Consider the following 113,542-nt stretch of genomic DNA (forward strand, 5'->3'; position numbering starts at 1 on the left):
CATGACCGTGATGGTGCTGGTCAGCATCCCGATGTACATCTGCGCCACCGCCTCTACGCCCATCGCCGCTGGCCTGCTGTTGGCCGGTGTCTCTCCGGGCGCTGTGCTGGTGTTTATGATGGCGGGCCCGGCCACCAACATCGCCACCCTTGGCGTGGTGCGCAACGAGCTGGGCAAGCGGGCACTGTGGGCTTACCTGACCGGGGTGATCGGCACCGCCATGCTGTTTGGCTTTGCGGTGGATTACGCGGTGGCCGAGTTTGGCTTTAAAGTGATGCCGCTGGTGGGTGAGGAGCACCGCATGTTGCCGCATTGGCTGGTGTACGGCAGTGGTGTGCTGCTGGCCATCCTGATGGTTAAGGCGATGTGGTCCAAATGGATGCCCGCCCGAACCTCACTGGCCTGAGCAGATAAGGGTCAAGATCCGGGCGGCCATGGTCGCCCGGATGCAGTAAGCTTCTCAAACCCCCCGATTGCTCTAACAAGGAGTTTCCCATGAAAGGGATTGCCCTGCTGGCCACGCTGTTGGCCGCTACCCCGGCCCTGGCCGCCGAGTCCATTGTCTATCGCTGCGGCATGGGCAATGTCGAACGCATTATCGCGGTGCACTATCCGCACGGTGAAACCCTGCCCTGCGAAGTGCACTACAGCAAGCCGGAAGGCAGCCAGATCCTGTGGACGGCCCAGAATACCGAAGGCTACTGTGAGCAGCGCGCTGAGAACTTTGTTGAGAAGCAGCGTGGTTGGGGCTGGCAGTGCAATAAGGAAGTGGCCAAGCCGGAGTGATCGAACCCCATAAAAAACGCCGGGCATTATGCCCGGCGTTTTTGTTTCCTGCGCTTAGCCTAACGACAGGAAGAAGGGGATCAGGATCGGGCCGGCCAGACTCAGCACAAAGCCACTGACGATGGCGATGGGCACGGTTTGCGGACCGCCGCTTTTCTGGATGATCGGCAGAGTGAAATCCATCGCCGTGGCGCCGCCGTAACCGATGGCCGTAGCGGGTTGGCGCCGCATCATAAGGGGGATCAGGATAATGGCGATCAGTTCCCGGCAGAGGTCCGCCAGGAACGCCACTGACCCCATCGCCGGGCCCAGCTTGGCGCTGACCAGTGCCCCGGACAGAGAGTACCAGCCGGTGCCCGCCGCCAGCGCCATGCCATGGTGAATCGGCAGTTGCCATAACCAGGCGGTGGCCGCGCCAGCCAGCAGGCTGGTGCCCAGCACCGCAGCCGCAATGGCCAGGCCACGGGGGTTCAGCAGGATTTGGCGCAGGCTCATGCCGGAGGCGCGCAGCTGGATGCCGATCAACAGCAGTAACAGCATCAGGATAAGGTTAACGCCGGATTCGATATGAGCGCTGGGCTGAGGAAACAGCAGGCCAAGCATAAAGCCGGCCAATACCACCCCGGCCAGTTGCAGTGATTCCACCACCATAGCGAAGGTGCGAACTTCCCCCTCCTGTTGGCCTAAACTGAGAGGCCAGCGCTTGTCCACCAGGGGCAGGGCGGCGATGTTGGCCACCAGAGTCAGGCCAATGAGGGTGAGGGTGAGGGTCAGGATGCCGCCGATTTCACCCGCTAGGTTATCCATGCTGCCCAATCCAACGCCCATCAGGCCGAGGATCAGGTAGATGATGGCGGTCAGGGCGCGATCGATCAACTGCAGGGTAGGTCGGTGACGCAGCGGGATAAGGTAGCCGACCACCAACGGGGAGAGGATAACCAAAGTGTCCACGATCGAATTCCGGTGAAAAAAGGCGCGGCAAGGTTATCAAGTTGGTATACCATCCATCAAGCTGGAAGGTTGGTGGATAACACCTTGATATTACGGTGAGGAGAATCATGGGAAAGAAAGGTGCAGCAGCACTGGCGTTGGTGATGTTAGTAGCCCTGATGGGCTTTTCGGTATACCAACTCGGTGCCGGCAATCGGCTTGCCCTCTCTTTTAATGAGGCCCACGACAGTGAAGTGGTGATGTACAGTGCGGCCTGGTGTCCGGCGTGTGCAGCAACCCGCGATTACCTGACAGCCCGGGGCCAGAGTTTTGTTGAGTTGGATATGGAGAAAAATCCGGCAGCGGCCCAGGAGTTTGCCCAGTTTGGGGGACACGGTATCCCGCTGGTGCTGGCGAAAGGGGAAGTGATTCGGGGTCATCGGCCCTCGGAGCTCAACCGAATCCTGGCTCCGTTACAGCCCTGAATCCCGAGGCGATCAGATGCGGTCGCCGACCAGGCTCAAGACTTCAACGTCGCCGTTCAGCACGGCGACGATCACCTTGCCTTCGCGAAAGTGCTCCGGCAATTGGACCCGGCTGCCGTTCTCGGTGGCCATTCCCCGCACCACGGCCTTTTTCATCACCAATGATTCGTCGCTGTCGAAAAACAGCACGGTCACATCCCTGAGTTCCAATGGCGTCTCCTTGTCAAAAAAACGGCAATTGAGATTCCGCGGTTAGACGATCCGTCCCAGACCTTCTGTTATCACCAACAAAAATGCAACAAAAAGAGGGGTCTGGCGACCGGAAATGCGATCTGGTTGAGCTAATCGTGGGTGACAACCGTTTGACACTGGTTGAGTCCCGTCCACAATGCGCGCAAAATAGCGCCCCCCGTTTAAGCGGGTATAATTGCCCCCTAACCTCTCTATTCTCTGGAGTCCGTCTTGCAGTTTTCCCAGCTGGCGCTGGATAAGCGTCTGTTAGCCACCGTTGACCACCTGGGCTTTGCCGAGGCCACTGAGATCCAGCAAAAAGCGATCCCCACGGCGATCGCCGGTAAAGACCTGCTGGCCAGCTCGCGCACTGGTTCTGGCAAGACCCTGGCCTTCCTGCTGCCGGCGATGCAGCGCCTGATCCGCAGCAAGCCGCTGTCCAAGCGCGACCCGCGGGTGCTGATCCTGGCGCCGACCCGTGAGCTGGCCAAACAGGTATATGGCCAACTGCGTCTGGTGGTGGCCAACACCAGCTACAAATCCCTGCTGATCCTCGGTGGTGAGGACTTCAACCAGCAGAGCAAAGCGCTGGCCCGTGACCCGCACTTTGTGGTGGCGACCCCGGGACGGCTGGCGGACCACCTCGAACACGGTCACCTCTACCTGCACGGTCTGGAGATGCTGATCCTGGATGAAGCAGACCGCATGCTCGACCTCGGTTTTGCCGACCAGCTGCAGGCGATTCATAAAGCCGCAGACCACCGCAAACGCCAGACTCTGATGTTCTCCGCCACCCTGGACCACGCCGCGGTTAACCAGTTTGGGGCTCAGCTGCTGAACAATCCGACCCGCATCCGTATCGATTCCGAGGCCGAGATCCACAGCGACATCCATCACCGCATGCTGTTCTCTGATCACCTGGATCACAAAGAAGCGCAGCTGAAAGCGTTGCTGGAGAAGCAGGATTTCAAACAGCTGATCCTGTTTACCGCCACCCGTGGAGACACCGACAGATTGGCTGTGCTGCTGAGCGAATGGGGATACAGCACCCTGGCCCTGTCCGGTGAGCTGAACCAGACCGCCCGCAGTCAGATCATGCAGGACTTTGCCGCAGGCAAAGCCAAGATCCTGATCACCACCGATGTGGCCAGCCGGGGTCTCGACATCCCGCAGGTGTCCCACGTGGTGAACTTTGACCTGCCCAAGCACCCGGAAGAGTACGTTCACCGGGTGGGTCGTACCGGCCGTGCCGGCGCCAAGGGCGACGCGTTCTCCCTGGTGGGACCGAAAGATTGGCCCAGTTTTAAGAAGCTGGAAGCGTTCCTGCAGCAGCCGCTGGCGTTTGAAGCCATCGAAGGTCTGGAAGCCAAGTTCAAGGGACTGGTGGAGAAGCCCAAGCGTGGCCCGGCGAAAGCCAAACCCACCGCCCGCAGCGGCAAGAAAACTGGCCCGGCCAAGCGCGCGCCCGCCAAGGTGAAGCGCCCGGTAGCGGGTCTGCGTGATATCGGCGATGCGCCGATGATGGTGAAGAAGAAGCCGGTGCAGCCGGTGGACGACGAATCCTGACGAACAGGCCGCTCAACAGAGCGGCCTTTTTTTGGAGGTGAGCATGGCCCAGCTTGGCCGCATCTTGTTGTGGCTGGTGCTGATCTACCTGTTGCTGTGCCTGGCGATGACCCTGAGTCAGCGCCACTTACTGTACCTGCCAACGCCGAAGGCTCCGGCTTCAGTCCCGGCACTGCGCCTGGCGGGACCGGAAGGCGATCTGGTGGTGCATCCGGTGCAGCCGGGCCGGGCCAATGCGGTGTTTTACTTTGGCGGCAACGCCGAAGCGGTCTACCGCAGTGCCGACAGTCTGGCCCGGGCGCTGCCGGGCTGCACCCTCTATCTGGTGAACTATCCCGGCTATGGCGGCAGTGCCGGGCAGCCCAGCGAAGCGACCCTGACGGCGGCCGCCCTGAGTGCTTACGATCAGCTGTCATCCGGACACCAACAGCTGGCCGCGATTGGCCGCAGCCTAGGCAGTGCCGTGGCGCTGTCGTTGGCGGCCCGGCGGCCGCTGCAACGGCAGGCCCTGCTGACCCCGTTCGCCAGTCTGGAAGCCTTGGCTTATGAACACTACCCTTGGTTGCCTGCCTCCCTGTTGCTGTGGGACCGCTACGACCTGCTGGCCCTAGCCCCAGCAGTGACCTCTCCCAGCCTGGTGCTGCTGGCGCAGCAGGACCGGGTGGTCCCCCTTGCAGCCAGTTCGCCACTGCTGAGCGCCCTGAAGGCGCCCACCATAGTCGAAGTGGCGGGCACCCATAACCGTTTTGATGCGACTGCATCCCTTGCCGCGTTCTTTCACCCCATCTGTGGCGCGCTCTGATAGAGTGCCGCCTTTGCCCAGAGCGGAGAGAGCAGGATGTTGGTGTTGGCGAAGATCCTCGCTGCGGTTATCGCCGTGGTGGGGTTGGCGTGGCTGGCGGAGCGGGTTGGTCCCCGTTGGGCCGGGGTGTTATCCGGTTTTCCGCTGGGCACCGCCATTGTCCTGCTGTTTTACGCTCTGGAGCAGGGGCCCGGGTTCGCGGCTCAGGCGGCGCCCTATGGCCTGCTTGGTCTGGCGGCCACCACCGGCTTCGCCCTGACCTTTACCCTGAGTGCAGCCCGCTTTGGCCGCCGCAGCCTGTGGCCGGTGCTGCTGGCACTGGCGGCGCTGTTTGGTCTGGCCAGCCTGTTCCAGCAACTGCCGCCGTTGGGGTGGTGGGGCGCGCTGGTGGCGCTGGCTGCGGCCCTGCTGGCCGTCGCCATCACCCGCCGCCTGCCGGATCCCCCCTTTGTGGCTGTGCGCAGTGGTTGGGGGCTGGTGTGGGCCCGTGCTGCGCTGGCGGCCGCACTGGTGGTGGCCATTACTGCCCTCGCCAATACGGTGCCACCGGCCTGGGCCGGGGTGATGGCGTCCTTTCCGATCACCCTGTTCCCGCTGATGTTGTTGCTGCAGCTGAGTTACGGCACGGCGCCGGTGCAGACCCTGACCCGCCATTACCCCTACGGAGCGGGCAGCCTGATCATCTACACCCTGGCTGTGGGTCTGGGCTATCCGGTGTTGGGCATTGGACTCGGCACGCTGGCCGCGTTTGCGTTGGCCGGGGTCTATCTGACGGGGTACTGGTGGCTGAGCCAGCGCGGCCAGCGTCGTCTGCAGGCCACGGCACAGCCGGTGCCGGATCAGTGAGCGTCCGCTTCCCGTTGCAGCGCACGAGTCCAGAACGCCAGTGGCCCGTCGAGGTAGCTTAGGTCCAGCTTGCCCTGGCTGGTCTGCATGGCCAGGGCGTAGCCGTGCAGGTAATCCACCAGCAGATCGCGGCTGTCGTTCAGCACCGGCTGAGGCAGTGCCAGCGGTTGCAGGGCCTGCTCATACCGGGCAATAAAGACCTGGGCCGGGCCACTGCCGTCCATACTGAGCAGCGTGTCCAGCAGGCCGGGGTGGGCCTGCAGCAGTGTCAGGTAGCTGAGGCACAGCGCCCGGATCTCCGTCCGCCAATCCGGCCCGGCAGGGCGGTGAATCGCCTCAATCAGTGCCAGACACACCGCTTCCAGCAGCGCCGCCTTATTGGGGAAGTAGTGGTAGATCGCCATGGGGTCCACCGACAGCGCCGCACTTAATGCTCTGATACTGGGTATTTTTCCCTGCTCAGCCAACAGAGCTCTGGCGCATTCCACAATGCGCTCAGCATTGAGCTGGCTGGGCCGCCCCCGTTTTGCCGTCTTGACAGTCATCCTCTGTGCTCGCTACGATCCAATAATTCTACAGTGTAGAGTAATTCTTTCAGCCAGCCTCGGCAAGGCCGGTTGGGGTGGGCGTTTACAGGAGCCGTCATGAGTAATGTTGTTTATATCGCCACCAGCCTGGATGGCTTTATTGCTGACCGCGATGGGGGGCTGGACTGGCTGCACAGCGTGCCGAATCCGCAAGGTGACGACCTCGGTTTCGCGGCGTTTCTGGCGGGCATCGATGCGCTGCTGATGGGACGCAATACCTATCAGAGCATCCTCGACTTTAACCTCGATCTGCCCAGCCAGTGGCCCTACCCGAAGCCGGTGTATGTGGTGGGGTCATCGCCCATCACCATCCCCGATGCGCTGGAGGGTAAGGTGTTTGCCCTGGCCCCGGCTGAGCCGGCCGAGATGATGGCCACACTGGCCCAAATGGGCCACCGCCACCTCTATCTGGATGGGGGCAATACCATCCAGCGCTTTATGGCACAGGGGCTGGTGGATGAGCTTATCATCAGCCAGATCCCGGTGGTGCTGGGTGGAGGGGTGCCACTGTTCGGTGCGCTGCCAACCATGCAGAGCTATGAACTGGTCAGCAGTGAAGTGATGCTGGGCGCGATGGTGAAGTCGCACTACCGTCGGATTCGCTGACCCGGCTCGACGCCGGGGCATAAAAAAACCGCGCTAAGGCGCGGTTTTCTTTTTTCGGGGGCGCGTCAGGTGCGCGGGGTCAGCACAATTTCCACCCGGCGGTTTTCGGCGCGGCCCGCTTCGCTCTGGTTACTGGCGATGGGACGATCCGGACCGGCACCGTAGGTGCTCATGCGGGTGGCACTGATGCTCTGGCGCAGCAGTTCGCTGGCCACGGCTTCGGCGCGTTCGCGGGAGAGGCGCATATTGAGGTCACGGCCGCCGGTGCTGTCGGTGTGGCCGGTGATCTGCAGGTTGGTCTCGTCGAACTCGCTGACCACCATAGCAACGCCGGAGAGGGCGTTGATGGCGGGCATCTTGAGGCGATCACTGCCAACATCAAAGGTCAGGCTGTTGGGCATCACCAGCTGGATATGGTCGCCGTCGCGTTTAACGGAAACGCCGGTTCCGGCCAGCTTTTCACGCAGAGCGGCTTCCTGACGATCCATGTAGTGGCCGATGCCACCACCCACCGCGGCACCGGAAGCGGCGCCGATCAGGATGCCTTTGCCCCGGTCGCTTTTGGAGGAGCTGGCGGCGCCAATCAGGGCACCGCTGACCGCACCAATCAGGGCGCCGGAGGTCGCGTTAGAGGTTTTCTGTTCGCCGGTATAGGGGTCGGTACTGGCACAGCCACCGAGTACCAGGGCTGCTGCGGCGAGGGCAGAGATCATGGGGGTGCGCATCGAAACCACTCCTTAGGATACAAACAACGCGTTAATCAAAAATGTCCCACAGTGTGCCGTGTGGTGGCTGAACCCACCATGACTGATGACGGAAGCGGGGGAACAAAAAAGGGCGTCACAGGACGCCCTTTGTCAGGGGTGAACCTTATTCTTCTTCGTCTTCCGGTTCAAGCATGCCCCAGCCGTCGGTTTTACCTTTAAACGGCTTGGCCAGCTCGGCCAGACGGGCTTCGATGGCACCGATGGCTTCGTACTCCGGCACCATCTCCTGTTGCAGGCGCAGTTCCCACTGGCCGGTATCTTCGGACAGGTTGAGGAACACACCGGCACCCGGAAACGCTTCGGTCACGGCTTCGGCGGTCAGTTGGCCCTGCTTCTCGCTGCCAAACACCACGTAGAAGTCCAGCATGTAGGGCTGGGTCAGGTCGATGCCTTCTTGCTGCATCAGGGACAGCAGTTCGCCATTGGCGTCGTTAGGGAAAGCCATGATTGAATCCTTAAAATTTTAAACTGGGGCGGCGCTTGGGTTTGGCCGGTTTGCTGGCCTCGTCCACCTGGGGGGCCGGCTTAGCGCTGGCCTGAATCAGTACGGCCTCTTCGCCGAAAATCACGTTGTCGCCGGGGACCAGTTTACGGCGCTTGCGGGTTTCCACTTCGTGGTTCACCAGCACCTCGCCCTCGGCGATCAGCATCTTGGCTTCACTGCCCGAACCTACCCAGCCCTCGATTTTGAGCACTTTGTAGAGCTCGATAAAGTCGTCACCGGGGTGAAGTTCCAGAACAGAAGTAGACATAACAGCGTTCTCTAAGAGCGTCAGATGGCGGGATTATAGCGAGTTTTCGCCCCCCGTTCGAAGGGGAAAAACAGGGGGCCGGAGCCCCCACGTTCACTCCACTACCAGAGTTGTGGGTCGGCGGGGTCCGCATCGCTGTTATTGCCGACCCCATCGCCGTCGGAGTCGTACTGCTCGCTGTCGTCGCTGGGGAAGTCATCGCGGTGGTCCGGCACGCCGTCAACGTCACTGTCGACCCAGCTCTGCGGTGCCGCTTCGAGGGCCAGCAGGCTCTGCATCCGTTCGGCGATCCGCTGGTGCACCTCGGCGGCCAGATGGAAGTCATCCCAGAACAGGTAGCCACGGCAGTCGGCCACCGGGGCATCACTGCTGCCGCTGACCGGCTCACGATCCTCACAGGGCACCGACAACTCGCTGATGCCGTAATCGGACGGGTTCGCTGCGATGGCGTCGGCCCAGTCAAACACCTCGAACTCGACCACGCGCAAACTGCCCTGGCGGGCCTGCAGCATCAGCTGCAATTGGGCATTGAAGGTCAGGCTGCGCAGCCGGTGGGCGGCCACATCGCTGCCGGTGACGGCGGGCCACAGCCCGACATCCAGCAGGTTGGGCACCATCACGTAGCGGGCGCCTGCCTGCTCCAGAGTGTCCAGTATGGTGGCGAGGTCGTTGATGGCGGCACTGAGGCTTCGGGGGCTGCTGTCATCGCCGTAGTAGACGTCATTGAATCCCCCCCAGAGCACGTAAAGGGCATCGGCATCGGCCACCGCCGGGTCACCCAGCAGCTGCAACAGCTGGCCGGGGTCGCCACCGCGCCCGTTGATGATCTGCGAGGTGGTGGCGCCGGAGCGGGACACATTGTCGATGGCGATGCCCAGCGCTTCGGCGAGGCGGGTGGCGTAGATGTCGCCGTTGCTCTCAAACCGCTCGCCGTAGCTGTTGCCCATCACCTGCAGGCTGGAGAAGCTGGCGGGCAGTGGCGGGGCGTTGTCCGGGTCGAACGGGTAGGGATCGCAGGGATCGCCGAGCCCATCATTGTCACTGTCGACCTGATCGCTGTTGGCCACCAGCGGACAGTTATCCTCGCCCAGCGGAATGCCGTCGTTGTCGGCGTCCAGATCGTCGCTGCGGTAGACCAGCAGCCAGCGCTGGTTGTCATTGCCAAAGTCCTGCCACTGAATGATGTCGGATTCGTAGGCGTGGGAGTCCACCACCTTGTCGCCGCTGCCGGTACCGGTGTAGAGCGCCCATTGGGTGCCCTCATCAATGGCGATAAAACGTTGGCTGGCGCGGCCATCACAGGGCGTCTGCACCAGAGTGGCGCCGTTAGCATCGCTGCCGCCGGCCACGTCCAGGCACTGTCCGGAATGGCCGAACATCAGGGTAAAGCCGTTATCCAGCCCCGTTACCGGCACAAAGCTCAGCACCTGTTCACTGCGCTGCTCGATACAACCCGCCGGGGCCACATTGGCGCCGCTGCTGGTGCTGGCGGCGGTGACGGCGATGCACAGACCGGTGCGCTGGTTCTGCAGCTGGGCGGTCCAGCTGCTGTCCGGTGGGGCAGGGCCATCGGGCTCGGAATCGCACACGTCGCCAAGGCCGTCACCGTCCCGGTCGGACTGGTCGGCATTGGCGTCGTTCGGGCAGTTATCGATGTGGCCGGAGACGCCGTCGCCGTCGCTGTCATTGTTGGCATCGAGCGGGAAGGGGTCGCCGTTGTCGCCCTGACCGTCACCGTCGCTGTCGACCCACTCGCTGCCATCGTCAGGAAAAGCGTCGTCATTGGCACCGAAACCATCGCCATCACTGTCATTGTCCGGGTCGAAGGGGAAGGGATCACTGTTGTCGCCCAGGCCATCGTCATCGCTGTCGGCCCACTCGCCGGGATCATCCGGGAAGCGGTCCTGATCATCGGGGATACCGTCACCATCGCGGTCGTCGCCCTGGCTCAATCGCTCCAGCAGCCAGCGCTGGTTGTCCTTACCGAGGTCTTTCCACTGGATGATGTCGGACTCGCGGGCGTGGGAATCCACTACCTTGGTGCCGTCACCGGTGCCGGTGTAGATCACCCAACGGGTGCCTTCGTCGATGGCGCGGAACTGCTGGCTGGCACGGCCATCACAAGGGCTCTGCACCAGGGTGGCGCCGTTATCCGGGCTGCCGCCCGCCACATCGAGGCATTGGCCGGAGTGGGCAAACTGCAGGGTGTAGCGACCGGTATTGCTGTCGAGGCTGACAAAGTTGAGCGCCTGCTCCGGGTTCTGCGCATTGCAGTCGTCAGGCGCCACGTTGGCTCCCGCTTGCTGGCTGGCTCCCGTCACCGCCACACACAATCCGGTGCGCTGGTTGCGCAGCTGGGCGCTGAAATCCGCTTCCGGTTCGGCCGGGCCATCCGGCTCCGGGTCGCAAACGTCCCCCAGCCCATCGTTGTCGCGGTCGGATTGGTCGGCGTTGGCGTCGTTGGGGCAGTTGTCGATGTGGCCGCTGATGCCATCGCCGTCACGGTCGTTATTGGGGTCGAGCGGGAAGGGGTCGCCATTGTCGCCCTGGCCATCGCTGTCGCTGTCGAGCCACTCGTTAGGATCGTCGGGGAAGGCGTCATCATTGGCACCGAAGCCATCGCCATCGATGTCATTGTCCGGATCAGACGGGAAGGGATCGCTGTTGTCACCGAGGCCATCCCCATCGCTGTCGGCCCATTCGTCGGGGTCGTCCGGGAAGGGGTCGAGGGTGTCGGGCACGCCATCGCCGTCCCGGTCCGGATCCTGGCTGACCAGCTGCAGGCGCCAGCGCTGGTTGTCTTTGCCCAGGTCTTTCCACTGGATGATGTCGGACTCACGGGCATGGGAGTCCACCACCTTGCTGCCGTCTCCGGTGCCGGTATAGAGCACCCACTGGCTGCCCTCATCAAGGGCACGGAAACGTTGGCTGGCCCGGTCATCGCAGGGGGTCTGTATCAGCGTGGCGCCGTTGTCCGGGCTGCCTCCCGCCACGTCGAGGCACTGGCCTGAGTGGGCAAAGGCCAGGGTATAGCCGTCATCCAGCCCGGCAATGGCGACAAAGTTGAGGGTTTGCTCGGGCTGTTGATCGATGCAGGTGGCCGGGGCGACATTGGCTCCGGCGTTGCTGCTGCCCAGCTCAACGGCAATGCATTGGCCGGTGCGCTGGTTGATCAGTTGGGCACTGAACTGGGCGTCGGGCTGAACCGGGCCATCGGGCTCGGGATCGCAGAGATCGCCAAGGCCGTCATTGTCCCGATCGGACTGATCGGCGTTGGCATCATCCGGACAGTTATCGATGTGGCCGGAGACGCCATCACCGTCACTGTCATTGCTGGCATCGAGGGGGAAGGGGTCGCCATTGTCGCCCTGTCCGTCGCCGTCGCTGTCGAGCCACTCGTTGGGGTCGTCGGGGAAGGCGTCGTCGTTGACACCAAAGCCATCGCCGTCACTGTCGTTGTCCGGGTCGAGGGGGAAGGGATCGCTGTTGTCGCCGAGGTTATCACCGTCACTGTCTGCCCATTCGTTGGGGTCATCGGGGAAGGCATCGTTATCGTCAGCCACCCCGTCGCCGTCACGATCCTGGCCCTCACTAACGTTGAGCAGTGTCCAGCGTTGGTTGTCATTGCCGAAGTCCTGCCACTGGATGATGTCCGCTTCGTACGCGTGGGAGTCCACCACTTTGTCGCCGCTGCCGGTACCGGTGTAGATCACCCACTGGCTGCCCTCGTTGATGGCGCGAAACTGTTGGCTGATGCGGCCATCGCAGGGGGTTTGTATCAGGCTGGCGCCGTTGGCATCACTGCCGCCACTGACGTCGAGGCACTGGCCGGAGTGGGAAAAGGAGAGGGTATAGGTGTCAGCCAGTGTGGCGACCGGCGTAAAAGCGAGGGTTTGTTCCGGTTGCAGGGCGATGCAGTCGGTGGGCACCACGTTGGCACCGGACTGGCCGCTGGCTTGTGCCACCGCCACACACAGAGCGGTGCGCTGGTTTTGCAGTTGGGCATTAAAAGGGGCGGAAATGCCGTGACTTAAGGGGACCAGCCAGAGACTGGTCAGGATCACGGGTAACGGCAGTGCGCGTCCTGTCGCGTGGTACGGCATGGCGATGATGCTCCGCATTCTGAATGGGATTCAGAGCGTGCAAGTATAGAAGCCTGCTGGGATTTGGCGTTGTGGCTGGGGTCAGTCTTTGCCGAGGGCGCCGAGCAGCTCCGGCAGGGCGCTGTCGATATCGCCCCATGGCCGCACAAAGGGCCACGCCTTGCTGGGGGGCGGTGGGGCAAAACCTAGGTGGTGCCACAGCGCCTCGGTGGCTACGCCAGCGGGTTGGTTCAGGTCAAGGCAGAGCAGCTGTTCCGGGTGGCAGCGTTGCCAGTGCTGCATCAGCGCGCGGTGGCCTTTGAGGTATCGGGCCAGCTCAATCGGGTCATAGCGGTAGGGGCCGGTCTGGCGTGGGTCGGCCTGATACAGCGCCGCGCCGCTGTGGGACAGCGGTGCCAGTGGAGCGATCGCACGGGCATGGGGCAGGGCACGCAAGAGCAGCCCCAGGTGTTGGTCGTGTTGGGGCGAGGTGTCGATCACCCAGCGGGCCTCTTCCGCCTCCGGTGGCAGGCTGGCCAGATAGGCCTGGCCAAGCGCGGCCGGGTCCAGCTGGGCGCTGGCGGCCAGTTTGGCCTGAGTGCTCCATAAGGGGCGATCCCGCAATCGGGCCTGTCGTGCCAGTTGGCGCTCCAGTTCTGGCAGGAAGCGTTGATGGGCACCGAGGTGGAAGACCTGCGGGTGCTGGGCCAGGTGGTCGGCCAGCGCGTCGATGGCCCCGTCCGGCAGGCCGATCAGGAACAGGGGTTGTGGGCCTTCCGCTGTGGTCTCAGCCGCTTTGGACGCGGGGGCGCTCCAATGGGCCCGGATGGCGCGCAGGCGCGACAGATCACGGCTGGCGTCGTAGGGCTGTTGTGCCTGCTGCTGGCGGGCGCCGAGATGGAGGTTGTGCCAGGCGGCGTCCTCACAGCGCAGGTCAGCCCACTCCTTGGCCAGGGCAAAATGCAGCTGCGGACAGGGACGGTCGCGCCGGGCGATGGCGAACTGCAGGGTTTCGATATGGTGGTTGGCTTCACTCTGCTTGCGCAGGTAGGCCCGTTGGGTCCACAGGGCATCCTGTTGGGGGGCCAGCTGAATGGCCTGGTCGAGCACCTGCTCAGCCTCCCTGAGCTGCCCCATTTCGCTCAGCACATCAGCCAGCGCGCTCAGCAAGGTTGGGTTGGCCCCTTCTGTCTCCAGCAGATAGCGGTACTGGGCAGCGGCATCGTCCGGGCAGTGCAGTGCCAGCAGCAGCTCGGCCCGCTTCAGGGCCAGCGAGGGCGGCAGGCCGTGGCCCAGCACCCGGGCGGCGGCCCGCCCTTCCCGGTACTGGCCAAGGCGGCAGTGGCACTCCACCACCAGCAGTTCGGCGGCGCTGTCGGCCTGACAGGCGAGCGACCGTTTAGCCATGGCCAGGGCCGAAGCCGGGTTATCCCGCAACAGGGCAATCTCAGCCGCCAGATGCCAGCCCGGGCCGTAATCCGGCGCACGCTGGTTGAGCTCATGGCACAGCTCGATGGCGGTGGTCAGGTCCTCCTTCTCCAGTGCGGTCCGCACCAGATGAGCGACGCTGACGGCGTTGTAGCCCTGTTGCCAATTCACGGATGACTCGTCCTTTTTGTCATTAAGTGATTGAATCCTGAGTGGATGAATATAAAGGAAAAAGTGGCCAATTTCTGCCTTGGTAATGGATAAGGATTCAGTGGGTGGTTTTAAATTCTAAACAATCTGTTTAAAGTTTTGTCTCTATGGTTGGGCAGGGAGAGCGTAATGAAAGCGATAAGTGACAGCGGACTGCTGCGGCAGTGTTCCTTTATTGATGGCCAGTGGCTGGCCGGGGATGACCGCTTTAGTGTCGACAATCCGGCTAACGGCGTGCCCCTGGCACTGGTGGAAGGCGCCGGGGCAGAGTTGGCGGAGCGGGCTGTGGAAGCGGCCGACCGGGCCCAGAAGTTGTGGGCCAAAGTGCCCGCCGCTGAGCGCAGCGCAACGTTGATGGCCTGGCATGACCTGATGCTGGCTCACATTGATGATCTGGCGCGCCTCCTCACCCTGGAACAGGGCAAGCCTCTGGCGGAAGCAAAAGGCGAGATCGCCTACGGCGCCAGTTACGTGAAGTGGTATGCCGAAGAGGCGGTTCGGATTTATGGCGACACCCTGCCCGGACCCTCTTCCGATAAGCGGGTACTGGTGATCAAGCAGCCGGTGGGGGTGGTGGGGGCCATTACCCCGTGGAATTTCCCCAACGCCATGCTGGTTCGTAAAGCCGCGCCCGCGCTGGCGGCGGGGTGCGCTTTTGTGGGTAAGCCTGCGGCAGAAACGCCGCTGTCGGCCCTGGCGGTGGCTGAGCTGGCCCAGCGGGCGGGCCTGCCTGATGGGCTGCTGAACGTGGTGGTGGGCACCGACGCACCGGGCATTGGCCGGGTGCTGACCCAACACCCGCTGATCCGTAAGTTCTCCTTTACCGGCTCCACCGCCACCGGAAAGATCCTGCTGGCCCAGTGTGCCGAAGGGGTGAAGCGTACCTCGATGGAGCTGGGCGGCAACGCCCCCTTTATCGTGTTCGACGATGCCGACCTCGATGCGGCGGTTCAGGGCCTGATGGTGGCCAAGTTCCGTAATGCCGGACAAACCTGCGTGTGCAGCAACCGCATTTTTGTGCACCGCGCGGTATACGACGCGTTTGCCGCCAAGGTGGTTGAGGCGGTGGCGCAGCTGACGGTGGGCGATGGTCTGGATGCGGCGACCCAGATTGGCCCGCTGGTGGGCCCGGCGGCGGTGGCAAAGGTGGCAGAGCTGGTGGAGCAATCGCTGGCCCAGGGCGCCCAAGCGCAGGTGGTGGGCAACGCCCCGGTTCAGGGCTATTTCTATCCGCCGACGGTGCTCAGTGGGGTAAGCAACGCCATGGCCGTGGCCCGCAACGAGATTTTCGGGCCGGTACTGCCGCTGATCCCCTTCGAGGATGAGCAGGAGGTGATTGCCCAGGCCAACGACAGTGAATTTGGTCTGGCCGCGTACTTCTATAGCCGCGACATCGGCCGGGTATTCCGGGTCAGTGAGGCGCTGGAGTATGGCATGGTGGCGATCAACGATGGCATCCTCTCCAACGCGGCGGCGCCGTTTGGCGGCATCAAAGCCTCCGGGCATGGCCGCGAAGGCTCCAAGTATGGCCTCGATGACTACCTCGACATCAAGTACCTGTGCCTGGGTGGGCTGGACCGTTAATCGCGGAAAAAATGAGTCAGAAAGGCGTCCCAACAGGGGCGCCTTTTTTTATGAGTGAGGCGGTGGGGCCGATCGGAGAAAAGGGGTTTATTTTTCGAATCTTTGACCTAGGTTCCCTGCGAAATTGATCCAGATTAAATCAAATTCAGATAAAGGCGTGGCCGCATCCAAGTGAGTCAACAGGCATGCTACAAGGAGGATGACGTGATGTTGTACGAGTGTAAATAACGCGAAATATAGCAACGCTAAGGATGGATATTATGCGCACCCATCATCTGCACCTGTTGGCACTGGCTTTGGTCAGTGCATTGGCGCTTTCGGCATGCGGGGACGACGGCGAGGATGGCGCTCCCGGTGAAGTCGGGCCTCCGGGTCCTCCGGGTGACCCCGGACTGCCTGCCGGCAGTTTCACCACCACCGCAGAAAACGCCGCTGACCTCAGCTTTGTTCTGCTGCCTGAAAACATTCAGATTGCCGAGGAGTTCGGCATTCAGTTTGATTTGATGGGCAAGGACATCCGCGGTCAGGACATTCCCTTTGTTGGCCTCGATCAGGTGGCCATCTACCTCTCCCACCTCACCATCAACGACAGCGACATCGGCGCGCCCACCGCCTGGGCCAGCCACAGCTACCTCAGCAGTGGCGCCTCCTCGATGTACTGCGCCCTTGGCGGCGGTGAAGTGACGGTGCGGGGCAGAACTTACAAGGCCTGTACTCTGGTGGAAACCGAGCCGGGCACCTACACCGGCACCTGGGAACACGCCGACACACCGGCCCCGGTCCTGCTGGAAGGGGACGACCTGAGCCTGACCCACCGCCTCTGGTTGCGCGGCTATAACATTGTCGACAGCAACGGTAATGGCGTGGAAGACAAGGTGTTGTCCGAGCGGTTGGACTACATCCCGGAAACCGGCGAAGTGCTGGCGGACAGTGGCCGCAACCTGGTTGATGACAGCGCCTGCCAGGCCTGTCACGGCGGGGAAGAGGGCGGCATCATCGCCAACATCCATGCCCACCACAACTACCAGAGCGTCGGTAACTGCGTGAACTGCCACAACCCCTTCTGGGAAGCCAGTGATGAGCAGGTTGCCAACGGCTGGAACGAGGGCAATTGGGATCTCACCGTACTGGTGCACCGCCTCCACGCCGGTAGCCATATCGCTGACAGCTTGAGTGGCGACGCCCTGGAGTTTATGGGTCACATCCACTACCCCGGTGAACTCAACAACTGCCTGGCCTGCCACGAAGGCAATACCGCGTTCAGCGATAACATCTATCGCGACGCCTGTGTGGCTTGCCACATCAACACCGACCCGCGCACCGGTGAAAACCACCGCGGCATCGTGGTGGCGGACGACGCCTCCTGCGACTCCTGCCACGGCAGCGGCGCGCTCGGCGTGATGCAGGCCCACGAGATCGGCATCCGCAGCCTGCTGAAGGACGCGTTCTATGCCGAAGTGGACCCGGCCACCATCACTGTGGCACCGGATGGCACCGACCCGACGCTGACCACCATCAGCTTTGGCTTCAAAGCCTATCTGGATGGTGCGGAGTTTACCGGTGATCTGGCCACCCTGGACTTTATCTCCAGCGCCCAGAAGTGGCTGGTGAACTTCCAGGCGGACAGTGGTTATGCGCTGGCGTATCAGGCCTATGGCACCGGCACTGCCCCGTTCCGCGAAGCGGCATTTAACGGCACCCACTACCTGACCAGCACCACCGCGCCCACCAGCATCGTGACCGGCACCGGCGTGATCATCTCTGACGTGCGGCTGTGTGCCGACAACGGCGCGCTGACCACCTGTGGCGCCGAGATCGATGACACCATCTCGCTGGCGATGAACAACGACGCGGTGTACTTCGATACCGCCAATCCGGCCAATCCGGACGTGGTGAAGTCCCGCTACGCCACCGACGAAGGCGGTGTGGTCTCCATCGCCAAGTGCAACGATTGCCATGGTGATATCGCCTACGGCAAACGGGGTCACCACGGGGTGGATCGGATTGAACAGTGCGTCCACTGCCACAACGAGAATGTCATCTTCTTCAAGGGGAGCTCCCGTGACCTTGGCCTGAACACCCACAAGTTCCACGCCGGGCACAGCGAGTACTTTGGCGAGGGCGAGAGCATTGGTTACCCCAATATGCTCGGTGACTGCCAGGCCTGCCACGTCAGTGACCAGTGGTTCGATGGTGGCGGCGCGTTGATGTCCGGCAAGACTGGCTTCCGGGTCAGCCTGGATATCGACAATGTGGATCGGGTTTCTCCGGTGGCGGCAACCTGTCTGGCCTGCCACGAGTCTGAAGCGGTGGCGGCCCATGCCGTAGCCCAGGGTTCGATTGTTGACCCGGCCAACGCCATCCCCAACCCGCCCATTGAAAGCTGCGCGGTGTGCCACGCCGACGTGCACAGCTTCTGAGGGTTCTGCATCGACCGGTAGGCGAGTGCCGGTCGGCCTCCTGGGAGCCTTAGGGCTCCCTTTTTTCGGGCACTAAAAAAGCCGGTCAGTTGACCGGCTTTCTCGGATTCTGTGCGCCTTACAGTTCGGCGTTGTGGTAGACGTTCTGCACGTCGTCACAGTCTTCCAGCATGCCCAGGAACTTCTCGAACATGGCCACGTCGTCGCCTTCGATCTTGGTGTAGGTCTGCGGTACGAAAGTGATCTCTTCCATTTCGAACTCGATGCCCGGGAAGGCTTCCTGCAGGGCGGTTTTGGCCTTGAAGTACTCGGTGTTGGGGGCGAACACGGTGGTCATACCGTCTTCCACTTCCACGTCGGTCACGTCAACGTCAGCCATCATCAGCGCTTCCAGTACGCCGTCTTCGTCGTCACCGGCGAAGGAGAAGATCGCCTGGTGGTCGAACATGTGGGATACCACGCCCGGAGAGCCGATCTTGGCGTTGGTTTTCACGAAGCACTGGCGCACGTCGGTAAAGGTACGGTTATTGTTGTCGGTCAGACAGTCAACGATCACCATGCAGTTACCCGGGCCGAAGCCTTCGTAGCGTGCCGGAACGTAGTCTTCACCGGCGCCGCCCTTGGCCTTGTCGATGGCCTTGTCGATAACGTGGCCCGGAACCTGATCTTTCTTAGCTCGTTCGATCAGGCCGCGCAGCGCCAGGTTCGCATCCGGATCCGGGCTGCCGTTCTTCGCAACCACGTAGATCTCTTTACTGTACTTGGAGTAGACCTTGGTCTTTTGACCAGCGGTCTTGGCCATGGAGGCCTTGCGCACTTCAAAACTGCGTCCCATCGGGGTTCTCGCTCTGTCTAGGTTCTAACAATATTGGGGCAAGAGTTTACCAGTTGAGCAGGGGAGGGCAAATGCCCACATACAGGGTGGTGAACCGGAACCGGGGCACTACCCTTTGCAGGCCGATGTGGGCTCGTTGTCGCACTCCTGAATCTGCGAGTGAACTTTTACCGGGATCCACAGCCAGTGTTTAGGCCTCACACATCAATGGATATCACAAATGAGATGGTTCTCTTTCGCCGCGGCGCTGACCCTGATGCCGATGGCCCACGCCGCCCTGCCGGATATGACCCCGGTACAGGACATCCGCGCTTTTCAAACCGTGTCCCCCAGCCTGCTGACCGCGGGCTTGCCGATGCCCGCCGACTTCGCCCGACTGCACCAGGCTGGCGTAGAGGTGGTGATCAACCTGATGCCCGACAGCAGCAATAAGGCGTACAGCAACGAAGCGGAGTTGGTGACCGACGCGGGCATGGTGTACGTCGCCATCCCGGTGGATTGGCAAAATCCCACCACCGACGACGTGGACGCCTTCTTTAATGTGATGTCCCGTTACCAGGACAAAACCGTGCTGGTGCATTGCCTAGCCAATTTCCGCGCCTCAGCCTTTGTTTATCTGTACCAGTGGGCTCAGGCGGAGCAGGGCGACAAGCCGGAGATGGCGGCGGTGATGGCTCCCTGGGGCGACCTTGAGCAGAGCCTTAAGGAGTACCCGCAGTGGGCCGCGCTGATTGAAAAAGTGAAAGCGCAGCGAGGGCAGTAACGCCTCGAACGCAGCAGCAAGATGGATAACAACGGGCCGAGTGGCCCGTTTTTTGTGGGGTATGGGTGGGGAGAGCGGGGAGGTGATGTTTTTTGTGCTGGCCTAACTGACTGAAATTTAGGAGACAAAATTCGCTCATCTGCAAATGAACCAGCGGGTTCATCCAGAGCGGTTTTTCGGCGTCTATAGTTTGATTGGTAAGTCGGTACAAGGTTGAAACATTGTCCCTTTTCGCCGTAAAGGACAAGTTCAGGAGTACTTCAGTCGCTGTTAGCAGTTAGGACCCGGCTTAACACAAGGAATGTGCAACCAGGTGCTTTCCCAATGCCGAATTGGGCCATCAGTTTGCGGATTCCTGACGATGAAAAGTATTTGTTTGCCTGTTATAAGCCTTGCGCTTCTTACCCTCTCTTCTAACGCTCACAGCCTGTCACTGCTGGACAGTCGCCAAATCCAACTTTCCGGCGGTCAGCCGGTGACGGAGCAGAATGTCGATGTCTCCACCTTCGAGATTGAGTATCAGCAACCGCTTTGGATGATTCCTCGCTATCAGGTGGGGGTCGACTGGGCCTTCGGTGGCGGCACCCTCGATACCGAGGTGGAGAATGCGCCCATGGTATTCAGTGGCCTCGGCCTGCGCTGGGAGCCCTGGCAATACCTGATGCTCCGCGCGGACGGCAAGGTGCGCTACCTGTCTGAGCACCGTTTTCAGGCGGAGCAGGGGCGGGCCAAGGATTACGGCGGCAGGATGCAGTACTCCTACTCCTTCTCCATGCTGCTCAACGTGCAGAAAGACCTGCAGTTCGGGTACCGATACCAGCACATGTCCAATGGTGGCATGTATGAGGTAAATCCGGCACTGAACACCCACAATCTGGTGTTTGGCTACCGCTTTTAAGCCACAAAAAAGGGGCCGTAAAGGCCCCTGTCTGGGTTGCTTGAGTGCCAGCTCAGCTGGCGGCTCTCAGCTCCCGCTGCTGGCTGTGGTGCTGCACCATCACCTGTGCGACTTCGACGGCGGTCTCCTCCATCAGGGTGAAGAAGCTGCCGTTGATCTGGGTTTGATGCAATAACGCGTTGCGTACCGCATCAAACGTTGCTTCGCAGACCGGTTGCTGCTGTCGCCAGAATGACGACAGGGGGCCGGGCGTGGTTAGCCCCGGAATGTCGTACAGCGCTTTGCCCAGGCACTTAACCGGCAGGTGGTGAAGCAGGGCAGACAGCCCTACGGTGCTGTTGACGGTCACCACGCCCTTCAACAGGGGGTAAACCTCCGGCAACGGCAGCTCATAGCCAAAGCGCAGGCGCTTACCCAGATGGTGCTGCTCGCGCAGTTGATTAATCAGGGGTTGGTAGTTGATGTAGCCGCGATCCATCGGATGGTGCTTGATCAGCAGGGTGTCAGCACTGTCGGCATGGCGGGCAAAAGAACCCACCACCTCTTTGATGACGGTAGCCACATCGCGGTAGTTGGAGTGGCTGAGGATCTGGAAGTCCTCCGAGACCTGCAGCGGCAGCAGAAACACCCGCCCTTTCTCTGCTTGCAGCTCCTGCAGCATGGCACGGTCGATGGATTTAAAGCGCAGCTTCAGCAACCCGCCTTTGACCCAGCTGAGGGCTTCTTTGAGCAGGCCCCAGGGGCGGTGGCTGACAAAGTGGGGGTACGCGCTAACACCGAGTCGCTTTATCACATGGTAGCGGATGGCAAACCAGGCGCGGCTGCCAAAGGTTTTTCCCGCTTGATGCTTAATCTGGAAAGCGTGTTTTGGATTGAATTTTGGCAGGTGGCGTCGCATCGGATACAGCGAACTGTTGGCGTTAACGCCACCCAGCTCCATGGTGACAAAGTCCGGACGCAGGTAGCCCTCTTCCAGAGCCCAGAAAGCGATATCAAGCTGGCGACAGATGTTGCTGGCTTTGGCGTGGTAGGGGCGGCAATCGCCGTAGCACACCACCGAATCAATCTGGTGCTGTTGGCAAAAGTGGCGGAAGTAGGCAGGCCACTCCTTCATGGTGCTGGTAAACCGGTACAGAGAGCCCTGGCTTCTCCAGCACTCATCGCCGCCGTTAAAACTGATGTGAAATACGTTGTGCCCCTCAGCAACCAAGTGGTTGCCAAGCGTGCGGAAGAAGGGGCCAAGGGGGCCTTGTAACAGCAGGATATTCATTGGGGTTTTAAGGTATCCACAAGGTAGCCAAGCTTGAGCTGCCAGCGCTGAAACCTGTTCGGGCGGTGGCTGCTGTCGGTCTTATTGTTTGCGAGTAGGTCTATCAGCCATTCCGGAGTGGTAAACAGCCCGGTGGCCCAGTCTACGTAGCTGGGATAGGCCGCAATCGCGATGTAAACCAACTCCTCCAGCGTTCTTTGGCGGTTGCGATCGTGAGCGGGATTACGGTCTTCAGTCAGCCCCCAGCCGGCGTAAAAGGGTTGTCCCCAGGTCACCACATGGATGCCCCGCAATAACGCCTCAAAGCCAGCCAGCGACGTCATGGTATGGAGCTGATGGATGTGAGGATACAGCTGATTCAGCCCGTATTCGGCCACCTGCTCATCGACGCAGGCGTCATAGCACGCTTGCGAGATCTGTCCTTCGCGATTCCCCGCCACCACATCCGGATGAGCTTTGTAGAGGATGTGAGCCTCGGGATACGCTTTGCGTACCGCCCACAGCAGCGCTTCATTGCTGGTCACCACCGGGCTGCCGGTGGTGATGGAAGCATCGCCATCCACCTGCCCCACCACCAGCAATCGCAGTGGATGTTCGGCTGACGGTTGGTATCGGTTCTGGCTGATCAGGTTGTACTTATTGATGTCGGCGCTGACCAGCTTATGGATCAGCGCGGCTCCGCGGGCTTGGTCGGCTTCGCTGACCATCAGGTGGTTAAGCAGATGGCGCAGGTCGTTGTTCTGTTGCGCATTGAAATAGATGCCCCGCTGGTCGACCACCAATGAGGCTGGACGGCACAGGTTGGAACCCAGCCCACTGGAGCGCACAAAGCCGTCTTCAACCCGGATGGCATCCTGTTGTTCGGTAAAACGTTGGCCCCATACCAGCAGTTTGTCGTTGTGGCCAAGTTGCTTGGGGGGCTTGCTGACAAACCGAATGTTGTGAGCCAGATGGCCACAGAACTTGCCGATAAAGGCGCGTTTCCACAGCGAGAAGCCGGCCAGATACAGGGTTTGGTACTGGGGCTCTGGACGCTGCTGCAACGCCAGCAGTTCAATGATCTCCTCCACTTCGCAGCGCTGGCCGGTGATGGGATTGACGTAGCGGGGGTAGAGGATCAGTGCCGCGGCCACCAACTGGGGCAGGGTGATGCCAGCCCGATGCAGTGCCGCGCGGCGGTCATGGGGCTTAGCGTCGTCAGTCAGCCCCCAACCAGCGTAAAAAGGCTGGCCAAAACAGTGCACCGGCTTATCCAGGATCAGCCCCTCAAATCCCATCTGGGAGGAGACGGTAAAGAGCGCCAGGCAGTGGTGGATCAGGGCATGGGGGTGGCAAGCCTGCTTAACCCAGATCACCGACTGCAAAGCCGGGTGGCGGGCCAGTCTGGCCAGTACCCCGGACTTTTTGCCCAGCCGGGTATCCGGGTGGGTCCGTACCACCAGCGCCGCATCGGGATAGCGCTGACGGGCGGCAGCGACCATATCGAGAAAGTCCGCTTCGCTGGCCTGAGCTGCGGCGATGGAGAGGTCACCTGCCACCTGATCGACCAGCAGCACATAAGGGCGACCATCCAGCTGTTGCTTCAGATCTGAAGGCAGTTGGGTCTGGCTGTTAAAGTCGGGATAGACGTTGTACTTGGTGATGCCGTATTGGCGAATTCGGGCAATCAGGTTATGCGCCCGTTCACACAGGGCACTGTCCCGGCCAGCATCAACAATATGCTGCTCCAGCTCGGAGGGCTGAGACGCGTCATAATAGATGCCCTGCTTATCCACAACCACGGACAGGCTGTGTCCCCCCTTAGCGGGGTGTCCGGTATAGCCGATAAAGCCGTCTTCCAGGTGCCAGAACGGCACCCCATTCTCAGCGGCCTGTTGTTTCATCGCCAGGCTATTGGGCTTCAGGCCCCATCCGATGTAAACATCGCCTTTACCGGTAACGGCATGGGCGTTGAGTCGCTCCAGCGGTTGAGCCAGTGCAGCATGCAAGACGGCCTGACGTGCGAGTATCCCCGCCGAGTTGGTGTAGTAGGTCATGGTTCAGATTGTGTTTTATGGTCAGGACGAAACGCGGTGTCTTGTACGAACGCGATTGGGTTTTGAAAGTGGCTTATCACGCAATGTGAACGGTTGAGACACTTTATTGTTCTGCGGACTCAACGCTTTCTATCAGGCGGGTCGCTTTTTCGAAAGTTTTGTCCTTTGGCATTTCCATTGCGTAAGAAAAAGCGTGCAGCCAATTATCCAGACCGTCCTCACAGACCACGCCAGCTTCCTCATCCTTAATTCTGTTGGCTAGTGGGAATCGGGAACCATAGATTCCAATCGCTCCCTGTCTGTGAATATCAAGCATCTTGGTATGGGAGCGAGCTCGATTGAAGGGAGAATCATACAGAGGCACCAGTCCGATATCCATTCGGCGACTTTGGATCAGTGCCTGATAGTTTTGCCAGTCAAGAGGGTGGATAATCGTGACACGGGGAACGCCCTTGAACCGTCGTTTCAAGCTGTGATCACCGATAAGCTCAAACCAGGTATTGGGGTAACGGGCTTGCACTGCAGTGACAAACTGATGAATAAATGCCCACTCAAGAGTATGGCTGCTGCTTCCGTGATAGAAGCATTTAACCATCGAGTTGCAGGGTGAACTTAACTGCAAAGGTGGTAGGACGCTCTGGTCGGGAAGGGCATATTTCTCTGCAAGGTAGCGAGTGGATACCCATACCTCAGTGCAAAGTGACTGCAGCAATGGGTATGCCTGCGTGTACCACTTAGATAAGCGCTTTCGATAGTCGTCGGGCAGACTTTTGTCTTGATGTGCCCCGGGGATGTCATCATCGATAAACCACACAATGGAGGCGGGCTTTACTGATAGTGCATTGAGGGCATGTAACCATCTCAACGGCACATTCCGGCTCAGGATGACTCGAGCGTTCGCTGCCGTCCATAGTGGGTGACCCTTCTCTGGCAACTGTCTCGAGCACAGCTCCTGATAACGTCGAAAGCGGTGTTGTCTGCTGCGAAAGTAATAATCCATGGTGGGAGTATTAAGTTCACTGACAACCCAGGTGCGCTCTATCTTGTTTGAGGTTTCTCTGGACTGGGGTTGGAACAACCCCGTTTTGCGCGGCGTTGGCCAGAGTCGCAGCCTCTCAACGAAATTGAGACTCATCAAACTAGTCTCTCAGCCATTCGGCCAAAGCAATGCGGGCTTGCTCTTTAGGGAGCATGCCAAATACGGTGCAGGCAAAACGATGTGCGGTTTCATCAGGGGAGAGCGCGTCGGTCTTTATCACGGTATCTGCGAGTTGATAGGTACTACTGCGACACTTGGAAAACTGGGTTGTCATGTATTGTTCGTAAGTAATATCCAGTTGCCTGGCTTTACGAAAGCGATCGAAAGCCGCAGCAGAGTCCGCACTAAGACAGATTGAACAATATCCCCGGATCCAGGTTTTTGAGCTAGGGGCATCAAGAAATCCGGTTCCCACATCAACAATGACCGACTTATCCACCAAACTCTCGGTGTGTATGGCTAAGGCTTCCTGACCAAAACTCAGAAAGCGCTCACGGTCGTGCTCAAGCGCTGCAATGAGCGCATTGAGATCCTCTTTAGGGCCAATCAACCCTTGTGCCCGCGCGTATCGATGGGTGATGTTGTCCAACGTCACCGACGCTACCGAAGGTGTGCGTTGAGTCAGGGCCTTCACAACGGTGGTTTTACCAATGCCTGAAGGACCCAGCAGTAAAATGGTTTGATTCATGGTGACGGTGTCAAAGCGGGTTCGGTGTTGTATGAGAAGTCTTCGTGGGTCAGGCTCAGATTGGGGTTATAGCAGGGGTCAGACTTCAATACCTCGCCCCAGCGCTTTTCCATCCACCGGATCTCATTACTAAAGCGGGCCTGCTTTTCAGGAGTGTCTTCGAAGCCCCTGCTGACCGACTCATGGTGGTACAGCTCAGCAAAGGGGGTCCATACGTTTCGGTATCCCGCCTCGCGGACCTTGAGGCAAAAGTCCACATCATTGAACGCGACTTTCAGCAGGGGCTCCAGTCCCCCAACTTCCAGATAGACTGATTTTCGAACCAACAGTGCGGCGGCGGTAACGGCCGAGTAGTTCTGCACCAGGCTCAGGCGAGAGTGATAGCCGTTGTGGTGGCCCGCAAAGTACTTGTGAGCATGCCCAGCCACACCACCGATGCCAAGCACCACGCCAGCGTGCTGAATACGACCATCGGGATAGAAAAGCTTGGCCCCGACGCAACCCACATCGGGACGACTGGCATGACGAACCATCTCATCCAACCAATCGGGGTTTATCACTTCAATATCGTTATTGATTAACCCGACAATCTGTCCCCGGGCATGCGCCACACCAAGGTTGTTGATGGCTGAGAAGTTAAACTCGTCATCAAAATCGACCACTCTCGCTTGTCCGGTTTGTTCGAGCTCTCGAAAGTAAGCCAAGGTTTTGGGACATTGGCTTTGGTTGTTGATAACCAGAATCTCGAATGCGGAGTATCGCGTTTTGTTGCGGATGCTGCTGATGCACTGTTTTAGCAGTTCATAGCCATCCCGAGTGGGTATGATCAGGCTGACCAGTGGTGACGGCTCGGCGAGCGGCCAGCGAACCTGATAGCAGTTATTGAGGCGATGCGGTGTCACCTCAATTTCCAGATTGGTCGAGTTAAAGTAATCGCGCAGCGCTTTGAGTCCCGCCTTTGAGGTATAGCCTTTCTGTGAAGCGCTCAGTGCCGTTGAACCATTGATGGCACGCCAGTGGTAAAGCACATGAGGGACGTGAACAATTTGTCGATTGCCAAGGTGACCAATGGCTCTCAGAAACAGATCGTAGTCTTGGCTGCCTTCGACTCCCGCTCGGAACCCGCCGATCCGTCGAACCAACTCGGTTTGGATAACGGCCAGGTGCGTGATGTAGTTATGGGAGTAGAACAGGTCCCGGTTCCAGCTGGATTTAAAGTGAGGCTCACTTCGCTGGTTGTGTTCGTCGATCTTATCTTCGTCAGAGTAGAAAAACTGGGCTTCGGGGGCGTCATTGATGGCTTTCACCATCATCAGCAGAGCATGAGGCGCCAATAAGTCATCATGATCCAGCAGGGCGACAAACTCCCCATTTACCAGTTCGAGTGCCGAGTTGCTGGCTTGAGAAATGTGTCCATTTTTTTCCCGAAGGACCAGCCGAATCCGCTTATCGGTTTCGGCAAATTCACGAAGCAACTCACGGACGGGCTCATGACTTGAAGCGTCATCGGCAATACAGAGCTGCCAGTGCGGGTAGCGCTGCCCCTGAACCGACTCGATGCATTGGCGTAGCAGCTCAGGTTCCGTGTTGTAGGTGGTGAGCAGCACGGAAATCAGCGGCTTGTTAGCCAACTTACGATAGATCGCTTCCAGACTGCTGCTGTCCAACGTCGGGGCTTCGACCTGAGACATCCATTGTGCGTAGGTAATTGCACTCAGGTTATGGTCAAAGCATTGGTTGTATTGCTCGAGCAGGGGGGAACTGTCCAGAGAGGAGAGCGCACCAAGGTTACGTCTGCCCTGCAGTTTTTTCTGCATCAGTGCCCGGGCCCGCCTTTCGGTCAATTTGGTAAAGGCCAGGTGCTCTACCGTGAATTCACAAGGCTGTTGGCACGGGTCAAGGCGCAGGCGAACGGGTCTATCCTGAAACAGGCAAACCCGCTTAAAAAGGGTGCCGCTTTTTACGCTAAACTGAAGCGCCTGCTTTTCATCAATGCCCTCGCCGTAGTCGGCGTAAAGCTTGGCGGTTACCCTCGGCACAGAGGCCGTGATACGAAGGCTGACCATATACCAGCCCTTCGGTGCGGCGCCGCGATGTTTCAGGTGAAAGGTTGGGTCATACCCCGTTGATGCCCAATCCAGGCTCTGGCCGGTTTGCAGTTCTTTCTTGGGCAACAAGCGGAACTGGATTTTAGGGGAGAGCCAACCCTGCGCCTCAGAGAAAAACGTCATGGAATCTCTTAAGTGTTGAAAAGCCCCAATGCGGTCGCACTGGGGCTAAATGTATTTTTATCAGTTATATAGAGAATTATGCGGCATTGTGGGTTTCGGGGCCAGCGACAGATTGAATCGCCGTTTTTAGCGCATCTGCGGTATCCGGGTGTTGTAACCCATACTCCAGGTTGGCACAGAGGTATCCCGCTTTGCTGCCGCAGTCGTGGCTCTTGCCGACAATGTGGTAAGCCTCGGTTTGATGGGTTTTCATCAGTTCGGCAATGGCGTCGGTCAGTTGAATTTCACCACCGGCTCCCGGGGCGGTTTTGGCCAGGAGAGGCCAGATAGACCGATCAAGCACATAACGTCCTGTCACCGCGAGGTTGGAGGGGGCGTCTTCCATCGCGGGCTTTTCAACAACCGCCGTCATGGCCGATGAGTCTCCCGGCGCAAGCCGGATGCCGCCGCAGTCGGCAACACCATAGTTGGATACCGTTTCCATTGGAACAGGTTCAACCATGATCTGGCTGTGGCCGGACGCCTTAAAGCGGGCAACCATTTCAGCCAGATTGTCCTGAGTCAGCTCGCATTGAAATTGGTCAACAATCACATCGGGCAACAGCACGGCAAAGGGTTCATCACCGACAATGGCTTTGGCGCAGGCGATGGCATGGCCCAGTCCTTTGGCCTCGCCCTGGCGAACGTGCATGATGGTAACGCCTTTGGGACAGATACCCCGCACTTCGTCGAGCAACTGGCGCTTTACCCGTTTTTCCAGCGTGGCTTCAAGTTCAAAGCTGGTGTCAAAGTGGTTTTCAATGCTGTTTTTACTGGAGTGCGTCACCAGAACGATCTCTTTAATTCCAGCGGCAATCGCTTCATTAACCACATATTGAATCAGAGGTTTATCGACAATGGGCAGCATCTCTTTGGGGATGGCCTTGGTGGCGGGCAACATACGGGTGCCCAAACCGGCAACGGGGATAATCGCTTTCATACTCGAGGGCATCTATCTGGGATCAAGGTAGTAATCGATATGTTCCAACAGAAACTGGCTGGAGACTTTTTTGGGGCGAAGGCGAAATACCGCCATTCGCTCGCCAATAATTTGGGTGGGCTCAAACAGTTGTTTCACTACGTGGTAGTGTTCGCGCTCGACAAAGTCATCGAACAACAGCGTAGTCGCTTTAGTGATGTTGACGCAGGCGGTCAGGAAACTGGCAACACGAAAGCGGCCATCGATAAGGATAAGGTCCGGTTTAATCCCATGTTCATTGCAATAGTGCCATGGACGTTGTGGGTAGGCTGGCCACTGCTTGATGGCAATGTCATCAGTGGGATAGCCCCAGGCTTTGGTTGCGCCGATGTCGGCCCAGATTGGGATGATATCGCCGGGCAGCCCCTGCTCTTTGTAAGCCCCCATCAACTCGATGAGCCAGCGTGGGTCGGTCTCGGTGGTGATGACGGTGTTGCCATTCCCGGCGGCCAGTAGCGTTGAACCGCCCGCTCCGTACTCAAGAATCACCTTGTGCTTAGGGTAGGTTTTGCGCACAAATTCACTGCACGGTTCGCTGAAGGTCAGTTCAAAGTCCCTGAACATGGGGGCTCCTTAGTCGCTACCAAAAAGGTCTCGGGTGTATACCTTGTTGACCACGTCTGACAGGTCATCGACCAGCCGGTTGGCCACAATCACATCACAGCTGGCTTTGAACTCTTCGAGGTTGTTGATAACCGGCGAATGAAAAAATTCCGCATCGTCTAACGCTGGCTCATACACCACAACTTCAATGCCCTTGGCTTTAATCCGCTTCATGATGCCCTGCACCGCAGAGGCCCGGAAATTGTCTGAACCGGATTTCATGATCAGGCGATAGACACCGACGCGCTGAGGGTTACGTCGGATGATGGAATCCGCGATGTAGTCTTTTCGGGTGGTATTGGCATCGACGATGGCCCGGATCAGGTTATTCGGGACGTCCTGATAGTTGGCCAGCAGCTGTTTGGTGTCTTTGGGAAGACAATAGCCGCCATAACCAAAAGAGGGGTTGTTGTAGTGGTCACCAATACGTGGATCCAGGCCGACACCCTCAATAATCTGGCGACTGCTCAGGCCATGCGCCTCGGCATAGCTGTCCAACTCGTTGAAGTAGGCCACGCGCATCGCCAGGTAGGTGTTGGAGAACAGCTTAATGGCTTCCGCTTCGGTGCTGTCAGTAAAGAGAGTCGGAATGTCTTGTTTGACCGCCCCTTCAGCCAGCAACTTGGCAAACTGTTCTGCGCGCTGGCTGCGTTCACCGACAATAATCCGTGAGGGGTACAGGTTGTCGTACAGCGCTTTGCCCTCACGGAGGAACTCAGGAGAGAACAGGATGTTGTCCGTACCAAACCGGGCTTTGGCGGCCGCAGTATAACCAACTGGCACCGTAGACTTGATGACCATAATGGCGTTTGGGTTGACCGCCATAACGTTATCGATTACCGCTTCTACCGAACGGGTATTGAAGTAGTTGGTAACCGGATCATAGTCGGTAGGGGTGGCAATCACGACAAAGTCGGCTTGCTGGTATGCGGCCTTCCAGTCCAGTGTGGCGGTCAGGTTGAGCAGGCGCTCCTTCAGGAAGAGCTCAATCTCGGTATCCTGAATCGGCGAAATGCGCTGATTAATCTGTTCGACTTTTTCCGGAACAATATCAACAGCTGTCACTTCATGGTGCTGCGCCAGCAGCACCGCATTGGACAGGCCAACATAGCCTGTGCCGGCAATGGCGATTTTCATTGGATTTCTATCGTTCCGTTAATTAAGGGCACACCGCTTGTTTAGATACTCAATGCATCTGGCGGTGGGGTGTTCAGTGAGTTACTGGTGTGCTGACGCCCAGCAGAGACTGGTAAACTTGAGCCAGTTCATCGCGAAAGCGCTTTGGGGTGAAACGGGTTTGGGCCATGGCCTGGCCCTCCTGGCCAAACTGATAGATCTGGTCCGGATGGTCGCAAAGATAGGCCAGTCTGGAGACGACGCCCTCTACGTCCCCGAGGTGCACCAAAAAGCCATTGCATCCATTGTTGACGAGCTCTGGCAAGGCACCCCATCGATAGGTGATAACGGGCTTGGCGGCCAACATCGCTTCCGCAACGGTTCGGCCAAAGGTTTCCTGAAACAGAGAAAGGTTAAGCAATAGGTCTATATGAGCCAGTGCGGCGTCGGGACCTGGACTGTAATCGATTAGGGCCACATTACTGGGTAAGCCATGACTTAATGAATCGATATGCTCGTTACGGGGACCAATCAGATAAAACTGTAGGGCCAGTGAAGCGTCGAGTGCCCCTTGTGCCACACGGATAAAGTCCGCAATGCCCTTTTTCGGCAGGTTGCTGCTGATCATGCCGACTCGAATGGGATCACCCAAGCTGAAAGCTTTGGGTTGCCATGCTTTGCTCAGTTCGACGGTATTGGTGAGTACCCGGATTTGAGTGTCTAATCGATCACCATTTTTTGCGTCTCTGCGGTGAGCTAACTGCTCGGCGGTATAGTGAGAATTTGCGAGCACAAGATCCGCCATATCCGTTGGCTCGGTGCTGGTTTGGTTTGACTGGCCCATTGCTGCCTGCAATGCGGAATCTGAGCTGAGCAGCTCACGCACATGCAATACGCTTTTGGTGCCTTGCCGTTTGGCTGCCAGCAGCGGCGTGCGGTGCACCACCGTATTGACGTGAATCAAATCGATGTTGAAGTGGTTGATAAGGCGTTGATAGGCGTCAACCGCGATATCCCAAACTTCATCATCCTCACGCCATGGGGCGGGCAGTAACACGATGTCACTGCAATAGGGTTTCAGCTGCTCAATATAGTGATTTTGCCGCTCAGGCAGAGTCAGGACCAGTCGATAACCGCAGGCATCAATCGCTTTGGCCAGATCCAAAAGACTGCGTTCTGCGCCAAACTGTTGCTCTGCGGCGGCATGGCCGCAGAGCAAAATGCACGGAGATCCATCCTTTGGCGCTTGTTTGGCCCGAATGTGTGGCCAAACCTTTTCGCCTAACTCGATAACAGCACGATCAATCAGCTCAGGCACCGGGAATGGGCGCTCTTTGGGGGCAAAGGGCATATACCAATTGCCCGTTTTTGCACACTCCTTATGCCATTTATGCGCCGCATCCATGTAGTCTTTGCGCACACCCCCAAATTGGGTTTTCCAATGGGTTTCCGGCTGCATGGTTAAGCTGCCTTCATGGCGCCGCCCCAGAGCCAGTGGCCTGCCTGGCATCACTTCAACAATGCTGTCAGGGCCATAGGCCGCGAGGATACGGTAGTAATATTCAGTATCCGCGTTGACGGACACTCGGTCCCAATAGCCCAGGCGCTCGAACACTTCGCGACGGATCATCAGCGAGGAGATATTGCGATGCACCACACTGCCATCGGGACGGGTTTCAAACTGCATATCGGTGGTGCAGCGTGCCCAGTGGGAAACGCTGGCCATTGCCTTGGGGTTGTCCAGCAATGCCTTAACTTGCATCTCCAGTTTCTGTGGGTGGGACCAATCATCAGCATCATGGACTGTAATGAAATCGCCAGTAGCGTGCTTGAGACCTTGGTTACGGGCGCCATATGCCCCAAGGTTCACAAAATTTATAAGAGGACGCACCCCATGGCTAACCCTATTACATGCAATCGAATTGTCTACTACAACTAATATTTCATTATTTTCTGAAGTTTGGCCTCGTAATGAATTAAATGCGAACTCAAACTTTTCATCGCAAACCAAAGTCGGAATTACAACTGACACAACAAAGTCAAACCTTATACGAAACATTGTTTCAACATGAATCGCATCAAACTTGCAAGCTTTAGGATATATGTGATCAAGCATCATTTAATTTAAAGTGACTTTCGATTCCATCGTATCCTCCTAAATCTTTGTAAAGATTTTCATTTGGAATCTCTCTCCAATAATCTTCAATTTCAACTGATTTAAATCGATTGTGAGTATCTTGATTCGAGTGCTGCGACCATATAAACATTCCTGGAGTGATATCTTCAATAACTGAGGACGACTCTCCAATTTTGTAGTGATTCACACCTGAAAAAACTGTCTTAGGATCTGTCGAGAAATCCATTGTCTTTGTACAAAACTGACCAATATGCGACAGTCCTATTGCAATCAGCGGCTTATGAATTCGAACAAGATTAACAATTCTTTTGGATATCCAACAACATTTAAAACCATGAGAAAAAGTAACAAATTTACCAGCATTATCATCATTAATATAACTGGACAGTGACTTCAAGAAATTCGTTGATAGAAAGTCATCATCATCAAGCCGAAAAGATGCAAAGCAAACTTTGTCTTCATTAATATATTTAGTTGCTCTCCCTCGAATCAGAGAGATTAATGCGCGAGAAATAGCACCTGTCGCATCTAACCAATCTTCTTCCCCACGCTCTTCAATTATCATCCATGGTCGCCCTACTTGCAATTCATAGACTTTCTTTTTTAAATCGTCATGAAGTAGCGTACTAATTAAGATTACAAGCCGAAATTCTTCAAAATAATTAACATCAACTTGAGAATCGAACTGCTTGAGTGAAACCTGTTCAAAATAGAACAGTCTTTCCTCTAGTCGAGATCTTGACAAGACACTTTGCTTATGTGTTTCCCAGTCACTTTCTCTAGATGAGATAAATGAACCAGAGTTCTTTTTACAAAGAGTGCTAAAATTAATTAATCCAATTATAGGTTTCATAAGTTCAACTAGTAAATTTATATTTTCTGCAAGAATCTAATGTTGAGTATGGTGAGTAAACATGTGCGTCTAGATTTTGACGATACAATGATTCATTCACTACTTTAAAATGATTTTCCTTTTGCGCTGCCAATTTCATAATCGATGTATTCTCACCGTGCAGTACACGGTTATAGCAAATCTTATTGACGTGCTTAAATGGCCCCACTTCGCTCAACTTTAGATACATATCATAGTCAACCGCATTGGTAATTTTTTCATCAAATCCATCAGTCAAATTCCATGCTCTGGAAGTAAACATACGGAAATGATGGCAAATCATAGCAGTGGTTAACTTTTCACGGGAATACACAGGCCAGTTATAGCCATTGGCAAGCAGCTTTCCTTCGCCATCGAGATTGCGATTAGTGGTGTAAACACAGGCGAGTGAGTGATCTTTTAAGAACTCTTTAAGACATAACTCGACAGCATCCGGCTCAAGAAAATCATCTGAATCCAGCTGTCCGATATAGAAACCACGGCAAAGCTTTACTGCAGTGTTAGAAGCGGCGCCGATTCCGCCATTCTGCTGCGAAACGAAGCGAACTCTGGGGTGGTTATCATAGTTTTCTTGAAGCACTTTTAACGTATTGTCTGTAGAGCCGTCATCACAGATGCAAACTTCCAGATCACTGACTGTCTGATTTAGCGCACTTTCTACACATCGAACGATATATTGCTCACAGTTGTAAGCCGGGATGTAAATCGATACCAAAGGGACTGGGTTTACTTCTGCCTGTTCGATTGATGCTATCTTTCGATAAAAATAGGGCACCTTACCCAGTCGAATTTTTTCCGTGATCGCCTTGCCACCAGCTCGGTCGGTCTCATTCTCTTTACCTGGCGGTTCCTGGTGATAGGCCATAGCACCCATATGGGATTGGAAAAAGGCACCGGATCGGTAAAGGCGGTAGCCGTACTCGCCATCTTCCCCCCCCCAGGCTTCAAACTCTTCATCGAACCACCCCGCCTTTTCAAGCCACTTTTTGGAAAAGCCGACATTTCCGCCACTGAAGAAACGAAACGGCGAATCACACAGCCTTAGGTTATCGGTGCTTTCAAACGTGGCTAAACGCCAATCTACGGAGATAGCACCTGCGTCAGCACCGGCTACACTGTTGTTTGTTCGCACTTCCGGCAACTTCGCTAAAAAGTCAGGTGTACTTTCACAATAGTCGATAGCCAGCATGCTGGTATCCACATACTTTCTTGGGCCAATGACTGCAACGTCATCAGACTCCATCAGGATATTGATAATTGATTGTATCCAATCTGGGTTTGGCGCCATATCGCAGTCTAGTATCGATACATACTCATACTTGGCAGTACGAAGTCCCAGATTACGCACTGCACTGAGACGGTAGCCAGTGTCCTTTTGTCGGACATATTTGACTTCGAGCTTATTTTCAAACTCACGAACTACCTTAGGGATATCCTCCTGGCTACCGTCATCGGCAACGATAATTTCAAATGGATAATCTGTACGCTGGTGCAGCATAGCAGCCAAGGTCACCCGGAGAATATGACTACGATTGAAAGTGGGTATAACCACACTCAGGCCAATTTCATCAGGAAGTGCATTTTTTTTGTACCTTTTTATCCACTGGTAGTCGTTGGTTGACTCGGGCAATGGACGCAACTGCAAATCTTTCGGCCAGTCTCCCGGAATTGGATCGACCTCTTTCGTCTCAGCGTCTTCCGACTTCTTGGCCTGTTGCTCCTTTACCTTTTTTAACAGTTCATGATACTCAGGTGCATTGGTTTCACCCGATTCGTTTAATAGCATAAGCTGAGTTACAGCATCGAATCGACAGCCTGTGTCTCGAGGCTTTATGGGCAGGGCTTCGATTTTTGGTTTTTGTACCTTTACACCAGCCTTTATACGACCTTCATTGATACCGTAACGTATGAAGTGTGCCAACGGATTAAGCCCGGATTGACGTACATCTTCATAATGTGATAAGTAGCCCTGAGTCGAAAAATGAGGAGATGGATCGCGACCAATTTTCCAACCGAACTTAAGGTAATGTTCCACTGGCGGCAGACCACTCAAATTCACATCAGGATACTGTTTAAGGTACCAATCGATGTCAAATAGACCGCTGTTTTTAATTTCGCTTATTAGAGTTTGCATGTTGTCTTTATAACTTATCAATTCGGATGTTTAACTTGTAAATGTTTGAACAGACGACTTTCTTTATGGCCAAATTTGAGATAATGAAACAACGGATTCATACCCGCACTTTTTACATCCTCATGAGTCTTAAGATACCAATTGCCGTCAAAAGCCGTTGAAGGGTTAACTTCCAGTTCCACTGCTCTTTCTAGATAGTGACCTGCTGCGCCATGCTTATGTTTTGCTGCGTCCGGATACTGTTGTAGGTACCACGCTTCGTCGAAGAGATCTGATTGGCGAATAACCTCAACATCTTTTGCAAATTGACGAGCCTTTTTTCGTCGTTGCTTCAATGCCGTAATGGTTTTCTTTATATTGCCATTGTTGATTGGCTTCGAATCCGTAAGCGCTTTTTCACTGTCCTTCATCTGCTCGATGAGACCAGAGAGTTCTCGCTCTTTTTGCTGCAACAGGTTGGTTAATGTGGCCAGCTCATCGAAGCGCTCGCTTAGCGACTTCTGAAGCGACAACTCTGACTGGGCCAAGGACGAAATTTTATCCGCAGCGACTTTTTGGTCTCGTTCCAGCAGTGCGTTTTGTTGTTTCAGTTTATTCAGCTCGCTTTGTTGGCCCTCTTCCTGTTGTTGATGTCTTTGAAGGGCCTTACGAAGCTGTTCGTTCTCCTGCTGGTGGGCGCTTACTTTGGTCTGGAGTTGGTCGATATGACTCTGTTTTTGCGCAACATCGGAGCGAGTTTGTTCCTGTAGGGTTTTGTTGTTGCGCAGTGCTTCCCGCAACTCCTGATTTTCCTTTTGCAGGCTCTCTAAGCGGGCCTCTGCCTCAACCAGCATTTGGGTGAGCTTGGCTACTTCATCGAAGCGGGTATCGATGTCTTGCTGCAGCTTGGCAATCTCGGAAGTGGCATCCTGACGGCTGATTTTTAGCTGAGCCAGCTCTTTGTCGAGTTGCGCTTTTTCTCGTTCCAGCTGTTGTTTCTGCTGCTGATTCAGTTCGGTTTCTTCACCGAATTGCTCTAGCCGTTCGCTCAGTTTGGCCTGTTGCGATTTGGCTGCCTGGATGTCGTTGTTTGCTTGTTCCAGCGTCTCGGACAAGGTTTGTTTTGCCCCTTGAATTTGCTGGATGGTGTGGGTTTGCTGTTGAAGCTTTTCAGTCAGGTCATGCACACGACGCTCATACACTTGGCGATGCCAGGCGTCTTCATTGGCACTGCCGAGTCGGGCGTAGATGTTCTGGATCAGACGTTGTGCACTGACGTCTTTGGATTGATTGATGAGTGCTTCAAGTCGCTCGGGGATTTGACTGCCCATGCACAGCAGTAAGAGGCCCTGGCATTGCGTCAGCTCGAACGACGGATAGGTCTTGCTCAATGTTTGGCACAGCTTGCGAACGTGTTTAAGCTTGGTGCCATGAATCAGGACAACGGCGCTGTCGGTAAGGCGCTCTTTGAGCTCTTGTCGCCCCTTGTCGCTGGTTAGCAGCTCGCAATCGTGTTTGAGGATAAGAAGGTCGATGCTGCCTCGGTCGAATTCCCGCAGCATGGTGTTCTCGTCCAAATCGCTTAGCTGGGAGAACTCACGATAGTTTTCGTGGTTGTAGGCTTTGACTTTTTCAACATCACATTTGGGGCTGAATGCACCGTAGGCGAAACTGTCCAGATTGAGTTTGTCGATGGCCTGACACAGGGCGAAATAGCCCACGGCACTGTTCAAGCTAGGTTGAACGACCACTTGAGGCTTCAGAGCTTCAGTCAGCCAAAAGTAGAAAGGAATGTGTTGCAACCATTGTGAGTCGGCAAGATAGCGTGGTCGCCAGAACATTACCTTGGACGAAATGGTGGGCAGATGTTGTTCTTGAACGGTGACTGCCTGGTTCTGCTGGGTCATGTCAAAGTCCTTTTGGTATTGAATCCGTTCGGAACCGGATGGCTCGACGGTTTGGGTAATGCGAGTCATTTTTTTGCGCGGACGCTTTTGGGTTTTCATGTCGGCTTGGGGAAGTTGTTGTTTGGTAGAGTTCGCCAGAGATTCCGTATTCGGTGATTCTGTGCGCGATGAAAAGTCGTTAGATACTGAGTACTACGGCCGCTGACATTGCCACCTGGAAGATGATCTGAGTGATGTCCTTGGCAAACTGCATGCTCTTCTCGTCGGGCTTGGAGAGCACAAAAATTTCATCGCCCGGCGCAATCACATCGCGCTTTTTCAGCATTTTGTTGGCGGTGACAAAGCTGCCATTGGGCTTCATCACCAGGATGTTCATCTCATCCAGTTCCTGATTGGCGCCGCCCGCTTTATTGATCAGGTCCAGCACTGAGAGGTCATCCCGGTAGGCGATGGCGGTGGGGAACATCACCTCTCCATGCACAATCACCAGGTTGCGCTTGGCGGGGATCACCACCTTGTCGCCCTGCTGCAGGATGATCTGGCTAAAGTCGCTGCTCTCGCTGAGCAGAACCTGACCCTTGGGTTGAACCTGTCGCGCCTTCTCAATCCAGCGCAGAATCACTTCCGCTTCGGCAGCCCGCAATTCGGCCGCTTCACGGGTATTGGAACGGGTATTAAGTACCGATTGTTCCAACGCAGAGAGAGAGGCCTGCAGCATCTCGTACTGGCGCTCGGCGACGGATTCACGATAAAGCTGCACCGCGCTCTGGTTGGAGAGGCGGGTAAATTGGGTTTGGTCCAGCAGGTCCTGCAGGCTGGCGCCCCATGGCAGCACCATCTCCTGGGCAGAGTCGTGCTCGCCAATCAGGTCGATGCTGATGGAGTTGGGGCGTAACTGCGCGGTTACCTTCACCAGGGCGCCGGGGGATACCTGAATCGTTCCGGCGTCTTCAATCTGGTACTGGGTGGCGTTTACGCGGCGGTTGCCGGCTGAGGAGGCTCCGGCTTCCGGCGCCACGATGGTGACGTGGGTGGCTTGCTCCCCAGCGACCACCGCGTCCAGGATGGGTTTGAGCGGATTGGCCTTATTACCGTTGGCGAGCAACTCGTAGTACCCCTGAAACCCCACTTCTCCTTCGAGGGTGATTTCGCCCTGTTTGGGGCCCACAAAAATGACGTCGCCGTCCTGAAGCTGCATCGGTGGCAGGGTGCCGGATTGCAGGAACTGGTAGAGGTCCAGTTGCTGCACCAGGCGACCATTGCGCTTGACCTGAATATTGCGGTAGCTGCCGATGTCGTCACGAATGCCGCTGGCCTGGTCGATAAAGCGAAGCACGCTGTCCGCGCTTTGCCCCTCATACAGGCCAGGCTGGTTGACCATCCCGGACAGGAACACTTTGACCTTCTGGCTCGACATCAGCGAGGCATACACCTCTACATTAGCCTGATACACCCGCTGTACGCTTTTAAAGATCACTTCGTTCAGTTTGGCGTTGCTGACTCCCAGCACTTTGATGGGGCCAACCTTGGGGATAAAGATGTTGCCCTGAGGGTCAACCACCACTTCGGCCTGATGGTTGATGGCACCCCAAACCTGCACAATCAGGGTATCGCCCTGGGTCAGACGGTACTCCGGGTTGGTGGCGGAGAAGGAGTGTTGGCTGAAGGCGCCATTAAATAACCAGCTGCCATAACGCTGACTGGGCACCTTGGCGGTCGACATGGTCTCCACCTGCTCCGCTTCCACGTCCTGTTGAAAGGTAATGGCAGCAAAAGTGGTGGAAAGGGGCAGGACGCTCAAGGCGCCCGCCAGAGCCAGTTTGGCCAGAATGGAGTTGTGCATATCAGTCTCGGTGTTCCTTGATCACGGCCACAATCAGCCGTCCCACGAAGTACAGCAGCAACAGCACAACGAACCAGGTGACGATGCTGTGCAGGCGCTTCGGATAGGTGTCTTCCTGAGCCAGTCGGGGGTACTCCACGATCAGCAGGTATTTGAGTTTCTTAAACGCTTCGGAACGGGCCAACTCAAGGCTGGTCAGGGCGGAGGCGTAGAGGTCAGCGGCCAGCTTGGTATTCAGCTCAATCGCTTTAAAGTCCGCGGAGAGTTGATTGAGTGACGGCTGTTCCGGGTTGGTGAGCTTGCGCTGCTCCTCAATCAACTGCTTACGCAGGGCGTCGAGTCGGAACTCCAGGGCGCGGATCTCGGCGGTGCCAGGCTGCATATAGGCCTGCAGGGATTTCAGCTCCGTCTCCTGGGCGATGATCTCCGCCTCCAGCTGGTGCACGGCGGTCAGCAGAGCGCCACTTTGGCTCTCCGGGCTCAGCAGTTGATGGGTATTCTGAAACGCCACCAGCTTGATCTGTTGTTCACTCAGCAACTGATGGGCCCGGTTGACCTCCTGCTCAGCGTATTTAAGCTGCTGATTAGCCATGTTCTCGCCGAGGTCATTGATGAACTGCTCACTGATGGCCAGCAGCTGGTTCGCGAGCTTCAATGAATACTCAGGGTCGTAGCTTTGCAGCTCCACCAGCAGGATCTCCGACAGCTCGTCGTATTTGACGGTGAGGCGCTTCTGGAAGTGCTCCAGGTACTCCTCCTGAGTGCTGTTGGCCGTCAGGCGGCTGAGAGCATCCCAGCGCGGGTCTTCGTAGTGGGTTTTCAGCCCCACCGCGTTATCCAGAGCTTCCGCCATCTCGGCAGAGCGGATGTACTCCTGAATGATCAGCGCGTCCCGGGTGGAGGGGGATGCGGCGCCAATGGCGGCCAGGCCAGGCAGGGCCAGCTCACTGTCGTTGGCCTGCTTCACCACAAACTGCACCTGGCTGGTGTAGCGCGGGGAGGCGATCACCGTGTAGTAGCTCACCACCAACAGTGAAGCCAGCAGTACCAGCACAAAGGACCCCAGTTTGGCCCAGGTCAGGTACAGGGTTTTGCGGGTGCCCAGGTAGGCTTTGGAGTCCACCAGGAATAGCTTGGGGTCACGTTTCAGCTTACGCAGCTTGCGCTGCATGGGAGAGAGCGAGGCCTTTGCCTTGTCGGTTTTCATGGTTTCAGGCTTTGCTGATGGGTTTGACATAGGTGTCCTGATAAAGGGTGATGGCGTCGTTCAGGTGTTCGAAGTAGTGAAGTTGTTGGTTTATTAGCACTAACCCAGACTGGCAGTATGTTTTGAGCTCTTTAAGCGAGTGGCTGACCATGATCAGCTTGGTGCGCTCAAATTTGCTTTGCAGTAAGGCTTCGCTCTTATTGCGGAAGTTGGCATCGCCAACGGCGCCAAGCTCATCGATCAGCAGCACATCGAAATCAAAATCAAAGGCCATGGTGAGGCCGAAGGTGATGCGGGAGCGCATGCCGCTGGAGTAGGACTTCACCGGCTCATCAAAGTACTTGCCGATCTCGGCAAACTCCTCAACTCGCCGCTCGATGGGTTTAGTGTCTTTGTAGCCGTGAATGCGGGCGACAAAGCGTACATTTTCGCGGGCGGTCATTGAGCCCTGGAGCCCCCCCTGCAGGCCGAGCGGCCAGGAGATGTTCTGGTCTGAACTGATCTGTCCCCGGTTGGGGATATCGGCGCCGCCCATCAGCCGTATCAGAGTGGATTTGCCAACACCGTTGGGGCCGAGAATCGCGATATTGCGGTCGGTGGGCAGTTCCAGATTCACATCCCGCAGTACGTAATGCCGACCGGATTTGGTGGGGTAGAACTTGCTGACGTTGTCAAAGCGGATCATGAGGTGATAAACCTCTGCTGACACACCCGAAAGGTCATCAACCCCAGAGTAAAACAGCTGAACGCCCAGAGTCCCAGGTACTCCCAACTGCCTACCGGGGTGGTGTAGGCGCTGAAGTAGGCGTCACGGCTGAGCTCAGTGACATGGAACAGGGGATTCCAGCTGAACAGGTACCAGTACTGCTGCGGAATCATGGTGGCGCAGAAGAATATGCCGGAGATAAAGAACATCGGCTGCATTACCATGGCCACCACTTTGCCGGTGTCTTTCCAGTAGGTGACGGCGCTGCACAGCATCAGTCCCAATCCCAGCGCCAACATCAGCACGAGCGCGCTGACCCCAAGGAGCGCCAGCAGATTTTCCGGTACGACGCTAAAGTTCAGCCAGGCCAGGGTCGCCATCAATAACAGGTACACCACCAAAAACGTCACGGTTTCAATAATGACGCGGCTGAGGATGGGGTCCGCTGCCGTTACCTGGCGGTAGCTCAGCAATCCTTTGTTGGCTTCGACGGCCGCAGTGAGTTGTGGCACCAGTTTGCTGAAAAACTTAAAGGGCAGAATGGCCACCAGCATAAACAAGGCGACAGGAACGCCAGAAATGCTATTGCGTCCTAGCAGAGTGAAGATAAGAACCATGATGCCGGCTTGAGCAATAGGCTCCGCCAAGGCCCAAAAGTAGCCCAGTCGGTTGGCGCCAAAGCGGGTTTTCAGTTCCCGGATGATGAGGGCAAACACCACATCACAGGTGATCTGCCAATGGCTGCGCTTGGGCGGGCGGATAAGAGTGTTGGTTGTGTTCATTCTCAAAGATAAAGCGAGCAGAGAGGATGCCTGCTGCGAAGTTGAGTGATTGTCTAGCGTGGGTGAGTGAACGCTATCTCCGCATGGCGCGGTTTTGATGGGGATTGCGCTTTTTGCAATCCTGCGTCTGGGCACGCTCCCGCCCTTAGGTGTCGCTCCCAAAGTGCGGAAAGGTCAGATTTTGTCTTAGCTGTCAGAAGATTGGCGCGCAATCTAGCATCTCTGTGCTAGCCTCACAATCGCGGGTGATTTTATTTTGTGATAAGGTTCCGCGTCAGCATCATTTTCTTGATTTGCCATACAAATATTGTTTTTCCACTGGCCAGATGTACAAATTTGGCTTTTTGCCATCACTTCTGTAGGAAATCGCCCATAAATGCCCATATCCAATGGCTTACGTCATCGCTGCAGATATGGACGCTGCGCGGCATGCTGCTAAATCACAGAAAAACAGTCATTTCTCTTGAGTGAGCGGGGAAGCCTGCGCATGAAAGTGGGAGAAAGGGAAGGTGAGTTTGGTAGTGCGACGAAATGCGTGGCATCTCGTGGCGAATCCTTGAAAAGGCTACGAACGTCAATCCTTTGACTCTTTCTTTCGGTAGGCGACATTAACAATCCCCCGTTCACACTGTCAAAAGGCAATCTGGTTACAGTTTGTGCGCTTTGATGTGAAGGTGGGATTGCCAACGGTCTGATTCGCTGAAATTTTGTCTGGAAATGTAGCTCTTAAACTTGAGAGGGGGCGGATGGGCAGAGCAACTGACTATTTAGTCGGGAGTGGATGTGGCTCGTTTTTCCTCGCATTTTTTGAATAATGATGTCATTTCCGCTCAATATGTATCCACTGGCTCAATCGTCAGGCACAAAAAAACCCGAGTCACAGGACTCGGGTTTTTGCATCTAAAGAGCCAGGCTCTTAGTTCATGCCGTACTTCTTCAGCTTCTTACGCAGGGTGCCGCGGTTGATGCCGAGGATGTTGGCGGCGCGGGTCTGGTTACCGCGGGTGTACTGCATGACGATGTCCAGCAGCGGTTGTTCCACTTCGCACAGCACCATTTCGTACACTTCGGAGGCTTCCTGACCGTCCAGTTGAGCAAAGTAGTTGCTTACGGCACGCTTCACGGAGTCGCGCAGTAACTGGGGCTTAACGGTACCGTTCGGGGTTTCGATCTGGCCTACGGTCAGCTGGTGCGCTTCAGAAAAGGAGTTCTGCTGGTCAAACATACTGTCTTTGCTCTGTCTCTTTACAATCAATGTTGTTCGAAGAAGCCGGCCAGGGCATCGCGCTGTGCACAGGCGCTGTCCAGGGCATTGAACTGTCGGCGCAGTTCCGGCTGCTGTTGGTTGTCCAGATACCAGCCCACATGTTTACGGGCGATGCGCATGCCGCGCTCGTCGCCGTAAAAAGCGTGCAGGTGTTCCAGATGTCCCGTCATCAGTTCCTTGCGTTCCTCCAGTGAAGGGGGCGCAAGGTGTTCTCCGGTGGCCAGGTAGTGCTGGATCTCACGGAAGATCCAGGGACGTCCCTGTGCCGGACGACCAATCATGAGCCCATCAACGCCGGTGTGGTCCAAGACGAACTTGGCTTTTTCCGGGCTGTCGATGTCGCCATTGGCGATCACCGGTATGGACACGGACCGCTTGATAGCAGCAATGGTGTCGTACTCTGCTTCGCCTTTATACATACATTGGCGTGTACGGCCATGTACGGCGAGTGCAGCGATACCACTTTGCTCGGCGATTTGAGCAATCTCAACGCCGTTGCGGTTATCCGGGTCCCAACCGGTGCGGATCTTGAGGGTCACCGGCACCTCCACCGCGTTTACCACGGCATGGAGGATTTGGCGCACCAGATCCGGGTGGCGCAGCAGGGCTGAGCCAGCCAGCTTCTTGTTAACTTTTTTGGCCGGGCAACCCATATTGATGTCGATGATCTGCGCGCCCCGTTCAACGTTGAACTGGGCGGCCTGAGCCATCAACTCGGGTTCGCAGCCGGCGATCTGGACGGAACGGATACCGCTCTCACTACTGTGGTCCATACGTGCCATGGATTTCTCCGTTGCCCACACCAAGGGGTTGGATGAGAGCATCTCTGACACGGCCAGACCGGCGCCTAAACGACGACACAGTTGGCGAAAGGGCAAATCCGTGACTCCGGCCATCGGGGCCACGATCAGCTGGTTGTCCAGGTGATAGGGTCCAATTTTCAAGGTCACTTTTCCGTCCCGCTCGTTTACGAGGGGGCGAATATTACTCCTTTTTTCCAGACCTGGGAAGGTTAGAAAATGAACGCGGCGCAAATTTTTTTGCTTGACAATGTTTCGGAAAACCGGGCTTTAATGGGGACGCGAACGTTAGCGGTCACTCACTTTCATGACTTTCCCTGGCTTGCCTAATTTTTGAGCCGAGTAAGGAATAATCGAATTGGCGTTTAGTCGATCCGCTTCTGGCCGTCGAGACGACACCAGTCGCCTTCGATTGCGGTCGGGTTCAGGTCGAACCATTGGCCGTAGATGGCACGCAGCTCTTCGGCCTGTTCCACCAGCAGGCCGGAGAGGGCCAATTGGCCGCCGGGCTTCACCAGGGCGCTGATCACCGGGGCCAGTTCACGCAGCGGGCCAGCCAGGATGTTGGCCACCACCACGTCGGCCTGTAGGTCGTCGGGCTGGTTCTTGGGCAGGTACACGGTCAGCTTCTCTTCGACGCCGTTACGCTGGGCGTTGTCGGCAGAAGCGGTCAGGGCCTGCGGGTCGATATCCAGGCCCACCACGCTTTGCGCGCCCAGTTTGATGGCGGCGATGGCCAGAATGCCGGAGCCACAACCGAAGTCGACCACGGACTTGTCGCCCAGCTCCAGGCCATCCAGCCAAGTCAGGCACAGGGCGGTGGTGGGGTGAGTGCCGGTACCAAAGGCCAGGCCCGGGTCCAGCATCACGTTGACGGCATCCGGCTCCGGCGCTTCACGCCAGGAGGGGCAGATCCAAAGGCGACGGCCAAACTGCATCGGGTGGAAGTTGTCCATCCACTCGCGCTCCCAGTCCTTGTCTTCCAGCGCTTCCACTTTGTAGGTCATCTGCTGGGCCAGTTCCGGCATCGCCTTCAGGGCGTCGATCACCGGCGCCATGTCGGTGACGGCGTCGAACAGGCCAATCACGTCGGTATCGCCCCACAGGCGGGTTTCGCCCGGCAGCGGTTCGAACACCGGGGTGTCCTGGGCATCGACAAAGGTGACGGAGGCCGCGCCCAGTTCCATCAGTTCGTCGCTGATGGTTTCGGCGGTTTCATTGGTGGCATTAAGGCGGATCTGGATCCAGGCCATAGGTCTCTCTGGAGTAAGGGGGGATTTGGAGGCGAATTGTAATGGCTTGGCCCGGTTTCGCCAGCGTTTCTTTTTTCAGCGGTCGAACCCCAATGGCCCAAATGCAGGCGCAAGTGGATGGTTCAATTTGATTCAAGTCACGGTCTGGATCACACCAAGCTCGGTATGTTAGGGGACATTTTCTTACTTTGTATACTGTATGGACACGCCCTTCGCTTCGCCGCGCCGTTTTGCCCTCTATCGACGCTGGTTGCAGGCCACCCTTGGCGGCATTCTGGCCCTTGAGTGCCTGCTCTCATTTCAATGGGGTTTTGGCCAGATCCTCGGCCCCAGACCGCTCAGTCCGATCCGTGATTGGATCCATGGCTGCCCGCAGGAGCACACGCTGTCTGAGTGGGCTGCCACCATTATCTTGCTCAGCTTATTCTTCCTGCATGGCTATCTGGCCATGACCCAGCCCTATGAAAAGCCGCCCCTGAAAGAGCGTCACGGCTTTGGCCGCAAGCCGGCAGTTTGCTGGGAAGCGGTGTATCACCACGTTCAGGTTGCCACCGGCATCCTGCTGGTGCCGCTCACCTTTATCTTCTGCTACACCCTGATGTTGTCACCGCCGGACCCGACCGTCGACGACTGGTACCATCGCATGACCTCACTGGGCAGTCGCCTGGCCTACGTGATGCTGATCCCGCTGTTGCTGCTGCATGCCACTCTGGGTCTTGCCCGCTTGGTGGTCCGCTGGCGCACCAGCAACCCGGAAGCGCCTTACCATGGCAGCCGAAAATGGGTATTGGGCTCCTACGCGGTACTGATCAGCTCGGCGCTGACCATCGCCGTGATCCGCGGTGTACCGGGCTTTAGCTTCTGAAGAAATTTCCCTGAGGTACGCGGGCGTGATGTGGATCTCACTCATTGGCCCGACCAATGTGATCTTGCTCTGAGTTTGATTCGAATCAAATCAAGCTCGCCCGCTGCCACCTATGTTGATCAGCTCTGACCCTACCCAGTCTTGAGCCGACTCAACATGTTTAAACTCTCTCCCTTTGGCCGGGGGCCCGCCATTATGGATGGGCTCCAGGGGCTTAGCGGCGCGCTTTTGGCGCTGTTTCTGCTGCTCCACCTGCACCTTGAGGCCAGCATTCTGATTGGCCCTGAGGCGTTTGATGCCGTGGCCTGGTTCCTCCATGCCGGTTGGGCTGACCCCGCCGGGCACGGTTATGCCGCCATGGTGGTGGCCGCCAGTCTGGTGATCCTGACTCTGTTGGCCCTGCACGTCTGGACCGCCCTGCGCCGTGTGCCGATCCAGTTCCGCCAGTGGCGGGCGCTGAGCCGCCACCTGCACTGGGTACATCACTCCGGCACCCGCTGGTGGCTGGTGCAGCTGGTGACGGGCATGGCACTGATGATCTTCCTGCCGGTGCACCTGATCACCATGATGACCCAACCCCACCAGATCAGCGTTGAGCTGTCGGCGTTGCGCATCGTCAATGAGGGCGGCTGGCTGCTCTATGGCGTGCTGCTGCCACTGGCGGTGTTGCACGGCGTGATTGGTCTGGCCCGTCTGGCACTGAAATGGTTGCCCAGCTTTACCGGTCGCCAGGGGCTGCGCCGCATCACCGCCGTGGTGGTGGTGTACCTGCTGGTGTTGGGGGGCGTCAGCCTCGCCGCCCACATCGACAATGGCCAGCGTCTGAACGACGGCCAATCCCTCTCCGTTCAATCGAGATAACCTGCATGAAAACCCGTTATACCGACGCGTTGGTGATAGGTGGTGGCCTGGCCGGCCTGCGTGTGGCCATCGCCTGCCGTGAGCAGGGCCTCGACACCACTGTGCTGTCCCTGATCCCCGCCAAACGCTCTCACTCTGCGGCCGCCCAGGGCGGCATGCAAGCCAGCCTGGGCAATAGCCTCAAAGGCGAGGGCGACAACGAAGATGTCCACTTCCACGACACCGTCAAAGGCTCCGACTGGGGCTGCGACCAGGATGTGGCCCGCATGTTTACCCACGTGGCCCCCAAAGCGGTGCGCGAAGCCGCCAACTGGGGTGTGCCCTGGACTCGTGTTACCGCCGGCCCCCGCCAGGTGGTGGTGAACGCGGAGAAGGTCACGCTGGATGAGCCCAAAGAGGCGCACGGCCTGATCAATGCCCGCGACTTCGGTGGCACCAAGAAGTGGCGCACCTGCTACACCTCTGACGGCACCGGCCACTCTCTGCTGTACGCCCTGGATAATCAGGCCATCGGCATGGGCATCGAAGTGCATGAGCGGATGGAAGCGGTCCGTCTTATCCATGACGGCGAGCGCTGTCACGGTGCCGTGGTGCGCTGCCTGGTTACCGGCGAGTTGATCGCCTACCTGGCCCGCACCACCACCATCGCCACCGGCGGTTATGGCCGGCTCTGGTCGGTCTCCACCAATGCCATCATCTGTGAAGGCACCGGTGCCGCCATTGCGCTGGAAACCGGCAAGGTGGCGCTGGGCAACCCGGAAGCGGTGCAGTTCCACCCCACTGCCATTGTGCCGGTGGGCATTCTCACCACCGAAGGCTGCCGTGGTGACGGGGGTCTGCTGCGTGACGTGGATGGCCACCGCTTTATGCCGGACTATGAGCCGGAGAAGAAAGAGCTGGCCTCCCGCGACGTGGTGTCCCGCCGCATGACCGAACACATGCGCAAGGGCAAGGGCGTGCCCAGCCCCTACGGTGATCACCTGTGGCTCGACATCACCCTGCTGGGCAAGGAGCACATTGAGAAGAACCTGCGTGAAGTGCAGGAGATCTGTCAGTACTTCCTCGGCATCGACCCGGTGAAGGAGTGGATCCCGGTCCGCCCGACCCAGCACTACTCCATGGGCGGTGTGCGCACCAATGCCCAGGGCGAGAGCGATGGCCTTAAGGGGCTGTACGCGGTGGGCGAAGCCGCCTGTTGGGACATGCACGGCTTTAACCGTCTTGGCGGTAACTCGCTGGCCGAAACCGTGGTGGCGGGGATGATCATTGGTGAATCGGTGGCGGTGGCCAGCAAGCAGACGCCGATGGGCGATCGCGACCTGGCGCAGCGCTTTGTGGAAGCCGAACAAGCCGAGATTGATGCCCTGCTGGCGCGGGAGATTGGGGAGGACGTCTACGTTCTGCGCCGCGATATGGAAGCGCTGATGATGGACAAGGTGGGCATCTTCCGTACCGGCGCCGAGCTGGACAAGGCGGTCTCCGAGCTGACCAGCCTGCTGGAGCGCAGCGCCAATATCGCCCTGCTGAACAAGCGCCGTCACAGCAACCCGGAGTTGGTGGAAGCGCTGAAAGTGCCGCGCATGCTCAAGCTGGCCCTGTGCATCGCCACTGCGGCGGCAGCCCGAACCGAGAGCCGCGGCGCCCACGCCCGGGAAGATTACCCGCAGCGTAATGACCGTGACTGGCTGAAGCGGACTCTGGTGCGCTGGCCTGAAGGCCAGGCGGCGCCGCAACTGAGCTACGAAACCCTGGATGTGATGGCGATGGAGCTGCCACCGGGGTATCGCGGCTACGGCGTCGACAATGCCATTGCCCACCCGGATACCGAACGCCGCGAGGCGGAGATCGCCCAGTGGGATGCGGCCAACCCGGACGCCGACCGTTTCCAACGTCAGCAGGCGCTGATGCCCTATGACCTGCCGAAGCCCTACCGGGCCCGTAACCAGCGCCGCACAGGAGAAGATTGATGAGCGCCCGTACCCTGATCTTTGAGATCTTCCGATTTGATCCCCAGCTGCCGGGCGATAAGCCGCGCACCGAGCGGTTTGAGCTGGAGGAAACCCCGGGCATGACGGTGTTTATCGCCCTCAACCGCCTGCGGGAAGAGCAGGACCGCTCGCTGCAGTTCGACTTTGTCTGCCGCGCCGGCATCTGTGGCAGTTGCGCCATGGTGATCAACGGCAAACCGACCCTGGCTTGCCGCACCCTGACCAGCACCTTCAGCAGCCCCATCATTACTCTGATGCCGCTGCCGGGCTTTGAGCTGATTGGCGACCTGTCGGTGAACACCGGCAAGTTTATGCGTGCGCTGTCTGAGCGGGTGGGTGCCTGGCTGCACCCGACCGACGCCAAGCCCTGCATCAATGCGCTGGAAGCACCGATGGACCCGGCGGAAGCCGAAGCGATCTACGAGGCGGACCGTTGCGTGGAATGCGGCTGTTGCGTGGCCGGTTGTGCCACTGCGCAGATGCGGGAAACCTTTATCGCCGCGGTGGGATTCAACAAGGTGGCGCGTTTTGCACTGGACAGTCGCGATGCGCGCAAACCGGATGATTTCTACCACATCATCGGCGATGAAGACGGCGTGTTCGGTTGCATGACCCTGCTGGGTTGTCACGACAACTGTCCGAAAGACCTCAACCACCAGGCCCAGATCGCCTACCTGCGCCGCCAGTTGCTGCGCGGCTCCCGCATCCTCTAAGCCGACCCGGCCAGCCCCTGCCAATGTCCGTGTTGCACGGCAGCGGCAGGGGCTTCTCCCTCGCTCTGCTCAATGTCGCCCTGCAAGGGGCAGAACTGCCATTGGCAATCCAGTCGCGAATTCAGGTTGGTGGTTCGGACGATTTCGCCGATCGCCACCGCATGGATCTGGTGCCCCTGCCGCCGTGCTTCATCAATCCGCTGCAGCAGCGGCTGCGGCAGGTCCAGCAGCACCATATCGGACAGCAGCACCACGTCGGCCAGCTCGTAGTCCGGGCGGGACAGGGTGTTGAGGGCCGCCTCCAGCGCCAGCGCCACATCGGTGCCGCCATGAAAACTGAGCTGCAAAAAGCCCAACAGTCCCTCGCTGTGCTGAGTGAGGTCACGCTCGGCCAACTCGGTGGCGAAGTTGATCAGGTGCACCGGCCGGTGGTGGCTGCGGGCGGTGGCGCTCAGGCACAGGGCAATGGCCTTGGCGGCGCTTTCCGGGGTGCCCTGCATCGACAGGCTGGTGTCCACCGCGATCACCAGTGGGCCCCGGGCCCGTTCGGTTTCGCTGGGTTCCAGCCGGGTCTCCTGGCGCCATTGCAGCTCGCGTTGCCAGCCCCGGCGCTGATAGGCCAACAGGCGCGCTTCGAGGTATTTCAGTTCAAACAGGCTGGCCAGTTCGGGGTCACCGAGCTGGGCCCATTCGCTGGGCAGCAGCTGGGGCAGGTCGCGCCCCGGCAGCAGGCCAAACAGGCTTTCCGGCGCGGGCGCGTTGGCCTGCAAAGGCCAGTGGGCGACCCGCCGGGTGATGGGGTGCCACTCGGTCTGGCTTTGTGGCTGGCGGTGGCGACCGATGCGTTCACACAGGTCCAGAATGCCGGGGTTACCGCGCAGATAGTCGGCCCAACGGTTCAGCTCCGCCGCGGTTTGCTGCAGGGCATCGCTGTCGGCGAGGTCAACCAGCACTCCGGGGTCCAGCCCCAGCCCGCGGAAACGCTGTTGCAGTGCCAGCAGGGTATCGAGCCAGGCCTGAAGTCGGGCCAGGTAGTCCCGGCGCAGCACACTGAGGCGATTGAGCTGCCACTGGGCCTGGGCCTGCTCCAGCGCCCGGCGTTGCTGTTGCAGCAGCAGCCGTGCGAGGGGGAGAAGGCGCTCCGGTTGTTGCTTCAGCTGGCTCCGTTGCTGCTGCCAGAAGGGGCGGTTGGCGGGCACACCGCAGCGGGCCATCAGCGCGTCATGTTCCTCCAGCCAGGTCGCCAGCCGGGCCGGGGTGACGCCCTGCTCGGCCAGCTGCTGTTCCCGGCTCAGGCACTGAGACAGCTCAGGCTGGTAGGGGCACTCATTGGCCAGAGTGGCGCGGGCCTCACGATCCAGCTGGGCCAGGGTGTCGGTCAGTCGGGCCTGCAGGGCGGGGGACTGGGCCAGCAGGGAATCCAGCCCCTGCAGTTGTGGGGTCAGGTCGAGCATGGCACGTCATTCGCGAGGCTGATCAGCGCATCGCAGCGCAACTGGGACAGCGCCAGATCCTCAATGCCATTGGCCCAGCCGTTGGCCATCTGTGCCAGCGCCTCGGCCCGCACGAACAGCGGCTCCGGTTGCTGTTGCAGCTGGCCCAGCAGCGACTCAGCTTCGGCTTTGAGTTGGTCCAGCCCCTGTCGCAGCTGGGCCAGAGCCGTTTGGGCTTCGGCCAGTTTGTCGGGGTCGATGTGGGCGCGGCGTTCCCCTTTGCGCTGCTTGAGTGGGGGAGAGAACGGTTCGACTTCGTAGGCGCTGTGGTCGAAGCGGCCCAGCTCGTCATAGCGAATGGTGAGGATGCCGTTGTCGCGGAACTGGCACTGCACGTTTTCACGCTGGTGGCCGAGGGGGTCAAAGGGGTGGAACGGGGCGCGGCTGGTCATTTGGGACTGGTGCACAAAGAAATCAAAGTGCACCGGCTCGGCGCGGCGATGGATATGCACCGCCTGACGTTTGACATAGAAGTAGCCTCCCCGCTCCTGGCGCTGTTCACCCTGGTTGGCAAAGAAGAACTGTTGGGGGAAGAACTCCACCGTGTCGTACGCGTCCTCCTGATAAAACAGCTGCTCATGCAGTCGCGATTCCCACCACTCCAGCTCGTTCAGCAGCGGCTCGCTGTTCAGCGGCAGCCGGGCCAGTTCATCGGCCACCAGTGCGGCCACGGTGGCCTGTTGCTCTGGCCGGTGCCAGAGCACATGGGTCAGCAGCAACAGGTCGCTGGGTTGGGTGTGGTGTCGCTGTTCAAAGTAGGCGGCGGCTTTGAGCAGCCCGGCGGCCCACTGCCAGCGACGATCCGACAGGTAGAGATCCGGCAGTTGCCGGGCCAGAGCGGAGCGCAGGCGGGCGATGGCCAGCAGGGTTTGCTGGTCAAGCCTGACGGCGGCCATCTCACGGTGCCACTGTTGCCAGGTGGCGGTATCGATGGGCTGGCTTACCTGCACCGGCGGATTGGCGCTTCCCTGCAGCAGGGCACTGAAGTTGTCCCAGTCCTGAGTCGGCGCGGCGATAAGGCGCACCAGCAGGCGGTCATACAGTGCGTCCAGGCCGGCTTCCACCTCGGGGATCTCATTGGCAGCGGTGATCAGCCCTTTGAGGGGCACCGGCAGCAGCTGGTCACCATTGCGGAACTGGCGCTCGTTGATCAGGGTCAGCAGGGTGTTGAGGATGGCGGGGCTGGCTTTGAAGATCTCGTCGAGAAAGGCGAGATCGGCCCGGGGCAGGTAACCCTCAGTCTGGCGCTCGTAGCGGTCCGCTTTGAGGGCGCTGAGGGCCACCGGACCAAACACCTCATCCGGGGTGCTGAAGCGGTTCATCAGGCATTCAAAGTAGGCGCTGTCGGCAAAGGCCGCTGCCACCCGTCGGGCCAGCAAACTTTTGCCGGTGCCCGGGGGGCCGAACAGAAAGGTGTGATGGCCGGACAGGGTGGCCAGCAGGGTCAGGGCCAGAGCATCGTCCCGCTCATACAACCCCGGTTTGAGCTCGTTCAGCAGCGTTTGCAGGCGCTGGCGTCGTGATGTCATGGCTGTTTCTCCGGATCAGGTTGCGGATACACCACGCAGTGACGGCACGGCGCTTTGGCGTAGCCGAGGGTGAACTTGCAGCGTGGGCAGGGGCGTGGCCCTTGTTCAGGAGGGGGCGGGGAAGCCACCGTGTGCGTTTTGCGCCGGTGCCACAGCCACGCCAGACCCCCGACCAATCCAACCATCATCACCGTTTCGAGCACGCTGCAGCTCCTCTCGATATTGAGCAACTAGCATACGGATAAGCCTAGCGGTGCTGCCGTGATCCAAGTGGGATGTTAGGCCCAGCGTTGAATATGGGAATATCGATATAGCCAAAGGGTATACATGCAATTCCATTACATAAATTTATCTAAAATAATCATGTGGTTAATGGCTGTTGTGGTGAACTTGAGGCCAAGAGGACGTTCGGCTCTGACACAAAACATCGCAACGTTAACGGCTTGTTACAAAAGCAAAAAACACCAATATGATTAGGTGGTTAGACCTGATTGGTACAACCGATTGGCTTTTGCTTAAGCCTGCCGGTGCCGCTAGCTTGAGGCTCAGCGGTCAGATTGTCGGCCAATAAGGCTGGACTGCTCATCGCACAACAATGACAAGTCATCAGGAGTGACAATGAGCATGAAACACCCGAGTTTGGTGCTGGCAGGCATCGCAGCCGCGATGTGTGTCGGTCCTACCGCAGTGGCAGCCGAAGAGGCCCGCTACATCGTGAAATATCAGCAGGGCAAGGGACAGGCGGTCCGGGCCCAGATGCAGGCCAGCAAAGGCAAAATGAAGCTGGACCTGCCCGGTCGCGGCGCAATGGCTGTGATGCTGTCCCCCGCCGCGTTGAAGGCGATGCAGAATCACCCCAACGTTGAATACGTCGAAGAGGACGTAAAGCGCTACCTGCTGGCGGAACAGGTGCCCTATGGCATCCCGATGGTGCAGGCAGACCAGCTGAGCGATGCCGCGGCGGGTAACACCAAAGTGTGCATTATCGATTCTGGCTATGACGGTGGCCATGAAGACCTCTACCAGGGGGCGGTGGTTAATGGCACCAATGATCCGGGCACCGGCAGCTGGAACACCGATGAAAACGGCCATGGTACCCATGTGGCAGGCACCATTGCCGGCATCGGCAATAACGGTACTGGCGTGATTGGCGTGCTGCCCAGCGGCAACCTGAACCTCCATATCATCAAGGTGTTTGGCGCGGATGGCTGGGCCTATTCCTCTGGTCTGGTGGCGGCTCTGGATGCCTGTAAGGCGGCCAAAGGCTCGGAGAACATGGTGATCAACATGAGCCTGGGTGGCGATCGTAAGAGTCGCACCGAAGAGCGCGCCTTTGCGCAGGCCGACAGTGAGGGGATCCTCAGCATCGCGGCCGCGGGCAATGACGGCAACACCCGTCACTCCTATCCGGCGTCTTACAGCTCCGTGGTCTCTGTGGCCGCGATCGACAGCGCCAAAGTGGTGGCCGATTTCTCCCAGCAAACCGATCAGGTTGAGATGGCGGGCCCGGGTGTGGGCGTACTCTCCACCGTGCCCATGGGCAGCGCCAGCATTGCGGCTCTGACCGTGGCGGGTGGTGATGTGGATGCGGCGGGCATGGAGGGTTCCCCTCAGGGCAGCGCAACCGGTCAACTGGTGGACTGTGGTACCGGTGAAGCGGCCTGTACCGCGGCGGCTGGCAATATCTGCCTGATCGCCCGCGGTAACATCTCTTTCTCCGACAAGGTACTGGCCTGTGAGGCGGGCGGCGGTGTGGGTGCCATCATCTACAACAACGAGCCGGGCCAGCTGTATGGCACGCTCGGTGGTGTGGCAACCACCATCCCCTCCGTGGGCATCAGCGACACCGATGGGGCTGCACTGATGGGCCAACAGGGCGCCAGTGCCACCATTGATGTGACGGCGGATCACTACGCCTACTTCAACGGCACCTCCATGGCCACGCCGCACGTGGTTGGGGTTGCCGCACTGGTGTGGAGCAACAACGAGACCTGCAGCAACGCGGAAGTGCGCGCAGCACTGAATGCGACCGCGGAAGACCTTGGCGCTGCCGGGCGTGATAACGCTTATGGCCACGGCCTGGTTCAGGCCAAAGCGGCCAGCGATTACCTGGCCACCAATGGCTGCGGCGGTGGCGACACCGGCGGCGGTGGTGGCGGTGGCGGCAATGGCGGCGGCAAGCCGAATAAGGGCCCCAAGCGCTAATACCAGTACGAAAAAGCCCCGGCTAAGGCCGGGGCTTTTTTATGGCGTTAACGCAGGGATTAACCCTCAGCGTCGAGCTTCTTCTCCAGAAAATTGGTCGTTTTGGCTGTGAGCCTTGGTATACCGCACTTGTAGGCTTGTTATCCTTTAGCTCTGGATGGCTGGGTAACATACCAGGTAACTCAAAACCAATTTTGACTGCGTTGAAGTCGTCACACGCACTTCTGGGACTGCTGGTGAGAAGCTATCAATTCCCTAGAAGGGGTAGGGGGGTCAAAACTTCGGGTGACTCCGAGTTGACCGCACCCCCTAACGCAATATTCTCACCCGCAAATTAGAAAGTTTTTTTTCAACGCGCCAATAGGGGAGCTTGCTCTCTAATCTTCACGTTTATCCGCTCTTTGATCTCTTCGTAGATTTCTACATCTTCCCCTTCTGCCACTTCGAGCGTAATTGCCAAGCCATACTTCACGGGTTCGGCAGTAGAGGTAGCGTCATCTTTACAGTTTACCTTTACTGTAAGCTCGCTTTGGCCTGCTAGTACGCTGATGTCTTCGCCCTCGAAAACTTCGTGATGAAGCGTGCCACGGCGAACTTGTAGCCAATCATATGTACGTTCTGTAGCAAACTCTCTGTTCTCTCCTTCAAGGGTTGCCCATAGAGCACTACCTCTGTACTTGATGTTTCTCGGGCTAGGTTTGGCAAACCATGCAAGTGTCACTGTCAGTTTTCGCCACAGCTCAACCCCACCAAGCTCTATAGGTATGGGGAGCTGGTACTCGTGGGCTTCACCACCAACCAAGCCGCCAAACCCGAGTACTGTCGCCCGATTGTCGAGGCAATAGATCGATTTAGATACATCTGGTTTTCCATACCCAATGTGCTGAGATACCAGAGATTTGAGCTTTGTTCTATTGGCCTCAGGAAACGCTTCAGAAATATGACCATAAATATCACCCCACCCAGCGCCATGAGCGACTAAAGCCTTAATCAGGACTGGGGCAAACTGTTCGAAGCTTCCCTGTCTATTATGTTCTTCGAAGAGCAACTCCAGCGCATCACAGACTTGAGCGCAACTTCTGGTCGCAATGGCATTCGCATTACTAGTGCCTCTGCTATACACAGTCTTGCAGAGCGACCCCCCATCGTGCGGGAAAGGAACCATCAATCCGGGTGCTGAACGGCTACCCCAAAGTCCACGCAAAGTAGCGTCACCCAACCCAATTGGCTCGTCATGGATAACTCTACCACCTGGTAACATCAGGTCTGGCTTTATTGATCTGCGGTAGCCATTTCCGTGAGCAGAGTACAAAGCTGGCATTTCATTTGTGTAAAGCTCGAGCTTCCCAGCAAGTAAGTTAACTTCCGAGGCATCTGCATGCGTGGCGCCAATCGTCAGAGCATTAATAGATTCAGCTGGAGAGAGTAATTTGCGGTTCCTGGTATCCAACTGCGCCGCGCGAAATGCTTCAATATGCTGCTGTTCTTCGGATAAATCTCGGAACGCACGTGATTCCATGTCTAGGCGAAGAGCTTGTGAATGGTTACCGGCACTGACACAGAAAAGTACATTGTACTCCTCACTCAGCCAGTCAACTAAACGAGCTAAAGGACTCATCGTTCCATTGAAGTGAAGGTTAGGATCACCAATAGATAGATTTATTACCTTGACGGTTGGGGCGACAGGTTCTTCCTCGCCTTCTCCCTCGAACATTCGCTTCACAGCACGATGTATCAAGTCGACGGGGAGGTAATCTGCGGGGAGGGTTTCTACGCCCCCCAAAGTCCTTTGGTCTGGCTTTAGTATTGGCCTCACATACAGGGGGGAAGAGAGTGGGGCCCCAGCTTCACGAAGGTCTCCGTTGACGATTAGCGAAGCCATAGCGGTCCCATGTAGGCGCTGATTGGCTTGGTAGGAGTCTTCAAATGACTCAGGGTCATCAATGCGAAGCTTACCTTCAAGGTAAACATGGTTCGCCAAAGGTAGCCCGTCCAACAAAGCAACCCTAGGAGTATCTCGCATTGCATCGGATGCCGGTGCCTCAATGTTCAGTTCTTCGGGCTCAACTTCATCTCCGCCAATCGTACACATTTGCCCGATGGGACGGAAAAGCATTACCTCGTCGCTCTTCACTAAGGTTACATCTGCGTCATCAAGTATTCTTTCAACGTGGATAGCTGGCAACTCAACAAGCAGAGAGTGATAAGCAATTCCTTCAATGCAGCAATTAGAAACAACTTGTCCCCCCAATTGATTTACTTGGGACTCAATTCTTGCTTGGCTGTCAGCCCTTTTATATACGTCCGCTCTGAACCAAAGCTCAGCTTCGAACCTTACTGGCTGATCTGGCGCATACTCTAGCTCTTCCTGCCAGTACTCTATTACTCCAGTATCGTGCAATCGGTCTTCGACACTCCAGTATCTAATATCCTTTAGTGTATCGAAAACATCTCTAAACTTTGCCCAACCTCGAGCAAATTGCATTGTTGGATCATTGCCGTAGCCCTTCCATAAGCTAAGTAACTCATCGATGGCTCGTCTGTCAGAAAGAACCAGCATTGTCCTTCCAGACATAGGCTTTTCTGCGTTTCTTTCATCTTGGAAGTCGTCGTTTGGTTCAAGTCCCTCTAACTCGTTTTCACCTAACCATTCAAGTCCAGGGATTCTTTGGATAGCTCTGAAAAACTCACTAACATGGCCATATGTCTCAATTACAACCGTATACTCTGGCTCAATTCCAGGAGCAGTATTGGCAATTTCTAATCTTCTTGCTGAAAGTGCCTGCTCTAATCTTGTGAATTGTGGTCCTAGCCTCTGGTATTGCTGGGTAACGGATGGAGTTCTTATGCTTCCTCCGCCTCGGGGACGACCACTTGGGTCTGCAGATTCTGGGCGCGGAAGCAGTATCAGAGGAAGACGACTCATTAAACAAATCCTTGTTAGTTGTTCTTGTAGGTCACTTTATGCCAGTTCTTAACGGTTTCTGCACAAATGTCTTTCATATTGGCATCAGGCAAGCTGAGGACCATTTTTCTAAGTACAGTAGTCCCAAACTCTTTTACTTCTGAGAAATTAGCTCCTGATAGTTTTTTTGCCAATGTCTCAGGTGCATACCCTAGTGAAATACCATGATGCTGTTCAAAGTCGGAGAACCACTTTGAAATTTGTGATCTAGTTGGCATTGGTACTTCCAGTCTAATTTGGAAGCGCCGCCATACAGCACGATCCAATAGCTCAGAATGGTTTGTCGCACCAACTACAACAACATGAGATGGTAAAGAGTCAATCTGCATTAATAGTGAGCTAACAACCCTCTTTACTTCACCTGTATCGTGAGTGTCACCACGTTCTTTTCCTAATGTATCAAACTCGTCAAAAAACAAGACGCAACGTCTAGATGAGGCAAATTCAATAACCTTCTTTAGGTTAGAGGCGGTCTCTCCCAAATAAGAACCGATTACACCTTCATATCTGACTACAATCAACGGCACCATTAACGCTTCAGCCAAAGCTTCTGCAATGGAAGTTTTGCCATTACCTGGGGGGCCGATAAGTAGGAGTCGATTTCTCGGCTCCAAGCTGTATGAGCGAAGCAAATCAGCCCGAGACTGCTCTGCGATTAACTCATTAATCGACTCTGTAATTGAAGGGTTTAAGACTAGTTCGGACAGCTTGATGGCAGGGTGCCGCTCATCCACCAAGGAGGCAATTTTAGAAAAGCCGTAGTCTCTGGGTCTTAGAGTTGCGTTGGATACACTTATTGTTCTGAGTGCATCTTCCAAGCGCTCAGCTATCACATGATGCTTCTTGGCCCGCTCATCTGCGATCAAGGATTCTGTTACGCGCTTGAACTGCTGCTTATCGCCTAGTGCGCCTGCTTTTACCAAGCTTATGATTTTATCGGACTTTGCCATTGGGACTCACTCTCGTACCAGTCAGTTCTAAAACTCGTTCAAAGGGACAGGAGAACGACAAAGCTAGTATTGCAAGTGAATCATTTGGAGCCCCATAGGATGTCAAAGGTGTTTGTTCGCTCAGTTTAACAGCAACTTATAGAAAGGCCATGCGGATAAGTGCATCAAGAGTGCCTTCTTGCTTGGTTTATGTACCTTTATCAGGACCGCACAGTGACACAGCATCCTTGGTGCAAGGTGGAAAGGAGCTTAGCATCAGGGCTTTGTGATCAGAGTCGCAAGGCTGGTATACACCTTAACCACTTTTTCTATCTTGTAGCCTTCCCCTGCGCTCTGGAGCAATGGGTGCTCATTGGGGGAAGGAAAACATACAAAATTGGTAATAGTGGTAAACGCCAAAAGAGCCCGCTTTCGGGCTCTCTACCATTTACACGATAGCCGCTTAGCTTCTGTAAAGGTGTCTAACTATCTTACTTTTTCCCTCTTTCTGAACCAGCCATAGCTCATTATTGAATAGATCAATGACGTTCCTGGCGGTGCGGCGGGACACGAACTCTTGTTTGTATACAGCATTCACGAGGCTAGTCACCATAACCTCCCCTCCCTCATCCATGAGCACTTCGAGGATCTTGTTGGCATCGTCTTGGAGTCGCGCCCTCTTTGCCTGGATAGCGCGTTCACAGTCAGCTTTGGTTTTAAACTCTTTGGCTTTTGTACCCTCAATCATATCGACACTGTTCATCCGCTCTTGATAGCTGAGTCCATCGCTCTCGTCATACTGAAAAGCCACCTCTTTGACGTTTTCGCCTCGGCGCTTGATGTTCTCAGCCAGTACTGTCTTCAGCTCTGAGTTGCTCTCATTGGCCGGGTCGATGATGTAGGCCGCGTCGGTATCATCGACTGAATCTGCGACACCGCCGAAAACCAGCTTTCCTGATTCGTCACGGTTTTTGTTGCAATGAGCCAAACTGATAACCGTTCCACCTGCCATGGTGAAGCGTCTTAACTCCTCATAAAAAGCTGGAGCATCTTTTTTATTCATCACGTCGACAAACTTTTTGAGGGTGTCCAGAACGATGACCTGGTTAGCGGCAGCACCACTAGCGCATGATGCTGCCATAAGCGTTGCCAGATGCTGGGACTTGAACCCATTTTCACCCAGGACAATAGCGTTGATTCCGCTAGCGTGAAGGATTTTAGCTTTGGTGATTGCCCCTTTACCGCCATCATCGCAGTTGATGTAAATTACACCTCCACCATCAAGCAGACCTGAGTCGGCATCACGAGCAAGCATGGTTAGTACGATAAGGGTTTTACCCGTATTGGGTGGTGCAAAGAACACCGTCATTTGTCCCTTAACTACCATTCCGCCAGCGAGCATGACATCGTCACTCATCTGTTGTAGTCGCTCTTCAATCTGACTATCCGTTAATACGAAGTTCTCAAAAGTCGATGCCTTAGCCTGTGCCTCCTGCCTTAGTTTTTGTAGCTGTTTTTCCACCGCCGCTTTGGTTGTTTTGAGAAAGGGCGTTATTACATGCATCATTTCCGGGTTGTGTCGGTGAACGAAGTTGATGATATGCCCAGTGATCTCACTGTCAGAAGCTCCCTCGGCTTCTTGCGCGTCCTTGTATAGTTTCACTCCAGCAGTGAACTGAAAAGGATCATCAGTTGTGTAGTCCAAGGCCGCGTTTCTAAAGTGCTCTTTGATGTAGTAGCACTCGCTGTGTGTCTCTATTCCACCGATCATTGATCGCCCCATGCTGCCAACCATTCATCAATGGTCTGTTTGGCCAGTGGGCAGTCGCCACGAGCTAACCGGTATTGGTTCATAAGGTGGCTTGCTGCGATAGCATCAGCTTGGCCCACTAAAGCCAAAGGCTCATAGCGCCCAATGGAAGTCCGAATGCCTCTGCGTCGAAGAAGGTGGGTGAAGTGGGCGACATTTCGAGACTTAATTTTGCCCATCAAAGTCCATGCGGAAATACCTCTGGGCCCGGCTTCCAATAGGATTTGGGTTACGTTTTCCAGTTTTGTAGATTTTCGCGGGACGTTGCTTTTCTCTGCTACCTGGTAGTGCTGCTCAGTATTTTTAGGCATTGATTACACCTCCTGTCTTACTGCTCGATAGCTGGCTGGGTCTGCCAGCCAAGCTAAGACGTCAGACAGGCGATAGCCGCTGCAACGATGCCCAACACGAATGCGTTGGGGGAAAATGCCTTCTTTCTCCATTTGGAAGTGACGAGTATTGCTCAAGCTGGTGAGTTGTGTTGCCTCCTTGATGCGGATAAATCGATCTGGATGTCCCGATTCCAAGGCGATTTGACGGTATAGCCTTAACCTTGCGTCGACTCCCGAAAGAGAGTTATGACTGTGCGTGCCTTTGTTTGAATTGGACTTAGGTACTGGTGAAGTGTGGTGCGTTTGAGTGGTCATATCCTGGCCTCATGCATTGAAAGTGAGGCTAGGATATGGGGCTGGTTCACTAGGAAAAATGTCGCAACTACTTGTTTCCTGAAGCAAGTAGTTGCTTCCAAAGCACCCTTACTTTTGTGCTTTGACTGCGGCTTTCAAGATGCTGTTCTGGTGTCGCTCAGTCGGGATTGCCGTTTCCTTTGACAAGGTCTTAGCCAATTCGCGAAGCCACGATGCTCCCTCTCTTGGCCCAGGCTCGCCGTGAGTCCTTAGCTTTAGTGCTACAGCCTTTTCGAAGGGACCATACTGCTTGGATTGGCCTCCTTTAGACTTCCCTTCGCGTTCTTTGATGATGGGCTCCAGTTGGTACTCAAGGTTTGCGTGTGCTGTCGATATTCCCAGGCGAAACATCTGCATTGCGATGAAGTTTAGATATGAGTCCACCTCGTGGTATTCGTACGAATTTGGGCAATACCTTAGTGCGTCAGGCAGATGCTGTATTAAGTCGTGCTTGAGCATAGTCGCGTCGTCGCGGACTCCCATAAGCTCATAAACCTGTCGCTGAGTCTCGTCTTTCGTAAGGTCCTCCCCGTCGGTACGCAACGGGATAAGCCTGTTCGCCTCCGCTACAAGGCGCTCAAGTAAGGCGACACGACTGTCAAATGGATAGAACTGTTCTCGGAGGTCTTTACTTAGCTTGAATGGGTACGGAGGGGCATCCTTGAATCTGACTAAAAGGTTCGGGTCTACTTTTGTCTTCGTCATTGTGTATGTTGGAAATCTTTTCGTTCTTCGATGGTTACGACGTTGTCGGTCGAAAGCTCTCGCAGCTTATTGCCCCACAGCTCTAGCAGGGCTAGCTGCTCATTGAAAAAGTCGTAGTGTAGGTAGTGCGCCCTAGTACCTGCGATGGCGTGCCCCACTGTCCGCTCTACGATGTCGTATGGCTGGCCTAACTCCGCTAATCGGCTAACGAAAGTGTCCCGAAGAGCATGAGGGTGAAAGTGCTCTAGCTTCTCTTTGCCGTCGTCGTTGTGGCACTTCAACATTTGCCGGATCACAGCGTTAACGGAGGTGTTGACCGGAGGCTCATCGCTCTTCTGTTTTGGAAAAACGCACTTCCAACGTGCAGGCACATACTGTCGCTGGTGCTCAAGGATGCTGACCATGAAGTCGGATAAGGGGAGCTTTCTGGATTTCTTGCTCTTGGTGTATCGTTCTTCACTAGAGGCAGGAATTGTCCATATCCTGGCTGCCATATCGAACTCTGACCATCGGGCGCTGAGTACCGTGGAGATCCTCTGGCCGCTGGCTAGCGTCATGGTAATAGCGTTTTTATATGTCGGACTGGTTCCGGATTTCTCGATGATAGTCAGGAGTTGTCTGATCTCAGCGAACGCCAGGTTGCGATCACGCTTGTTGCTACTCCCGCCAACATCCTTAGCTCGAAGCCCAAAGATCGCGTCTGAGCGAACCTCTCCTCGGTTGACACCAAAGGTTAGCAGCAGCTTTACGAGAGAGAACACACTCTCGCAGGCTCCCGGGGTTTTCTCCAGGGGTCGGAATATCTCAAGTACGTCGGCTTTACCCAGGTTTGCACAGGGGATCTTTCCAATGATTGGCAGGATGTACTTAACTGCTAGGTATCGAGGTTGCTCAGGTCGCTGTCGCTTACTGATCTTTATCTGGTCAAATTCTTCCCACAGCGCGGTTACGGTATACCCCTTACGCTGCGCTTCTAACTTTTCTTGTCTGATGTATTCGCGGGGACTTGTGCCATTTTCCAGCTCACTGGCCAGTTGGACCGTTCTCATCCTGGCCTGCTTTAGGCTCATTAGTGGGTAACTGCCTAGCGTTAAGGTGTCAGCCTTCCCACCATACCTAAATCGGTAGATCCAGCTCTTCGCGCCACTGGGCCTGATACGGAGGGATAACCCGTTCTGGTCGGCGATGGCAAAGCTTTTGTCCTTGGGCTTTAGGTTCTCTATCTGCTTAGCGTTAAGTGCCATAACTACTGCCTGCTGCATTGGGTAACATGATGGGTAACGCAGATTTCATTGCAGGACGGCGTTTCTACGGAAATATATGAGGCCATAAAAAAACCGCAAACCCCTGTCGTGATGGGATTTGCGGTCAATGTATCAGGCTCTATGAGAACTAGCTAGATTCTTGATCGAGCTTCTTCTCCAGATAGTGGATGTTGGTGCCACCGTTCTGGAAGTTCTCGTCGGCCATGATGCGCTGCTGCAGCGGCACGTTGGTTTTGATGCCGTCCACCACCAGCTCGTGCAGCGCGTTGCGCATGCGGGCGATGGCGATGCCACGGTTTTCACCGTAGGTGATCAGCTTGCCAATCATGGAGTCGTAGTAGGGCGGTACCCGGTAGCCAGCGTAGATGTGGCTGTCCCAGCGGATGCCCATGCCACCCGGCGGGTGGAAATGGGTGATGGTACCCGGGGACGGGATGAAGTTTTTCGGGTCTTCCGCGTTGATGCGGCACTCAATGGCGTGACCACGAATCACCACCTGCTCCTGACTGATGGAGAGCGGTTGGCCGGCCGCGATACGCAGCTGTTCCTTAATCAGGTCAACGCCGGTCACCATCTCGGTAACGGGGTGCTCAACCTGGATACGGGTGTTCATCTCGATAAAGTAGAACTCGCCGTTTTCGTACAGGAACTCGAAGGTACCGGCACCACGGTAGCCGATCTCAACACAGGCTTTGGCACAGCGCTCACCGATGAACTTACGCATCTCTTCGGTGATGCCCGGAGCCGGGGCTTCCTCAACCACTTTCTGGTGGCGACGCTGCATGGAGCAATCACGCTCACCCAGGTGGATGGCGCTGCCCTGACCGTCAGCCAGTACCTGCACCTCAATGTGGCGCGGGTTCTCGAGGAATTTCTCCATGTAGACGGTGTCGTTGCCGAACGCGGCACCGGCTTCCGCCTTGGTCAGCTCGATGGACTTGAGCAGTTCCGCTTCGCTGCGAACCACACGCATGCCGCGACCACCACCGCCACCGGCGGCCTTGATGATCACCGGGTAACCGATGCGCTTGGCAATCTGGATGTTACGGGTGTTGTCTTCGGTCAGCGGGCCATCGGAACCCGGTACGCAGGGCACACCGGCTTTCTTCATGGAGTTGATGGCGGACACCTTGTCGCCCATCAGGCGGATCACATCGGCGGTGGGACCGATAAAGATGAATCCGCTGTTCTCCACCTGCTCGGCAAAGTCGGCGTTTTCCGCCAGGAAGCCGTAGCCCGGGTGGATGGCGATGGCGTCAGTCACCTCAGCGGCGGCGATGATCGCCGGGATGTTGAGGTAACTTTCGGTGGCCGGAGCGTTGCCGATGCAGATGGTCTCATCGGCCAGCAGTACGTGCTTCAGCTCGCGGTCGGCGGTGGAGTGCACCGCTACGGTTTTGATCCCCAGTTCGCGACAAGCGCGGAGGATGCGCAAGGCAATTTCGCCGCGGTTGGCGATCACCACTTTATCCAACATGGTGGCCTTCCTTACTCGATGATGAACAGGGGCTCGTCAAACTCGATGGGATCGCCGTTCTCCGCCAGGATGGCTTTGATCACACCGGCTTTATCCGCTTCGATCTGGTTCATCATCTTCATGGCTTCGATGATGCACAGGGTGTCACCGACGTTGACGGTGTCGCCCACTTCAACGAACGGCTTGGCACCCGGAGTCGGGGCGCGGTAGAAGGAGCCAACCATCGGGGACAGCACCTTGTGGCCAGCCGGCTCTGCGGCTTCAGCCGCCGGGGCAGCCGGGGCAGCGGCCGGAGCGGCAGCCGGAGCAGCCGCAACCGGGGCAGGAGCAGCGTAGGTTACCGGCGCCGGAGCGGTGCTGGTGCTGGCGATGCGTACGCTCTCTTCGCCTTCGGTGATCTCCAGTTCGGCGATGCCGGATTCCTGAACCAGTTCAATCAGTTTTTTAATCTTGCGAATGTCCATGGTGGCGCTCAATCCTGTTTTTATTCAGATGCTTGCCGTTTGAGAAAAGCGAGGGCGGCGTCCAGGGCATAACGGTAGCCGTCAGCGCCCAGGCCGCAGATCACCCCGATGGCCACGTCAGAAAAGTAGGAGGTGTGACGAAACGACTCCCGGGCGTGGACGTTGGAAAGGTGAACCTCGATAAAGGGTTTGGCGACGCCGAGCAGGGCATCCCGCAGGGCAACGCTGGTGTGGGTGTAGGCGGCGGGGTTGATGATGACGAAATCCGCCTCGCTTTGCTGGATGGTGTCGATCAGCACGCCCTCGTGATTACTCTGCACGTGGGACAGCGTCGCGCCTGCCTGCTCCGCTTGCTGGCGGAGGGCGTCGACAATGGTCTCCAGGGTCTGATGGCCATAGTGGCCAGGCTCACGCTGACCCAGCAGGTTCAGGTTCGGGCCGTTGACCAGCAGTATCTGGAAATTATTCGACATATTGCTCCCATCCGCAGCGATATCTCCGGGAAAAGTCGACCATCTGGCGCAATGCCTAAAGTCTGACCAGTAAGTCCCGGCACCCATGACTTGGAAGGCCATTATAACTACTTAGCCGGATATGGCAGCATAATACTGGTCTAATCTCAGCAAAATCCGACCAGTAGTCAGTCGTGCATCCCCGGTTTGCTCTGACGCAGCTTTTTGGTCTGTCCCTGCCGTTTTTTGCTGTCGACGCGACGTTTCTGCGAGGCGCGGGTGGGCTTGGTGGCGATCCGCTTCTTCTGTACCACCATGGCGGCATCAATCATCGCTTTCAGACGTTCCAGCGCATCCTGGCGGTTCATCTCCTGGGAGCGGTACTGCTGCGCTTTGATGATGATCTTGCCGCCCGGAGTCAGATTGGGATGGGCGCGGGCGAGGATCCGACTCTTGTAGTGGTCAGGCAGGGCGGTGGAGTGTTTCACGTCGAAGATCAGCATGATGGCGGTGCTGGTCTTATTGACGTGCTGACCGCCGGGGCCGGAGGCCCGGATCATCTGAAATTCGAGTTCGTTGGCCGGTATCGAGACCCGGCTGGAGAGGGTAAGCATGGCGCCATGGTACTCCCAAAGGCGCTGCGATTCACCTGCTCAGCGGCTCAGCAGGGCATTCACCGCCTGATTGTAACGGTAGGTCTGGTAAGGGATGGGTTGCTGCTGACTGGTCAGGCTGAACTCTGGGTCGCGGGCAAAGCGGCGCGCCGCTTCCAGCTCAGTGGGGAGTGTGGCGCTGATGCGGTAATGCTGGTTGCTGGCATCAAAAACCAGATACAGCGGGGCGGACACCAGCACTTCGTGGAACTCTTTATGGAACAGGTAGGGGTTGGCGTACCGCAGTGTTACCACCTGACGACCTGAGCCCAGGTTCAGCCGGTTTTGATGGGGGGAGACCGCCTGACCATTGACGGCAGTGGCGTAGAACCCTTCCGGCAGGTGAAGTTCACCGGCCATTGCCAGGGGGCAGAACAGGGCCATCAGGGGCCAGTAGCGTGCTTTCATAATCATCCCTCCCTCTGTCCAAGTATATGCCCAACTTTGGCCGTACGCCGGACAGCAAAAAGCGACGCCATGGGCGTCGCTTTTGGGATCATCGGCAGAGGCAATCTTACAGAGACAGTGCCTTGTTGATGGCTTGGCTTTCGCTGTGCACTTCTACCGGTACGGACTGGCTGCGGCTCACCAGTGCGATGGTGTCGCCAGATTTCTCAATCTGGTAAGTGGCGCCGGTGTCGGCGTTAAATACCAGGTGCATCGGGGCAGACACTTTGTACTCGTTCAGCTCTTTGCTGATGATGGTGTTCTCTTCGTAGCGGACGGTAACCACCTGCTTGCCGGCACCCAGCTGTACGCTGTCGGCGTGGGCGGAGACGGACTGGCCGTTAACGGCGGTGGCGTAGAAGCCTTCCGGCAGTTCCAGCTGACCCGCAGTAGCAGCAGCAGACAGAACCAGAGAGGTAGCCAGGGTAGTCAGGGTAGTGATGGTGTTGCGCATAGTGATTCTCCTTCTTAGTTACAGCGCTAGAAGGTTCATCGCTGGCCGCTGCCTGTCGATGACCCACGCAACCGCTGGGTTTGGCCCTTCCAGTTAGGCCTTTCCCGTGACCTTAAGGTTGTTATCAGGTTGGTCACTGCGGCTGTGATTCTTTTTTACCACTCTGTAACAGGAAAGTGAACTCGGCAGTGGATATGAGCTGCGGTTTAGGGGGTAATTTAGTGGGATCGTCGGTTTTGGATCAGTGACATAGTGATCCTGTGTTTTTTTTCTGTTCAATTCCTTAGCGCTTTGGTAGGGGTACTGGGGAAAAAAGATGCAGATCCTCCAAATTTTAACAACCAGGGTGAATAACTTTGTCCATTCTGGTGGAAAATGCGCCTTGATGCGGGGTAGGGGGTGTTAACAGCGTCAATGGCGCCGCTACACTGTCAACCTGACTGAACACTCATGACCGATTTCAGAGCGAGAGCGACACAGGATGTTACAACTGGTGGTGGGGCCGGAGGCCCGGCGACAGATTAGCCAGTCGGGTTTGCAGCCCGAACTGTTCGATAAAGTGATTGCGGCCAGTGGTGGCCCCAAGTGGATCCCACTGGCAGCGCTCGACCGTCACCTGCTGTATCAGTTCTTCCCTGCCGAACAACCGTTGTCCCTGTTGGGCACCTCCTCCGGGGCGTGGCGTTGCACCACCCTGTCCAATCCCGGCAGCGATGCCGCCCATCGTCGCCTGCAACACGCCTATATCCATCAGCGCTATGACCGGCCGCCGATGCCGGCGGAAGTGGATGCCATGTGTGAGGGGATACTCTCTGATGCGCTGGGGGAGTGTGCTCCGGCGATCTGTGACAATCTCTACCGTCAGCTCAATATCATTGTTTGTCGTGGCCGCCACCTGAATGACAGCGCCCGTCGTGGCAGCCAACTGGCGGGGCTGGCCTTTACCGCGCTGACCAATCTGGCCCGTCGCCGGAGCCTGTCGATGTCGTGGCAGCGGCTGGTGGCCAGCACCGGGTTGGATACGCCTTTTGTGCCGATGGATGACCTGCCCACGGAGGCGGCCCCTCTGGATGCCAATAACCTGCTGCCGGTGATGCTGGCCAGTGGCAGCATTCCTCTGGTGTTATCCGGTGTAACCGGGATCCCTGGGCTGCCCCCCGGCCGCTACTTTGACGGCGGTGTGACCGACTACCATCTGGACCTGCCAGCTTTGCAACGCGGTGGCCTGACCCTATACCCCCACTTCTACCCTCATGCGGCGCCGGGCTGGTTTGATAAGAAGTTGCCCTGGCGCCGGGCCAGCACCAACTTCGACAAGGTGGCGATCCTGACACCCGATCCCACCTTTATTGCCCGTCTGCCCCGCGGGCGGCTGCCGGACCGGAGTGACTTTAAGACTCTGGACAGCGATCGTCGGATCCGTGACTGGGAGCGCGCGGCGGAACTGGGTGAAGCCTTGGTGGATACCTTTCAGAAGTTGGTGCAGGACCCGATGCCCTACTTACGTTCGCTTTAATCGATAAGGGTAAGCGGCGCATGGAGCCTTGCGATGCAAATGATAACTGTTATCATTGAGTCATCACTTAGGAGGACACCATCATGCTCAAGACTTTCACTTTCGCCGTAATGCACTTTTCCATCGCTTTTGCCCTGGCCTACCTGATTACCGGCAGCATCGTGATTGGTGGCCTGCTGGCGGTACTTGAACCGATGGTGAACACCGTGGGGTACGCGATTCATGAGCGGGTCTGGAAACGCATTGAAGCGCGCCGTGAGGCTGAGGCCCCCTCTGCGGACGTGGCTTTGCCAGCCTGACTTCCCCTGAATTGCCTCCGTTGATGATTGCCGAGAAGCGGGCCCGCATTGTGCGGGCCCGTTGTCGTTTTGGGGTGGAGAGCGGGCGGCGGACAAAGCGCCATAAAAAAACGCCAGCCGGGCTGACGTTTTTGCGGAGGAGGATGATGAAAGACCAACCGACGTGCAGGCGGGCTAACCGACCTTTGAGGCCGAGCCTTCTGTCTGGGTCTGGCTTTACCCTCTCATACCTTTGAGGCTCGGGGCCAATGCCTTATCCCTATTGCTGCCATCGTTTTTTATCGCGAACTTTTCGGCAGTTATGGGGCCTGTAAGTCGGTTCATGCGATCCCTCTCCCCGGCTCCTCTCCCCGCCGCTTTCTCCGCAGTGTGCTGCCGCACAACTCGAATCTTATCTGGCGCGTTTGCCTGGCGCCTATCGCCATCCAGCTGGCCCTGATGTCGCCGTTACCGCGGGCGCTAAGCCCATGCGAAAGCAGGATAAGTGGTGGTGAAGTGCAAACAAAAACGCCAGCGTGGGAAACGCCGGCGTTTTGCTTCAGGAGGATGATGAAAGACCAGAAACCACATTTGCAGGGAGGTAAAGGATGGGTCGGAGGGAAGCCGTTGGCCCATCGCCTTGGTCTGGTTATTACCTTCTCACAGTGGTTTGGTCGGGGGCCAACGGGTCTGGCCTATGGGGGTTATCGGGTTTTTCGGGGAACGTTTAGTGTGGGCGGCTGCCCCGTCTGTCGACCGGCAATCCAAACAAAAACGCCAGCGTGGGAAACGCCGGCGTTTTGCTTTAGGAGGATGATGAAAGACCAGAAACCACATTTGCAGGGAGGTAAAGGATGGGTCGGAGGGAAGCCGTTGGCCCATCGCCTTGGTCTGGTTACTACCTTCTCACAGTGGTTTGGTCGGGGGCCAACGGGTCTGGCCTATGGGGGTCATCGGGTTTTTCGGGGAACGTTTAGTGTGGGCGATTGCCGCCGCAGTCGACCGGCAACCCAAACAAAAACGCCAGCGTGGGAAACGCCGGCGTTTTGCTTCAGGAGGATGATGAAAGACCAGAAACCACATTTGCAGGGAGGTAAAGGATGGGTCGGAGGGAAGCCATTGGCCCATCGCCTTGGTCTGGTTACTACCTTCTCACAGTGGTTTGGTCGGGGGCCAACGGGTCTGGCCTATGGGGGTCATCGGGTTTTTCGGAGAACGTTTGGTGCGGGCAGTTGCCCTGGGGTCTTAATCGTAGCGTGAACATTCAGCCCACGGTCCGGCAGGTCAAACAAGCAATAAAAAACGCCAGCGGCGAGCTGGCGTTTTTCAAGGATGATGATGAAGGTCAGACAGGCAATCGAGGGCGAGTTCGAAGGGATGGACCGTGTTGGGAAAGACACGGACTGCCTGTCTGACTGGGTTCAGACTCTCATACCGTCGCATCGTGTTGCCAATGCAAAAGACACATCACTTCAATCGCTTTTTTGCCAATGAAAGGGGGGAACTTCCCCCCCGGTCTTGTTCTTCAGGGCTACACTTTTGGAGACACCGTCAGCGAGGAGCCCGCTATGAAGCGCATCGAAGCGGCGCTGCTCCCGATCGACGATCCGGTACTGCCGGAGGGTCGCAAAGAGCTGCGCATCGTGACTCCCGGGCAACTAAGGATGGTGGCCGCCTCTCTCAAGGATGGATCGAGCCTTGCGGTTTGCATGAGCCGTGAGGAGGGCGACATGCCCTGTTATCCCATCGCGACCCTGGTGGACGTGGTGGATTTTTTCCAACTGGATGATGACACCCTGTCGGTGGTGGTTGAAGGGCGTCAGCGGGTTCGGGTGCTTAACACCTGGGCCGCCCCCGATGGTGTATGGATGGGGGAAACGTTGACCATGACCAACTGGCCATCGTTTCCGTTGGATAACAACTTTTCGGTATTGGGCGAGGCGTTGCGACGGCTTTATGAAGCCCAGCCTGAGCTGGGGCATCTGTACCATGACCCCCACCTGGAGGACGCCAGTTGGGTCAGTCAGCGTTGGTTAGAGGTGTTGCCCCTGGTTGAGCAGGAGAAGCAGCGATTGATGGGACAGCCGGACTGCGGCAAGACCATGCAATACGTGCTGTCGCTTATCCTGTCCCATCAATAACAGCCCGCCGTCAGGCGGGCTTTTTCACTAACTCCACCACCTGTTCCGCTACCCCGCTACCGGCGGCTTCGTAGATGTTGTAGACCGAATGCACGCCCATCTCTTTCAGTGCCTCGGCCTCTTCCGGCCAGCGTGAAATGGCGGCCACCCGGCCCTGGAATTCGATGCGCGCCAGCTGCTCGGCGGTGAACAGGTTACCGTGGTGGGCGGGCATAGCCAGAATCACCAGTTCGACGCTGTCGGAGTGTTCCAGCTTGTCCCAGAAGTCGGTATCGGTGGCGTCGCCCATCACCACGCGACGGCCTGCCTGTTCGTGCCGCTCGATGATCTCCTGCTTGTGGTCGATGCCCAGCAGGGTGTCACCGAAGTGCTGTTTCAACTCGTCATAAGCCCCGGAGCCGATGCGGCCCATACCAAAAATCAGCACCCGGGGCTGGCCCAGGCGGATGGGTTGGTCGTCCGGATGCAGTGGGTGGCGTTCCAGCTGGAGCAGTTGGTCGCGCAGGCGCAGGTAGATGCTCTGGCCGTGGGTCGACAGTGGGGCCGCCAACAGGAAGCTGAAGGCCACCAGCAAAGCCATAACCCGCAGCCAGCTTGGGTCCATGCTGCCGGCGGCAATGGCGGCGGTCAGGACGATCAGGCCGAATTCGGAGAAGTTGCCCAGCGACAGACTGGCCATCAGGGCGCTGCGCAGACGCAGGCGGAAGCGGGCCAGCAGCAGCAGGAAAAGCCCCAGTTTTATTGGCAGCAGCAGCATCAGTGCCAGGGCGGTCAGTACTTCGGCCCCGGTTGGCAGCCCCTGTTGGCCGATGGTCAGGAAGAAGGCGACAAGAAACAGCTCTTTAAACAGGAACAGGGACTTGGACAGCTCGGAGGCTTTGACGTGGCCAGCCAGCAGGATCCCGAGCACCAGTGCGCCGAGATCCGGTTTCAGGCCCACCGCTTCAAACAGGGCGGCACCGGGCACAAGCGCCATGGCGAGGCCAAACAGGACCAGCATCTCGCCGTGGCCGACCCGATCCATCAGTCGGTAGAACAGCGGACGCAGCAGCGGCAGCCCCAGCAGCAACAGGGCCCAGGGGGAGGGCAGCGCGCCTTTGCTGATGGTCAGGTACAGCACCGCGAACAGGTCCTGCATGATCAGGATGCCGATGGCCGTGCGGCCATACAGGGATTGGGTTTCGCCCCGCTCCTCCAGCATCTTGATGGCGAATACGGTACTGGAGAAACCCAGTGCAAAGGCCAGCAGTACCGCCTGGTTCAGGCTCAGTTCGTCAAACAGGGCGATGCCCATCACGCTGAACAGCTTGATGGCGGAGGTGGTGATCACCATGGTCAGCGCCAGGTGAATGGAGGCACCGCCCCAGATCTCGGCCCGGGCCAGCCCGCGCAGGTCCAGTTTCAGGCCGATGGCAAACAGCAGCAGCAATACGCCGAGGTCGGCGATGGGTTGCAGGAAAGGCAGCGCGTCAACGCCTGCGGCATAGAGGGCAAAGCCCGCGGCCAGATAGCCAATCAGAGGGGGAAAGCCCAATCCGGTTGCCAGAAGGGCCAGCAACAGCGGAAACAGCAGCAGGGAGGGGTCCAACATTCCTACGGTCCTTGTAAGGGTGAGCGTGGGCGCAAATGTTACCCAATTTTAGTGGCGTGAGATCCTTGATTGCCAATCAAATTTGGGGCAGGGCGCTGCGCTGGATCACAAACCGGGTTTCCGATCCGGCGTGCTCACCCGGTTGGCGCGTCTCCCCGGAGCCAGTTTATGGGGACTGGGGCGACCGTTGGCATCCAGGTTTACAAACACCATCGCCTCCACCGTAGCCAGTACCGCAAGGCTTTGCTTATTCCTGACTTCGCAGCGCACGGTAACGGCGGTGCGGCCAGTGTGCGTCAGGGCCAGGCCAAACTCAATGACTTCCCCCTGACGGCCGGGGCGGTGGAAGGTGATGTCGCGGATCTGGCGGGTGACCAGCTGATGGCTGCCCATCTGGCAGGCGGCAAAGATCCCCGCTTCTTCGTCCAGCCAGCTCAGCAGGCGTCCGCCAAACAGGCTTTGGCCCGGGTTGAGATCCTCCGGTTTGATCACCCGTCGACTGTAGTACTTCATCGCGCCCCTCCTGCAAACCGTCGGGGAAGCGCAGCGAAAACTGTGCCAATGGCTAAGCGATTGATCCGTCGAGCAGGGGAGAGAAAGGACGGACTCTTCCTGCCCCGTTATGGGGCGAGCGGCGGCGACGTTGCCCTAAAACGACACCGCCCGGCAGAGCCGGGCGGTGGGGGATTACTGGGCCAGGACGGCGTCCAGATGGTCAGCAAACGGGTTGGGGCCCATAAAGCCGGTGACCCGCAGCTGATTCAGCTCCTCACCCTCAGGGGTGAAGAACAGCAGGGTGGGCAGGCCCAGCACTTGATAGGACTCCAGCAGTTCGATGTCCTGAGCGTCGTTGGCGGTCACGTCGGCCTGCAGCAGCACCATCTTATCGGTGCGGGCAGTCACCTGCGGCTGCGGGAAGGTCTTGTGCTCAAACTCTTTACAGGCCACACACCAGTCGGCGTAGAGGTCGAGCATCACGGTTTTGCCTTCAGCGCCGGCTTTGGCCACTTCGCGCTCCAGGTCCTGGACGGTTTTCACCTTGATGAACTGTACGGCGTGTTGCGCGCTGGCCAGGGTTTCGCCACGGTTCATCACCGCGTGGAAACCGTAGGAGACGCTGGCAAACAGGCCCAGCACCACCACCACGTTACGCACGGTCTGCATCCAGCTGAACGCGGTCTTCTTGTTCTGGTGCAGCAGGTAGCCCGCCAGTGCCACGCCCCACAGGGCCCAGATGACGTCCATGATGGTGCCCGGCCACAGGCGGTCCAGCATCATGATGGAGACGGCAATCAGCAGGAAGCCAAACACGTGCTTGATCGCTTCCATCCAGGCGCCGGCCTTGGGCAGCAGCTTGCCGCCGGAGGTGCCGAGCAGCAGCAGCGGCAGACCCATACCCATGGAGAGGGCGTACAGGGCCAGGCCGCCGAGCACCAGATCACCACTCTGAGCCACGTAGATCAGGGCGCCGGAGAGCGGCGCGGTGGTGCAGGGCGAGGCCACCAATCCGGAGATCAGGCCCATCACGAACACACCAATAAAGGAGCCGCCTTTCTGCTGGTTCTGGGCGTTGGCCAGTTTGCCCTGCAGGCTGGAGGGCAGCTGCAGGTTATAGAGGCCGAACATCGACAGCGACAGCACCACAAACAGAATGGCCAGTCCGATAAGTACCGCCGGGCTTTGCAGCGCCGCCTGGTATTTCACCCCGGCGGAAGCCACCACCAGGCCCAGCAGGGAGTAGGTCAGCGCCATACCCTGGACGTAGGTCATCGACAGGGCGAAGGCTTTGCCGGTGGACAGCTTCTTGCCCTGGCCCGCGATGATGCCGGTCAGGATCGGGTACATCGGGAACACGCAGGGGGTAAAGGCCAGCAGGATGCCGAGGCCGAAGAAGGTCACCAGCGGCAGCAGCAGGCCGTCACCGGCCAGCAGGGCGGCCAGGCCATCCTGCTGGGTTTGCGGGGCAGCCGGTGCCGGTGCGGCGGTGGTCAGTAGGCCATCATTGGCAGCCACCGCACTGAGGTAGACGGTTTGCTTGGTGGGCGGGTAGCACAGCACCTTGTCCAGGCAGCCCTGGTAGGTGACGGTGACGGCGGCTTCACCCTGGGCTTCCAGTACCGGAATGGTCAGGGTGACGTCATTGAAGTACACCGGCTGGTCGCCAAAGAATTCGTCGGTGTGGATCACCGGGCTGGGGTATTGGATCGGCCCCAGTTCGGCACTGCCGTCGACTTCGACTTTCAGGACAAACTTATCCTGGTAGAGGTAGTACTGGTCGCCGGCCATGGTCCAGGTCAGCTGCAGGGCATTGTCCTGTTGGCGGAAGTCGAACAGGTAAGCCTGATCCACCGGCAGCACCTGCGGCTCCTGCTTAAGGAAGGAGAAGTTGGCGGAGGCGCCCAGGCTGAGCAGGCCCAGCAGCGGCAGTAACAGAAGTCGTGTCAGTGTCTTGGTCATGGCTGGCAGTGTTGGTTAATCCATTCCAAATAGGGGCGGTGGCCCCATTCAACGGGCAGGGCCAGGATCTCGGGAACCTCGTACGGGTGGTGAGCCCGGATGCAGGTTTCCAATGCTGGCAGGCACGATGCCCGGGTTTTCAGCACAAGTTGCACCTCGTTGTCGCGGCACAGTTCGCCCTTCCAATGGTAGAGCGAAGTGATGCCCGGCAGCAGGTTTACGCAGGCCACCAGCTTCTGGCTCAACAACGCGTCCGCCACGCGCTCGGCGCTGGCGTTATCCGGGCAGGTGCAGAGCACGACCCGATGGTCGTTGGTTGGGTCAGTTTGAGCTGAAGACAACACGTTACCTATCGATGGCTGAATTGGCTGCTTACTGTACGTGACTTTGCGGGTCGGCGCACAGGCTTGTGTAACAGGACATGATCCCGGCTTGAAAACAGACCGCCTCCCCCCCATTAGAGTTTCAGTACTGACCGAAAAATGTGAGGCCTGTGTGCTCTTTTACCTGTTTTTGCTGTTTGCGGTGATGCCCATCGTTGAGATCTACATCCTGATCCAGGTTGGCAATGCCTTTGGCGCCCTGGCCACCATCGGCCTGGTGCTGCTGACTGCTGCCCTGGGGGCATCGCTGGTGCGCAGCCAGGGCCTGAGCACCCTGATGTCGGTGCAAACCCGACTGAACCAGGGCGAGATCCCCGGCCAGCAGATTGTCGAAGGGATGTTGCTGGCAGTGGCGGGTGTGCTGTTGGTGACACCGGGCTTTGTGACCGATTTCCTTGGCCTGCTGATCCTGACCCCTGCCACCCGTGCCCCAATTGCCGCGGCACTGCTGAAGCGAATGCAGCTGAAAGTGGTGCAGGGCCAAGGCTTCTCCGCTGGTTTCGGTGGCGGCTTCCAGGGCCACGACCCCTTTGCCGGTGGCCAGCAACCGGGGCCGCGTCAGCCGGACGATGGCCGCACCATCGACGGCGACTTTGAACGCAAAGAGTAAGTCGACGGAGAACGAAAAAGGGACGCTGAGGCGTCCCTTTTTTGATGGCTCAGCGCAGCAGGGGGGCCAGCGAGGGTTCGGTCAGCTGGCGGGCCAGAAAATAGCAGGCGGCCCCCATCAGCAGGTTGGCCAGGGTGATGGCGATAAAGATCCCTTCTACGCCGACCCACTGGCTGCCCAGCCAGGCGCCGGGCAGCAGCAACAGGCCGAGGCGGGAGAGGTTCAGGCCCAGCGCACTCATGGGGCGGTGATAGGCGTTCAGCGACATCGCCAGCAGGATCACCACACCCAGCGCGCCGTAGGCGGCCGGCACCCAGCGCAGGTATTGGGTCAGGTAGTGGGTGACGGTGCCGTCGGTGCTGAACAGGCTGGCCAGATGGGGCGCCAGCGGCCACAGCACCAGGTAGATCGCCAGTTGGGCCAGCAGCACGGAGTGCAGGCTGCCCATCAGCGCCCGTGCGGCCCGGTCGGTCTGACCCGCCCCCAGATTCTGGGCAATAAAGGGGGTCAGGGCGCCGCACAGGGCGGTAACCAGGATCAGCAGCAGCGATTCAATGCGGGTGCCCGCCCCAAAGGCGGCGACCGCGTGGGTGTCCATCCGCGCCAGCAGGGCGATCAGAACCGCGTTGGCCAGCGGGTTCAGCAGATTGGAGAGGGTGGCCGGGCGGGCGATGTGCAGCATCAGGCGCCAGTGGGCGCGCAGCCGATCCAGCTTAAGGCGGGCCAACAGATTGTGGCGGGCGGTCAGCATATAGAGCGCCACCACAAAGGTGAGGATCCAGGACAGCACCGTCGCGATGGCCGCGCCCTGCATCTCCAGCCGCGGGAACGGGCCGATGCCGAAGATCAGCAGCGGATCGAGAATGGCATTAACCAGGGCCGCCACCGCCGTCACCAGCGCCGGGGTAAAGGTGTTGCCGGTGGCCCGCAGGGCCTGGTTGCCCACCATCGGTAGCACCAGGAAACCGATGCCGAGATACCACACCAGCATGTAGTCGTGCACCAGCCCCAGCAAGGCGTCATCGGCGCCCAGCAGGCGGAACAGCGGATCGATGGTCAGCGCCCCGCCAATGGCAAACAGGGTCACGATAACGATGGTGAGCAGCAGCCCGTGGGTGACAAACTGGCGGCCTTGGGCACGGTCTCCCTCGCCAAGCAGACGCCCCAGTTGCGCACTCATCCCTGCACCCAATCCCAGCGCCACCGAGGAGACCACCAGTGTCACCGGAAAGGTCAGGCTCAGAGCGGCCAGCGGTTGGGTGCCAAGACGGCTGATAAAGAAGGTGTCGGTCAGGTGATAGAGCAACAGGCTCAGCACGGCAAACAGGTTCGGCAGGGCCAGCCGGGCAAGGGTTCCGGCGATGGATCCGCTGAGCAAGTCATGCTCTCGATGCATCCTGACTCCTGTTCAGTCACTGACGGGAAAGCGTCAGGTTACGGCAAGGCGGGCATGGTAACAGTGGCTCAGCGCCCACCCAAGAAAAAAAATTCTGAGGGGCCCCTTGTATTGAAATCCCCCCCGCCCCATATAGAAGTGCAACTGCAGCGCGTCTGCATCTCTCAATTAGTAATCAACACGGAAACGTTTTGAGGAGAAATCAAAGATGAACATCCGTCCGTTGCATGATCGTGTAATCGTTAAGCGTACTGAAGTGGAAACCAAGTCCGCTGGTGGCATCGTCCTGACTGGTAGCGCCGCGGAGAAATCCACCCGTGGTGAAGTGCTGGCCGTAGGCAATGGCCGCATCTTGGAAAACGGTGAAGTGAAAGCCCTGGACGTGAAGGTTGGCGATACCGTCATCTTCAACGAAGGCTACGGCGTGAAGACTGAAAAAGTGGATGGTCAGGAAGTGCTGATCATGTCCGAGTCCGACATCCTGGCGATCGTCGAATAAGTTCAATCGATTTCGAAGTTTAGAGGGAAAGAATAATGGCAGCTAAAGACGTAAAGTTTGGCAATGACGCTCGCGTAAAAATGCTGAAGGGTGTGAACATCCTGGCTGACGCAGTAAAAGTGACCCTGGGCCCGAAAGGCCGCAACGTGGTACTGGACAAGTCCTTCGGTGCCCCGACCATCACCAAAGACGGTGTGTCCGTAGCCAAAGAGATCGAACTGGAAGACAAGTTCGAGAACATGGGCGCCCAGATGGTGAAAGAGGTTGCTTCCAAGGCCAACGACGAAGCGGGTGACGGCACCACCACCGCCACCGTACTGGCTCAGGCCATCGTTAACGAAGGTCTGAAAGCGGTTGCTGCTGGCATGAACCCGATGGACCTGAAGCGCGGTATCGACAAAGCCGTTGTGGCGGCGGTTGAAGAGCTGAAAGCCCTGGCCGTACCTTGCACCGACTCTAAGGCGATTGCCCAGGTAGGTACCATCTCTGCCAACTCCGACACCTCCATCGGTGAAATCATTGCCACCGCCATGGAGAAAGTGGGTCAGGAAGGCGTGATCACCGTTGAAGAAGGTCAGGCTCTGGAGAACGAGCTGGACGTGGTTGAAGGTATGCAGTTCGACCGCGGTTACCTGTCTCCCTACTTCATCAACAACGCTGAAAACGGCACTGTTGAGCTGGACTCTCCGTTCATCCTGCTGGTGGACAAGAAGATCTCCAACATCCGTGAACTGCTGCCGATCCTGGAAGGCCTGACCAAAGCGGGCAAACCGCTGCTGATCGTGGCCGAGGACGTGGAAGGCGAAGCCCTGGCCACTCTGGTAGTGAACAACATGCGTGGCATCGTGAAAGTGGCCGCTGTTAAAGCCCCGGGCTTCGGCGACCGTCGTAAAGCGATGCTGCAGGATATCGCCATCCTGACCGGTGGTACCGTGATCTCCGAAGAGATCGGTCTGGAGCTGGAAAAAGCCACTCTGGAAGATCTGGGTAACGCCAAGCGCGTTGTGATCACCAAAGACAACACCACCATCATCGACGGTGTGGGTGAAGAAGATCAGATCAAAGGCCGTGTTGCCCAGATCAAACAGCAGATCGAAGAGTCCACCTCTGACTACGATAAAGAGAAGCTGCAAGAGCGCATGGCCAAGCTGGCCGGCGGTGTTGCGGTCATCAAGGTTGGCGCTGCCACCGAAGTCGAAATGAAAGAGAAGAAAGCCCGCGTAGAAGACGCCCTGCACGCCACCCGCGCTGCAGTGGAAGAAGGCGTGGTCGCTGGTGGTGGTACTGCCCTGGTTCGCGTTGCGGCCAAGATCTCTGACCTGACCGGTGACAACGAAGAGCAGAACGTCGGCATCAAGCTGGCCCTGCGCGCCATGGAAGCGCCGCTGCGCCAGATCGCGTTCAACGCCGGTGTTGAGTCTTCCGTTATCGCCAACCAGGTACGCGAAGGCAGCGGTAACTACGGCTACAACGCCGGTACCGGTGTATTCGGTGACATGCTGGAGATGGGCATCCTGGATCCGACCAAGGTAACCCGTTCTGCCCTGCAGTTCGCCGCCTCCGTAGCGGGCCTGATGATCACCACCGAAGCCATGGTAACCGAGCTGCCGAAAGAGGAAGCAGCCCCGGACATGGGCGCCATGGGTGGCATGGGCGGCATGGGCGGCATGATGTGATCGCCTCCCGTCTCTAAGCTCTGACTTAGCGACCCCATAACGAAAGGCCCCGGAAAACTGCATTGCAGGGTTCCGGGGCCTTTTCTATGGGCGCTCGACAGCCCGGGCAGCTGCTAGAGCGTCAGGGATCGATCTGATCAAACGGCCGCTGTCGGTCTACCCAGGCAAAGAGTTGCTGCATATCCCCGGCCAGCCAGCGCTGGATATCTCCCTCCGTGTGGGGCGCTGCGCCTCTGTTGGCCAGTAAGCACCAGTGGGCGTTAAGCCGGTCGCGGTAGAGCGTTCGCCATTGCTGGAACTGGTGCGTTATCACCGGGTCCGGGGCGTGGTGGCTGCGGGCCAGCATGCCGAGGCAGGCGTGTAACCTCAGCCCCAGCCACAGCAGGGATTGCCAGTCACGGAGATCCCGGGCGCTGGTGTTGGGTTCAAGCTGCATGTAGCCAATCTCCTGGCTGAGCTGGCGCAGCGCCGCATGGGCCTGCCAGCGCAGCGGACTGTTCTGCTCTCCCTGCTCAATGGCCTGCAGCCATTGGCACTCCAACTCCCACCACTTGTCGACGTAGCTGTCGAGCCAACGCCGGGTCCAGCTGGGGATAAACAGGTGCATGGCCAGAAAGGCCAGCAGTGCGCCGGTCATGGTGTCCAGCGCCCGATAAAAGGCGATATAGGGGTCGCTGGGCAGCAGCAGGGTGATGGCAAACACCATCATCATGGTCAGCCAGAACACGTGAATCTCATAGCGGGTCTTGTAGTAGGTGGCAAAGGCCAGAAATACCGTGAGACCGGTGGCCCCATAGAGCCAGTCACCCTGTCCCAGAAACCAGATCATCGACAGCGCCAGCAGGCTGCCCAGCAGGGTGCCGTAAAAGCGGTTCCATATCCGCACCTGAAGCTGCCCCAATGGCGCGGCCATCAGCACAATGAAGGCGGTCAGGGTGACCCAGTACCCCTGCGGCAGTTTGAGCAGAATGACGATGCCTTCACAGCACATCAGGGTAAACAGGATGCGCAGGCCGTGGTGCCACTCCCGCGACTGTCGCCGTATCGCCTTACGCCACTGAACCCCTATGCTCTCGGCATCCGATGGCCAGACCTGGCTCAGACGGGCGCGCCAGCCCGGCGCCGGGGCGGGGCACTGTTGCGCCTGCCGGAGCCTGTCCTCAGCCTGCAGCAGCAACGGGTGGTGAATGTCTTCCGGCAGGGGCGGCACTGGCCTGTCTGTCGCCAGTGCGTCAGCGGCGCTGTGCAGGTAGTCCGCCAATGACGCCTGATTGCGGATCTGCAGGCGGATTCGGCTGATCACCTCCAGCGTCTCGATCATGGTCAGCAGGGTAAAGAGTCGGGCGGCCACGTGGGTCACCTGCGGTTTATCGGGCATCTCCAACAGCCAGTGAGACAGGACGGCAATGGATTCATCCAGCTGCTCCCGCAGTGCCAGTCGCTGTTTGACCTGGTCCGGCCCCGTCTGCGCCAGAATGGCACACCAGTCCGCCAGTTTCTGATGGCAGCGCCCCAGCAGCTGTTCGCCCTGATGTCGGCTGCGCCAGGGACCGGCAATGACGGCACTGAATACGGCGGTGACGGCGCCAAACAGGGAGGAGGCGAAAATCATTCTGGCCTCGACCCCGGAATCCAGCAGGTGCAGAGCGCAGATAAAGCAGAAACCCGCGTTATAGGTGATGAGCTGAATGTATTTGCGCTGGTTTGAGGTGAGGCCGTACAGCAGGCCTATCAGCGCCAGGATCCCACTGCCCAGCAACGGGTGCCACAGGCTCAGCAAGGCCAGTGCACTGGAGAGGCAGCAGATGGCCGCGGACAGGCTTAACAGGCTGGCCCGTTTCGGGTAAGCCAGATTGCGCCCCTGTACGCCGACCAGCCAGGCCACGATAAGGGCATTGACCCCGGCGGCTTGCTGGCCAAGCAGGGTGAAAATAAGTAAGCCGGCCATCATGGGCAGGCCGATGCGCAGTCCATCTGGCAGATCAGCGCGATCGGGCAACCATCCACAGAGGCGTGCCAAAGCGGGGGAGGGCATGGAGTCACAGGGAGATGAAGACAATCGGGGCGCCATTCTAGCGACCCGCATTGCAGCAAATGGTGATCTGTACGGCGAATTGAGGAGCGAACGTGACACAGCCTCAGCGGTTGCCGCGTTTTGGGTCGCCGGTCTTAACGGGGTGGAGATGGTGCTGGATGGGGCCGGATGTACGCCCCGATAGCGCGAGAGGCGGGGGCTGAGGGCCAGGTCGGTGCACTCACAATGCCAGCCATTGAGTCAGCTGGATTCTGAACCGACTTTGAATCGGTGAAATTGTGAGCCATGATTTTTTGAATCTTTTTTGTTCTACTGCTTCTAAGTCAATGAATGCACACCAATGTGCCGTGAGGAGTTGGCAAATGAGAAAAATGATCTGGCTGGCACTGGCCCTGTTTACTGGTTCTGCAATGGCGGAAGATGCGCCGAAGTGGCCCACCCAGGATGGTGATGTGACGGTGATTTGGCAGGAGCCGGACAACTACCGCGATGTGAAGACCGGTTCCGGGGTGCAATCCCGCTACCAGAACCACGTGTTTGCCACCTTGGGCAAACACATGCAGAAGAAGATTGAGCCGCTGCTGGCGGAGGGGGAAACCGCCACCTTTACCGTGACCGATCTGGACCTGGCTGGTGATGTGCGCCCCTCTTTCGGTGCCACTCCCAATGACATCCGTATCGTGAAGAGCGTGTACCCGCCGCGCATTGAGTTCAGTTACGAGGTGAAGGGCGCCGATGGCAGTGTGAAGGTGTCCGGTGAAGAGAAGCTGGCTGACCTCGGCTTTGATACCCGCAGCGTCACCCGTTATCGCAACGATGCCCTGCGCTATGAGATGCAGATGCTGGACGACTGGATCAGCCGCACTCTGGAGCCGCAGCTGAAGCCCTGATGCCACACCCACAAAAAAGCCGCTGAACAGCGGCTTTTTTCCGTTTTACCCCTTGGGTTGTTGGCGCAGCATTCGCTTTTAAGCTGCTGCCGCACTGTTACCCTTTGAGCTGCTGTCGCAGCTGGGCCAACGTGCTCAGTACCAGCTCCAGCTGTTGCACCATCTGCGGCAGGGCTTCGGCGTTGGGCTCAGCTTCAAACTGGCTGAGTCCTTCGGCCAGCTCCTGCACATAGGGCACAAAGCGGCTGGCCTGAGTGGTAAAACCGGCGTCGTCGCGGAAGATGGCGTTGAACTGGCCTTTGCCATCTTGCTGCAGGCTGTCGAGCAGGGCGTCGGCGTCGACGGATTGGCGGTAAGCCACCTGCAGGCTCTGACGATACTGTTCAATCACGGTGTCGAAAGACATGGTCTGTCCTGTAAGCTGAATCGGAAAATCGCCCCAGTATAACCAAATCCGAGCACCACCGGGGCGGTGGTGCTTGTCGGGAGACTCTATGCGCGCGTTACTGCTGTTACTGTTGCTGCCCTTTATCGTATGGGCGGCACCGGATGATCGGCCCCCGTTTTACCAGGTGGAGGCCAACGGTCGCACCGCCTGGCTGCTGGGCACCATTCACGTCGGTTCGCGGGATTTCTACCCGCTGCCCGCCCCGGTGGAATCGGCCTTTGAACAGGCTCAGGTGCTGGCACTGGAAGCAGACCCCAATGACCCTGAGGTGCCCGCTCTGCTGGCCCGCTACGGCCGCAGCGACACACCGCTGCCGGAGCCGTTGGCCAAGCAGGTGGCGCAGCGTTGTCAGCAACTGGGTTTTGCCTGTGATCTTGGCGTCAGCCCCTGGCTGCTGAGCGCCCAGCTGGCGATGCTGCAGATGGCCCAGGCCGGTTATCAGCCGGACCTCGGTGTCGACAGCATGCTGTTGTCGCGCAAGGGGCAGAAGCCGTTGTGGCAGCTGGAGAGCATGGGGCGGCAGATGGCGATCTTCACCGAGCTGAGCCAGTCGGCGCAGTGGGCGATGCTGGAGTCGACGCTTGAAGATGCCGACCCTACCGAGCTGGTGCAGGCCTGGCGGGGCGGCAATGCGGCCGAACTGGATGCGCTGATGCGCGATGGCCTGTCTGACTCCGATGAGCTGTGGCAGCGCCTGATGGTGGACCGCAACCACGATATGGCGAGCACCATCGGTGATTGGCTGGAGCGTCAGGACCGGGTGTTTATCGCCGTCGGGGCCGGGCACCTGGTGGGGCCGGATGGGATCCCGACGCTGCTGAAGCAGGCCGGGGTCACCGTGCGGGATTGCTGGCAGGAGGCCTGCCAGCCCTGATCATCGGGTCAGCTGCTGCTGCAGCCAGGCCTCCGCTTCGGCGGCCGCATCCGGGTGATAGCCGGGGGCGCGGGGATTGAGGAAACCGTGGGGGGCGTCGCTCAGCAACAGGGTCGAGTGCTGGGCCAGTCGCTCCTGATGCCCGGTGACGCCGTTGTCGCCGCGACACAGCAGCAACGCGGTGTCACAACGAGGGGTAATGGGTTGCTCCGGAATGGTGCTGCCGTAGACCAGCACCGCTTTGCGGATCTTGCTGGCCAGCGGACCGTCAAGCAGGGGCCACAGGGCATTGGCACCGGCGCTGCACGCCAGCAGGGTGAGTGGCTGCTGAGCCTGCTCCAGCACCGCTTCCAGCTTCTGCTGGTAGGTCGCTTTGCTGCAGCGATGGAGAAAATACTGGTAGGCCTGGGTCTCGTCTTCGAAGGCAAAGCGCTGGCCGCTGTAGGGGTCCAATACCTGCCAGTCCGGCGCAATGGCTTCGAGCCGCCGGAGAAAGGGATCGAGGGTGGCGTGCTGCCCCCAGATATCGGTGATAAGCCAGTGGGTGGACATGGGGCCTCCTTGCTGCCCGGACAACAGGGCGCCCATCCTACCCAAGCCGGAGGCGCTACACCAGTTTCAGGTCGATGGGGGTTTTGCTGGCCTCGCCGGCGATCTCCCGCACCAGTCTCGGCACCAGAAAGCCCGGCAGACGTTGCAGCTGCTCCGCCATCAGGGCGCGGGCACGATCCTCATCCACTTCGAAATGGGCAGCACCGGCCACACGGTCCAGCAGGTGCAGGTAGTAGGGCAGCACCCCGGCATCAAACAACCCCTCAGCCAGCGCCACCAGAGTGTCGGCGTGGTCATTCACCCCTTTGAGCAGCACCGCCTGGTTCAGCAACGTGACGCCCGCCGCCTTCAGTCGGGCCAGTCCTGCCACCAGTTCCGGCTGCAGCTCGTTGGGATGGTTGATGTGCAGCACCATCACCACCCGCCACGGTGCATCGGCCAACAGGCTCACCAGCTGATCGGTGATGCGACTGGGCAGCACCACCGGCAGGCGGGTGTGGATGCGCAGGCGCTTGAGGTGGGGCAGGTCACTGAACCGCGCCACCAGCTCGGCCAGATGGTCGTCCCGCGCCATCAGCGGGTCGCCGCCGGACAGCAGCAGCTCGTTGATGCGGGTGTCCGAGGCGATGTACTCGTGAGCCTGGGCCAGTTCTGCTGCGCCCACCTTGTGGTCGGCGTAGGGGAAGTGGCGGCGGAAACAGTAGCGGCAGTTCACCGCGCAGCCGGTACGTAACATCAGCAGCACCCGGCTCTGGTATTTGTGCAGCAGCCCCGGCATCGGTCCATCCTGCTCGCCAATGGGGTCCGGCCCAAATCCGTCGGCAACCAGAAACTCATCGCCCACCGGCAGCACCTGGCGCAGCAAGGGATCCTGGGCGTCACCGGGCCGCATGGCCGCCGCAAACGCCTTGGGCACCAGCATCGGGAACAGGCGACGGGCCTCCAGACCCTGGCCAAACTCGGCCGGATCCAACTGCAGATCGGTCAGCAGCTCAACGGGTGAGCGGTAGGCTTCGGCGAGCTCGCGCTGCCAGGCGCGGTCAACACCCTGCACAGAGTGGGAATTTCGGGTTATCATTGGGCGGTTAAACTTCAACAGAACTGCTGGAAGAGAGTAAAGATGGCTTCTTACGCAACAAACGAATTTCGTTCCGGGCTAAAGATAATGCTGGACGGTGAGCCGTGCAACATCATCGAGAACGAGTTCGTTAAGCCGGGCAAAGGCCAAGCCTTTAACCGTGTGAAAATCCGCAAACTGCTGACCGGCAAGGTACTGGAAAAAACCTTTAAATCCGGCGACACCGTTGAAGCGGCTGACGTGATGGACCACGAACTGGCTTACCTCTACAACGACGGTGAGTTCTGGCACTTTATGAACAACGACACCTTCGAGCAGATCGCCGCTGACGCGAAAGCCGTGGGCGACGCTGAGAAGTGGCTGGTGGAGCAGGACGTATGCACCATCACCGTGTGGGACGGTAACCCGATCACCGTGACCCCGCCGAACTTCGTTGAGCTGGAAGTGACCGAAACTGACCCGGGCCTGAAAGGCGACACCCAGGGCACCGGCGGCAAGCCCGCTACCCTGGTAACCGGCGCTGTGGTTCGCGTACCGCTGTTTATCGCCATCGGCGAAGTGGTGAAAGTGGACACCCGTACCGGCGAATACGTCGAGCGCGTACGCAGCAAGTAATTGCCGCCACGTACCGAGTAAGAAAATAGTGGGCCACGGCCCACTATTTTTGTTTGTGGCACCCGGGATCGGAAGCGGGTGTCGTTGCAGTGATTAGCACAAGGGGAGGGGCGATGAGCCAGTCCTGGCAACCTACCGCTACCATGGCGGTGCTGAAACAGCGGGCCCAGTTGATGGGCCGGATCCGTGACTTCTTTGCCGAGCGTGGCGTGTGGGAAGTGGAAACCCCTTGCCTGTCCCAGGCAGCGGTCACCGACGTGCATCTGCACAACTTTGATACCCGCTTTGTTGGCCCCGGTGCCGCCGAAGGCATCCCGCTCTACCTGATGACCTCGCCGGAATACCACATGAAGCGCCTGCTGTGCGCGGGCAGTGGCTCCATCTTCCAGCTGTGCCGCAGCTTCCGTAATGAAGAGGCCGGGCGTTTTCACAATCCCGAGTTCACCATGCTGGAGTGGTATCGGGTTGGGTTTGATCACCATGCCCTGATGGATGAGATGGCGGACCTGCTGCAAGCGGTGCTGGGCTGCGGTGCGCCGCAGCGGATGACCTACGCCCAGGCCTTTGAGCAGGCTCTGGGGGTGAACCCTCTGGAAGCGTCGCTGGCGCAGCTGAAAGCCCTGTGTGAACAGCACGGCATGGGCGACCTGGCCGAAGCGGAACAGGATGCCGATACCCTGCTGCAACTGCTGTTTGCCACACAAGTGGAGTCCCGCATCGGCCAAACGGTGCCGGCGATGGTGTATCACTTCCCGGCTTCACAGGCGGCACTGGCCCGCATCGATGAACAGGACCCCCGTGTTGCACGGCGCTTTGAGGTCTATTTCAAAGGGGTGGAGCTGGCAAACGGCTTCCACGAACTGGCGGACGCGGATGAACAGCGGGCCCGTTTTGTTGCGGACAATGCGCAGCGTGCGGCCCACGGCTTACCGCAACGTCCGATCGATGAGCACCTGATTGCCGCGCTGGCAGCGGGACTGCCGGATTGTGCCGGAGTGGCGCTGGGGATCGATCGACTGGTGATGCTGGCGCTGGACGCCAAAGCGATAAAAGATGTGATCCCCTTCCCAGTTTTTAACGCCTAAGTTACTATTACCCGGCCCCGGATGGGCAAGGGACTCAGTTGGTTAGGAGTGATGGTGGTTCGGATACCCCGTGCATCAGCGATGATAATGGCGTTCTGGCTGCTGGCGATTGCGCTGGTGGCCCCTGCCCATGAGCTGAGTCACGTCCACGACGACATCACCTTTTCCGAACACTGCGACTTCTTTGCCCACCAGGCCCAGCTGCAGCAGCTTTTCAGCCACCAGCTGGCGCCGCTTGACCCGGTTACCCCATTCCGTTGGCAGGCGGACACTCTGCCCCTTTCCCCCTGGCTGTCGCTACAGGTTGCCTACACCGCCCGCGCACCACCACTTAATTCTCGAGTTTGACCTGTTTCCAACCGGCACCGGACTGTCGGTGCCAACACTCGAAAATTAAGGATCACCCAATGAAAAACCGGATTTCCCTTGCTGTCGGCGTGGCGCTGGCTGGCGCGCCTTTTCTGTCTCTGGCTGCCCCGGAAGGCACCCTGACCAATCCCAACCTGTCCCTGGTACTGGACGGCTACTATCAGGATGGTGAGCGCGCCTTGGGCGAACGCGAGGAGGGTTTTAACCTGGGCCACACCGAGCTGGCCATCTCCGCCGCCATCGACGACAAGTTCTACGGCAAACTGACCACCGTGCTGGAAACCCACGACGGTGAAACCGAGATTGGCCTGGAAGAGGCCTTTATCCAGACTCTGGCCATGCCCGGTGGCCTATCGGTTCGCGCCGGTCGCTTCCTGTCCGACATCGGTTACCTGAACAACCAGCACCTGCACACCGACGCCTTTGTTGAGCGCCCGGCGGCCTACCGTGCTTTCCTCGGTGGTCACTACTTTGATGATGGTGTGCGCATCAACTGGGTAGCCCCGACCGACTTCTACTGGGAGTTTGGCGGTGAGGCCTTCAGTGGTGATCCGCTGCAGGCGGAGGAGCTGGAGAGCGTCGAAACCGTTGGCGTTTACCACCTCTACACCAAACTGGGTGGCGACATTGGCCAGTCCCACAGCTGGCAGGCCAGCCTGTCCTGGCTGCGCAATGAGAATGGCCAGTCGCACGCCGGTGAGCATGACCATGATCTTGAAGTGGCAGAGCTGGCCGACGATCACGACCACGAGCATGGCCACGGCGCCGCGTTTACCGGCCGCGACCTGTTCAATGTCTCCGCTGTGTACAAGTGGGCGCCGGGCGGCAACTACAAGTACAACCACTTCACCCTGAGCGGCGAATACTTCTACCTCGATGCGCCCTTTGAACATGAAGAGGGCCACGACGAAGAGGAAGCCGGTCCGGACTATTACGACGGCTGGTACCTGTCCGGCGTTTATCAGTTCAGCCCGAGCTGGTCCGCCGGTGTGCGGTATGGCGAGATGAGTGCGGCCATGCTCGAGATCCACGATGATCACGGCCACTTCCATGATGCCCGCATCAAGGAAACCGAAGCGATGGTGGCCTGGCACCCGAGCCACTTCTCTGCGGTTCGCCTGCAGTACACCCATCAGGATCTGACCGAGTTCGGTGATTTCGACGATCAGGTGATTACCCTCCAGTACGTGATGACACTGGGAGCGCATGGTGCACATCAATTCTGATATCAATCGTGGCCTGAGCCGGCAGCTGCCCTGGCTGCTGCTGGCGGCTCTGGTGATGCTGTGGGCGCCCCGCAGCTGGGCCCTGTCGGTGTTTGCCTGTGAGCCGGAGTACGCGTCGCTGGCGCGTGAACTGGCGCCCGAGGCCGACATCTTCAGTGCCACCACTGCCCTGCAGGACCCGCACCAGGTGCAGGCTCGTCCGAGCCTGATCGCCAAGATGCGGCGTGCTGATCTGGCGGTGTGCGCCGGGGCGGAACTGGAAGTGGGCTGGCTGCCGATGTTGCAGATGAAGGCCAACAATCCCCGCATCCGCAACGGTCAGCCCGGTATGTTCTATGCCGCTGATCAGGTGGAAACGCTGGATAAGATGGACAATGTCGACCGCACCATGGGGGATGTGCATGCGCAGGGTAACCCGCATATGCAGTTCTCCCCGGAGCGCGTTACCGCCATTGCCACCGCCCTGGCGAAACGCATGGCTGAACTGGACCCGGACAACGGCACCCGCTATCAGGCCAACCTGGCGGACTTCCTCGGTCGTTGGCAGGCCGCCGTGCCGCAATGGCAGGCCAAGGCTCAGCCTCTGGAAGGGCACAAGGTGATCGCCTACCACACCAGCTTCCGCTACCTGTTTGACTGGGTGGGCATCAGCCAGGTGGGCGACCTTGAGCCCAAGCCGGGCCTGCCGCCGACCACGTCACACCTGGCGACGCTGCTGAAACGGGCTGAGCAGGGGGACGTGATGGCGGTGGTCTACACCGGCTATCAGGACAGTCGCGGTGCCCAGTGGCTGGCCCAGCGGGCGGATCTGCCCCTGGTCGAGCTGCCGTTTGGCCCGGGTGTGGATGGCATCGCTGATCTGTTTGATCTCTACGATCACGCCATCGATGCCCTCGTGGCGGCCCAGCGGGAGCCGCGCTGATGGACACCACGCTGCTGAGCATTCTGTTGCCCGCCATGGCGGCGGGCCTGTTGGTACTGGCGAGCCACGTGGTGATGGGCCGACAGGTGCTGGCTCGTGGCATCATCTTTATCGATCTGGCCCTGGCGCAGATTGCGGCACTGGGCGCGGTACTGGCCCACACCCAGCACGACCTGGCTCATCTGCCGGGGATGGAGTGGTTGCTGCCTGCGCTGTTTGCTCTGGCGGGTGCCGCGTTGATCGCGGTGCTGGAGCGTCACTACAAGAGTGAACTGGAGGCGCTGATTGGCTGCCTCTACGTCCTCTCGGCGGTGGCGGCGATGCTGATGCTGGCGCAGGACCCTCATGGCGGGGAGCTGCTCAAGCAGCTGCTGTCCGGCCAGATCCTGTGGACCGACTGGGATGCCCTGGTGCTGCCCGCTCTGGTAACGGCCGTGGTGCTGGCGCTGTTGGTCTGGCGTCCGGCGATGCTCCGGGGGCGGGCGTTCTATCCGCTGTTTGCTGTGGTGATCACCTTCTCGGTGCAGCTGGTGGGGGTTTACCTGGTGTTTTCCAGCCTGATCCTGCCGGCCCTGGCGGTCAATCGCCTGCGGGGACAGAGTGCGCTGTGGTGGGGATACGCCACCGGCATCGTCGGCTACGGTGCGGGACTCTGGTTGTCGGCGGGGTGGGACCTGCCCTCCGGCGCGACCATTGTCTGTACCCTTGCGGTCACCGCCGTCGTCGTCCGGATCTTTACCGGCCGCCACTGAACGGACAGCAACAACAAGGGGCGCTTTGGGCGCCCCTTTTTTGTGGCGCCTCATCACCACGTGAGGACGCTTTGCCTCTTGGTCGCGTGGGCTTTGAGCTCAGGTTGTTAACCTGGACTCAGCCCTCTTCGTCGATGGTCTGGGTTTGCAGGTAGTTCTGAATGCCCACCTTGTCGATCAGCTCCAGTTGGGTCTCCAGCCAGTCGACGTGCTCCTCTTCATCTTCGAGAATATCCTGCATCAGGTCGCGGCTGACAAAATCCCGTACCGATTCGCAGTAGGCGATCCCTTCACGCAGGTCCGGAATGGCGTCCATCTCCAGCGCCAGGTCGCACTCCAGCATCTCTTTGGTGTGCTCACCGATCCGCAGCTTGCCCAGAGATTGCAGATTGGGCAGGCCCTCCAGAAACAGAATGCGTTCGATCAGGTGGTCCGCGTGATTCATCTCATCGATGGACTCGTGGTACTCCTTATCGGCGATCCGCTTCAGGCCCCAGTCTTTGTACATGCGGGCGTGCAGGAAGTACTGGTTGATGGCGATAAGCTCGTTACCCAGCACCTTATTGAGGTGGGCGATCACCTTGGGGTCGGCTTTCATGGGATGGTCCTTGGCTGTGACGGTCTGCCAAGCTTAGATAAGGGCGCGCAGCGTCGCCACGCGCCAGCGGGGAAAAGGCGCGAGAGGGAGGGCCCGAAAGGGGGTGTCAGGCCACTTCGTAGTAGTTTGGTGTGACGTCGAGCTGTTGCTGCATCACCTCCAGAGTCGTTTTGATGCACTTACCGCATTGGGTGCCAACGTTCAGCGCTTTCTGCAGGGACTTCAGATCCACGGCACCATTATCCACCGCTTGTTTCACCTGCTTGTCGGTTACGCCGTAGCACACACACACGTACATCGTTGCCTCTGTCGAATCCTGTTCAAGTTGTAGAGAGAGTAAATGCAAACGATTCGCATGTCTAATTGCAAATTAGACCTGTTCTGGCCGATTGGCCCCTTTGCCGTTATAAAAAACTGTGAGCCGGATCGACCGGATTTTGAACAGAGGAGCGCAAAGTGCAGCAGGAACAATTGGATATGGCGATTCGCCGGTTTCTCAAAGAGGTGGGCATCACCAGTCACCGTGCGTTGGCTGAAGCGGTGGGCAAGGCGGAGCAGGAGGGGCGGCTCAGCGCCGACACCCCGGTGGCCCTGACCATGACCCTCGAGGTGCCGGAGCTGGGATTAACCCACCAGATAGAGGGAACGCTGGACCTTAATACCCCCGAGTGAAACACACCCGGTTCTGCAGCGCCTCACCGCGGCGATAGCGGGCGAGGTTATCGAGAAACTGGCCCGCCACCTGCTCAGCGAAGCTGGTGGCGGCGATGTGGGGCGTCAGGGTGACACGCGGGTGGTGCCACAGTGGTGAGTCCGGGGCCAGCGGCTCCTGCTCAAACACGTCCAGTACGGCGTGGGCCAGCGCATCGGTATCGAGCTGATGCCGTAATGCGTCGAGGCAGAGGGTATGGCCCCGGCCAACGTTAAACAGCACCGCGTGCGCTGGCAGGTGTGGCAGGGTGTGTTCGTTCAGCAGGTGGTAGCTGGCTGGGGTGTTGGGCAGCACCGATACCAGTACATCGGCCTGACTCAGTGCCAGTGGCAACTGGTCGACGGCATACACCCGATCAAACTCGACGGAGGCGTTGCCGCTGCGGTTAACCCCGACCACCGTCATGCCAAAAGCGCGACCCACCCGGGCGATATGTTGGCTGATGTCACCGGTACCCAGCAGCACCAGGGTCTGCCCCTCCAGCGAGCCATAACCGTGCGGTTGCCACAGCCCTTGCCGCTGCTGCTCGGCATAGCGGGGCAGTTCCCGCAGCCGCGACAGCAAGTGGGCAAAAACGTACTGCGCCATCAGCGGGCCGAACAGGCCACGGATGTTGGTGAGCTGGTAGTCCCGGGGCAGCTCCGGCGCCATCAGGGCATCGACCCCGGCGTAGGTGCTGGCCAGCCAGTCCGGGCGGTGTCCCTGCTGCAGCAGCGCGGCGGCACGGGCCGGTTCAGCCAGCCAGATGCGGGCGGCATCCGGGTCATCGGTAAACTGGCAGGTGCCCAACCGCTGTTGGTAGAGGGGGTTGTCGCTGGTCAGCAGCAGAATTTTTTCCATGGTATCCAATATCCTGACGTTCCTGTCGCTGTAAGATACGAACTGAATCTGACAAGGAAAAGTATCGGTATGGATTGGCTGTCCGACTTGGCCGCCGCAATGGGCGGCACCCTCTATCCCTATCTTGGCTCCATCGCCACCGCCATGGTGGCGTGCACCCTGGTGGTGCTGCACGGTGATATCCAGAGCTTTATTCGCGCCCGGATCCGCACCTGGCCCTTTCTGTTTCGTACCCTGCTTTATGTTGGCCTGATCGCCTTCGGCTATGGCCTGTTGATTGCCGCGCTGGCCCCGTGGCTGGCGCAGCAGCTGGCGGGGTTAACCGCTCAGTGGTTGTTGGCTGTGGTGACCCTGACCTTCCTGTTTATCGGCGTCTGGGCCGAACGTCACCGCCAGATCTGATTCAGCGCCAGCACTGACCGGGGGCGCGGGTGGTGCCCCCCAGTCGGGCTCGCGAGTGGTCGGGCAGGTTACTGAAGATGCCGTCAACGCCCATCCTGGCCAGAGCCGCAATGTCCTCGGGCTGATCCACGGTGTAGACGTACACCTTCAGGCCCCGCTGGTGGGCATCGTCCACCAGCGCCTGATCGACAAAATCCACATCCACATTGATGGAGTGCGCGTTGAGAGCGCTGCCGAAAGCGGCGTAATCCAGTGGCAGGCTGGCGGTCAGAGCGCCGATGGCCAGATCGGGCCGGGCCGCCTTCAGCTGTGCCAGCAGCGGGTGGTGGAAGGAGGAGATCAGGAACTGCTCCGGGCGGTAGCCCAGCTCCTGCTCCGCTCGTGCCAGCGTGGTCAGCAGTGGCGCCAGGGTATCATGCCCCTTCAGCTCCAGATTGAAATCGCAGCGTCCCGCCACCCGTTCCAACACCTGCCATAGGGTTGGCACCCGCTCGCCCTGACCCGCATCGAGCTGCGCCAGAGAAGCCAGGGTCTGGGCACTGAGGGGGCCTTTGCCGGAGGTGGTTTTATGCAGGTAGCGGTCGTGCAGCACCACCAGGGTGCCTTCGACACACTGCAGGTCCAGCTCGATGGCATCGGCACCCAGCGCCAGTGCCTGGTCCATGGCGGCCAGGGTGTTTTCTGGGGCGTGCCCGGAGGCGCCGCGGTGCGCGATGATCAGCATGACTCTCTCCCGTTAGCGGATAAGGCCGCTCTCTTTGACGTCGCCGGACTTGATGTGCAGGTCCATCTGCGGGTAGGCCAGCACCACGCCCGCTTCGCGGAACTTGGCGATGATGCGCATGTGCAGATCGTGGCGCAGCGGCCAGCGTTTGCCCATCTCGTCGGCGTAAGCCCGCAGTTCGAAGTCCTGAGTGTGGGAACCGAAGCCACCAAAGTAGATCTCCGGCTCTGGTTGCTCCAGCGACAGCGGACACTCTTTGACGGCCTGGTGCAGCAAGGCTTCCACCAGCGCGGGGTCGGAGTCCCGCGCCACAGAGATGGTCATGCAGACCCGGGTGATGGGGTCGGACAACGACCAGTTGACCAACTGCTCGGTAATAAACGCCTTATTGGGGACGATGATCTCTTTGCGATCCCAATCCACGATGGTGGTGGCGCGGATCTGGATCTTGGAGACGGTGCCGGTCAGATCGCGGATCGTGACGGTGTCGCCGATCCGGATCGGCTTCTCAAACAGGATGATGATGCCGGAGATGAAGTTGGCAAAGATCTCCTGCAGGCCAAAAGCCAGGCCGAAGGTGAGTGCGGCGATCAACCACTGCAGTTTGTTCCAGGCCAGCCCCAGCAAGGAGAAGGTGACGAACACCCCGACCGTGTAGATCACGTACTTGCTGACCGAGGTGATGGCAAAGCCGGTGCCGGGACTCAGCTCCAGCCGCTGCAGCAGCACCAGCTCCAGCAGACCGGGCAGGTTGCGGGCGATCATGGCGGTAAACACCGCCACCATGGCAGCGGTGGCAAACGACATCAGGGTGATCGGCACGGTCTGCTCAACGCCATCCACCATCTGGGTGCTGGACCACAGGGTGATGCCCTCAAGGAAGCTGAACATGGCGGAGTGGGTTTGGCTCCACAGTGCGATCAGCGACAGGAAGAAGGCCAGCACCATCAGACTGCGCATCAGGCTGAGGGACTGGGTGGAGATGGTGTCGAGATCAATTTGCGGCTCGTCACCGCCCTCCAGCTGACCTTCGGCACTGGAGGCGGGGATCCCCTCTGCTTTTTCACGTTCACGCTGGGCCAGGGCTTCGGCGCGCTTGGCCTTGGCCCGCTCAAACTGGAGTCGACGGCGCTCAATCAGGGTCCAGCGCTTGACCATCAGGTAAGCCAGCAGGAACAGCAGGGCCAGCAGTACGGTGAGCTGGGCCTGGCTCAGCACCTGCTGCGCGCTGTAGTAGTAACCGCGCGCCGCCAGGACGACGGCCACCAGCGGCACCACGATCAGGGCCAGCCAGATCAGTTTCTCCAGCAGACGACGACGGCTGTCGTGGCCACGGCTGTGATGGTGGTGGTACTGGCTGGCAAAGCCGGACAGGCGGCGATAGAAGTACGCCAGCACCAGGCAGAGCACCAGGAAAGCGCCACGACCGAGGCTGGCTTTGATCATCTCCAGATCGAGCGCTTCGGTCATCACCACCAGGATGATCAGTGGCGTTGCCACCCACAGGGATTTGCGCAGGAACCGCAGGACGTGGTTCACCAGCGGCGGGTAGCGACGGAAGTGGGCGATCATCAGGCCGTCAGGGCGGCTCAGCTGATGGATGCTCCAGTACAGTTGGATCGGCACCGCGGCGAACAGCAGCGCCTTACCCAGAGCCTGAGCAAACAGGTGGCCTTCACTGATGTAGAGCAGCGCGCCGGCAGCCCACAGCGGCAGCGGGGCCAGCAGGCTGAAGGCGACGGACGTCAGCAGGGCGGCGACACTGGCGCTGAAACGGTCGAGGGTAACGTTACCGATGTAGCGTGCCTGTCGGCCCTGAATGCGGGCATAGGGGCCTTTGAGCAGATCCGACAACACCACCACGATGGTGACCAGTACCAGCCACAGCGACCACGCGGTGCTGTTCTGCTGATAGGCGGCTTTGAGCTCGGCAATGCGCTGGGCGTCGGTGAGCCAGCTCAGGCTCAGGGCCAGCTCGCCGCTCCAGTTGCGATCCAGCGGCCGGTTGTTGGGCAGCCAGAACAGGTGCTCGTTGATCAGGCGACGGAAGCGGTCGGACTGCAGCTGCAACTGCTCCTGCTGGATCTTGAGGCGGGTGAGGTCCAGCACCAGCTGTTCATGGGCGCCGATCAGCTGGTCCAGCAACTCCAATTGCCGCTGCAGCAGTTCCTTGGAGGGATCTTTGCTGTCGGTGGCGCGGAGGCGGCGTTGCAGCGGTTCACGTTGCTGTTCGTAATCGTAACGGGCCAGTCGGGACTGGCTCAGCTGGCGGCTAGTGTCGGTGGTGATCGGCTGCTTCTTGAGCACCTTCAGCTGGCGGATCAGCGCTTCACCAAAGGCCGCGCTGGCGCCACCCCACTGCAGTTGCTCCTGGGTTTCGCTCAGGTGTGTGCTGAGCTGCTTGTCGGCCAGCTCCGCTTCGACAATCTGGTTGCCCAGCTGCTCCAGTCGACCATTAATGCGAGCCAACGCGCGGGCCAGTTCGGCGTTCTCCTCGCTGATCTGACTCAGGGAGGGGTCGCCACTGGCGCGGGGCAGGGTGGTGGTGATGGCTGAACGGCTCTGGGCCCGACGCTCCGCGGTGATGGCGTCGTTGAGGTTGGCCAGACGCTGCTCCTGCGCCACCTGCTGGTTGTGCACCAGGCGTTCGCGCAGCTGAATCAGCTGCAGCTGCAGCGGCAGCGCTTTCTGTTCGGTGCGGACGGTTTCCAGCAGCTGGGTGAAGTAGCCGGTGCGGGCTTGTCGAAGCGCCTCGCTGCCGCTGGCGTTGAGGCGCAGCTGGGCGGTGGCCTGCTGCTCCAGTTGCGGCAGGGTGGCGATGCGATCACGCATCTCGGTGCGCATATCGGACAGGGCACGGGCGCTGGCCTTAAGCTCCTGCAATTCGAGATGCACCAGAGACAGCTGTTGTGCCAGCCCCTGGCCCTCATCCACTTCGGTGGGCAGAGTGCGGTTTAACTGGCTTTGCAGTTCCGCCTGGCGAACCGGGAATTCGGTCAGCAGGCTTTGATACTGGGCCTGCTCTTTGGCCAGCTGCTGTTGCTGGGCTTGCCATTGCTCGGCGGTGGTCTGGGTGTTTTCCTGCGCGCCGAAAGGACTCAGCCGGCGTTCCAGTGAGAAAGGGGAGTTGGCTTGGACGCTGAAGGCGACCAGCAGGGCGAGCAGGGGCAGAAAAAGACGCCGCATGATGTTCCGCGTTTTGGCAAGGGAGTGACAGTTACGAGCAGCGTCAGTGTAGCGAAGAAAGTTTAAGGTGCCTATGGCGTTAGCGTCGATGTGCCCGCGCAGTCTCATAAAGTGCTGCCGCCAGAATCAATCCGCCGCCCATCAGGGTCTTGAGGTCGGGCCACTCGGACAGCAACAGGGCAGCCAGAACCGTGGCGTAAAGCGGTTGCATGCAGGAAACCAGGCTGACGGTTTTGGCGCTGAGGCTGCGCAAAGATTGTGACAGCATGGCGTGAGGCAGGGCGGTAAAGCCGATCCCCAGCAGCAGCAGAAGCCCCCAGTCGGTGGTGGCCATGGCCCCCTCCGGCACTGAGATAAAGGGCAGCAGCATCAGTGCGGCCACTGAGGTTTGGTAGGCCATGGTCTGGGCCCCACTGTAGTGGGCGAAGTAACGGCGCTGCAGCAGGTTGCGGGCGGTAAACAGGGCGGCGGACAAGATGCCCAGCAGCACCCCTTGGGTCACGTCACTGTCGAGGCTGGGGGTGGGGACCAGTAAGGCCACACCGAGCAGCACAATCAGTGCGCTGGCCAGATCGGCCAGGGCCGGACGTTGGCGCGCCAACAGGGGCTCCGCCAGAACCGTCATCACCGGGTAGGTGAAGAAGGCGATCATGCCGATGGCGACGGTGGAGAACTGCATGGCGGCAAAGTAGGTGGCCCAGTGCAGGCCGATCAGCATGCCCAGTCCAATCACGATGCCGTAATCGCGGGGACGCAGCAGGCGGGCGCGCTGGCCGGTCAGGCCAAGCAGGGTAAACAGGGCGAGGCCAGCCAGTACCGAACGCAAGGCGGTGATTTCGGTGGCGGGCAGGGGGATCAGTTTGGAGAACAGCGCGGTGCCGCTGAACAGCAGCACCGCGAGATGTAACTGCAGGGTTGGGGTCACAACCACATCCTTGTGTGATGGGCCTCAGTCGTCCTGAACCTTGGCCATAGCACGACCCAATCGGGTCACTTTGCCGGGCTCGAAGTCGTCATCGAACTCGTCCACCATGCCGCGGCCAAAACAGGCCACCACGGTGCTGCCCAGTTTAAAGCGGCCCATCTCCTCACCTTTGGCCAGGTGGATGGCGTGTTCGCCCTCGGCCGGATAGTCCCAGTCAAACACCTGGCTGCCGGTGGGCGGAGTGACGGTACCGGCCCAGACGGTTTCGATGCTGGCGACAATGGTGGCGCCCACCAGAACCATGGCCATGGGGCCGTGCTCGGTGTCGAAGATGGTCACGACGCGTTCGTTGCGGGCGAACAGGCCTGGCACATTCTGGGTGGTCAGCGGGTTCACGGAGAACAGGTCGCCGGGTACGTAGATCATGCGGCGCAGAGTGCCTGCCACCGGCATGTGGATGCGGTGGTAGTCCTGCGGCGACAGGTAGATGGTGGCGAAGTGCCCTTCTTTGAAGGGTTCGGCGTCTTTGTCGAAGCCACCCAGCAGCTCCTTCAGGCCAAAGTCATGGCCCTTGGCCTGGAACAGGCGCTCGTCGCGGATCGGACCGCACTGGCTGACGCAACCGTCCACCGGCTGCAGCAGCAGGTCGTCACCCTCAGCCAGCGGACGCAGGCCAGGTTTCAGCGGACGGGTAAAGAATTCATTGAAGGTGCGATAGGACTTGGGATCCTCCTGCACAGCCTCTTCCATCTTGATGTCGTACTGACGGATAAACCACTTGATGAAAGCGGTGGTCAGCGGCCCGGCTTCCGAGGCGGCAAATTTGCCGACCAGTCGGGACAGGCCGTGCTTGGGCATCACGTATTGCAGGTTAACTTTCAGTTTGTCCAAAGACACTGGGGCACCTTGAGGTTCTACTTGTTGGTTAACGGGTTGCCGAAGTGGCGGTTGGGTTTGTCCGTATTCATGGTTTCCAGAATACGGTGGTAGTTGTCAAATCGCTGAGTGCTGATTTGACCAGCTTCGACCGCCGCACGCAGCGCGCAGCCCGGATCGTCGCCGTGTTTGCAGTCCCGGAACTTACAGGTGCCCAGCACCTCGCGGAACTCTTTAAAGCCCCAGGTGACACGCTCTGGCGCCAGGTGCCAGAGGGCAAACTCGCGCACCCCGGGGGAGTCGATCAGGTCACCGCCGTCGGTAAAGTGCAGCAAGCGGGCGGTGGTGGTGGTGTGTTGGCCGAGACCGGAGTTGCTGGAGACATCTCCGGTCAGCAACTCGGCGTCCGGCAGCAGCTGGTTGATCATGGACGATTTGCCCACGCCGGACTGACCCACAAAGATGCTGATTTTATCTTTCAGGCAGTCGGCCAGTTCCGCCATCCCTTCCCCCGTCTGGCTGCTCACCAGATAGATGGGGTAGCCGATGTCGCGGTAGGGTTCGAGGATCTCTTCGACAAGGGCAAAGCCTTCGTCATCGAGCAGGTCGACCTTATTCAGTACCAGCACCGGCGGAATGCCGGTGTCTTCCGCTGCCACCAAGTAGCGGTCGATGATCTGGGAGGAGAGTTCCGGTACGACCGCGGAGACCACCAGGATCTGGTCGATGTTGGCGGCCACCACTTTCAGACCATCATAGTAGTCAGGGCGCGCCAGTTGACTACGACGGGGATGCACGGCCTCAATGACGCCGGCGATACCGGCGAGCTGCTCGGCACCTTTGCGCCAGGCTACGGCGTCACCGACCACCAGGCTGTTGATGGTGCGACGCAGGTTGCAACGAAAGATCTCGCCCTGGTCATCTTCCACATCGGCATGCTGGCCGAAACGGCTGATCACCCGGCCCGTCAATTGCGGCCCAAGGCTGTCGTTGTCCCACTGCGGCTCGTCGCCACCTTTAAGGCGGCGGCTCTGGTTAGCCCGTACTCGTCTTAGCTGGCCTTTGGTCAGCTTTTTCTTGCCTTTGCTCACGTCGCTCCTGGCGAAATCGGTGTCATCACCCAAATTAGGCCGTATGATACTCGATTCTGATCAAAAAGCCCTTAGCGAGAGGCGTGGATGGCACAACAAGCCAGCAATCTTATCTGGATCGATCTGGAGATGACCGGACTGGATCCCGAGCAGAACACCATTATCGAAATTGCCACCATCGTGACCGACAGTGAACTGAACGTCCTGGCCGAGGGGCCGGTTCTGGCGGTTCATCAGCCTGAAAGTGAACTGGCTAAGATGGATGAGTGGAATGTCCGCACCCACGGCAACAGCGGTCTTACCGAGCGTGTACGGGCCAGTAAAGTGGATATGGCTGAAGCGGAGCGTCAGACTCTGGCGTTTCTTGCCGAGTGGGTGCCAGCAGGCGCTTCGCCTATTTGTGGTAACAGTGTGGGACAGGATCGCCGTTTCCTGGTGAAGTACATGCCTGCACTGGAGGCGTATTTCCACTATCGCACCATCGATGTGAGCACGGTCAAAGAGCTGGTTCGTCGCTGGGAGCCCTCGCTGTTGGACCAGTTTTCCAAGGCCGGTACCCACCAGGCACTGGACGATATCCGGGAATCCATTGCCGAATTGACATTTTATCGCCGCAAAGTTTTCACTATTTGAGCAAGCGAGCGGAAATTGGAAAACTAGGGGTTGCAGGGCAGAGGTTTTTGCTTATAATGCGCCCTCGCTTGGGACGAATGGCTCAAGTAGTGAAGCGGCACTGGCTCAGTGTGAGTACAGAGAGTAGCGCAACCTTAGGGAAGCTCCTCTGCACACAAAACAGTGTAAAAATCGAAGCGGCACTAGCTCAGCTGGTAGAGCGCAACCTTGCCAAGGTTGAGGTCACGAGTTCGAACCTCGTGTGCCGCTCCAAATTCTCACCTCAGGGTGAACAAAAATCGAAGCGGCACTAGCTCAGCTGGTAGAGCGCAACCTTGCCAAGGTTGAGGTCACGAGTTCGAACCTCGTGTGCCGCTCCAAATTCTCACCTCAGGGTGAACAAAAATCGAAGCGGCACTAGCTCAGCTGGTAGAGCGCAACCTTGCCAAGGTTGAGGTCACGAGTTCGAACCTCGTGTGCCGCTCCAATTTCAAAAGTCTTCCTTCGGGGAGCAACTGTGAAGCGGCACTAGCTCAGCTGGTAGAGCGCAACCTTGCCAAGGTTGAGGTCACGAGTTCGAACCTCGTGTGCCGCTCCAATTTCAAAAGTCTTCCTTCGGGGAGCAACTGTGAAGCGGCACTAGCTCAGCTGGTAGAGCGCAACCTTGCCAAGGTTGAGGTCACGAGTTCGAACCTCGTGTGCCGCTCCAATTTCAAAAGTCTTCCTTCGGGAAGCAACTGTGAAGCGGCACTAGCTCAGCTGGTAGAGCGCAACCTTGCCAAGGTTGAGGTCACGAGTTCGAACCTCGTGTGCCGCTCCAAATTGTCAAAAAGGCCATCCGAAAGGATGGCCTTTTTGCTTTGTGCTTTTCGCATTGGACTGTTGAACCGGCCACCTCATAAGGTGGCCTTTTTTGTATTATTCATCAGTGGGATAGCGTACTAAAGGCGAGTGCCTCGTTTCCGAAGGGGTTTAAGCACAACTTTTTTCGTTGCTGTTGTTGTTCTGTGATCACTGCCATGGTTGTGCTGGCAAAAAGATGACGCCCTTCAAATCTTTTCGTCGGCTAGGCTTCCATAATCAAAACATACGAAATGTTGACCGTACGTTAACCCCTAGTTTTTCGGAGCCATACTATGCGATTTCAGCAACTTAAAGAGATTTTGGATCATATGATCGACAGTCGGTCAGCGATGAGCCAACTGTATCGCCGCATGACCGGGCAGGCTGACTCTCCCCGCGCCAAGATGTTGCTCGAGTACATGGTTATCCATGAGAAAGAGGTGATCGAAAAACTGAGCAATTACCAGGACGAGGCATCCCCGCGGGTACTGGACACCTGGTTTGAGAATGTTCAGGGGGAAGACTTTACTCTGCTGTGCCAGAAGATCGAACTGCCCGCGACCATGACTGAGCAGGACGTGCTGGGTATGGCACTGGACCTGGAAAACCGTTTGCTGGATGTGCTGCATGCTGCGCTGGAAGTGGCGCCGACCCAGGACGTGAAATCCGCCATTGAGTCGCTGCTGCAGGCGGAGCGGGTGCGTCAACAGCGGTTTGTTCACTCCACGATGCGAATGGACGATATGTAAGGAAACGGCGCCGAAAGGCGCCGTTTTTGGTTTAGGGGTCTGTGCGTCGCTCCATGCCCCGGGGGGGACGGAGCAGCATCACTAAATTGAGGACCACCATAACCACAGCCACCAGCATCAATGCCTGTATCAGCAGTGTGGATTGGAGGGGGAGGGTGAGTACCAGGGCAGTCAGGCACAGTACCAGCAAGGTCATCAGCATCATGAGGTTACACTTTCCTTGTTGTTATTGAGCGTAATTCCGATCTAACGCAAAGCCGATTCAGTGCTCGGCATCTACAGTCTAGTAGACTTTTTGAACAACGGTTTGGGCTGACTCTATGCGCGCTGATCTGGCTTCATTGCCAACCTCCCTTTACCACGCGGATACCATCCGCGATCTGGAACCCGAGTTGGCCAAGGCGCTCGATATTCCCCTTTATGACGTGATGGAAGCGGCCGGAGCTGCAGCCTGGAACCTGCTGAAACAGCGCTGGGGTGATAACGCCCAGCGATTGTTGGTGCTGTGCGGGCGTGGCAACAACGGTGGCGATGGCTATGTTTTGGCTCGGCTGGCCAAAGCGGAGGGGCGAGCCGTCACCCTCCTGCAGGCGGACCCTGAACGTGAACTGTCGGGGGATGCGGCACTGGCGCAGGCCGCCTGGCTGGCGGCGGGAGGCGAGCTGGCACCGCTCAGTGGAGAGTGGCCGGAGGCGGACGTTATTGTCGATGGTTTGCTGGGGACCGGACTGAGTGGCCCGCTGAATGCACCGATGCAACAGGCGATCGAGCGCATCAATGCGCACCCGGGCGCCGTTCTGGCGCTGGACCTGCCCTCCGGACTATCCGGCCAGAGTGGTCAGGCTCTGCCGATTGCCGTGATCGCGGACGTGACCCTGACCTTTGTGGGGGCCAAGCCCGGACTGCTGACCGGTGCCGCACCGGCCTACATCGGTGAACTGCATCTGGCGCCGCTGCAACTGGGGCCGGGACTGGTTGCGCACCCGGCTTCCGTGACCAAATGCTCGCTGAACGATTTCCTGCACTGGCTGGGGCCCCGTCGGGTCGACAGCCACAAGGGGGATCATGGCAAAGTGGTGATTCTTGGGGGGCAGGCTGGCATGGCCGGTGCGGTGAGGCTGGCTGGCGAGGCCGCGCTGCGCTCCGGTGCCGGGCTGGTTGCTGTGGTGTCCTGGCCAGATAATCTGGCTCAGATCCAGGCCGGGCGGCCGGAGCTGATGACACTGGGCGTCGATGTGGTGGACATGGAGGTGTACGCCAAATTGGGTTGGGCGGGGGCCATCGCCGTGGGGCCGGGGATGGGCCAGAGTGATTGGGCGCGGCACCTGCTGATCGGCGCGATCCGCAGTGAACGGCCGTTGGTGGTGGACGCGGATGCGCTTAACCTGCTGGCGCTGGAGCCGCAGCGCCGTGACAACTGGATCCTGACGCCGCACCCCGGTGAGGCGGCGCGTCTGCTGGGACAAAGCACCGAACAGGTGCAGGCGGATCGCTTTGCTGCTGTGGCTGAACTGCAGCGCCGCTATGGTGGAGTGGTGGTGCTGAAAGGGGCGGGCACCCTTATCCATGACGGTGAGCAATGCTGCCTGGCGCCGGTGGGGAACCCAGGGCTGGCAACAGGGGGCAGCGGCGATCTGTTATCTGGTATAATCGCCAGCCTTTTGGCGCAGGGGCTGTCACCAATGGCGGCCGCCTGTTGCGGGGTATGCGTCCACGGCGAAGCGGCAGATGCCGCCGCCATCGATGGCCAGCGCGGTATGCTGGCGTCGGATCTGCTCCCCCATATCCGACAACTGGTCAATCCATAGAGGTGCTATGACATCCCTTCAACGTGTGCTGGCAGCGGAAGCCGACACCCTGGCGCTGGGCCGTGAGCTGGCCGAGCGCGTTAGTGCCCCCTTTGTTATCCACCTGCACGGTGATCTGGGTGCAGGCAAAACCACCCTGACCCGCGGCCTGGTGCAGGCGATGGGCCATCAAGGTGCGGTTAAGAGTCCAACCTATACGCTGGTTGAGCCCTATGAACTGGGCTCAATTCAGCTGTATCACTTCGATCTTTACCGCCTCGCCGATCCCGAAGAACTTGAATTTATGGGGATCCGTGATTATTTTGCCGACAATACCCTGGCATTAGTTGAGTGGCCCAGCAAAGGCCATGGGGTGTTGCCAGAACCGGACTTAAGCATTGAACTGGCGTATCTGAATGAGGGACGGCGAGTCACCATGACCGCCCACAGCGAGCGCGGTAATGCGCTGCTGGCACAACTGCGAGAAGAATGAAAAACCTATCCTGGATGAAAACCTGGGTGTTGGGCCTGCTCCTCACCCTGGTGGCGGGGCCAGCCTTGGCCAATCAGCTGGAACGGATTCGGATCAGCCACTCCCCGGAGAAAACCCGGGTGGTGTTGGATATGTCCGGCAAACCCAGCTTCTCGGCGTTCCGCCTGACCGGGCCTGATCGCCTGGTTGTCGATCTGAAAACCACCAAACTTAAAGCCAAGCTGACGGCGCTGGAGAAATCCTCGCCGCTGATTCGTCGTATCCGTACCAGCAATCCTCAGGGGGATGGTGATCTGCGCCTGGTGCTGGACTTGACCCAATCGGCCAGCCACAAAACCCAGGTACTGGGGGCATCGCCTCAGGGCTATCACCGTTTGGTGCTGGACCTGGTGCCCACCAGTCGCAACCCCTCGACCGTGGCGGCGTCGCCCGGCCGTAATGTGGTGATCGGCATTGATGCCGGCCACGGTGGCAAAGATCCCGGCTCCATTGGCCCCTCCGGCACCTATGAGAAAGACGTGGTGCTGCCGATCGCCCAGAAGCTGAAAGCCAAGATTGACGCCACCCCGGGCTTTGAAGCCTTCCTGGTTCGCGAAGGGGACTACTTCGTCAGCCTTGATCAGCGTTCCGCTAAGGCGCGCAAGAAGAAGGCGGACCTGCTGGTGTCCATCCATGCGGATGCCTTTACCTCGCCTCAGCCGCGGGGCGCATCGGTGTGGGTGCTGTCACTGCGTCGGGCCAACTCCGAGATGGGGCGTTGGCTGGAACGGGATGACAAGCTGTCTGAGCTGCGGGGGATCGGTGAAGTGATCTCGCAATCCAGCCAGGATGACCCGCACCTGCAGCGCACCTTCCTCGATCTGGCGCGGGAAAACTCGATGATGGAGAGCCAGGCGCTGGCCAGCAGCATGTTGAAGCAGATGGGGCAGGTGACGCGGCTGCACAAATCCAAGCCGCAGTTTGCCTCTCTGGCGGTACTGAAGTCGCCGGACTTCCCGTCACTCTTGGTGGAAACCGGCTTTATCTCCAATCCCCACGAAGAGCGTCAGTTGCGTGATCCGGGCCACCAACGCAAGATGGCCAATGCCCTGTCGGTGGCGATTCAGAACCACTTCCGCAGCAACCCGCCGCGGGATTCGTTGCTGGCTCAACGCCAGACCCACAAGGTGCAGCGGGGCGAATCGTTGTCGGTGATTGCCCGTCGTTATCAGGTCAGCGTACCGGCGCTTAAGCAAGCTAACCAGCTCAAATCCGATACCGTGCGTATCGGACAGGAGCTGGTGATCCCCACCCTGTAGGAGCCGATATGGCGATTCAAGTATTACCGCCCCAGCTGGCTAACCAGATTGCCGCCGGGGAAGTGGTTGAACGTCCCGCTTCGGTGGTGAAAGAGCTGGTTGAAAACAGTCTTGATGCGGGTGCTACCCGCATCGAGGTTGAGATCGATCGGGGGGGCAGCAAGCGCATTCTGATCCGCGATAACGGCCAGGGCATCAACAAAGAGGAGTTGTCACTGGCACTGGCCCGTCACGCCACCTCAAAAGTGGCGTCACTGGCGGATCTGGAATCCATCCTCAGCTTTGGCTTTCGTGGTGAGGCACTGGCGTCCATCAGCTCCGTGTCGCGACTGACCCTCTCCTCCCGCACGGCGGATGGCTCCGAAGCATGGCAGGCCTACGCCGAGGGCCGGGAGATGGCGGTGCGGGTTCAACCCACCGCGCACCCGGTCGGCACCACTGTTGAGGTGGTCGACCTGTTCTTTAACACCCCGGCGCGCCGCCGCTTCCTCAAGGCGGACAAGACCGAATTTACCCACATCGAAGAGCAGCTGCGACGCATCGCGCTGGCCCGTGAGGGGATCCACTTTATCCTCCGTCACAACGGCAAAGTCGTGCGTCAGTACCGTCCGGCCAGTAATGAGCGTCAGCGGGAACAGCGGCTGGCCGCGATCTGCGGCAGCGCCTTTACCGAGCGTGCGTTCGGCCTGACCAGTGCCACCGACGATCTGGCCCTGCGCGGCTATCTGGCGCTGGACGACGAACGGGCCCGGGTCTCGGACATCCAATACTTCTACGTGAATGGCCGGGTGGTGCGCGACCGCCTGGTCAGCCACGCCGTGCGTCAGGCGATGGAGGAAGCGGGATTGCCCGGTCAGGCCGGCTTTGTGCTGTACCTCAGCCTTGATCCGCACGAGGTGGACGTGAACGTGCACCCGGCCAAGCATGAGGTGCGGTTCCATCAGGCCCGCTACGTCCACGACTTTATCTTGCAGGCACTGCAGCAGGGCCTGGCCCAGCGGCAACAGCCCGCGCTGACGCCACAGCATCAGGTGCAGGAGCGCCCAGCCACGCCCTACCGGGAGGGCGAGGGCCCCTATCCGCTGACCCCGACTGAAGGCCTTGATAGCGCGCGCCATGACAGTGACAGTCGACCGTCCTCTTCGGGCGCTGGCGGCGGATACAGCGGCGGTGGCTACGCTGGCGCTGGGCGCGGCGGTCAGGCGGCGTATCAACCGCCGCCATTGCGGCCCAGCCAGTCGCCGACCCGCAGTGCGGTAGACAACTATGCCCATCTGATGCAGACTCCCGCCCCCGCTGAAGCGCCGGCCACTGACCGCTGGCGCTGGCTCAGTGCACTGGATGAACAGCATGGGTTGGTTCAGAAACAGCAACAGCTTCGGCTGGTTCGGTTGCCGGACCTGGGCCGGGCGTTGATGAAGCGTGATTTGAGTGAACGGTTAGCCCAGGGCTTAGTGGGGCAACCGCTGCTGTTGCCGGTCAGTGTGCCGGTCGATGTGAACTGGGTCACGATACTGGAGGCTCAGGATGAACTGTTGCGCCGTTTGGGCACCCAACTGGTGGTTCAGGGCGAGCGATTGGTGATCCGTACGGTGCCCGCGGTACTGCGCCGCGCGGACCTGGCCAAAGCGATCCCCGAACTGCTGCAGTGGCTGGAAGCGGAAACCCCCGCTTATCCGGCCCTGGCCAATTGGTTGGCGGGGCAGGCCAAAGAATTTGCTGATGGCGCCCTGTTGTGGCGTCAGTGGCAGGGGCTGGAAAGTGGCGACGCCGAGAGCCTGCTGGAGCAGGTCAGTGTGGTGTTGCCCTGGCAAACGATTTTGGAGTCTGAAGCATGACCGATACGCGCCCGTTGGCAATCTGCCTGATGGGACCCACCGCCTCCGGCAAAACCGATCTGGCGATCGCCCTGCGGCAACGCCTGCCGGTGGAGCTGATCAGTGTCGACTCGGCACTGATCTACCGCGGTATGGATATCGGCACCGCCAAACCCACCGCAGATGAGTTGGAGGCGGCCCCGCATCGACTGATCGACATCAAAGATCCCGCTGAAAGCTATTCAGCGGCGGATTTTGCTGCGGATGCCCTGCGGGAGATGGAAGCGATCCACGCCAGTGGCCGCATTCCCCTGTTGGTGGGCGGAACAATGCTCTATTTCAAGGCGTTACTGGAGGGCTTGTCACCGCTGCCCAGTGCGGATCCTAAGATTCGTGCGGAAATTGAGCAGCAGGCGGCGGAGCGGGGCTGGCAGGCTCTGCATGATGAGCTGGCGCAGATCGATCCAGAGTCGGCTGCCCGGATCCATCCCAACGATCCCCAGCGATTGTCGCGAGCCCTTGAAGTCTATAGAATAAGCGGCGAGACTCTGACCACCTTAACGCAACAGAAGCGTCCCCCTTTGCCGTTTCGCACGGCGCAATTCGCCATCGTTCCCGATCAAAGAGATCGTCTGCACCAGCGGATTGAAAAGCGCTTTCTGTCGATGTTGGATCAGGGCTTTGAAGCGGAAGTCCGTGCCCTTTATGAGCGCGGCGATCTTCACCCCGGTTTACCCTCTATCCGTTGCGTAGGTTATCGCCAGATGTGGGCATATCTGGATGGGGAGATCAGCCATCAGGAGATGGTGGCCAAGGGGGTCGCAGCGACCCGTCAATTGGCCAAAAGACAGATCACCTGGTTGCGAGGATGGGAAGGCCTGCACTGGCTCAGCTCCGAGCACGATGATAATGTAGGCGAAGTGTTACAAAAGTTAGCCTTGGACTTCGGTTTGGGCTATAAGTAACTGGCGCGCATGGGTGTTGCACGCAGCTATCACTTCGTTGAAAAGTAATACAATTTTAATAAGGAAACTCGAATGGCTAAGGGGCAATCTTTACAAGACCCGTTTTTGAACGCGCTGCGCCGTGAGCGTGTTCCCGTTTCTATCTATCTGGTAAATGGCATCAAACTGCAGGGCCAGATCGAATCTTTTGACCAGTTTGTCATCCTGCTGAAGAACACCGTCAGCCAGATGGTGTATAAGCACGCCATCTCTACCGTGGTACCGGGCCGTCCGTTCAACATGGGCAGCCACAGCGGTCAAAGCCACAGTGGCCAGGGCCAGGGTGGTTTCCAGTCTCACGATAGTGGTGACAACGGTAACCATTGATCGCCTGTCAGGAGTAAGTTTGCTTGTTTGAGCGGTATGAAGCAGGCGAACGCGCAATTCTCGTCCACATCGACTTTTCAGCCGAAGGTGAGCGAGAAGACCTGGAGGAGCTCAAGCTACTGGTGAGCTCCGCCGGGGTAACGTCCTGTGGCATTGTCACAGGACGGCGTTCCAGTCCCCACCCCAAATATTTCTGTGGCACCGGAAAAGCGGAAGAGATTGCCGCTGTCGTCCAGGCCGAGCAGGCCGAAGTGGTGATTTTCAACCACCCTCTCAGCCCCGCCCAAGAGCGTAACCTGGAACGGATCTGCCACTGTCGCGTGCTTGATCGCACCGGCCTCATCCTCGATATCTTTGCCCAGCGCGCCCGCACCCATGAGGGGAAACTGCAGGTTGAGCTGGCCCAGCTGCGTCACCTTTCCACCCGTTTGATCCGAGGCTGGACTCACCTTGAGCGCCAGAAAGGCGGTATCGGCCTGCGTGGACCCGGTGAAACCCAGCTGGAGACCGACCGTCGTCTGCTGCGGGAGCGGATCAAAGCGATCCTGCGCCGCCTTGACCGGGTGGCTCGTCAGCGTGAGCAGGGCCGTCGGGCCCGGCAGCGGCGTGAAGTGCCGACCGTATCCCTGGTGGGGTACACCAACGCCGGTAAGTCGACGCTGTTTAACCGCATTACCGATTCCGGTGTGTACGCCGCGGATCAATTGTTCGCAACCCTGGACCCGACCCTGCGCCGCATCGAAGTGGCGGATGTCGGACCGGTGGTGCTGGCGGATACCGTGGGCTTTATCCGTCACCTGCCACACGATCTGGTGGCCGCGTTTAAGGGCACCCTGACCGAAACCCGGGAGGCGGACCTGCTGCTCCACGTTATTGATGCGGCCGATGAGCGCGCCGTGGAGAACGTTGAAGCGGTGAATGAGGTGCTGGCGGAGATCGAAGCGGATGAAGTGCCCAGCCTGTTGGTCTACAACAAGCTGGACCTGCTGGAAGAGGCTGAGGCGCGCATTGATCGAAATGATGAAGGCGAACCGATCCGAGTCTGGCTTAGCGCCCGTAATGATGTGGGTATCGACTTGTTGTTCGAGGCGTTATCGGAACGGCTTGGCAACACCATGGTCGAACTCACCGTCAGCCTGCCGCCCAGTGAGGGAAGATGGCTGTCACGATGCTATGAATTGAATGCGGTACTGGCGACAGAATACGACGACCAGGGCCACACTCAGGTTCAGTTAAGGCTGCCTGAGCGAGACTGGCAGCGTTTGTTGAAAGCGTCCGAGGGGAAGTTGTCTGACTTTATCCTCAAGTAATTGGCTGATAAATTAGCTAGAGTTACCGAATCCCATCAAATGGAGCAGTGTTAATGGCTTGGAATGAGCCTGGCAATCAAGGCAAAGACCCCTGGGGCAACCGAGGCGGTAAAGACCAGGGTCCGCCGGATCTGGATGAGGTCTTCCGCAAAATTTCCTCCCGCTTCGGCGGCGGCAACCAGTTCAGTGGTCTGGGTGCGGGGCTTGTCCTGCTCGGCCTGGTTCTGATCTGGGCCTTCTCTGGCTTCTACAAGATCGAGGAAGCGGAGCGTGGCGTGAAGCTGCGTTTCGGCCAATTCCACGAGCTGGTGGAGCCGGGCCTGAAGTGGAAACCCACCTTCGTTGACACCGTTTATCCGGTCAACATCCAGCGAGTTAACCGCCTGACTGCGTCCGGCATGATGCTCACTCAGGATGAGAACGTGGTACGCGTTGAGATGGAAGTGCAGTACCGCATCTCCGACCCGCGTAAGTACCTGTACTCCGTGACCAGCCCGGATCAGTCCCTGAGCGAAGCGATGGACAGCGCCCTGCGCTACGTGATCGGCCACACCACCATGGATAACATCCTGACCGTGGGCCGTGACAAAGTCCGTCGTGATACCTGGGATGAACTGGAAGGCATCATCGAGTCCTACGACATGGGTCTGGTGGTGGTTGACGTGGCGTTCAAGGAAGCCCGCCCGCCGGAAGAGGTGAAACCCGCCTTCGATGACGCCATCGCGGCTCAGGAAGATGAAGAACGTTACGTTCAGGAAGCCACCGCATACTCCCGTCAGGTTGAACCGCAGGCTCGTGGTCAGGCTGAGCGTATGCTGCAGGAAGCCGACGCTTACAAGCGTCGCGTGGTTCTGGAAGCGGAAGGTGAAGTGGCACGCTTTGCCCAGTTGCTGCCTCAGTACGAAGCGGCGCCGGACGTGACCCGCGAGCGTCTCTACCTGGAGACGATGGAACAGGTGTTCAGCAAGACCACCAAGGTGATGGTGGATAACGACGGTGGCTCCATGTTCTACCTGCCGCTGGATAAGATCATTCAGAACCAATCTGGCTCTGCTGTGCAGCAGCCCAAGATGGCTGAACCGACTCCGTCCCAGACCCGTCCTGTCCGCAACGACTTTGATGAGAGTCGTAGCAGCCGCACCGACCGCACTCGTCAGGGGAGAAACTGATTATGCGTCCTGTTAGTTTGATCCTGTTGGTGGCAGTGCTGTTCGCCGGCTTCTCCTCACTGTTTGTGGTGGAAGAGGGTGAGCGCGCCATCGTGAAACGCTTCGGTGTGATCCAGAAGAACAGCGAAGGTGAGACTCAGGTGTATGAACCGGGTCTGCGTTTCAAGGTGCCGCTGCTCGACCAGGTGTTCACTCTGAACGCCCGTATCCTGACTCTGGATGCGGAAGCGGACCGCTTCGTAACCTCCGAGCAGAAAGACCTGATGGTGGATTCCTACGTGAAGTGGCGAATCACCGACTTTGGTCAGTTCTACCTGGCCACCCAGGGCAACCAGCTGCTGGCTGAGTCGCTGCTGCAGAGTAAGATCAACAACGGCCTGCGCTCCGAGTTCGGTAGCCGCACCATCCGTGAGATCGTCTCTGGCAGCCGTGACGAGCTGCAACAGGAAGCGCTGCGCGCCACCCGTACTGATGCCGCTGAACTGGGCATCGAAGTGGTGGACGTTCGGGTGAAGCAGATCAACCTGCCCCGCGAAGTGAGTGAGTTCATCTACGACCGTATGCGCGCCCAGCGTGAAGCGGTGGCTCGTGCGCACCGTTCCGAAGGTCAGGAGAAGGCGGAAGTGATCCGCGCCGGTGCGGATGCCCGTGCCACCGTAATCCTGGCGGAAGCGGAGCGTAAGTCCCGTACCCTGCGCGGTGAAGGTGACGGTGCCGCGGCCAAGATCTACGCGGACACCTACGGCCAGAACCCTGAGTTCTATGCTCTGCTGCGCAGCCTGGATGCCTACAAGGCCTCCTTCCGCAGCAAGGACGACGTACTGGTGATCTCACCGGATTCCGAGTTCTTCCAGTTTATGAACAGCAAGGTGCGCTGAGGCGACAATCTGTCCAAGGGCCCGGTGTTGACCGGGCCTTTTTTATGGGAGTAAAAGAACGTGAGTTGGATGTGGCTGATCGGTGGCGTGATGCTGATTGAAGGGCTGGGGCCGTTGTTGTTCCCCCGTCAGTGGCAGGCCATGATGCGCGAGTTGGCGGGCCAGGATACCGCGGTATTACGGCGTATTGGCGGTGCATTGGTGACGGCGGGCGCGGTGCTGCTTTACATTTTTTCCGCCTAGGCGGTGTTTTGACCACACCTGTTCTGCTAGAATCCTGCTTTAACCACTAACTGCGATCGAGACATGGGTAAAAATGTAGTTGTGCTGGGCACCCAGTGGGGTGACGAGGGTAAAGGTAAAGTTGTTGACCTTCTCACCGACCAGGCCCACTACGTGGTTCGCTACCAAGGCGGCCACAACGCCGGTCACACTCTTGTGATCGACGGCGAAAAAACTGTCCTCCACCTGATCCCGTCAGGTATCCTCCGCTCCAACGTTAAGTGCCTGATCGGTAACGGCGTTGTACTCTCCCCCGAAGCCCTGCTGAAAGAGCTGACCATGCTGAAAGAGCGTGGTGTACCGGTGGAAGAGCGTCTGATGATCTCTGAAGCCTGTCCGCTGATTCTGCCTTACCACGTTGCTGTGGATCAGGCCCGTGAAGCGGCTCGTGGCAACAAGGCCATCGGTACCACTGGCCGTGGTATTGGTCCGGCTTACGAGGACAAAGTAGCTCGCCGTGCTCTGCGCGTGGGTGACCTGCTGGACGCTGAACGCTTCGCTACCAAGCTGAAAGACGTTCTGGCTTACCACAACTTCATGTTGACCGAGTACCACAAGGTTGACGCGGTTGATTACGACACCGTACTGAAAGACGCGCTGGAGCTGGCTGAGATCCTGCGTCCGATGATCGTTGACGTAACCGACACCCTGGACAAAGCGCGCAAAGCGGGCGAGTACATCATGTTCGAAGGTGCCCAGGGCACTCTGCTGGACGTGGACCACGGTACCTACCCCTATGTGACTTCCTCCAACACCACTGCTGGCGGCGTGTCCACCGG

General features: G+C 58.5%; 104 protein-coding genes, 6 tRNA genes and 1 pseudogene (2 of these 111 cut by a window edge). 51 read left to right on the top strand and 60 right to left on the bottom strand.

Annotated elements, in window-relative coordinates; genetic code table 11:
- Both FBAL_RS02175 and FBAL_RS02180 read left to right on the top strand, forming a co-directional pair.
- Window positions 1–406, top strand: the 3' end of a protein-coding gene (locus FBAL_RS02175; RefSeq protein ID WP_013343936.1) for an SO_0444 family Cu/Zn efflux transporter. The gene continues 917 nt to the left of window position 1, outside the view; the window shows 406 of its 1,323 coding nt (coding positions 918–1,323); the start codon falls outside the window, past its left edge; the stop codon is at window positions 404–406.
- An 89-nt stretch (window positions 407–495) separates the two neighbouring features.
- Window positions 496–786, top strand: a complete 291-nt coding sequence (locus tag FBAL_RS02180; RefSeq protein WP_013343937.1) for a hypothetical protein — start codon at window positions 496–498, stop codon at window positions 784–786.
- 54 nt (window positions 787–840) lie between these two features.
- On the opposite strand, the gene FBAL_RS02185 is transcribed toward FBAL_RS02180, so the two are convergent.
- Window positions 841–1,737 carry a LysO family transporter gene (locus tag FBAL_RS02185; protein ID WP_013343938.1) on the bottom strand — a complete coding sequence of 299 codons (897 nt, stop codon included), beginning with the start codon at window positions 1,735–1,737 and terminating at the stop codon, window positions 841–843.
- A gap of 107 nt (window positions 1,738–1,844) precedes the next feature.
- Here FBAL_RS02185 and FBAL_RS02190 point away from each other — a divergent pair, with 107 nt between their 5' ends.
- Window positions 1,845–2,201 carry a glutaredoxin family protein gene (locus FBAL_RS02190; protein ID WP_013343939.1) on the top strand — a complete coding sequence of 119 codons (357 nt, stop codon included), beginning with the start codon at window positions 1,845–1,847 and terminating at the stop codon, window positions 2,199–2,201.
- A 12-nt stretch (window positions 2,202–2,213) separates the two neighbouring features.
- Here the strand turns inward: FBAL_RS02190 and FBAL_RS02195 are convergent, their stop codons facing one another.
- Entirely contained in the window at window positions 2,214–2,411 is a 198-nt protein-coding gene (locus FBAL_RS02195; protein ID WP_013343940.1) for a DUF2375 family protein, read from the bottom strand.
- Window positions 2,412–2,663: 252 nt separating this feature from the next.
- Between FBAL_RS02195 and FBAL_RS02200 the strand changes: the two genes are divergently transcribed.
- Genes FBAL_RS02200 through FBAL_RS02210 form a run of 3 tightly spaced genes read left to right on the top strand, consistent with a single transcriptional unit; the run spans window position 2,664 to window position 5,646 of the window.
- Window positions 2,664–3,998, top strand: a complete 1,335-nt coding sequence (locus FBAL_RS02200; protein ID WP_013343941.1) for a DEAD/DEAH box helicase — start codon at window positions 2,664–2,666, stop codon at window positions 3,996–3,998.
- Window positions 3,999–4,041: 43 nt separating this feature from the next.
- Window positions 4,042–4,800 (top strand): alpha/beta hydrolase, encoded by a 759-nt coding sequence (locus FBAL_RS02205; protein WP_013343942.1) that lies wholly within the window; start codon window positions 4,042–4,044, stop codon window positions 4,798–4,800.
- A 36-nt stretch (window positions 4,801–4,836) separates the two neighbouring features.
- A complete protein-coding gene (locus tag FBAL_RS02210; protein WP_013343943.1) occupies window positions 4,837–5,646 on the top strand; it encodes a hypothetical protein in 810 nt (269 codons plus the stop codon).
- Here FBAL_RS02210 and FBAL_RS02215 read toward each other — a convergent pair.
- Complete coding sequence (locus FBAL_RS02215) at window positions 5,640–6,191, bottom strand: TetR/AcrR family transcriptional regulator (RefSeq protein WP_013343944.1); 552 nt, start codon at window positions 6,189–6,191, stop codon at window positions 5,640–5,642. The two genes, FBAL_RS02210 and FBAL_RS02215, sit on opposite strands and share 7 nt — an antisense overlap.
- Window positions 6,192–6,290: 99 nt before the next feature.
- Between FBAL_RS02215 and FBAL_RS02220 the strand changes: the two genes are divergently transcribed.
- Entirely contained in the window at window positions 6,291–6,839 is a 549-nt protein-coding gene (locus tag FBAL_RS02220) for a dihydrofolate reductase family protein (RefSeq protein ID WP_013343945.1), read from the top strand.
- Window positions 6,840–6,904: 65 nt separating this feature from the next.
- Here the strand turns inward: FBAL_RS02220 and FBAL_RS02225 are convergent, their stop codons facing one another.
- The 5 genes and pseudogenes from FBAL_RS02225 to FBAL_RS02245 all read right to left on the bottom strand — a co-directional run bounded on the left by FBAL_RS02225 (window position 6,905) and on the right by FBAL_RS02245 (window position 14,039).
- Complete coding sequence (locus tag FBAL_RS02225; RefSeq protein ID WP_013343946.1) at window positions 6,905–7,564, bottom strand: YiaD family glycine zipper/OmpA-like lipoprotein; 660 nt, start codon at window positions 7,562–7,564, stop codon at window positions 6,905–6,907.
- 145 nt (window positions 7,565–7,709) lie between these two features.
- Complete coding sequence (locus tag FBAL_RS02230) at window positions 7,710–8,051, bottom strand: ribonuclease E inhibitor RraB (protein ID WP_013343947.1); 342 nt, start codon at window positions 8,049–8,051, stop codon at window positions 7,710–7,712.
- An 85-nt stretch (window positions 8,052–8,136) separates the two neighbouring features.
- Window positions 8,137–8,358: pseudogene (locus FBAL_RS02235) on the bottom strand (RNA-binding S4 domain-containing protein); the annotation flags it as partial.
- Between the two features lie 101 nt (window positions 8,359–8,459).
- Window positions 8,460–12,479 carry an RICIN domain-containing protein gene (locus FBAL_RS20510; RefSeq protein WP_083771139.1) on the bottom strand — a complete coding sequence of 1,340 codons (4,020 nt, stop codon included), beginning with the start codon at window positions 12,477–12,479 and terminating at the stop codon, window positions 8,460–8,462.
- Between the two features lie 63 nt (window positions 12,480–12,542).
- Window positions 12,543–14,039: a tetratricopeptide repeat-containing sulfotransferase family protein gene (locus FBAL_RS02245; protein WP_013343950.1), complete on the bottom strand. Its 1,497-nt coding sequence runs from the start codon at window positions 14,037–14,039 to the stop codon at window positions 12,543–12,545.
- Between the two features lie 168 nt (window positions 14,040–14,207).
- Here FBAL_RS02245 and FBAL_RS02250 point away from each other — a divergent pair, with 168 nt between their 5' ends.
- Both FBAL_RS02250 and FBAL_RS02260 read left to right on the top strand, forming a co-directional pair.
- The gene (locus FBAL_RS02250) at window positions 14,208–15,662 is read left to right on the top strand and encodes an NAD-dependent succinate-semialdehyde dehydrogenase (RefSeq protein WP_013343951.1); all 1,455 of its coding nucleotides are present in this window, start codon (window positions 14,208–14,210) and stop codon (window positions 15,660–15,662) included.
- Window positions 15,663–15,922: 260 nt separating this feature from the next.
- A complete protein-coding gene (locus tag FBAL_RS02260; protein WP_013343952.1) occupies window positions 15,923–18,082 on the top strand; it encodes an OmcA/MtrC family decaheme c-type cytochrome in 2,160 nt (719 codons plus the stop codon).
- A 118-nt stretch (window positions 18,083–18,200) separates the two neighbouring features.
- Here the strand turns inward: FBAL_RS02260 and FBAL_RS02265 are convergent, their stop codons facing one another.
- The gene (locus FBAL_RS02265; protein ID WP_013343953.1) at window positions 18,201–18,917 is read right to left on the bottom strand and encodes a YebC/PmpR family DNA-binding transcriptional regulator; all 717 of its coding nucleotides are present in this window, start codon (window positions 18,915–18,917) and stop codon (window positions 18,201–18,203) included.
- A gap of 220 nt (window positions 18,918–19,137) precedes the next feature.
- Here FBAL_RS02265 and FBAL_RS02270 point away from each other — a divergent pair, with 220 nt between their 5' ends.
- Both FBAL_RS02270 and FBAL_RS20160 read left to right on the top strand, forming a co-directional pair.
- Window positions 19,138–19,680, top strand: coding sequence for a protein tyrosine phosphatase family protein (locus FBAL_RS02270; RefSeq protein ID WP_013343954.1), 543 nt, complete (start codon window positions 19,138–19,140; stop codon window positions 19,678–19,680).
- Window positions 19,681–20,041: 361 nt separating this feature from the next.
- A complete protein-coding gene (locus FBAL_RS20160; protein ID WP_013343955.1) occupies window positions 20,042–20,578 on the top strand; it encodes an acyloxyacyl hydrolase in 537 nt (178 codons plus the stop codon).
- A gap of 52 nt (window positions 20,579–20,630) precedes the next feature.
- Here FBAL_RS20160 and FBAL_RS02280 read toward each other — a convergent pair whose 3' ends face one another.
- The 19 genes from FBAL_RS02280 to prmA form a co-directional block, all read right to left on the bottom strand.
- Window positions 20,631–21,848: a capsule biosynthesis protein gene (locus tag FBAL_RS02280; RefSeq protein WP_013343956.1), complete on the bottom strand. Its 1,218-nt coding sequence runs from the start codon at window positions 21,846–21,848 to the stop codon at window positions 20,631–20,633.
- Window positions 21,845–23,884: a capsular polysaccharide biosynthesis protein gene (locus tag FBAL_RS02285; RefSeq protein ID WP_013343957.1), complete on the bottom strand. Its 2,040-nt coding sequence runs from the start codon at window positions 23,882–23,884 to the stop codon at window positions 21,845–21,847. Before FBAL_RS02285 ends, FBAL_RS02280 begins: the two co-directional genes overlap by 4 nt.
- Before the next feature lie 103 nt (window positions 23,885–23,987).
- The gene (locus FBAL_RS02290) at window positions 23,988–25,019 is read right to left on the bottom strand and encodes a glycosyltransferase family protein (protein ID WP_013343958.1); all 1,032 of its coding nucleotides are present in this window, start codon (window positions 25,017–25,019) and stop codon (window positions 23,988–23,990) included.
- Window positions 25,020–25,023: 4 nt separating this feature from the next.
- Window positions 25,024–25,611 carry an ATP-binding cassette domain-containing protein gene (locus FBAL_RS02295; protein ID WP_013343959.1) on the bottom strand — a complete coding sequence of 196 codons (588 nt, stop codon included), beginning with the start codon at window positions 25,609–25,611 and terminating at the stop codon, window positions 25,024–25,026.
- Window positions 25,608–27,842 (bottom strand): glycosyltransferase family 2 protein, encoded by a 2,235-nt coding sequence (locus FBAL_RS20565; RefSeq protein ID WP_013343960.1) that lies wholly within the window; start codon window positions 27,840–27,842, stop codon window positions 25,608–25,610. Before FBAL_RS20565 ends, FBAL_RS02295 begins: the two co-directional genes overlap by 4 nt.
- A 76-nt stretch (window positions 27,843–27,918) precedes the next feature.
- Window positions 27,919–28,821, bottom strand: a complete 903-nt coding sequence (gene galU / locus FBAL_RS02305) for a UTP--glucose-1-phosphate uridylyltransferase GalU (protein WP_041251142.1) — start codon at window positions 28,819–28,821, stop codon at window positions 27,919–27,921.
- A gap of 12 nt (window positions 28,822–28,833) precedes the next feature.
- Window positions 28,834–29,424 carry a hypothetical protein gene (locus FBAL_RS02310; protein WP_013343962.1) on the bottom strand — a complete coding sequence of 197 codons (591 nt, stop codon included), beginning with the start codon at window positions 29,422–29,424 and terminating at the stop codon, window positions 28,834–28,836.
- Window positions 29,425–29,433: 9 nt separating this feature from the next.
- Window positions 29,434–30,600 carry a nucleotide sugar dehydrogenase gene (locus FBAL_RS02315; RefSeq protein ID WP_013343963.1) on the bottom strand — a complete coding sequence of 389 codons (1,167 nt, stop codon included), beginning with the start codon at window positions 30,598–30,600 and terminating at the stop codon, window positions 29,434–29,436.
- 73 nt (window positions 30,601–30,673) lie between these two features.
- On the bottom strand, window positions 30,674–32,698 hold the full coding sequence (locus FBAL_RS19465; RefSeq protein ID WP_083771142.1) for a glycosyltransferase: 2,025 nt from the start codon (window positions 32,696–32,698) through the stop codon (window positions 30,674–30,676).
- Window positions 32,688–33,569, bottom strand: coding sequence for a glycosyltransferase (locus tag FBAL_RS19775; RefSeq protein ID WP_013343965.1), 882 nt, complete (start codon window positions 33,567–33,569; stop codon window positions 32,688–32,690). Before FBAL_RS19775 ends, FBAL_RS19465 begins: the two co-directional genes overlap by 11 nt.
- A 4-nt stretch (window positions 33,570–33,573) precedes the next feature.
- On the bottom strand, window positions 33,574–35,742 hold the full coding sequence (locus FBAL_RS02325; protein WP_013343966.1) for a glycosyltransferase family 2 protein: 2,169 nt from the start codon (window positions 35,740–35,742) through the stop codon (window positions 33,574–33,576).
- A gap of 17 nt (window positions 35,743–35,759) precedes the next feature.
- Window positions 35,760–37,628: a coiled-coil domain-containing protein gene (locus FBAL_RS02330; RefSeq protein WP_148226694.1), complete on the bottom strand. Its 1,869-nt coding sequence runs from the start codon at window positions 37,626–37,628 to the stop codon at window positions 35,760–35,762.
- Window positions 37,629–37,806: 178 nt separating this feature from the next.
- Window positions 37,807–39,471 carry a polysaccharide biosynthesis/export family protein gene (locus tag FBAL_RS02335; RefSeq protein ID WP_013343968.1) on the bottom strand — a complete coding sequence of 555 codons (1,665 nt, stop codon included), beginning with the start codon at window positions 39,469–39,471 and terminating at the stop codon, window positions 37,807–37,809.
- Window position 39,472: 1 nt separating this feature from the next.
- Window positions 39,473–40,678 (bottom strand): KpsE/RkpR family capsule polysaccharide export protein, encoded by a 1,206-nt coding sequence (locus tag FBAL_RS02340; RefSeq protein WP_041251144.1) that lies wholly within the window; start codon window positions 40,676–40,678, stop codon window positions 39,473–39,475.
- A 4-nt stretch (window positions 40,679–40,682) separates the two neighbouring features.
- Window positions 40,683–41,363, bottom strand: a complete 681-nt coding sequence (locus tag FBAL_RS02345; protein WP_013343970.1) for an ABC transporter ATP-binding protein — start codon at window positions 41,361–41,363, stop codon at window positions 40,683–40,685.
- Complete coding sequence (locus FBAL_RS02350) at window positions 41,360–42,166, bottom strand: ABC transporter permease (protein WP_013343971.1); 807 nt, start codon at window positions 42,164–42,166, stop codon at window positions 41,360–41,362. Before FBAL_RS02350 ends, FBAL_RS02345 begins: the two co-directional genes overlap by 4 nt.
- A 916-nt stretch (window positions 42,167–43,082) precedes the next feature.
- Complete coding sequence (gene fis / locus FBAL_RS02355) at window positions 43,083–43,391, bottom strand: DNA-binding transcriptional regulator Fis (protein WP_013343972.1); 309 nt, start codon at window positions 43,389–43,391, stop codon at window positions 43,083–43,085.
- 26 nt (window positions 43,392–43,417) lie between these two features.
- Entirely contained in the window at window positions 43,418–44,377 is a 960-nt protein-coding gene (gene dusB / locus FBAL_RS02360) for a tRNA dihydrouridine synthase DusB (RefSeq protein ID WP_041251145.1), read from the bottom strand.
- 221 nt (window positions 44,378–44,598) lie between these two features.
- The gene (gene prmA, locus FBAL_RS02365) at window positions 44,599–45,486 is read right to left on the bottom strand and encodes a 50S ribosomal protein L11 methyltransferase (RefSeq protein ID WP_013343974.1); all 888 of its coding nucleotides are present in this window, start codon (window positions 45,484–45,486) and stop codon (window positions 44,599–44,601) included.
- A 199-nt stretch (window positions 45,487–45,685) separates the two neighbouring features.
- Between prmA and FBAL_RS02370 the strand changes: the two genes are divergently transcribed.
- From FBAL_RS02370 to FBAL_RS02385, 4 genes are all read left to right on the top strand, one after another.
- Window positions 45,686–46,351 (top strand): hypothetical protein, encoded by a 666-nt coding sequence (locus FBAL_RS02370; RefSeq protein ID WP_013343975.1) that lies wholly within the window; start codon window positions 45,686–45,688, stop codon window positions 46,349–46,351.
- 156 nt (window positions 46,352–46,507) lie between these two features.
- Window positions 46,508–47,212 carry a succinate dehydrogenase/fumarate reductase transmembrane subunit gene (locus tag FBAL_RS02375; RefSeq protein ID WP_013343976.1) on the top strand — a complete coding sequence of 235 codons (705 nt, stop codon included), beginning with the start codon at window positions 46,508–46,510 and terminating at the stop codon, window positions 47,210–47,212.
- Between the two features lie 5 nt (window positions 47,213–47,217).
- Entirely contained in the window at window positions 47,218–49,179 is a 1,962-nt protein-coding gene (locus FBAL_RS02380) for a fumarate reductase flavoprotein subunit (RefSeq protein ID WP_013343977.1), read from the top strand.
- Window positions 49,179–49,913, top strand: coding sequence for a fumarate reductase iron-sulfur subunit (locus FBAL_RS02385; RefSeq protein ID WP_013343978.1), 735 nt, complete (start codon window positions 49,179–49,181; stop codon window positions 49,911–49,913). Before FBAL_RS02380 ends, FBAL_RS02385 begins: the two co-directional genes overlap by 1 nt.
- Here FBAL_RS02385 and FBAL_RS02390 read toward each other — a convergent pair.
- Window positions 49,910–51,367 (bottom strand): VWA domain-containing protein, encoded by a 1,458-nt coding sequence (locus FBAL_RS02390; RefSeq protein WP_013343979.1) that lies wholly within the window; start codon window positions 51,365–51,367, stop codon window positions 49,910–49,912. The two genes, FBAL_RS02385 and FBAL_RS02390, sit on opposite strands and share 4 nt — an antisense overlap.
- Window positions 51,355–52,935 carry an AAA family ATPase gene (locus tag FBAL_RS02395; protein ID WP_013343980.1) on the bottom strand — a complete coding sequence of 527 codons (1,581 nt, stop codon included), beginning with the start codon at window positions 52,933–52,935 and terminating at the stop codon, window positions 51,355–51,357. Before FBAL_RS02395 ends, FBAL_RS02390 begins: the two co-directional genes overlap by 13 nt.
- Before the next feature lie 618 nt (window positions 52,936–53,553).
- Between FBAL_RS02395 and FBAL_RS20685 the strand changes: the two genes are divergently transcribed.
- Window positions 53,554–55,140, top strand: coding sequence for a S8 family serine peptidase (locus FBAL_RS20685; protein ID WP_013343981.1), 1,587 nt, complete (start codon window positions 53,554–53,556; stop codon window positions 55,138–55,140).
- A gap of 349 nt (window positions 55,141–55,489) precedes the next feature.
- On the opposite strand, the gene FBAL_RS02405 is transcribed toward FBAL_RS20685, so the two are convergent.
- The 12 genes from FBAL_RS02405 to FBAL_RS02460 all read right to left on the bottom strand — a co-directional run bounded on the left by FBAL_RS02405 (window position 55,490) and on the right by FBAL_RS02460 (window position 67,447).
- Window positions 55,490–58,066 carry a S8 family peptidase gene (locus FBAL_RS02405; protein WP_013343982.1) on the bottom strand — a complete coding sequence of 859 codons (2,577 nt, stop codon included), beginning with the start codon at window positions 58,064–58,066 and terminating at the stop codon, window positions 55,490–55,492.
- Between the two features lie 14 nt (window positions 58,067–58,080).
- Window positions 58,081–59,055, bottom strand: a complete 975-nt coding sequence (locus FBAL_RS02410; RefSeq protein WP_013343983.1) for an AAA family ATPase — start codon at window positions 59,053–59,055, stop codon at window positions 58,081–58,083.
- Between the two features lie 442 nt (window positions 59,056–59,497).
- Window positions 59,498–60,829, bottom strand: a complete 1,332-nt coding sequence (locus FBAL_RS02415; RefSeq protein ID WP_083771144.1) for an AAA family ATPase — start codon at window positions 60,827–60,829, stop codon at window positions 59,498–59,500.
- On the bottom strand, window positions 60,802–61,155 hold the full coding sequence (locus tag FBAL_RS20165; protein WP_041251147.1) for a hypothetical protein: 354 nt from the start codon (window positions 61,153–61,155) through the stop codon (window positions 60,802–60,804). The genes FBAL_RS02415 and FBAL_RS20165 overlap by 28 nt, the downstream gene beginning before the upstream one ends.
- A 3-nt stretch (window positions 61,156–61,158) precedes the next feature.
- A complete protein-coding gene (locus tag FBAL_RS20775; protein ID WP_013343985.1) occupies window positions 61,159–61,491 on the bottom strand; it encodes a helix-turn-helix transcriptional regulator in 333 nt (110 codons plus the stop codon).
- A gap of 740 nt (window positions 61,492–62,231) precedes the next feature.
- Window positions 62,232–63,479 carry a tyrosine-type recombinase/integrase gene (locus tag FBAL_RS02430; RefSeq protein ID WP_013343987.1) on the bottom strand — a complete coding sequence of 416 codons (1,248 nt, stop codon included), beginning with the start codon at window positions 63,477–63,479 and terminating at the stop codon, window positions 62,232–62,234.
- A 148-nt stretch (window positions 63,480–63,627) separates the two neighbouring features.
- The gene (gene accC / locus FBAL_RS02435; protein WP_013343988.1) at window positions 63,628–64,977 is read right to left on the bottom strand and encodes an acetyl-CoA carboxylase biotin carboxylase subunit; all 1,350 of its coding nucleotides are present in this window, start codon (window positions 64,975–64,977) and stop codon (window positions 63,628–63,630) included.
- A gap of 11 nt (window positions 64,978–64,988) precedes the next feature.
- Window positions 64,989–65,441 (bottom strand): acetyl-CoA carboxylase biotin carboxyl carrier protein, encoded by a 453-nt coding sequence (gene accB / locus FBAL_RS02440; RefSeq protein ID WP_013343989.1) that lies wholly within the window; start codon window positions 65,439–65,441, stop codon window positions 64,989–64,991.
- A 20-nt stretch (window positions 65,442–65,461) separates the two neighbouring features.
- Window positions 65,462–65,914, bottom strand: a complete 453-nt coding sequence (gene aroQ / locus FBAL_RS02445) for a type II 3-dehydroquinate dehydratase (protein WP_013343990.1) — start codon at window positions 65,912–65,914, stop codon at window positions 65,462–65,464.
- A gap of 167 nt (window positions 65,915–66,081) precedes the next feature.
- The gene (arfB, locus tag FBAL_RS02450) at window positions 66,082–66,507 is read right to left on the bottom strand and encodes an alternative ribosome rescue aminoacyl-tRNA hydrolase ArfB (protein ID WP_013343991.1); all 426 of its coding nucleotides are present in this window, start codon (window positions 66,505–66,507) and stop codon (window positions 66,082–66,084) included.
- A 39-nt stretch (window positions 66,508–66,546) separates the two neighbouring features.
- Window positions 66,547–66,954, bottom strand: a complete 408-nt coding sequence (locus FBAL_RS02455) for a DUF2057 family protein (protein ID WP_013343992.1) — start codon at window positions 66,952–66,954, stop codon at window positions 66,547–66,549.
- A 106-nt stretch (window positions 66,955–67,060) separates the two neighbouring features.
- Complete coding sequence (locus tag FBAL_RS02460) at window positions 67,061–67,447, bottom strand: DUF2057 family protein (RefSeq protein ID WP_013343993.1); 387 nt, start codon at window positions 67,445–67,447, stop codon at window positions 67,061–67,063.
- Window positions 67,448–67,928: 481 nt separating this feature from the next.
- On the opposite strand from FBAL_RS02460, the gene FBAL_RS02465 reads away from it, so the two are divergent.
- The 3 genes from FBAL_RS02465 (at window position 67,929) to FBAL_RS02475 (ending at window position 71,382) form a co-directional block, all read left to right on the top strand.
- Window positions 67,929–68,963, top strand: a complete 1,035-nt coding sequence (locus FBAL_RS02465) for a hypothetical protein (RefSeq protein ID WP_013343994.1) — start codon at window positions 67,929–67,931, stop codon at window positions 68,961–68,963.
- A gap of 83 nt (window positions 68,964–69,046) precedes the next feature.
- Window positions 69,047–69,262, top strand: coding sequence for a DUF2061 domain-containing protein (locus FBAL_RS02470; RefSeq protein WP_013343995.1), 216 nt, complete (start codon window positions 69,047–69,049; stop codon window positions 69,260–69,262).
- A gap of 1,547 nt (window positions 69,263–70,809) precedes the next feature.
- Window positions 70,810–71,382: an LON peptidase substrate-binding domain-containing protein gene (locus tag FBAL_RS02475; protein WP_013343997.1), complete on the top strand. Its 573-nt coding sequence runs from the start codon at window positions 70,810–70,812 to the stop codon at window positions 71,380–71,382.
- Between the two features lie 10 nt (window positions 71,383–71,392).
- On the opposite strand, the gene FBAL_RS02480 is transcribed toward FBAL_RS02475, so the two are convergent.
- From FBAL_RS02480 to cutA, 4 genes are all read right to left on the bottom strand, one after another.
- Window positions 71,393–72,973, bottom strand: coding sequence for a cation:proton antiporter (locus FBAL_RS02480; RefSeq protein WP_013343998.1), 1,581 nt, complete (start codon window positions 72,971–72,973; stop codon window positions 71,393–71,395).
- Window positions 72,974–73,078: 105 nt separating this feature from the next.
- Complete coding sequence (locus tag FBAL_RS02485; RefSeq protein ID WP_013343999.1) at window positions 73,079–73,486, bottom strand: acyl-CoA thioesterase; 408 nt, start codon at window positions 73,484–73,486, stop codon at window positions 73,079–73,081.
- A gap of 174 nt (window positions 73,487–73,660) precedes the next feature.
- A complete protein-coding gene (locus FBAL_RS02490; RefSeq protein WP_013344000.1) occupies window positions 73,661–75,430 on the bottom strand; it encodes a protein-disulfide reductase DsbD in 1,770 nt (589 codons plus the stop codon).
- Window positions 75,427–75,774: a divalent-cation tolerance protein CutA gene (gene cutA / locus FBAL_RS02495; RefSeq protein WP_013344001.1), complete on the bottom strand. Its 348-nt coding sequence runs from the start codon at window positions 75,772–75,774 to the stop codon at window positions 75,427–75,429. Before cutA ends, FBAL_RS02490 begins: the two co-directional genes overlap by 4 nt.
- A gap of 151 nt (window positions 75,775–75,925) precedes the next feature.
- Here cutA and FBAL_RS02500 point away from each other — a divergent pair, with 151 nt between their 5' ends.
- Window positions 75,926–76,423, top strand: a complete 498-nt coding sequence (locus tag FBAL_RS02500; RefSeq protein WP_013344002.1) for an FxsA family protein — start codon at window positions 75,926–75,928, stop codon at window positions 76,421–76,423.
- Window positions 76,424–76,472: 49 nt separating this feature from the next.
- On the opposite strand, the gene FBAL_RS02505 is transcribed toward FBAL_RS02500, so the two are convergent.
- The gene (locus FBAL_RS02505) at window positions 76,473–77,819 is read right to left on the bottom strand and encodes an MATE family efflux transporter (RefSeq protein ID WP_013344003.1); all 1,347 of its coding nucleotides are present in this window, start codon (window positions 77,817–77,819) and stop codon (window positions 76,473–76,475) included.
- A 208-nt stretch (window positions 77,820–78,027) separates the two neighbouring features.
- Here FBAL_RS02505 and FBAL_RS02510 point away from each other — a divergent pair, with 208 nt between their 5' ends.
- Both FBAL_RS02510 and groL read left to right on the top strand, forming a co-directional pair.
- Window positions 78,028–78,318, top strand: a complete 291-nt coding sequence (locus FBAL_RS02510) for a co-chaperone GroES (protein ID WP_013344004.1) — start codon at window positions 78,028–78,030, stop codon at window positions 78,316–78,318.
- Between the two features lie 35 nt (window positions 78,319–78,353).
- On the top strand, window positions 78,354–79,994 hold the full coding sequence (gene groL / locus FBAL_RS02515) for a chaperonin GroEL (protein WP_013344005.1): 1,641 nt from the start codon (window positions 78,354–78,356) through the stop codon (window positions 79,992–79,994).
- Between the two features lie 121 nt (window positions 79,995–80,115).
- On the opposite strand, the gene FBAL_RS02520 is transcribed toward groL, so the two are convergent.
- Window positions 80,116–81,993, bottom strand: a complete 1,878-nt coding sequence (locus FBAL_RS02520) for an FUSC family protein (RefSeq protein WP_041251150.1) — start codon at window positions 81,991–81,993, stop codon at window positions 80,116–80,118.
- Between the two features lie 398 nt (window positions 81,994–82,391).
- On the opposite strand from FBAL_RS02520, the gene FBAL_RS02525 reads away from it, so the two are divergent.
- Complete coding sequence (locus tag FBAL_RS02525; RefSeq protein WP_013344007.1) at window positions 82,392–82,919, top strand: DUF3016 domain-containing protein; 528 nt, start codon at window positions 82,392–82,394, stop codon at window positions 82,917–82,919.
- A 97-nt stretch (window positions 82,920–83,016) separates the two neighbouring features.
- On the opposite strand, the gene FBAL_RS02530 is transcribed toward FBAL_RS02525, so the two are convergent.
- Complete coding sequence (locus FBAL_RS02530) at window positions 83,017–83,325, bottom strand: hypothetical protein (protein WP_013344008.1); 309 nt, start codon at window positions 83,323–83,325, stop codon at window positions 83,017–83,019.
- Between the two features lie 88 nt (window positions 83,326–83,413).
- On the opposite strand from FBAL_RS02530, the gene FBAL_RS02535 reads away from it, so the two are divergent.
- Window positions 83,414–84,241, top strand: coding sequence for a TraB/GumN family protein (locus FBAL_RS02535; protein WP_013344009.1), 828 nt, complete (start codon window positions 83,414–83,416; stop codon window positions 84,239–84,241).
- On the opposite strand, the gene FBAL_RS02540 is transcribed toward FBAL_RS02535, so the two are convergent.
- Together FBAL_RS02540 and epmB are read right to left on the bottom strand one after the other, a co-directional pair.
- Window positions 84,242–84,793, bottom strand: a complete 552-nt coding sequence (locus tag FBAL_RS02540; protein WP_013344010.1) for a dienelactone hydrolase family protein — start codon at window positions 84,791–84,793, stop codon at window positions 84,242–84,244.
- 55 nt (window positions 84,794–84,848) lie between these two features.
- On the bottom strand, window positions 84,849–85,871 hold the full coding sequence (gene epmB / locus FBAL_RS02545; protein WP_013344011.1) for an EF-P beta-lysylation protein EpmB: 1,023 nt from the start codon (window positions 85,869–85,871) through the stop codon (window positions 84,849–84,851).
- A 42-nt stretch (window positions 85,872–85,913) separates the two neighbouring features.
- On the opposite strand from epmB, the gene efp reads away from it, so the two are divergent.
- From efp to FBAL_RS02575, 6 genes are all read left to right on the top strand, one after another.
- Window positions 85,914–86,486, top strand: coding sequence for an elongation factor P (gene efp, locus FBAL_RS02550; RefSeq protein WP_013344012.1), 573 nt, complete (start codon window positions 85,914–85,916; stop codon window positions 86,484–86,486).
- 113 nt (window positions 86,487–86,599) lie between these two features.
- Window positions 86,600–87,571 (top strand): elongation factor P--(R)-beta-lysine ligase, encoded by a 972-nt coding sequence (gene epmA, locus FBAL_RS02555; protein ID WP_013344013.1) that lies wholly within the window; start codon window positions 86,600–86,602, stop codon window positions 87,569–87,571.
- 87 nt (window positions 87,572–87,658) lie between these two features.
- Window positions 87,659–87,919, top strand: coding sequence for a hypothetical protein (locus tag FBAL_RS02560; RefSeq protein ID WP_148226696.1), 261 nt, complete (start codon window positions 87,659–87,661; stop codon window positions 87,917–87,919).
- Between the two features lie 59 nt (window positions 87,920–87,978).
- Window positions 87,979–89,166 carry a hypothetical protein gene (locus FBAL_RS02565; RefSeq protein WP_013344015.1) on the top strand — a complete coding sequence of 396 codons (1,188 nt, stop codon included), beginning with the start codon at window positions 87,979–87,981 and terminating at the stop codon, window positions 89,164–89,166.
- A gap of 55 nt (window positions 89,167–89,221) precedes the next feature.
- Window positions 89,222–90,088, top strand: coding sequence for a metal ABC transporter solute-binding protein, Zn/Mn family (locus FBAL_RS02570; RefSeq protein ID WP_049779624.1), 867 nt, complete (start codon window positions 89,222–89,224; stop codon window positions 90,086–90,088).
- Window positions 90,085–90,840 carry a metal ABC transporter permease gene (locus tag FBAL_RS02575; protein ID WP_041251152.1) on the top strand — a complete coding sequence of 252 codons (756 nt, stop codon included), beginning with the start codon at window positions 90,085–90,087 and terminating at the stop codon, window positions 90,838–90,840. Before FBAL_RS02570 ends, FBAL_RS02575 begins: the two co-directional genes overlap by 4 nt.
- 118 nt (window positions 90,841–90,958) lie before the next feature.
- On the opposite strand, the gene bfr is transcribed toward FBAL_RS02575, so the two are convergent.
- Both bfr and FBAL_RS02585 read right to left on the bottom strand, forming a co-directional pair.
- Complete coding sequence (bfr, locus tag FBAL_RS02580; protein ID WP_013344018.1) at window positions 90,959–91,438, bottom strand: bacterioferritin; 480 nt, start codon at window positions 91,436–91,438, stop codon at window positions 90,959–90,961.
- 106 nt (window positions 91,439–91,544) lie between these two features.
- Complete coding sequence (locus tag FBAL_RS02585) at window positions 91,545–91,736, bottom strand: bacterioferritin-associated ferredoxin (RefSeq protein WP_013344019.1); 192 nt, start codon at window positions 91,734–91,736, stop codon at window positions 91,545–91,547.
- 158 nt (window positions 91,737–91,894) lie between these two features.
- On the opposite strand from FBAL_RS02585, the gene FBAL_RS02590 reads away from it, so the two are divergent.
- Window positions 91,895–92,110 carry a DUF6494 family protein gene (locus FBAL_RS02590; RefSeq protein ID WP_013344020.1) on the top strand — a complete coding sequence of 72 codons (216 nt, stop codon included), beginning with the start codon at window positions 91,895–91,897 and terminating at the stop codon, window positions 92,108–92,110.
- Here the strand turns inward: FBAL_RS02590 and FBAL_RS02595 are convergent.
- Window positions 92,094–92,990: a D-2-hydroxyacid dehydrogenase gene (locus FBAL_RS02595; protein WP_013344021.1), complete on the bottom strand. Its 897-nt coding sequence runs from the start codon at window positions 92,988–92,990 to the stop codon at window positions 92,094–92,096. The two genes, FBAL_RS02590 and FBAL_RS02595, sit on opposite strands and share 17 nt — an antisense overlap.
- Window positions 92,991–93,059: 69 nt before the next feature.
- On the opposite strand from FBAL_RS02595, the gene FBAL_RS02600 reads away from it, so the two are divergent.
- Window positions 93,060–93,392 carry a DUF3392 domain-containing protein gene (locus FBAL_RS02600; protein WP_013344022.1) on the top strand — a complete coding sequence of 111 codons (333 nt, stop codon included), beginning with the start codon at window positions 93,060–93,062 and terminating at the stop codon, window positions 93,390–93,392.
- 1 nt (window position 93,393) lies between these two features.
- Here the strand turns inward: FBAL_RS02600 and FBAL_RS02605 are convergent, their stop codons facing one another.
- From FBAL_RS02605 to rsgA, 5 genes are all read right to left on the bottom strand, one after another.
- A complete protein-coding gene (locus tag FBAL_RS02605; RefSeq protein ID WP_013344023.1) occupies window positions 93,394–94,116 on the bottom strand; it encodes a glycerophosphodiester phosphodiesterase in 723 nt (240 codons plus the stop codon).
- A gap of 12 nt (window positions 94,117–94,128) precedes the next feature.
- Window positions 94,129–97,302, bottom strand: coding sequence for a mechanosensitive ion channel domain-containing protein (locus FBAL_RS02610; protein ID WP_013344024.1), 3,174 nt, complete (start codon window positions 97,300–97,302; stop codon window positions 94,129–94,131).
- Between the two features lie 79 nt (window positions 97,303–97,381).
- Window positions 97,382–98,227, bottom strand: a complete 846-nt coding sequence (locus FBAL_RS02615) for a DMT family transporter (protein WP_013344025.1) — start codon at window positions 98,225–98,227, stop codon at window positions 97,382–97,384.
- 24 nt (window positions 98,228–98,251) lie between these two features.
- Window positions 98,252–99,118 (bottom strand): archaetidylserine decarboxylase, encoded by an 867-nt coding sequence (gene asd / locus FBAL_RS02620; RefSeq protein WP_041251153.1) that lies wholly within the window; start codon window positions 99,116–99,118, stop codon window positions 98,252–98,254.
- Between the two features lie 23 nt (window positions 99,119–99,141).
- Window positions 99,142–100,194 (bottom strand): small ribosomal subunit biogenesis GTPase RsgA, encoded by a 1,053-nt coding sequence (gene rsgA, locus FBAL_RS02625; protein ID WP_013344027.1) that lies wholly within the window; start codon window positions 100,192–100,194, stop codon window positions 99,142–99,144.
- An 87-nt stretch (window positions 100,195–100,281) separates the two neighbouring features.
- Here rsgA and orn point away from each other — a divergent pair, with 87 nt between their 5' ends.
- The 8 genes from orn to FBAL_RS02665 all read left to right on the top strand — a co-directional run bounded on the left by orn (window position 100,282) and on the right by FBAL_RS02665 (window position 102,398).
- A complete protein-coding gene (orn, locus tag FBAL_RS02630; protein WP_013344028.1) occupies window positions 100,282–100,827 on the top strand; it encodes an oligoribonuclease in 546 nt (181 codons plus the stop codon).
- 176 nt (window positions 100,828–101,003) lie between these two features.
- Window positions 101,004–101,079, top strand: a tRNA-Gly gene (locus tag FBAL_RS02635).
- A gap of 31 nt (window positions 101,080–101,110) precedes the next feature.
- A tRNA-Gly gene (locus FBAL_RS02640) sits at window positions 101,111–101,186 on the top strand.
- Between the two features lie 31 nt (window positions 101,187–101,217).
- Window positions 101,218–101,293 (top strand) — tRNA-Gly (locus FBAL_RS02645).
- Between the two features lie 35 nt (window positions 101,294–101,328).
- Window positions 101,329–101,404 (top strand) — tRNA-Gly (locus tag FBAL_RS02650).
- 35 nt (window positions 101,405–101,439) lie between these two features.
- Window positions 101,440–101,515 (top strand) — tRNA-Gly (locus FBAL_RS02655).
- A gap of 35 nt (window positions 101,516–101,550) precedes the next feature.
- A tRNA-Gly gene (locus FBAL_RS02660) sits at window positions 101,551–101,626 on the top strand.
- 316 nt (window positions 101,627–101,942) lie between these two features.
- Window positions 101,943–102,398: a ferritin family protein gene (locus tag FBAL_RS02665; protein WP_013344029.1), complete on the top strand. Its 456-nt coding sequence runs from the start codon at window positions 101,943–101,945 to the stop codon at window positions 102,396–102,398.
- Window positions 102,399–102,429: 31 nt separating this feature from the next.
- On the opposite strand, the gene FBAL_RS20375 is transcribed toward FBAL_RS02665, so the two are convergent.
- Window positions 102,430–102,603 (bottom strand): hypothetical protein, encoded by a 174-nt coding sequence (locus FBAL_RS20375; protein WP_013344030.1) that lies wholly within the window; start codon window positions 102,601–102,603, stop codon window positions 102,430–102,432.
- 115 nt (window positions 102,604–102,718) lie between these two features.
- Here FBAL_RS20375 and FBAL_RS02670 point away from each other — a divergent pair, with 115 nt between their 5' ends.
- The 11 genes from FBAL_RS02670 to FBAL_RS02715 form a co-directional block, all read left to right on the top strand.
- The gene (locus FBAL_RS02670; protein WP_013344031.1) at window positions 102,719–104,206 is read left to right on the top strand and encodes a bifunctional ADP-dependent NAD(P)H-hydrate dehydratase/NAD(P)H-hydrate epimerase; all 1,488 of its coding nucleotides are present in this window, start codon (window positions 102,719–102,721) and stop codon (window positions 104,204–104,206) included.
- A 7-nt stretch (window positions 104,207–104,213) separates the two neighbouring features.
- Window positions 104,214–104,678 (top strand): tRNA (adenosine(37)-N6)-threonylcarbamoyltransferase complex ATPase subunit type 1 TsaE, encoded by a 465-nt coding sequence (gene tsaE / locus FBAL_RS02675; protein WP_013344032.1) that lies wholly within the window; start codon window positions 104,214–104,216, stop codon window positions 104,676–104,678.
- A complete protein-coding gene (locus FBAL_RS02680; RefSeq protein ID WP_013344033.1) occupies window positions 104,675–105,976 on the top strand; it encodes an N-acetylmuramoyl-L-alanine amidase in 1,302 nt (433 codons plus the stop codon). Before tsaE ends, FBAL_RS02680 begins: the two co-directional genes overlap by 4 nt.
- An 8-nt stretch (window positions 105,977–105,984) precedes the next feature.
- Window positions 105,985–107,814 carry a DNA mismatch repair endonuclease MutL gene (gene mutL, locus FBAL_RS02685; protein WP_013344034.1) on the top strand — a complete coding sequence of 610 codons (1,830 nt, stop codon included), beginning with the start codon at window positions 105,985–105,987 and terminating at the stop codon, window positions 107,812–107,814.
- The gene (gene miaA, locus FBAL_RS02690) at window positions 107,811–108,758 is read left to right on the top strand and encodes a tRNA (adenosine(37)-N6)-dimethylallyltransferase MiaA (RefSeq protein WP_013344035.1); all 948 of its coding nucleotides are present in this window, start codon (window positions 107,811–107,813) and stop codon (window positions 108,756–108,758) included. Before mutL ends, miaA begins: the two co-directional genes overlap by 4 nt.
- Before the next feature lie 72 nt (window positions 108,759–108,830).
- Window positions 108,831–109,124, top strand: a complete 294-nt coding sequence (gene hfq, locus FBAL_RS02695; protein WP_013344036.1) for an RNA chaperone Hfq — start codon at window positions 108,831–108,833, stop codon at window positions 109,122–109,124.
- 23 nt (window positions 109,125–109,147) lie between these two features.
- The gene (hflX, locus tag FBAL_RS02700; RefSeq protein WP_013344037.1) at window positions 109,148–110,434 is read left to right on the top strand and encodes a ribosome rescue GTPase HflX; all 1,287 of its coding nucleotides are present in this window, start codon (window positions 109,148–109,150) and stop codon (window positions 110,432–110,434) included.
- Window positions 110,435–110,487: 53 nt separating this feature from the next.
- Entirely contained in the window at window positions 110,488–111,603 is a 1,116-nt protein-coding gene (hflK, locus tag FBAL_RS02705) for an FtsH protease activity modulator HflK (protein WP_013344038.1), read from the top strand.
- Window positions 111,604–111,605: 2 nt separating this feature from the next.
- Window positions 111,606–112,481 (top strand): protease modulator HflC, encoded by an 876-nt coding sequence (gene hflC, locus FBAL_RS02710; protein WP_013344039.1) that lies wholly within the window; start codon window positions 111,606–111,608, stop codon window positions 112,479–112,481.
- Window positions 112,482–112,550: 69 nt separating this feature from the next.
- Window positions 112,551–112,724 carry a DUF2065 domain-containing protein gene (locus tag FBAL_RS19785; protein ID WP_083771151.1) on the top strand — a complete coding sequence of 58 codons (174 nt, stop codon included), beginning with the start codon at window positions 112,551–112,553 and terminating at the stop codon, window positions 112,722–112,724.
- A gap of 63 nt (window positions 112,725–112,787) precedes the next feature.
- A protein-coding gene (locus FBAL_RS02715) for an adenylosuccinate synthase (RefSeq protein WP_013344041.1) crosses the window boundary here: on the top strand, window positions 112,788–113,542 show its 5' portion. 541 nt of this gene lie beyond the right edge of the window; the window shows 755 of its 1,296 coding nt (coding positions 1–755); it begins with the start codon at window positions 112,788–112,790; its stop codon lies off the right edge, out of view.

Origin of the sequence: Ferrimonas balearica DSM 9799 (genome assembly GCF_000148645.1) — a bacterium.
Classification (GTDB): domain Bacteria; phylum Pseudomonadota; class Gammaproteobacteria; order Enterobacterales; family Shewanellaceae; genus Ferrimonas; species Ferrimonas balearica.

Bases quoted from the DNA above. Each gene is read 5' to 3' on its own strand.
- FBAL_RS02375 (WP_013343976.1), top strand. From the start codon at position 46,508: ATGTTTAAACTCTCTCCCTTTGGCCGGGGGCCCGCCATTATGGATGGG.
- FBAL_RS02290 (WP_013343958.1), bottom strand. From the start codon at position 25,019: ATGAGTCTCAATTTCGTTGAGAGGCTGCGACTCTGGCCAACGCCGCGC.
- arfB (WP_013343991.1), bottom strand. From the start codon at position 66,507: ATGCTTACCCTCTCCAGCCGGGTCTCGATACCGGCCAACGAACTCGAA.
- FBAL_RS02215 (WP_013343944.1), bottom strand. From the start codon at position 6,191: ATGACTGTCAAGACGGCAAAACGGGGGCGGCCCAGCCAGCTCAATGCT.
- FBAL_RS02330 (WP_148226694.1), bottom strand. From the start codon at position 37,628: ATGACCCAGCAGAACCAGGCAGTCACCGTTCAAGAACAACATCTGCCC.
- FBAL_RS02525 (WP_013344007.1), top strand. From the start codon at position 82,392: ATGAGAAAAATGATCTGGCTGGCACTGGCCCTGTTTACTGGTTCTGCA.
- FBAL_RS02670 (WP_013344031.1), top strand. From the start codon at position 102,719: ATGCGCGCTGATCTGGCTTCATTGCCAACCTCCCTTTACCACGCGGAT.
- FBAL_RS02460 (WP_013343993.1), bottom strand. From the start codon at position 67,447: ATGCGCAACACCATCACTACCCTGACTACCCTGGCTACCTCTCTGGTT.
- accB (WP_013343989.1), bottom strand. From the start codon at position 65,441: ATGGACATTCGCAAGATTAAAAAACTGATTGAACTGGTTCAGGAATCC.
- FBAL_RS02410 (WP_013343983.1), bottom strand. From the start codon at position 59,055: ATGGCAAAGTCCGATAAAATCATAAGCTTGGTAAAAGCAGGCGCACTA.
- FBAL_RS02680 (WP_013344033.1), top strand. From the start codon at position 104,675: ATGAAAAACCTATCCTGGATGAAAACCTGGGTGTTGGGCCTGCTCCTC.
- FBAL_RS02230 (WP_013343947.1), bottom strand. From the start codon at position 8,051: ATGGCTTTCCCTAACGACGCCAATGGCGAACTGCTGTCCCTGATGCAG.
- FBAL_RS02265 (WP_013343953.1), bottom strand. From the start codon at position 18,917: ATGGGACGCAGTTTTGAAGTGCGCAAGGCCTCCATGGCCAAGACCGCT.
- FBAL_RS02565 (WP_013344015.1), top strand. From the start codon at position 87,979: ATGAAAAACCGGATTTCCCTTGCTGTCGGCGTGGCGCTGGCTGGCGCG.
- groL (WP_013344005.1), top strand. From the start codon at position 78,354: ATGGCAGCTAAAGACGTAAAGTTTGGCAATGACGCTCGCGTAAAAATG.
- hflC (WP_013344039.1), top strand. From the start codon at position 111,606: ATGCGTCCTGTTAGTTTGATCCTGTTGGTGGCAGTGCTGTTCGCCGGC.
- FBAL_RS02405 (WP_013343982.1), bottom strand. From the start codon at position 58,066: ATGAGTCGTCTTCCTCTGATACTGCTTCCGCGCCCAGAATCTGCAGAC.
- FBAL_RS02280 (WP_013343956.1), bottom strand. From the start codon at position 21,848: ATGAATATCCTGCTGTTACAAGGCCCCCTTGGCCCCTTCTTCCGCACG.
- bfr (WP_013344018.1), bottom strand. From the start codon at position 91,438: ATGAAAGCCGACCCCAAGGTGATCGCCCACCTCAATAAGGTGCTGGGT.
- miaA (WP_013344035.1), top strand. From the start codon at position 107,811: ATGACCGATACGCGCCCGTTGGCAATCTGCCTGATGGGACCCACCGCC.
- tsaE (WP_013344032.1), top strand. From the start codon at position 104,214: ATGACATCCCTTCAACGTGTGCTGGCAGCGGAAGCCGACACCCTGGCG.
- FBAL_RS02350 (WP_013343971.1), bottom strand. From the start codon at position 42,166: ATGAACACAACCAACACTCTTATCCGCCCGCCCAAGCGCAGCCATTGG.
- FBAL_RS20375 (WP_013344030.1), bottom strand. From the start codon at position 102,603: ATGATGCTGATGACCTTGCTGGTACTGTGCCTGACTGCCCTGGTACTC.
- epmA (WP_013344013.1), top strand. From the start codon at position 86,600: ATGAGCCAGTCCTGGCAACCTACCGCTACCATGGCGGTGCTGAAACAG.
- FBAL_RS02540 (WP_013344010.1), bottom strand. From the start codon at position 84,793: ATGTCCACCCACTGGCTTATCACCGATATCTGGGGGCAGCACGCCACC.
- efp (WP_013344012.1), top strand. From the start codon at position 85,914: ATGGCTTCTTACGCAACAAACGAATTTCGTTCCGGGCTAAAGATAATG.
- FBAL_RS19785 (WP_083771151.1), top strand. From the start codon at position 112,551: ATGTGGCTGATCGGTGGCGTGATGCTGATTGAAGGGCTGGGGCCGTTG.
- FBAL_RS02470 (WP_013343995.1), top strand. From the start codon at position 69,047: ATGCTCAAGACTTTCACTTTCGCCGTAATGCACTTTTCCATCGCTTTT.
- FBAL_RS02345 (WP_013343970.1), bottom strand. From the start codon at position 41,363: ATGATCCGCTTTGACAACGTCAGCAAGTTCTACCCCACCAAATCCGGT.
- FBAL_RS02250 (WP_013343951.1), top strand. From the start codon at position 14,208: ATGAAAGCGATAAGTGACAGCGGACTGCTGCGGCAGTGTTCCTTTATT.
- FBAL_RS20160 (WP_013343955.1), top strand. From the start codon at position 20,042: ATGAAAAGTATTTGTTTGCCTGTTATAAGCCTTGCGCTTCTTACCCTC.
- FBAL_RS20775 (WP_013343985.1), bottom strand. From the start codon at position 61,491: ATGACCACTCAAACGCACCACACTTCACCAGTACCTAAGTCCAATTCA.
- FBAL_RS02485 (WP_013343999.1), bottom strand. From the start codon at position 73,486: ATGAAGTACTACAGTCGACGGGTGATCAAACCGGAGGATCTCAACCCG.
- FBAL_RS02225 (WP_013343946.1), bottom strand. From the start codon at position 7,564: ATGCGCACCCCCATGATCTCTGCCCTCGCCGCAGCAGCCCTGGTACTC.
- fis (WP_013343972.1), bottom strand. From the start codon at position 43,391: ATGTTTGACCAGCAGAACTCCTTTTCTGAAGCGCACCAGCTGACCGTA.
- FBAL_RS02505 (WP_013344003.1), bottom strand. From the start codon at position 77,819: ATGCATCGAGAGCATGACTTGCTCAGCGGATCCATCGCCGGAACCCTT.
- FBAL_RS02430 (WP_013343987.1), bottom strand. From the start codon at position 63,479: ATGGCACTTAACGCTAAGCAGATAGAGAACCTAAAGCCCAAGGACAAA.
- FBAL_RS02210 (WP_013343943.1), top strand. From the start codon at position 4,837: ATGTTGGTGTTGGCGAAGATCCTCGCTGCGGTTATCGCCGTGGTGGGG.
- FBAL_RS02270 (WP_013343954.1), top strand. From the start codon at position 19,138: ATGAGATGGTTCTCTTTCGCCGCGGCGCTGACCCTGATGCCGATGGCC.
- hflK (WP_013344038.1), top strand. From the start codon at position 110,488: ATGGCTTGGAATGAGCCTGGCAATCAAGGCAAAGACCCCTGGGGCAAC.
- FBAL_RS02370 (WP_013343975.1), top strand. From the start codon at position 45,686: ATGGACACGCCCTTCGCTTCGCCGCGCCGTTTTGCCCTCTATCGACGC.
- FBAL_RS02570 (WP_049779624.1), top strand. From the start codon at position 89,222: ATGCTGTGGGCGCCCCGCAGCTGGGCCCTGTCGGTGTTTGCCTGTGAG.
- FBAL_RS02190 (WP_013343939.1), top strand. From the start codon at position 1,845: ATGGGAAAGAAAGGTGCAGCAGCACTGGCGTTGGTGATGTTAGTAGCC.
- aroQ (WP_013343990.1), bottom strand. From the start codon at position 65,914: ATGTCGAATAATTTCCAGATACTGCTGGTCAACGGCCCGAACCTGAAC.
- FBAL_RS02385 (WP_013343978.1), top strand. From the start codon at position 49,179: ATGAGCGCCCGTACCCTGATCTTTGAGATCTTCCGATTTGATCCCCAG.
- FBAL_RS02390 (WP_013343979.1), bottom strand. From the start codon at position 51,367: ATGCTCGACCTGACCCCACAACTGCAGGGGCTGGATTCCCTGCTGGCC.
- FBAL_RS02310 (WP_013343962.1), bottom strand. From the start codon at position 29,424: ATGTTCAGGGACTTTGAACTGACCTTCAGCGAACCGTGCAGTGAATTT.
- FBAL_RS02480 (WP_013343998.1), bottom strand. From the start codon at position 72,973: ATGTTGGACCCCTCCCTGCTGCTGTTTCCGCTGTTGCTGGCCCTTCTG.
- FBAL_RS02530 (WP_013344008.1), bottom strand. From the start codon at position 83,325: ATGTCTTTCGACACCGTGATTGAACAGTATCGTCAGAGCCTGCAGGTG.
- FBAL_RS02560 (WP_148226696.1), top strand. From the start codon at position 87,659: ATGGCGTTCTGGCTGCTGGCGATTGCGCTGGTGGCCCCTGCCCATGAG.
- FBAL_RS02605 (WP_013344023.1), bottom strand. From the start codon at position 94,116: ATGCTGATCATCGCGCACCGCGGCGCCTCCGGGCACGCCCCAGAAAAC.
- FBAL_RS02455 (WP_013343992.1), bottom strand. From the start codon at position 66,954: ATGAAAGCACGCTACTGGCCCCTGATGGCCCTGTTCTGCCCCCTGGCA.
- FBAL_RS02260 (WP_013343952.1), top strand. From the start codon at position 15,923: ATGCGCACCCATCATCTGCACCTGTTGGCACTGGCTTTGGTCAGTGCA.
- FBAL_RS02335 (WP_013343968.1), bottom strand. From the start codon at position 39,471: ATGCACAACTCCATTCTGGCCAAACTGGCTCTGGCGGGCGCCTTGAGC.
- FBAL_RS02490 (WP_013344000.1), bottom strand. From the start codon at position 75,430: ATGACCAAGACACTGACACGACTTCTGTTACTGCCGCTGCTGGGCCTG.
- FBAL_RS02665 (WP_013344029.1), top strand. From the start codon at position 101,943: ATGCGATTTCAGCAACTTAAAGAGATTTTGGATCATATGATCGACAGT.
- FBAL_RS02205 (WP_013343942.1), top strand. From the start codon at position 4,042: ATGGCCCAGCTTGGCCGCATCTTGTTGTGGCTGGTGCTGATCTACCTG.
- epmB (WP_013344011.1), bottom strand. From the start codon at position 85,871: ATGATAACCCGAAATTCCCACTCTGTGCAGGGTGTTGACCGCGCCTGG.
- hfq (WP_013344036.1), top strand. From the start codon at position 108,831: ATGGCTAAGGGGCAATCTTTACAAGACCCGTTTTTGAACGCGCTGCGC.
- accC (WP_013343988.1), bottom strand. From the start codon at position 64,977: ATGTTGGATAAAGTGGTGATCGCCAACCGCGGCGAAATTGCCTTGCGC.
- FBAL_RS02415 (WP_083771144.1), bottom strand. From the start codon at position 60,829: ATGGTTGGCAGCATGGGGCGATCAATGATCGGTGGAATAGAGACACAC.
- FBAL_RS02510 (WP_013344004.1), top strand. From the start codon at position 78,028: ATGAACATCCGTCCGTTGCATGATCGTGTAATCGTTAAGCGTACTGAA.
- mutL (WP_013344034.1), top strand. From the start codon at position 105,985: ATGGCGATTCAAGTATTACCGCCCCAGCTGGCTAACCAGATTGCCGCC.
- FBAL_RS02535 (WP_013344009.1), top strand. From the start codon at position 83,414: ATGCGCGCGTTACTGCTGTTACTGTTGCTGCCCTTTATCGTATGGGCG.
- galU (WP_041251142.1), bottom strand. From the start codon at position 28,821: ATGAAAGCGATTATCCCCGTTGCCGGTTTGGGCACCCGTATGTTGCCC.
- FBAL_RS19465 (WP_083771142.1), bottom strand. From the start codon at position 32,698: ATGATGCTTGATCACATATATCCTAAAGCTTGCAAGTTTGATGCGATT.
- FBAL_RS02285 (WP_013343957.1), bottom strand. From the start codon at position 23,884: ATGACCTACTACACCAACTCGGCGGGGATACTCGCACGTCAGGCCGTC.
- FBAL_RS02220 (WP_013343945.1), top strand. From the start codon at position 6,291: ATGAGTAATGTTGTTTATATCGCCACCAGCCTGGATGGCTTTATTGCT.
- FBAL_RS20165 (WP_041251147.1), bottom strand. From the start codon at position 61,155: ATGCCTAAAAATACTGAGCAGCACTACCAGGTAGCAGAGAAAAGCAAC.
- FBAL_RS02465 (WP_013343994.1), top strand. From the start codon at position 67,929: ATGTTACAACTGGTGGTGGGGCCGGAGGCCCGGCGACAGATTAGCCAG.
- FBAL_RS02395 (WP_013343980.1), bottom strand. From the start codon at position 52,935: ATGACATCACGACGCCAGCGCCTGCAAACGCTGCTGAACGAGCTCAAA.
- FBAL_RS02325 (WP_013343966.1), bottom strand. From the start codon at position 35,742: ATGCAAACTCTAATAAGCGAAATTAAAAACAGCGGTCTATTTGACATC.
- orn (WP_013344028.1), top strand. From the start codon at position 100,282: ATGGCACAACAAGCCAGCAATCTTATCTGGATCGATCTGGAGATGACC.
- FBAL_RS20565 (WP_013343960.1), bottom strand. From the start codon at position 27,842: ATGACGTTTTTCTCTGAGGCGCAGGGTTGGCTCTCCCCTAAAATCCAG.
- FBAL_RS19775 (WP_013343965.1), bottom strand. From the start codon at position 33,569: ATGAAACCTATAATTGGATTAATTAATTTTAGCACTCTTTGTAAAAAG.
- FBAL_RS02475 (WP_013343997.1), top strand. From the start codon at position 70,810: ATGAAGCGCATCGAAGCGGCGCTGCTCCCGATCGACGATCCGGTACTG.
- FBAL_RS02585 (WP_013344019.1), bottom strand. From the start codon at position 91,736: ATGTACGTGTGTGTGTGCTACGGCGTAACCGACAAGCAGGTGAAACAA.
- FBAL_RS02180 (WP_013343937.1), top strand. From the start codon at position 496: ATGAAAGGGATTGCCCTGCTGGCCACGCTGTTGGCCGCTACCCCGGCC.
- FBAL_RS02600 (WP_013344022.1), top strand. From the start codon at position 93,060: ATGGATTGGCTGTCCGACTTGGCCGCCGCAATGGGCGGCACCCTCTAT.
- FBAL_RS02595 (WP_013344021.1), bottom strand. From the start codon at position 92,990: ATGGAAAAAATTCTGCTGCTGACCAGCGACAACCCCCTCTACCAACAG.
- FBAL_RS20510 (WP_083771139.1), bottom strand. From the start codon at position 12,479: ATGCGGAGCATCATCGCCATGCCGTACCACGCGACAGGACGCGCACTG.
- prmA (WP_013343974.1), bottom strand. From the start codon at position 45,486: ATGGCCTGGATCCAGATCCGCCTTAATGCCACCAATGAAACCGCCGAA.
- FBAL_RS20685 (WP_013343981.1), top strand. From the start codon at position 53,554: ATGAGCATGAAACACCCGAGTTTGGTGCTGGCAGGCATCGCAGCCGCG.
- FBAL_RS02295 (WP_013343959.1), bottom strand. From the start codon at position 25,611: ATGAATCAAACCATTTTACTGCTGGGTCCTTCAGGCATTGGTAAAACC.
- FBAL_RS02315 (WP_013343963.1), bottom strand. From the start codon at position 30,600: ATGAAAATCGCCATTGCCGGCACAGGCTATGTTGGCCTGTCCAATGCG.
- FBAL_RS02610 (WP_013344024.1), bottom strand. From the start codon at position 97,302: ATGCGGCGTCTTTTTCTGCCCCTGCTCGCCCTGCTGGTCGCCTTCAGC.
- FBAL_RS02380 (WP_013343977.1), top strand. From the start codon at position 47,218: ATGAAAACCCGTTATACCGACGCGTTGGTGATAGGTGGTGGCCTGGCC.
- FBAL_RS02340 (WP_041251144.1), bottom strand. From the start codon at position 40,678: ATGAAAACCGACAAGGCAAAGGCCTCGCTCTCTCCCATGCAGCGCAAG.